Origin of the sequence: Mesorhizobium sp. DCY119 (assembly GCF_003590645.1) — a bacterium.
Taxonomy (GTDB): Bacteria; Pseudomonadota; Alphaproteobacteria; order Rhizobiales; family Rhizobiaceae; genus Mesorhizobium_M.
In genome coordinates, this window is sequence record NZ_CP031834.1 from 3,622,678 (window position 1) to 3,736,173 (window position 113,496).

Here is a 113,496-nt window from a genome sequence, read left to right on the forward strand (position 1 = left end):
GCTTTGTTCTGCCGCTGCGGCCTTCAAGGGTTTGGCGAAGGCTCACCCTGTGCGGTGCCGAATGTCGTGGTCAGCAAGTCCGAGACGATTGCTGCAAAGCCTGTCGCGCCGTTTGCGGCCTGCATGCCACCGACGTCATCGTCCGATATGTCGTGGCCAGCACCACGCAATCCCGCCCCGATGATGCGGATCATGTCGAGCGCCGACAGGCGCCCGCGGGAAAACCGCTCGACCAGCGCGCCGAGATCGTCAGCCGCATAGGCGGCTTCCAGTTCCGCCAGTGCACCAAGCGTCAGGCACAGCCGATAAGTCTTGCCGTCGAGTTCTGCGGCGATCTCGCCGCGCCTTCGGTTTACCGTCATGGCATCACCGTGAAGCTGACCGGCCCCGCGGATTCGAGAGACATTTCGAAAGTGACTTCACCGTCGTGACTGCCGGTATATTCGAGCGAGGTGATCTGAAAGGCTCCCTGGACAGTCCCGAAATCCGGGACCAGAAACTGCCAGCTCGATATTTCACCAGCGAAGAAACGCTGCCGGATGGTCGCGTCGGACTGCGCATCCTTGAATATCCCGGAGCCGCCGATGGAGGCGCGCTGCACGCCGCTGCCGGCAAGCAATTCCCGCCAGCGTCCGACCGAGTCTGAATCGGTGATATCGACGGTCTCGCTGTTGAAGGCGATACGCTTCGACCTTAGGCCGGCAACCGTGACGAAACTGCCCGCTCCATTGGAGTCGAGCTTGAGAAGAAGGTCCTTGCCTTTCTGTGCGACCATGGTGGTCTCCTGATTTTTTGTTGGAAGTGTGCGGCCGCGCCGGAGCGCGAATACTCAGGCCGCTTCTTCGGTCACCGCGCGATAGCGCAGCAAGCCGTGATGGACCGAAAGGTCCTCGTCATATCGCGCCTCGGCGAATTCGAGGCGCATGTTCACAAGGTGATGTTCGTCGAGCGTAAGGGAACCGCCGTCCAGACACGCCCGGGCAGCTTCCATGACATCCAGCGTTTCCTTCTTGCCCTTGGCCTTCGACCAGACATGAAGCGTGAAAAGCTGCTCGGTTCCGCTTTCGGTTCCGGTGCTCCAGTCGTAGATGCTCGTGCGCCCGAAGGTGATGTAGGGAAACGCGATATTGGCGGGAGCATGATCGTAGATCTTGCCGCCGCCGAGAAGCACCGTCAGGGCCGGGTCGCCGCCGAGCGCGACGAAGATCGCCTTCTGCAATTCAGCGGCTGGTGCGGTCATCGTCCTGGTCCCCCATCCTTCGAACCACGCGATCGGGGATATCCTCTCCGATCAACGGGGTTCGCGGTTGCGTACGGTAGCGGCGTTCGGCGTTCTCCGCCAGATCGTGCGCCTTCCAGCGCAGGGAACGCAAAAGGCCGTCGAGCGTCATTGTCATCGCCACTTTCATCGCCCCTCCTCCCGTACCCTGCAGACCATATATCGGCTGGTCTCGTCGGGATCATGAACGGTGACGATTTCGAACACGCGCTCCTGCCTGACGAAGCGCATGCCGCTTGCCACGCCATCGCGCCGCCTGATCGTGACACGATGGGTCACCGTCTCCAGTGACTGCCCGGCGCCGAAGACGCTTTGTGCCCCCACCGGCTCGACCATAGCAAAGACAGAGGCAATCTCGGACCAGGTCTCGCCATGCCCGCCCAGACCATCAGACGTTACAACGCATTCCTGCAACGCCAGCTCGGTCCTCAGTCGGCCCGGGTCGATAAAGGTTGCGTTCATCACAGCCTCCGCTCGCGATAGCCGGCAATCAGCCGGTCGTAGCCCGCCGGATAGGAAACCGGCTGATCTGCCGCCCCGTAGCTGGCGCGAAACTCGTACCAGTGGGTAACCAGCATCATGACCGCGCGCTTCAACAGGTCCGGCACGTCCGTCCCGGCCTCGCCGAAACCAGCAGAAAAATCGATCTCGATGCCGTTCATCGCCCGCATCGGCTCGGGACGCTGTTCGAAATGAATACGCGCGGGCCGCGAAAGCGTGTCGACCTGATAGTCCGCCGGATCGACCAGCGAAGCTTCTCCTTCGCTGCCGAAGACCGTCACGGAAAGGATTTCCTGTACCGGGCAACGCGCCAGCACCACGCGACCGCTGCGCGGCCAGCGATCCATGGCCAATCGCCAGCTCTGGCTGATCATCGCAACGCCGGTTACCCGCTCGACATCCTCGCGTGCCGCCTTGATCAACCCGGACAGCAACTCATCTTCGGTGTCGTGCGATAGGCGCAGATGGCTTTTCACCGCCGTCAGCGTCACCGGTTCGACGGCCGGATCGACCGTTCGGAAAAGCGTCATTTGCGCACCTCGTTTTCGGATTTCAAAAAGAAAACGGCCCCGGCTGGAGGAACCGGGGCCGCCGCGACAATGCGATCGACGAGAGGGGTGGCTCGCCGTTTAACATTGTCGATCGGGAGGTCAGAAGATCTTAGTTAGTGCCGAATTTGAGCAACTTGATCGCGTCGAAATCCTGCACGCCGCCGCCGACGCGCTTGGTCGTGTAGAACAGGACGTAGGGCTTGGCGGAGTAAGGATCGCGCAACACGCGAACGCCCGTGCGATCCACGATCAGATAGCCGCGGGCAAAGTCGCCGAAGGCGATCGGCGTCGCATCGGCGCCGGCATCGGGCATGTCTTCGGCCTCGACGAGCGGAAAGCCCATCAGCATGGCACGCTGGCCAGGGGCTGCCGGAGGCTGCCACAGGTAGTTGCCGTCAGCGTCCTTCAGCTTGCGGATCGAGGCCTGCGTCTTGCGGTTCATCACCCAGTTGGCGTTCTGGCGATAACCGGCCTTCAACGCGTAGACCGTATCGATGAGGACATCGGACGGGTCGTCGGCCGGCAGTTCACCGGTGTCGCCGGTCAGCGTGTAGCCGATCTTGCCCCAGGCCCAGTTTCCCTCGGCCACTGTCGTGTAGTCGAGAAAGCCCTTGGGTTTGTTGGTGCCATCGCCATTCACGAAGGCTGCACCCTCCTGCTCGGCGAATGCCGCTTCGACTTCGCTCGAAATCCACTGGTCGAGATCGACCACCGCATCTTCCAGCAGCGACGGCGTCGCGGCCGGCATGGCATAGAGTTCCATGGTCGGGAACTGCAATTCCGCGAGCGTCGGCGCTGCCGTCTGCGGCCGCGCCGCCGTCTCACCGACCCAGCCGACCGCCGGGCCGTTGATGGCGAATGGCTTCTTCAGAACCGCTGCAGACACCTGCCGCACCGAAGCGATCGAACGGATCGGTGAAAGCGCCGAAAGCCGCCTGCCGATTTCCATCTCGGTTTCGTCCGGCACCAGATAGCCGCCATCCTGGCCGGAACCGTAGGACATCGCCTTGGTGTCGAGTGCACGAAGCTGGCGATCGTCGCCATTGCGGACATAAGCCTCGAACGCGCTCTTGTGTTCGCTGTATGCGAGCCTGCCGCCTTCGCGCCCAAGTGCGGGGCGGATCTTCTTCAGTGAGAGATTGTCGAGGGCGCGTTTCTGCTCGTCCAGTGCGCGCGAGATACGATCGACCTTTTCGGTCGTCACGACATCGGTGCCGCGCCGTTCGAGTTGCGCCAGCCTTTCATTGTTGCTGTCCTTGAACGCCTCGAAGGTCGTCATGAACTCGCCGAAGGCATCGGAAAGATCGAGATGCTCGCCCGAAGCCGATTTGGTTTCGAGCGTATCGCAATTGTGTGCTGCATTCATATGAGGGATTTCCTTGTTTCATTGATCATCCGCGTCGCCTCGCGGATCGTGGCCGCGAGGCCGGTGGGAGTTCCCGCGGCGGCATCCCGCCCGCTCGCGAGATTGGCGAAGCCCTTGGCGACGACCGCCCTGGCTTCGCTCCTTGTCAGCCCCGCATCCCGCGTGAGCCAGCATTCGAATTCGCGTATCGTTGGCAGCGGGCGTCTTCGCCCCTTCACCGTTTCGATGCGCGCCTCGGGCAGCATCGGAAAGGTGACAACGGATATCTCCCAGAGGTCCGCCTCGAAGATATGGCGAATGCCGCTTGCCGCGTCTTTCCTGGCGCGAACGGCGCGAAATCCGATCGACAGACCGTCGAGAGCGCCGCCACGCATCAGGCCGAGCACGTCACGGGCCCGGCCGACATCCTTCGCCAGCCGTCCGCGAACGAACAGGCCGCGCGCATCCTCCTTCACCTCGGTCCAGACACCGATCGGTTCATTGGGGTCGTGCTGGAAAAGCATCCGGATACCGGGCGCTCCGCGCGTCCGCAGCGACTTGGTGAAGGCTCCTCGCTCGACGACATCCTTGCCGAGATCGACCCGCCCGAACAGGCTGGCGTAGCCGGAAAAGGAGCCGTCCGTTTCAACTTCGTCGAGCACCAGATCGACGAATTTCCGTTCGCAAAACCTTGCCGCATCAACGCCCATCGCCATTCATCCTCTCATGTCTCCTTTCGATGAACCGGGCGAGGCTGCTATGCTGGAAGGCGCGCATGACGAACCCCAGCGCCCACCAGGCGCAAAGGCTCGCGATCGCCGATCCCATCAGCACCAGTTCGCCCGGCGCGATCATGTCCTGAACGCCGAGTTCGGCTGCGACCTTGAGGCCGGCGGTTCCACCGAACACCAGGCCGCACACCACGCCGACCGCGAAGCGTGCCGCCGCGTCGTGCCGCCCATGCGGCAGAATATAAGCCAGCGAAATCGCCGAACCGGCGACCGCGCCGGCGCTTTTGGCAAACCAGATCCAGGCCGTCTGTGACATCTCGGTCATGATGAACCTCCTCGTTTGGAGCGAACGATCACGCCATATCGCGCGGCTGATAACCCACCGCGTCGCGCTTCTCGTCATCGCTCAGGAATGTTGCTGCCCCCACTCGCGCCCACAGTGCGTCGCGCTCCCCGGACAGCCCGTCGACACGGTCGGCGTCGTACCAGAGCCGCAATTCCTCGCCGAACACCGGGCCAAGCCAGCCGGAAAGCTCTTTGGAAATACGGGCCACCAGCGGCAGGATCGTCAGTCGGTAGAAAGCCCGGTTCGCCTCCTGATAGTTCGCATAGGTGTTATCGCCGGGAATGCCGAGCAGCATCGGCGGCACGCCGAAGGCCAGCGCAATATCGCGGCTCGCCGAGTGTTTCGCCTCGATGAAGTCCATGTCCTTCGGCGTCATGCCCATGGCCTTCCAATCCAGCCCGCCCTCCAGCAGGAGCGGGCGGCCGGCGCGGGTCGTGCCCGAATACCCTTCCTCAAGCTCGGTCTTTAGCCGCTCGAACTGTTCGTCGGTGAGGTTCCCGCCTTCCTTCGGCGCATAGACCAGCGCACCGGAAGGGCGCGCGGAATTGTCGAGCAGCGCCTTGTTCCAGCGTCCCGCCGCATTGTGCGTGTCGAGCGCCATCAGGGCCGCCTCGAGCGGCGGAAAGCCGTAATGATCGTCCAGCGGATGGAAGAGCGTCAGATGCAACGCTCCCCCGCCCCGCAGGATACCCATGGGCGCTTTTCGCTTGCCCGTGCCTTCGCGGTATTCGAGCGCTGAAGGCCATCCGGAAGCATCCGTCAGAACGGTCACACGATCGGGCCGCAGGAGATGTAGCTCCCGCGCGCCCTCGCCTGCCTCGATCAGCTCGACATAGGCATTTCCCGCCAGCAGGAGATGCCCATAGAGCGCCTCCAGAAACGACGCCCCTGCCTGCCGCTGGTTGGGCCGCTCAAGCAGCCTCAAAAGCGGATGCTCGTCGAGTTCCGCAACCCCTTCGTAAAGCAGCCACGGTATCGCGGAGGCCGTCTCGGAGATCAGCCGGACCGCCCGGTGCACGACCGGATTGCGCATGAAACCTTCACGCGACAACGTCGCGTAGTCACGCCGTGTCCAACGCGCTTCGCCCTGGGCATGGATGGCGACGAAACCACCCGGATTGCCGCTCTTGCGTTCGGGCCGCACACTGCCGTTCCCCGCATCGCGGGGCCAGGGCCATTTCCAAGCCATATGTCCATCCTGTTTGAATTTGAACGACGCGTTGCGCGCTACAAAAGGTCCCGGATACGCGGTCGCGCCATTTGATCCGGCATCAGTTCATTTATCGCCCAGACGAGCGCATCGACACGATCCGGCGACCGGCTGCCGGACAATCCGTTCGGGCCGAAGTCGCACATCTCGTCTTCAAGTTCGACGAAGCGTCCGGCGTGCCGCACCTTGCCTTGTTCGTAAAGTGCTGCGACGGGCTCGGCGCGCAGCCATTTCCCACGCGTCGCCCGCACCGCCCTTACCGGGATAGACGGGTCCACTGTCCGGATCACCGCCGTCACCATGTCGCCGCCCTGATTGACCTCTGCAACCAGGCAATCGGCCTCCAGACGATGAAACAGCGCAACGGCAGCAGCGGCCCACTCATGTGGCTTTGCTGCCCGCACGGTTGCATCGGCCAGCACAATAACCTGCCCCTCCTGGTCCAGCCCCGCCGCAACGATGCCACAAGCGTCCGACGTCTTGCGCGAACTAGCCGGCGGATCCACCGCAACGACGATGCGGCAAAGCTCGGGCGGTTCAGCAATCCTGACATTTTCAATCATGCCGCGCGACCAAAGAGCATCGTCGCGGTCTTCGATCAGTTCGCCATCGAGTTCCTGCCTTCCCAGAGCGGTGCCGCCATAGCGCCTTTCCATCATCCGCAGGAACGCCGGGGACAGATTGCCCGCGTTCTCATCGGTTCTCATTCGTTCGATGACAACGCCAGGTTCCGCCAGCAGGCGCTTCAGGAGCTTTGTCGGACGGGGCGTCGTGGTGATAAGCTGTCGCGGCTGATCGCCGAGCCGCAAACCGAACTGCAGCATGTCGAAACAGGCTTCGGCATTTTTCCATTTGCCGAGCTCGTCGCACCACGCCGCTTCGAACTGCGGCCCCCGAAGGCTTTCGGGATCTTCCGAGGAAAAAATCTGCGCCACCGCTCCGCTGTCCCAGACCAGCCGCCGCCGGCTTGCCTCGAAGCGCGGACGATTGTGACGCGATATCGTTACGATGCCGGAAGGCCCGTCGATCATCACTTCCCGGACATCGCCGAGCGTTTCGCCGACCAGCGCGATGTGCATATGTTTCTTTTCGGAAAAGGGTGAGAAACCGCGAACGAGACTATTCACCCACTCCGCACCAAGTCGCGTCTTTCCGGCGCCGCGCCCGCCGATGACAAGCCAGGTCGCGGGCTGCTGCCGCTCCAGCCGATACTGGGCAAGCCGCGCATGAAAAATCCATTCGTTCTCGATCTGCTCAACAGGTCGGCCCCTCAGGTTTTCGGCAGACCAGTTGTCTTGCATAGCCCTCAGCCAGCTCGACAATTCGTTGGTCAATTCGACGGAGAATTCCGGCCATGTCTGCATCTCGTTTTATCTGGTTCTCTTTCGCGCTATCGCTGCCGCGCGTGATTTCGCCGATTTTTTCGAGGGTACGCGTCAGCGCCGAGATCGCGTCGATGCGGGCTTTGTCCAGAAGTGTCGCGCTCTCACCGCTTCCTATCCCGATGGCTTCGACCTCGCCGATCAGCCGGTCCACCACTTTTGCCAGGCGTTCGTTCTGGCTGGCGGGTCGGGTGCTCTCGGCAGAGCGAACCCATTTTTCCCGCACGGCGCGTGCCTCTATGGTCGCGGCCTTGCAGCCTGTTGCCGCCGCCAGTTGCTCGACGGTTGCCCGCGTCTCTTCATAAATTGCGCGCGCCGCAATCCACCGTTCATGGGTGCGTGTTAACATCTGACTCTCTGGGGTTTGGTGTGCCGGAGAAAAGTGCCGACAATCTCACGCGGTGTTTACTGCCTGTTCAGGCCCGCCGGTCACACTTTTCTGACGATATAGAGATACTATCAAAGCACCGTTACGGTGTCAAGAATATATTCCTATTTCGGGTGTGATTTTTGTCGCCTTTACGGGAGCCTTGGATTTCCGGCGCCTCATCCGGTAAGATCGAGCACAAAACAATGTCGGACAACGAGCCGGCATGACATCTGGGACGTCTTGAAACGCGCATTCGGGCTACAGTCGCATGGAAGACCCTTTCGAAAAGCGAAAATCAAGAGGCCCGCGCGCCGGCAGGTTGCTGGCTATCGATGCCTGGATCGATTCGTCCCTTTACGAGGCCGGTTTCAAAGCGCGCCAGTTCTGGGAGATGATGACGATCTTCTTCCGGCGGTTTCGCGTCACCGGCTGGCGGCGCGGCATCATCGAACTTCTGAGTGAAGGCTTCACAATGGGTGCGGCCGGTTCGGTCATCCTGCTCGCACTCGCCCTGCCCGCGTTCGACGAAACAACCGGCAACTGGCGCCAGCAGGACGACTTCGCCGTCACCTTTCTCGACCGCTACGGCAACGAGATAGGGCAGCGCGGTATCATCCAGCGCGACTCGGTACCGGTCGACGAAATGCCGGATTTCGTCATCAAGGCGGTTCTGGCGACCGAGGATCGCCGTTTCTTCGAGCATTACGGCATCGACTTCCTCGGCCTTTTTCGCGCCATGTCGGAAAACGTCCGGGCGAACTCGGTCGTCCAGGGCGGGTCCAGCATTACCCAGCAGCTCGCCAAGAACCTGTTCCTCACCAACGAGCGAACGGTGGAGCGCAAGATCAAGGAAGCCTTCCTGTCCGTCTGGCTTGAGACGAACCTGTCGAAAAAGGAAATCCTGCAGCTCTATCTCGATCGCGCCTATATGGGCGGCGGCACTTTCGGCATCGCGGCGGCAGCGGATTTCTACTTCGGCAAGCAGGTCAAGGACCTGAATCTCCCGGAAGCCGCTATGCTCGCCGGCCTGTTCAAGGCTCCGACGAAATACGCCCCGCACATCAATCTGCCTGCGGCGCGCGCGCGCGCCAACGTCGTCCTGACAAACCTTGTGCAATCGGGCTTCATGACGGAGGGCCAAGTCCTCTCGGCTCGCCTGCACCCGGCTGACGTCGTCGATCGCGGCGACCGCAAGAGCCCGGACTATTTTCTCGACTGGGCTTTTGATGAGGTCAAGCGCGTTGCTGCAAAGTCGGGCAACCATTCGGTCGTGGCGCGCACCACCATCGACATGAATATCCAGCGCGCAGTTGAAGAGTCGCTCGAGTTCCATCTGCGCCAATACGGCAAGCAATATCACGTCACCGAAGGTGCGGTCGTCGTGCTGGAAAACAACGGAGCCGTGCGCGCCATCGTCGGCGGACGGGATTATGGTGCGAGCCAGTTCAACCGCGCGACGAAGGCGCTGCGGCAGGCCGGCTCGTCCTTCAAGCCCTATGTCTACGCAACGGCGATGGAGCACGGCTTCACCCCGGACTCGGTGATTTCCGACGGGCCGATCTCATGGGGTGCCTGGTCGCCGAAGAACTACGGCCGCTCGTTTTCCGGCAGGCTGACACTCACGACCGCCCTGGTGAAATCCGTCAACACGGTGCCTGTGCGCCTGGCGAAGGACTATCTGTCCATCCCGCCGATCAAGGCCATGGCCGAAGCCATGGGCGTCGAGTCCCCACTCGAAGCGTACAAGACGATGGTTCTCGGCACGTCCGGCATGACGGTGATGGATCAGGCCACCGGTTACAATACCATGGCCGATGGCGGCTTTGCCGGAACGCGGCATGGCATAACCCAGCTCGTGACGCATTCGGGCGAGCTCATCTATGATTACGACAAGGATGCACCCAAGCCGAAGCGCGTGCTTTCCGAACAGGCGATGTCCTACATGAATTCCATGCTGGTTCAGGTTCCGGAAATCGGCACGGCCCGGCGCGCAGCCCTCCCCGGCATCCGCTCCGCCGGCAAGACCGGAACGACGCAGTCGTACCGCGATGCCTGGTATGTCGGCTTCACCGGCAACTACACAGCCGCGGTGTGGCTCGGCAACGACGATTTTTCGACCACCAAGGACATGACCGGTGGCTCGCTGCCGGCGATGGTCTGGCAGCGTTTCATGGCCTACGCGCATCAGAACATCGATCTCAAGCCCATTCCCGGCATCAAGGACCCGTTCGTGGACGCCAAGGTCGCTGCCAAGGCCGCCGAAACCGAAAAGAAGAATGCAGAGGAAGCAGCCGCGGCTGCAGAGATCGAGCGCCCGCCGGTCTTGTCCAGCACCACGACAAAGGCGCTGCGGCAGATGACCGATTTCTTCCACGCCGCGCCGGTGCTGGAAGCGCCAGCCGAACCAAAAACGCTATCGGCCCTGTGACGACAGCTCCCGAAATCGCATCCGTTGCCATCTTACGAGCATCGGGGATTGTTCTCGCCGCGCTTGCCTTGCCTTGCCACACCGCGATATGCCGGGGCGGCATCCTTCCGTCCGGGGCATCATGCTCAAAAACTCTTTCCTCATAGTGCTCGCCCTTCTCATCGCCGTCGTCGGCGGTGGCGCCAGCGTCTGGTACGCGCTCAAGCTGCAGGAAGGCGTGGGGGCGGTATCGATCGGCGGATGGACGGCCTTCCCGGAGATCGGCACGGCTGACGCCGATCCCTATTCCAAAGCGCGTGTAGCTCGCGAAGGGGTGCTTGCGCTCGGCCGTGCCGAGGGTCTTTCCTTCATCGCCCAGCGCGATGCTTCAGGCGATGCACTGCAACGCAACTGCACCTACACCGTCGAAGGCACGGTTCCCCCAGCGCGCTTCTGGACGCTCTACGCCGCCGACCAGACATTGACTGCTATCAAGGATGACAGACAGCCGGCGGCCGCGCTCCACTCCTATGGAGTGCTCAGATCGCCGGACAATTCCCTGTCGATCTCCATCGGCAATCGCCCACAGCCCGGCAACTGGCTGGCGGTGCGCGGTTCGGGTGCGATGTTCTTCGTGCTCACTCTCTTCGACACGACGATTGCAAGCAGCACAGGTATCGCTGACGTAGCGCTACCGCTGGTCAAGAAAGCCGGCTGCGATGCTTAGGCTTATTCATGCAATCATCCTTGGCCTGCTCGGCGCCGGCATCGTTCATATCGCAGTCCTGATGATGATCCCGGATTTCTCCGAAAGGGACGCATGGTCGCGCCTGGCCATGGCGGCGGATCTCTACACGGCTACTCCCTTTGCCGCCGAGACCGGCCCGACATCGACCGTAAAATCGGTCGATCCGCTATTTGAGGCGGCAGCCTGCCGTTTCGATCTGACCGACGGTGTGGTGCAGGTGCGCGCGCAGGGCGACATGCCGTTCTGGTCGGTCTCGGTCTACAACCGTGCCGGTCAGAATATCTACAGTTTCAATGATCGAACGACGACGGACCGTTCGTTGAACTTCGTCGTCCTTACGCCCGCCCAGATGATCGAGGTCCGCAAGGATTTGCCGGAAGGATTTGAGAAATCGATCTTCGTCGAGGCCCCGATCGATGAGGGCATCGTCGTGGTGCGAAGCTTCGTTCCGGACGACAGCTGGAAGCAAGTTGCCGCCAGTTTTCTTGGCAGCATCTCCTGCGAACCGCAGTAGCCCCTCGCCTCGTAGCCCCTCAATGATGAGGGGCGGGCTTCTTATGGCTCGATCCGACGTAGCTCGATATCGTACTGACGCCGGACGCCTCCAACATGGCCCGTCGCTCGTAGCGAACCCCCGGAAAAATGATCACGGACGCCTGAGTTTCTGATGGACGGTCCGTTTGGCTGGTTGCCGCTTTCCGCGGCACGAAAGACAGTATGCTGCCCATGACACGCGCTTTCCCTCTCGGTATGACCGGAGCAACTACGCAACGCCTCCATGCTTGATAAGGCCAGCAGAGAGTTAACAGACTGCTAACGTATTCCAACGCATTCGAAAAAATATGGTGCCTAAAAGAACCGGCCGACGCCAACGGTTCATCTGGCATTCAGTCCTGTTGCCATAACAACAGCGTTGTACGGTCCGCTTGGGGACTGGTAATGGGAGACCAGATTTTGATCAAGTATAGCTCTTTATTGATTGCAGCCGGCATGATGGCCTTGGGTGGCGGGGCCGCCAGCGCTCAAACGGCAGGTGATTGGGTACTCGGAAACTACAAAAACGCTGGTTACTGGTTTCCAGGCATTGCCGAAAAAGTCGAGGGCGGGACGGTCACGATCCGCTACGACGACGGTGATCGGGAGACTGTGAGCCTGGACAAGGTTCGCCCCTACGACTGGATGATCGGCATGAAGGTCCAGTGCAATTACAAGAACGCCGGTGAATGGTATCCGGGCACAATTGCATCGTTGGCCGGCGAGAAGATCGGCATCAACTACGATGACGGCGACAAGGAAACCACCAAGACCGGTCGCTGCCGGACGCAGTAAAAAGCAAGGGCAGGCTTCGTGCCTGCCCAGACCGCTGATAAAACCCGCCGATTTTTCGGCGGGTTTTGTTTTTTTGAGATTGAAGTTTTTGAGGACGCAACGGCGTTCATTCGAGCCAGTTCACTCCCCCTTAACCAAGGATATGTAGGATTTGATAAGGATTAGAGTTGGCAGCGTGTTATTCTAGTATGCTCATACTTTTCAATGCGTTAGCGCTAGCATGGAAAAGTATGCAACGCACACTGAGCTAACAGGTCGACGCTAACTTTGTCGCCAAACCGTCGAATTTTCGGTCAGGCTCCGGCAGGTTGTTTTGTAAGTGTGCGTTTTGAGTAAGGCCTAGTCCTCGTGTCATCCTCAGACTTCAGGCAACTCGCCTTGAAAGGCGAAGCGGGACGCAGCGAAAGGCTGTTTCGCGCCGCCGTGTCGGCCTTCTGCTCGCTGACACGTCCGTCGCGTCGCGACATCAAGCAGCTTGAGGATCTGGTGCTGCCGCTTTTCGACACGGTCTCGGTCGAGGCGCGCCGCTTTGCCGCCGCCGCACTTTCGGAATGTGCCGATGCGCCTGGCGCGCTGATCCGCCGGCTTTCCAACGAAGCCGTCGACATAGCTGCACCCCTGCTCATTCGCTCGAAGGTCCTCAGGGATATTGACCTCATCGCATTGATCGGCCGCCATGGATTGCCGCATGCGCGTGCCATCGCACGCCGCGCCGATCTCAACCCGGCGATAGCCGATCTCGTCTGGGCACTCGAAAATCCAAAGCTGGTGCGGTTGCCCTTGCCGAAGGAGCGTCAAGCTCAAGTAGAAGCGGCCAGCAGGGCGCAGATTTTGAACGACGGCAATCCTGAACCCGTCCCCGGCATTTCCGCCGACAATGCGCGCAGACGTCTGCGATCGATGATGGTGCCGGTCCAAACTACGCCCGATGCGACGACAGAACAGTCCGCAGGATCGCTGCGATACGCGAAGCTTCGCGACATGGCTTTGACCGGCAATCCGGCTTTCTTCCAGACAGCCCTTGCCGATGCCGGCCAAATCGACTTTCCGACAGCGAAGTCGATCACCGAAAAAGCCAACCACCCGGAACTGATCGCCGTTCTTCACTCTCTGGAATTGAGCGAAGAACAGGCGTTTCTCATCGCTGCCTGCGTCTACCCCGGAAAATTCGCCGACCCGGAATCAATCCGGCTGTTTCTGTATAGCTACCGGAACATGCAACCGGACGCTGCTCGCCAGAGCGTCAAGACGTTGAAGGCCGGATCGCCATCCACTCCCGTCTCATTGCAGACTGTAACCCGAAGCGCTGCTGGCTGAAGACGCCGAGCGTACGCGGCTCAAAGTTTCGCGATGGATATCAGCTCTTCGACCGGCGTCTGTCCGGCCTCGATCTCGACCACCCAGATATCGGGATCGAAACGCTTTTCCTTCTCCAGGCGAGCCTCCAAAGCGGCTGTATCCTCGCCGACATTCAGTGGTGAAAAATGTCGCTCGTCCGGGCGAGCTGAATCATAGCTAGTCTGCGGTGCAGGCCCGTATAGAGCTGTTTCGCCCAGACGGTTGCGCGACATGACGAAGACTGCGCCCGCTTCCGTCGCCCCGCGCTTGACGATCGCAGCAAAGCCGCCTGCGCTGAAAACCCGGCGCAGGAGTGCGGAAACCCAGAAGTCGGTGGTGACGCGCATGGAAACGAACGGCTCAAGCTGATAAAGGAGGGCAACGCTTATCCGGTCGCCCGAATATGCGCCAGCCTCATTTCGTCAGGCCGATTTCCTTCATCTTCACATAGACGGCTTCGTCAGGCTCGCCGGTCTCGGGCAGCCCGAACAGCGACTGGAATTCCCGAATAGCCGACTTCGTCCGTGCGCCCACTAGCCCGTCAATCTCGATGCCGTCATTGCCGAAAGCCTTCAGCCCGGCCTGAATCTTCGAAACCCGAGGGCTAGGCGCGGGCGCAGAAACCGGCTGCACTGCCGGAATTGGCGTCGGTGTTTGCTGCACCGGAGCCGGGCGCGGCGCCGGCGTTATGCCGGCCGTGGTCGGATTTGCGCCCAGCTGACTCAACAGTTGCTGATCGACCTTGCCGGATGGCGTCAGGCCCATCTTTCGCTGATAGGTTTCGATCGCTTTTGTCGTTGCCGGGCCCGGTATGCCGTCGACCGTGCCGGCATAGAAATTCAGGTCCTTCAGAATAGCCTGAACCTGCTCAACCGCCGGGTCGCTCTTCGGCCGTACGGGCACGGCGGGCACCTCTTCCGGACGCTCGATTTGGATTGTCGTTTCCGGCTCGAGCGAAGCGGACTCATTGCGTGCCGGCAGAAGACTGAATTCCCGTGTCGCAAAGAACGCACTGGTATGAGCATGCGGCTGGTACCAGAGCGCGTTGGCGGATACATAAAACAGCGCAACCAGAAATGCGGTCGATCCGCCCACCAGAACCGGGTTTCGGGAGATCATCCCGCCAAGGGCAAGCACGCTTCCTTCAAGCGGACCAGGCTTGGGAGCGCGTTTCTCAGGCCGTTTTGCGGAGCGCGCCATGCCCGGTCTCCTTTTTCCTGCCAGCCTCCAACGGCAGCAATGCCCCCTTCTTCGCCGGTTCCTTTTTGGCCGGGCCAGCGACGGGAAGGGTTATGGTCACAGTCGTCCCCTCGCCCAGGGCACTTTCGATCGACATCGTTCCTTCGTGGAGCGTAACCAGCCCCTTCACCAGCGAGAGGCCAAGACCTGTTCCCTCGAACTGTCGGGTATAGTCGTTCTGCACCTGCGTAAAGGGCTTGCCCAGCCGGCAAAGGTCGTCATCGGCGATGCCGATGCCGTTGTCGCTGACCCAGAAATGCAGCCGCGAGCCGAGCCGCTTGCCGCCGACGGTGACCTTGCCGCCATTCGGCGTGAACTTAATGGCATTGGAGACGAGATTGATCAGCATCTGCTGGACCGCGCGCTTGTCGGCATGAATTTCGCCTGCTTCCGGGGCGATCTGCGTTGCAAGTGAAATCGACTTGGCTTCGGCCTGAAGGCTCATCATCGAGCGGCACATCTCGACGGCATCGGCGAAGCGGAACAGTTCGGGGTTGGTGGCATATGCACCCGATTCGATCTTCGACACATCGAGTATCGAGTTCACGACCGACAACAGATGGTGGCCGGAATCGCGCACCAGCGTGACATATTCCTTCTGCCTCGGATCTTTGAAGCCGCCGAACATCTCGTGGATCAGCATGTCCGAGAAGCCAATGATGGCGTTGAGCGGCGTGCGCAGCTCGTGGCTGACCGCTGCCAGGAAGCGCCCCTTGGCGAGTTCGAGCGTTTCAGCCGCCTCAGCCGCCACAGTCAGTTCGGCGCGCAATCCAGCCAGTTCGTCATTCTCGCGGACGAGCAGCGTGAAGCCATTGCCTTCATCGCCGTCATTCATCAGTTCGATCAGGAAAGGCCGGTAGTTGTCGCTCGCATTGCTGTTGTCGCGCTGCGGCAGGCGAATACGGGCTTCGACGGTCTGTCGCGCAGCACCATCGCGCAGATCGGCGAGCGCGCAGAGATAGCCGACCCGGTCGGAGATATGAATGCGATCGAACAGCCCTGTTCCGAGCAGAAGCTCTGGTGCGAGATGCAACTTCGTCCGCGCCTGCGTGGAGACATCAGCAACGTCGCCACTCTGCGCCATCCGAAACACCACGCCATCGACGATATCCTCGAGCCGTGGGTGGCTTTCGTTTTGCTCGCTTTGATTCTGCGCACCGGCAAATCCACCGATGCGAGGCAGCAGCGATGCCAGATAGGCCAACGGAACCAGCCAGTGCCAGGCTGAAACCGGCGCCGTTTCGGTGAAAACGGCCGTCGTGAGAATCGCCTGCAGCGGCAGTACCGCCAGCGCAGCCACGCCACCCCACAATGCCGATCGCACTGTGCGGCGCTGCCAATAGGCCTCCAACGGCAGCGCCAATATCATGGCGGTCATCGGAGATGCCGTTCCACCGGCAGCGGCAACAAGAACTGAAAGAGCAAGGCAACCGATGACCAAGGAAGCCCTGCCGGCAACTTTGTCATCAGCCGTGGAGCCGATCAGAACGATACCGGCCCAGGCGACGCTGAAGGCGGCGCAAATCACGGTCAGCGTCGTCGCAGCACCTAGCGAAGCAGACAGGAAGAACGCCGCAGCGACAGCTGCAAAGAACGGCGCGGCCAGCAGGATGCCGACCATGCGCTGTTGACGGGCGCGCGCAAAGGCCTCGGCCACCGAAGGGTGCACCAACCGGTCGCAGGCGGCGGCAATGGCGCCGAACACTTCGCTGGATCTGGTGGCAAACAAACTCACTCAACGCACTCGCATCTGGTCCGCTTCGCGGATCGCTTATTGATTGGCTTCGAAACTCGCATCCAGCCTTTAAAGAATGGATAAGGCACGCCCTTTCAGTACCCTGCTGATGGCGAATATCAGTACGGTGGCTGCGAAAATCCCTGCCAGTTTGTTGCATAGTAAACAGATGGTTAGGTTGCCGGATCCCTCAAAAACGAGATGCCCGGCGCACGCTGCATCCTTGCCGTCTGGAAATATCGATCAGGAACAGAAGCTTATATGGTTAGCCAAAGGTTACCAGCCTTTGCCGGCATGCGATCCTCGGTACGCCGGGCATCCGATCGTTTAAAATTTTAGCAAAATTTGCGCAAAATGCCGTCGAGTTCTGCAAGCCGTCCTTTGTGCGTCCATGTCAATCTCACCTCAACAAAACGAGTCGTGCCGGAAAAGACGCATGACCGACGTTAGCAGAGGGCAAGGACATGGGCTTTCTCATCAAAATGGCATTCTGGTTTTCGCTGGTTCTTCTGGTGCTCCCGTTCGACTTCGGTGAGACAAAGAGCGACCAGCCGAATGTAAATGCCATTCAGGCATTTCTCGCCGCCCGGGAAGCGGTCGGCGATGTCAGCGGCATCTGCGAACGCAAACCGGAAGTCTGCGAAGTCGGCAAATCCGCCATGCACACGGTCGGCATAAGGGCGCGTGAAGCGGCCAAGATCGCCTTCGAGATGCTGGACAGCAAATTCGGCGAACCCGACACCGCGACGAAAACCGGCAGCGTCCCGCCGGTCGCGCCGGAAGCACCGGCTGCCAACTAACGATTTCTCTTTGCCGCCCAGCGAGGCGGCCACACCGCAGGCCAGTCTGCCCTCTCGGCGCCTGCGGTGTCTTTCTTTTTCCGTGACGTCGCGCGGCCGCGGCATTATATCGAGCGCATGAGCGCAACTATGCAAAGCATCCGCGACGACTTCGCCTTCCTTGACGAATGGGAAGATCGTTACCGCTATGTCATCGAGCTTGGTGAGGCCCTGCCTCCCTATCCGGACTCGGCGCGCGACGATGCTCACAAGGTTCAAGGTTGCGTCAGTCAGGTCTGGCTGCTTACCGAGCCCGCCGAAGGTGTCGATCCGGTCATCAATTTCCAGGGCGATTCGGATGCTCATATCGTTCGCGGGCTCGTTGCGATCATGCTTGCGCTTTTTTCCGGCAGGCGCGCCAGCGAGATCATAACGACAGACGCCGAAGCCGTTTTGCGTTCTCTCGGCCTCGACGAACATCTGACGCCGCAGCGCGCAAACGGGCTTCGTTCGATGATCAAGCGCATCAAGCGCGACGCTGAGGCTGCGCTGCAGCCGGCCTAAGCCGGCTCGTCACCTGTCCAGCACCGGGCGATAGTCTTCACTGCCCCAATGCAGCATTCTTTTTGCCGGGCTCGGCGTGACTGACTGCGGACGATAATGCCTGCTCAGCACACCGAGCGCGGTCTTCAGGACAATCTTGGCTGAGCGAACCGGCCATCCGCGCTCCAGTTCCACTTGTTCCAGACCCTTCAGGAAGCAACATACATCGATGAGAACGCCCGAAAGCTCCGGGCCAACGACTGTGATTGCCCGATCAACCCGCTGGCGCGCCGCCAGTGCCGAGCCGGTCAGTTCCGCGATCCCATTTCCGCCCCCGCGCTTGCCGGAAGCCACGCTGGCTACCCAGTTCGCACCCAGCCGCGGCATGATCTGCCCGCGCGTGTAATCCGAACGCAGGCGCTCACCCGCCTCAAATTCAGCCAGCGACAGAAAGGACGCACCCGTCCTCGTCTTGCGTCGCATCAACTGCCCAAGCGGCGATTCGGAAAGATTGACCGTCGCCAGCGCAGAAACGCCGTCGACTTCAATCACCCTCGTTTCAAACTCGCGCTGCCGCTGCTGAGAGGCGGTTTCATCGGCCACTACTGCCTGTGTTCCAGCAGGACGCGCCGCGACAAGCCTCACCTTGTCATCGCGGCGAGCGACCACCCCACGGCCGATCAGATCGACAAGAGCCTCCCGATCCACGGCGATCGTCCCGTGCTCTTCGCCTTCGAGCAGAAGTTTTCCGTCGACCGCCGTTTCCTGAACCAGGGCGGGACCTCTGGACAGAAAGCGTGAGATCCGCCGACAGCCTTCATTGTCTTCGATCATCTGATGCGCCATTTCAAAAGCTCGCTTTGTTGCCGAATGCTGCCAGTGCGACCCGCTCGGTAAGCGCGACCATGCGATCGAAGTCCGCGTCATCCCGCAAATCTTCGACCAGGTGACAGGCGTACATGACCGTGGTGCGGTCGCGCCCGAAGCCGGCTCCTACGTCGCGCATCGTCACGCTCAACGCGACATGCGTGACATACATCGCGATGTGCCTGACCCGCGACACGCCGAGGCCACCCCGACCCGGACTGCGCAGTTCCTTGCTCGACACGTTGAACAAGGCAGCCGTGATATCCATCATGCCTTCGCACAATTCGATGATGCGTTCTTCCCGCCGCCCACTGCTCGACGTCAGCGAGACGCGTGGGGGCTCCGTCTCTTCCTGGTAATTTCTGGATACTGCCGCCGTGAGATGCACTGAACCTTTCCCTCCGCGTGTAGGAATAAGTTCTTATATCTGCACTCGACGGCAATGTGAACAAAAGAGGAACATTTTTAGTAGGCAAAAATACTCATCACATTGAAATAGCGTTGTTTTTTTCTAATCGGAAAAAATAAAAAGCCGATTTTTATCCCCCTCATTGGGAGGCGGCGGATAGTGCGTTCAACCGGGGTCAACAAAGGAAACCCACTTGAATGAACGACATTCGCGCTGAATCACAGGCATTCCGTGCTCGCCAGATGGCCGAGACGGAAAACGCCCGGCAACTCGCGGCACTTCATCTCGCCTGCGGCATCGATCTGACAACCGCGCTGAGCGCCGACCCCGAACCAAGGCTGCGGCTGATAATTCGCTTGGAAAGGGCGATCGAACGCGAGCGTCTCAAGGGCATGCGCAGGCATTGGACCTACGATCTGAATCGCCATATCGCGTTGAAGCAGGTGCTTGACCGGTTGCGCGATACAGGACTGCCGCCTCGAATGGTTGCGTCCCCTGCCCCATGCCGGACGCAGAAACGCAGACGGCGCCCGAAGGCGCCGCCGAAACTGTATTGATTGCAGTTTATTTACTGGCCGTCTTGCGCTTGCGGCCCAGGCCCATCTTCTTGGCCAGCTGCGAACGAGCCGCTGCATAGTTCGGCGCGACCATCGGATAGGCAGGGTCCAGGCCCCACTTTTCACGATACTGGTCGGGCGACAGACCATAGTGGGTCATCAGGTGACGCTTGAGCGACTTGAACTTCTTTCCGTCTTCAAGGCAGACGATGTATTCTTCATGAACCGAGCGTTTCGGATTGACAGCAGGCTTCTGCTTGTCGGTCTGCGGCTGCTCTACAGCTCCACCAACACGACCGAGCGCTGCATGTACGTCGGCGATAAGATTTGGCAGTTCGCCAACCGGAACTGGATTATTGCTGACATAAGCAGCAACCACATCGGCTGTCAGCTCAATTAGCATTTCGGAATTCTTGGTAGACGTATCGGTAATGTCCATATTCTTCTGGCCCCAGGGATAAGTTTCAAAAACGCCCCTTTTTTTGATTTTGTGGGGCTTTGCGGAATTTCACGACAGGCAAGACCATTACGACTCGCGTCGATCCTTCTTAATGACCTTCACCGCAAAGTAAGTCAATTAAATATTTTCTCATCTATTGTTTTTGACCTTGGTCAGTCCAGATAATCACACTAAATATCTTTAGGATACTGACATCCCCCACCCTTAAGTAGGTGAAAGCTCAGCAGCATCGTCAAATGCGGCTTCTGCACTATATTTTTTATTGCCGGTGGATCAATTTCGCGTGATTTTTTTCGTCTTCTGGACGAAACCTTCAATATCGTCCCGAACGGACTTGTCCCACATGCGATAACCGGAAGCATGTGCAGCCTTTGCAAGCAGATGCGAAGATATCGGCACAGTTAACAGGAAGAATATCACGCCTGCGATCGCCCTGGTCGATATGGCCAGATCCTGCGATTGAACGGCAAGCGCTATCAACATGACGCACGATCCCAACGTGCCGGCTTTGGAGGCTGCGTGCATCCGCGTGTACAGATCTGGTAGCCGAAGCAGGCCTATCGATGCGATCAAGGCAAAAATAGCGCCGATTACGATCAGAATACCTGCAGCATAATCAAGCAACGGTTCGATCATCGCTTCCCCCTCCTGGGTCGGCTTTTGGCGCCCTTCGGACCGTCGAAATCCTTGGCTCCGCGGCTCAACACGAAGCGAGCGAAGGCGACCGTGGCAAGAAAACCGACAAGTCCGAGCGCAATCGCAATATCGACATGAAAGGCATAGCCGGTCTTGATGCCGAGAACGGCGATGAAGCCGATGGCGATGGCCACCAGCATGTCGAGCGCAAGAATACGATCGGGGAGCGTTGGTCCGCGCAGTACCCGCAAGACCGTCAGCAGAAAGGAAAGGCTGAGCAACGCCAGAGCGACGATCACGCAATAGGCCAGGAAGTCTTCACCGGAGATCATCGGAACGCCTCCAGTATCTTGCGCTCAAAACCCGTCTCGATGTCCTTGATCGCCGCTTCCGGGTCCGAACAGTCGATCGCGTGGACGTAAAGCAGGCGCTTGTCGTCCGAAACATCGACCGAGAGCGTGCCGGGCGTGAGCGTAATAAGGTTTGCCAGCAAGGTTATCTCGAAATCGCGATCCACCTTCAAAGGATAGGCGAATATGCCGGGTTGCAGTTCCATTCTGGGTGAAACCACGAGCCGGGCCACGCGCCATGCAGAAAGAATCAGTTCCTTCACGAATAGCAGAGCCAGCGAAAGCACCTTGCCGGGGCGAAAGGCACTGCGAAACGGCCCCCTTTGTTCTCGAACGAGATAGAGCGTCAAGCTTCCGAGGACCAGGCCGAAGACGAGGTTCGGAAGGGTGAAGGAGCCGGTTACGGCCGCCCATGCGAGAGCAAGCAGGATTACGCCGAGATAGACCGTCATCATCCGCCTCCCGCCGGAAATACCGCACCGATATAGCCGGCATTGTTCAGAAGCCCGCCGGCGGCAATGTCGGCTATTTTGATGAACGGCTCGGGATACACGCCCAAAACGACGATCGGGACCATCAAGGCCAGCAGCACACCGTAGCCAAGAACCGGTGACGCCGTATCGGTCGCCAGCGTTTCACCTGCATCTTCCTGATCCCGCCAAAACGCCAGAATGAAGACGCGACCCAATGCGATGGTCGTGAGGAACCCGCTCAGCAGAACCGCACCGGCAAGCAACCATTGATTTGCCTCCAGCGAGGCCTTTACGAGCAGAACCTTTGGCCAGAGGCCCGAGCCCGGCGGCAGGCCCGCAACGGCCAGCGCCAGCACGAGCGCAATCGCAGTCAACAGCGGCGTGCTTCGATAGAGCCCGGCAAGTTCGCGCAGGGAGAAACTGCCGCCAAGTTCCTTTATCATACCGGCCAGCAGATAAAGCGCCGTCATCACCAGCATGGAATGCACGGCATAGAGGATCGCGCCGGAGAGGCCCGTCTGCGTGCCCAACGCCAATCCGGCCAGCATGACGCCCACGCCGGAAATCACCAGGAACCCGAAGATGCGCCGCGTATCCGACTGCGCCAGCGCGCCCATGACACCAAGCACCATGGTCAAGATCGCAACCCAGCCTATGAGATCGGCCAGAACACTGCGCTCAACCGGAAAAAGCAACACCAGCGTCCGCAGAAGTGCGTAGACACCGATCTTCGTGAGCAGTCCGCCGAACAGGGCAGCCGTCACGATGCGCGGGGTGTGGTAGGAGGCCGGCAACCAGAAATTCACCGGAAATGCCGCCGCCTTCATGCCGAACGCCAGCAGATAGAGCGATGCCAGCGTCATCAACGGCGCGGTCGCGCGCAAACCTTCGGCCTTGCGGGCGATATCTGCCATGTTGAGCGTGCCGAAGGTGCCGTAGAGATACCCGGTGGCGATCAGGAACAGCGTCGTGGCCACGAGGTTGAGGATCGCGTATTTGGTCGCGCCATCGATCTGCGCCTTTTCGGACCCGAGGATCAGCAGCCCGAACGACGAGATGACGAAAACCTCGAACCAGACATAGAGATTGAAGATATCACCAGTCAGGAACGCCCCGCTGACGCCCGCCATCAGCAGCATCAGGAACGGGTAGAAGCCGTATCGCCTGCCGGAAACATTGATGTCGCGGATAGCAAAGATCGCGCAGATGAACGCGACGATGCCCGACGTCAGCGCAAATGTCGCGCCCAAAGCATCCGCGGTGAAGGAAATGCCGAAAGGCGGCAGCCAGCTTCCCATCGTCATCGACAGCGGGCCGTTTGCCAGCACGTGTAGCAGCAACGCCACTTCCGTGCCGACCATTGCGCCGAGACCGACCAGCGCGACGATGCCATGCCAGCGCATTTCGTGGCGGAACATCAGCAGCAGCGCACCGAACACGATCGGGATAACGACCGGCGCAATCACCAGCCAATCCGCGGCCGTCACCGGCGCGGTGATCATGGCAGCCGTTACGTCGACGATTTTTCCGGCTTCACCCGCCATAACTCAATACCCCAGCGGCGGAAGGGTTTCGCCTTCCGGTTCGGCGACGCGCATGCCGTCTGTGTCGTCGGTGCCGATCTCCTGATAGGCGCGGTAGGCAAGGACCAGCAGGAAAGCGAAGAAGGAAAAGGAAATCACGATCGCTGTGAGGATCAGTGCCTGCGGCAGCGGATTGGCCACCGGTCCCGGCGGCACGTCGAAGCCATGCGGAATGATCGGGGGCACTTCACGCGTGATCCTGCCGACGGTGAAGATCAGCAGATTGACCGCATTGCCGAAGATAGCAATGCCGAGAAGAATGCGGATCACGTGTTTCGACAGCATCAGATAGATGCCGACCGCAAAGAACAGTCCGACCAGCACGGAAAGAACCGTCTCCATCAGCCTTCCTCCCTTTCTTCAAGGGCAAGTGCGATGGAAGTGATCGAGCCGACCACGACCAGATAGACGCCGATGTCGAAGAACATCACGGTGGAAAGATCGACGGTGATGCCGAAGAGGCTTGGCGACGTCCAGAGCCCGGTCAGGAACGGCACATGGAGCACATAGGACAGCAGTCCGGAAAGTGCCGCCAGAAACAGGCCGAAGCCCGAAATCGCCATTGGGTGGAAATACATTGCTCTCCGCACCTCCGGCACCCCGAAGGCGATACCGTAGATTGCAAAGGCCGAAGCCGCGATCAACCCGCCAATGAAACCGCCGCCCGGTTCGTTGTGACCGCGCAGCAGCACGAACACCGAGAACAACAGCATCAGGCTGGTCAGATAGGGCGCGGCTGTTCGGAAGATCAGCGTTCGCATGTCAGCGCCTTCCTTTCCGTTTGGCCGGGACAGCCGGGTCCTTGGTGCGAATGCGGATCAGAGCCAGAATCGCCAGCCCGGTAATCATGACCACGGCGATCTCGCCCAGCGTATCCAGTCCACGGAAGTCGACGATGATGACGTTCACGACGTTGCGGCCATGGGCGATGACCAGCGAATAGTTCTTGAAGAATGTGCTCAGCGTCTCGTCGAAGGGAAGCTGCGTTACCTTGAGCAGCAGCATGCCGAAGGCCAACCCACAGGCGCCGGCAACGCTGATATCCAGCACCTTCTGACCCGTCGGCCGGTGATCGGAAACGCTGAGCCGAAGCCGCGTCATGACGAGCGCCAGGATAACCACCGAGAGCGTTTCGACCATAAACTGCGTGAACGACAGGTCGGGCGCGCCCATCAGCATGAACAGAAGCGCGACCGCAAATCCCTGAATGCCGAGCGAAACGATCGCAGTCAGCCGATCCTGCGCATAAACGACAGCCCCAAGGCCTATCACCGCGATAGCAACCACGGTCCATTCGTAGAACCACAGGTCCGGAAACACCGGCATGGAAGGCAATTCGTCGAACAGCACCATCGGCACCAGAAGCGTCAGCGCAACCGCGATGAAGGTCACGGTCATGTAGATGTCGAGCCGGCCGCTCTGGACAACTTTTGTCACGCTGAACGACAGCCGCAGCAGCCCGCGTATCACTTGGTCGAAGCCGCGATCCGGCCCCCAGCCGATAGCCTCCAGAACCGAAGCCATGCTCGCGCGCAGCCGGTCCAACGCCAGATAAGCACCGATACCAAGCGCGATGGTCAGCGCTGAGAGAAGCAACGGGATGCCTATATGCGGCATGGTCGAAATATCGACCTGCAGGTCCTGCCCGGCGACCGCACTTGCCATCGGGCTCGAAAGCAATCGATGCGCAACGGTCGAAAACAGTCCCGCCAGCAGGCCCGAAAGAGCCAAGACGATGGGGCCGAGCCACAGCAGGACGGGGCCTTCATGCGCGTGCTTGGGCGTCTTGGCGGGCGCGCCGATAAACGGCCTCAGCCCAACAGCAAAGGCGATTGCAAACATCAGCGCGTTGCCGACGATCGCCACGATCGTCACCAAAGTGGCCCAGCCGCCCCCGACCGCAACCGCGGCATAAATCTCTTCCTTGGCCAGAAAGCCGAAGAACAGCGGCAGGCCGCCCATGGATAGTGCCGCAAGGATCGCGGCTGCGAAGGTAATCGGCATTGCGCCGCGAAGCCCGCCCAGCGAGCGAATGTCGCGCGTTCCGCTCTCATGATCGATCAGGCCGGCCACCATGAACAGCGCGCCCTTGAACATGGAATGCGCGATCAGATAGAGCACCGCCGCCTCAATGGCCTTTTCCGAACCGAAGCCGGTAAGCATGACAAGCAGGCCGAGCGAAGCGACCGTCGTATAAGCGAGCATCAGCTTCAAGTCGGTCTGTCTGAGCGCGAGCAGCGTTCCGACCAGCAGCGTCACGCCGCCGAACAGCGGCAGTATCGTCTCCCACGCAGCCGTGTCGCCCATCACGGGGTTCATGCGCATGACGAGATAGACGCCGGCCTTCACCATCGTTGCCGAATGCAGGTAGGCCGACACCGGCGTCGGTGCCTCCATGGCGTTGGGCAGCCAGAAATGGAACGGAAACTGCGCGGATTTGGTGAAAGCGCCACCCAGAAGCAGAATGAGTGCTGCCAGATAGAGCGGGCTGTTTCGCATGATATCGCCCGAAGCCAACAGCCCCGAAAGATCATTCTGGCCGCTCGCCGCCCCGATTACCAGCAGGCCGGCTAGCAACGACAAGCCACCCAGTCCGGTGACCACCAGCGCCTGCAAGGCAGCACGGCGCGAGGCTTCGCGAGCGTGGTCGAAACCGATCAAAAGGAACGAAGTAATCGAGGTCAGTTCCCAGAAAACGAAAAGCATCAGGAAGGAGTCGGCAACGACCAATCCCTGCATCGCGCCCATGAACATCAGTATGAAGGAAAAGAACCGGCCCTGGTGCGGATGGCCTTTGAGATAGCCGCCGGAATAGAGCACGATCAGCGTGCCGATGCCAGTGATGAGCAGGGCAAACGTCAGCGACAGTCCATCGATATACCAGGAGAAGCGGACACCCAGGCTCGGTATCCAGTCAAAGCCGCCGGCAATCGCCGCTCCTTCGGAAACCGGCCCTGACATTCCGGCGAAATGCGAAAACATCCAAAGAGGCGCAAGCGCCAGAACCCAGGCAGCGTTGTGCTTCAGCAGTCGGGTCAGGAATGGTGCTGCCGCAGCGGCCAGAAACGGCAATATCAGCGCAAAAAATGTCAGCGGCCGTTCCCCCGTTCCCATCCCGTTGCCCGGCGCGGGCGACCTCGATATGCCAGTGCAGATTTTTGAATGACAGTGGAATAGACGGGAGGCAGCGTCCGGGCAAGTCTTTCCCGGCAAAAGTCCGCCGTCATCCCCGCGATCATTGTTTGAAGGTCGGCTTCTTCATGTCTACCTATCGCAGGACGTACGCAAATCTAAAAAGGCCTTTCTTCTGGCTCTTGAACGCAGCCTGTTCGCCGTGTTCAGTCCTACCTGAGAATCCCATCAAAGCGAGACGCAATGACCAACTCCAGCATATTTCCGAAAATCGAGGCACCGCAGACCGAAGAGCGACCGGTGACGGACACGCGCCATGGCGTGACCCGAACCGACGAATTCGCCTGGCTGCGCGCCGAAAACTGGCAGGAGGTGTTTCGCGAGCCGTCCACTCTCGATCCGGCAATCCGCGATCATCTCAATGCCGAGAACGCCTATCAGTCGGCTTTGATGGAAGACACGGTTGAACTCCAGAAGCGCCTGTTCCAGGAAATGAAGGGCCGCATCAAGGAAGACGACTCCTCGGTGCCGATGAAGGACGGGCCGTTTGCCTATGGTTCATCCTTCAAGATCGGCGGCGAGCAGCCGCGCTATTTCCGCACGCCGCGTGACGGCGGCGCCGAGGAGATCATCCTCGACGGCGACGCTGAAGCCGAAGGCAAGCCCTATTTCCGCATCGGCGGTGTCGACCATTCGTCCGACCACAAGCGCCTGCTCTGGGCATACGATGACAAGGGGTCAGAGTTCTTCACGCTCCACGTCCGTGAATTGTCGGACGGCAAGGACATTTCCGACCAGGTCACCGATACCGGCGGCTCGGGCGTTTGGAATGCATCGGACGATGGGTTCTTCTACACGCGCCTCGATCAGAATCATCGTCCGTCGAAAATCTTCTTCCACGCCCTCGGCGACGATCCGGCCAATGATCGCCTTGTCTTTGAAGAGACCGACCCCGGCTTCTTCATGAATGTCGGCGGCTCGCGCCGCAACGACTGGATTTTCATCGGCATCAACGACCACGAAACGTCGGAATACCGGCTCCTCAGCATGGCCGACCCGCATGCCGAGCCGCAGCTGGTGGCGGCGCGCGAGACCGGCCTGCAATACGATCTCGAGGAAGGCGGCGACATCTTCTTCATCTTGACCAATGCCGACGGCGCCAAGGATTTCAAGATCATGACCGCGCCGGTAACCGCCCCCGGCCGCGCTAACTGGAAGGAACTGGTGCCCCACGAGCCCGGCCGCCTCATCCTGTCGGTCCTCGGTTATCAGGATTTCATGGTTCGCCTGGAGCGGAAGGAAGGCTTGCCGCGGATCGTCGTGCATGACCGCAAGACCGGCGAGGAGCATATGATCTCCTTCGAGGAGGAAGCCTTCTCGCTCGGCCTCGGCGGCTCCTATGAATATGACACCGATGTCATCCGCTTCTCCTATTCGTCGATGACGACGCCGACCCAACTCTTCGACTACAATCTGCGCACGCGCGAGCGGGTTCTTTTGAAGACGCAGGAAGTTCCCTCCGGCCACAATCCCGAAGACTATGTCACCCGCCGGCTGATGGCGCCGGCGCATGATGGCGAGCTCGTCCCAATCTCGCTTATCTATCACCGCGACACGCCGCTCGACGGTTCGGCGCCTTGCCTGCTCTACGGCTACGGCTCCTACGGCATCGCCATTCCTGCGTCCTTCAACACCAACTGCCTGTCGCTGGCCGATCGCGGTTTCGTCTATGCCATCGCCCATATCCGCGGCGGCAAGGACAAGGGCTACGCCTGGTATGACGACGGCAAGCGCGAGAAGAAGACCAACACCTTCCTCGACTTCATCGCTGCCGCTCATCACCTGGTTGCAGAGCGCTACACCAGCCACGACCGCATCGTCGCCCAGGGCGGTTCCGCCGGCGGCATGCTGATGGGCGCGATCGCCAATATGGCGCCCGATGCCTTCGGCGGCATCATCGCCGAGGTGCCCTTCGTCGACGTCCTCACCACCATGCTCGACGATACACTGCCGCTAACCCCGCCCGAATGGCCGGAATGGGGCAATCCGATCACGTCGGAAGCCGACTACAAGACCATTGCCGCCTACTCGCCCTATGACAATGTCGGCGCTCTTTCTTACCCGCCGATCCTGGCGGTGGCCGGCCTCACCGATCCGCGCGTCACCTATTGGGAGCCGGCGAAATGGGCAGCGCGCCTGCGCAAGCTCAAAAAGGACGCCAACCCGGTCCTGTTCAAGATCAACATGGATGCCGGCCACGCGGGTGCGTCTGGTCGTTTCTCGCGACTGGAAGAGATCGCCTACAACTATGCCTTCGCGCTGAAAGTAACCGGCAAGGCAAAAGCCGAACCGGCGTAAGCCTCAAAATCCAGCCGGCGAGCAGATCAGTTCGCCGGCTGCTGGCGCGGCGGGTAGCCGTTCGGATGCGGCGGGATCGCTTTCAGATAGGCGGCGATCGCCGCGCGATCTTCCTTGGTCAGCTTCGCCATGTTGCGCTGGACCTCAGCCATGGTGCCGCCGGCAGAATCGAAATCCGGCGTGAAGCCGGTTTCGAGATAGTCCGCGATTTCACTCTCCGACCATGTAATACCGCCCTCGCCCGACGTGAGATTGGGCACGATGCCATTCCCCTCCGCAGCGGCCGCACCCGCCAGCCATTGGCTCTTCTCGGTTCCGCCGATGAGATCGCGCGGGGTATGGCATTCGCCGCAATGTCCCGGACCTTCGACAAGATAGCGCCCGGCAACCTGCGCTTCGGTCGCGCTGTCGTTAAGCGCAACCACAGGCTCAGGGCTCACATAGAGCTGCTTCCAGAGGCCGAGCCCGCGGCGGATGTTGAAGGGGAAGCTCAGCGAATGACCCGGTGCCTTTCCGGCAACCGCCGGTAGCGTCTTCATGAACGCATAGAGGTCGGCGACATCCGAGGTCTTCATCCGCGCATAGGAAGCGTAGGGAAATGCCGGATAGAAATGCTCGCCGGAGGGCGAAACGCCTTTCAGCACGGCATTGGCGAAATCCTCGGCGGACCACGCGCCGATGCCGTCCGTCGTGTCCTGCGAGATGTTCGGCGCAACGAAAGTGCCGAACTGCGTTTTCAGTTCGACGCCGCCGACGAGTTCGAGCTTGGCATCGCCTTCGGCCTTGGGACGGGCGTGGCAGGAGGTGCAGCCCCCTGCCCAAAAAATCCGCTCGCCCTTCACAGGATCGCCCGATCCGAGAGCCGCCGCTTCAGCCGCATCGAGGCGCACCGGCTCAGTCAGGATCCAGAAAGCCACCGCGCCGACGCCGCAAAGGAGAACGGCTCCGACGGCCAGCTTTCCGACGATACCCATCCGAAGGCGATTAGCTCTTCTTGATGCGGAAGGTTTCGTGGCAGGTGCCGCAATTGGAGGTCACCTTGCCGAATGTGGTCTTGAAGGAATCGAGATCGGTCGGAGGCGCAGCAACGGCTGCAGCCGTGTCAGCCTTGAACTTGTCGACCGCAGCCTGGAAACCTGCAGTGTCTTCCCAGATTTTCGGAGAAACCGTCGTCTTTTCGCCCGTTTCGCTTCCCTTCGGGAACATGGCGGCGACATCGATCTTCTGGGCGTCGTCGCTCAGCGTCTTCAGCGCTTCCAGCACCAGTGCTGCGTCGAACGGCTTTTCGCCCTTCATGATTGGCGCGATGCTTCCGACAGCCTTGCCGTTTGCCTTCATGAGGGCCTGGCGGTCGGCGATCGGATCGGCAAGAGCCGCCGAACATGCGAGCGCGAGCGCCGAGACGGCGAGGATAAGCTTCTTCATCAATAGTCCTCCGGTTGCAAACTGGCTGCCTGGGATTTTCAACGCGCAAGGTGGACGAAAACATCCCGCCATGCTCTTCACGCTTGCGTGATCTTGCCGTGACCGCGGGATTGCATGAAGCGGGCAAACATAAAGAAAAACCCCGGACAAGCCGGGGTTTTTCGAAACTCTGAGTGCGGTCTCTAAGGCTTATGCCTTCTCGTACAATTCGAGCACGTAGTCCCAGTTGATGAGGCTGTCGACGAACGCTTCGAGATATTTCGGGCGGGCGTTGCGATAGTCGATGTAATAGGAATGCTCCCAGACGTCGACGCCGAGGATCGGCGTTGCGCCGTGCACGAGCGGGTTTTCGCCGTTCGGCGTCTTGGAGATGGCCAGCTTTCCGTCCTTGACGGAGAGCCACGCCCAGCCGGAACCGAACTGCGTCGTGCCGGCAGCGATGAAATCGGCCTTGAACTTGTCGTAGCCGCCAAGGTCGCTGTCGACTGCCTTCTGCAGCGCGCCGGGCAGCTTGGTGCCGCCGCCGCCCTTCTTCATCCAATTCCAGAAATGGAGGTGGTTGTAGTGCTGGGCTGCGTTGTTGAAGAGGCCGGCATTCTTGCCGAACGACTGCTTGACGACTTCCTCGACCGACAGGTTTTCCATGCCGGCTTCAGCGGCAAGCTTGTTGCCGTTGTCGACATAGGTCTTGTGATGCTTGTCGTGGTGATATTCCAGCGTCTCCTTGGACATGAAGGGCTGGAGAGCCTCATAGTCGTAGGGCAATGCGGGCAATTCAAAAGCCATGGTCGTACTCCTTCGTTGGCAATTTCCGGCAATCTCTTGCCGGACAGACATATGGTGGAATTGTTTTCGAACAACCCCTGAACTGGTGTGCGGTTCCTTCTAGATCATCGCGCCCGAAAGTGTCAGCCTGTTTTCTTCACGGAAGCCGGTTCCATCGGAAAAATATGCTCACTTGGCAGGCGTCGAATGCGCCCACTCCCAGTAAAGCTCGCGCGCCTTTTTGGCTACCGGTCCCGGCTGCAGATCGCGATCCTCGATCCGGGTGACCGGTACGACCTTGGAGTGGTTCCCCGTCGAGAATATCTCGTCGGCCTGGAGGAAATCGCGCACCGACAATGCCTTTTCGGTGGTGCGGAAGCCATATTCGGCCAGCAGTGAGATGGTGCGGGCGCGCGTGATACCTGACAGGAACGTTCCATTGGCCGCCGGCGTGAAGACATGGCCATCCTTGACCAGGAAGACGTTCGACGAACCGGTTTCGGCGACATTGCCAAGCATGTCGAGTACAAGCGCATTGTCGAAACCGCGCATCTTGGCCTCGAGAATGGCGCGGCCATTGTTCGGATAGAGGCAACCCGCTTTGGCGTTGGTCGGCATCGTCTCGATCGTCGGCCTGCGGAAGGGCGATACGGTGAGCGAAAATCCTTCCGGCGGGATCATCGGCGATTCGTAGAGACAGAGGCAGAACCGGGTCGAAGCAGGGTCGGCCGGCACGCCCATGTAGCCGCCATGCTCGGCCCAATACATCGGGCGGATGTAGACGGCGGTCTTGCCGTCGAATTTCTTCAGGCCGTCCTGTGTCAGGCCGACGATCTCGTCCTGGCTCTTCGACGGCTTCAGCCCCAGCGAGATCGCGGAAGAATTGACCCGTTGCGAATGCAGGTCGAGATCTGGCGAAACGCCTTCGAACCAGCGCCCGCCGTCGAAAACACTGCTTCCAAGCCACATCGCATGGCTGCGGGGCCCGAGAATCGCAACGTTGCCCTCATGCCAGTCACCGTCGACATAGGTCCAGGTCTTGCTCTGTGCGGCAGCTGAAAGTGACATGAATTATCCGCCTTCTTTAGGAGTGAGCGGCATCGAAGACGCTTTGCTCGCCTCCGTCAACCACCGCAGACGGGGAAAAGTTGATGCCAGCCGACCCGCACCTTAAGGTGACTCGCTGCGTTATCGCGGCATTGGAGAATGAGAGCATCGATGCGCCACCACGCCTATGTCTTCGACGCCTATGGCACTCTGTTCGACGTGCATGCTGCCGTACGCCGTCATGCCGATAAGATCGGCCCCGACGGCCAGTTATTTTCGGAAATCTGGCGCGCGAAACAGCTGGAATATTCGTGGACGCGGACGCTGATGGGGGCATATCTCGATTTCTGGCAGCTGACCGAACAGTCGCTCGACTTTGCCTTTCTCAAGGTGCCCTCTGCCGACAAGAAACTCAGGCAAGATCTTCTTGACGCCTATTGGCGGCTCGATTGCTATCCGGAGGTTCCAGCCGTCCTGAAGGCTTTGAAGGCCGACGGTGCGCGGCTTGCCATACTGTCCAACGGCTCACCGGCGATGCTGGAAGCAGCCGTGAAATCGGCGGCGCTAGATCAGGTGCTGGACGACATCTTCTCCGTCGACACCGTGCGCCGGTTCAAGACCGACCCTTCGGTCTATGATCTCGTCACCACAGGCTGGCGTCTTTACCCGGATGCCGTTTCCTTCCAGTCGTCGAATCGCTGGGACATTGCGGGTGCTGCCAAGTTCGGTTTTCGCACAGTGTGGATCAACCGAACCAACCAGCCCGACGAATATCGCGACCTTGCCCCAGCCCTTATCCTGCCATCGCTCAAAGGGCTGTTGACCGGAGACTGACGGCCCCGCCGTGGCCGATATGCCACATGGCGCTGCCGTCACATCTTCGCCCTTTTTTCTTCACCGTCAGGCCAGAATCGAAACCGCTTATCGCGCTCGAACTTTGGGGGATGGAAAGCGTTCCGCTCGCGGAGCGTTCACGGAATTTTGCGACGCTGTTAACTATCCTTTTCAGCGCCGGGATTTAAAAGGGCATCATGACTGACACACTCTCCTCCATTCGCTTAAATCGCCGCGGCTTTCTAGGGGCGGCAGCCGTAGGTGCTGCTTCCATCGCCGTTTCCGCATGCAGCACCGTCTCGCGCGGCGCCTATGTCGACGGACCGCCGCCCGAGGCTCCGCAGCTCAGCGTCGATTCGTCTTTCGGCGACTACGCGATGATGTACGGCCCCGTCACTGACGAGGGTTTCGAAATACCCGCCATCCCCTTGAAAAAGATGAACAAGCGGTTCCTGCGGCAGGTCGTGCAGGACCCGACGGGCGAGCGCCCGGGCACGATCGTCGTCGATACGTCGAATCACTTCCTCTATCTGGTCCGCGAAGGCGGCGAAGCCATGCGCTACGGCGTTGGCCTTGGCCGCGCCGGCTTCGAATGGTCCGGCCGCGCCGTCATACAGTGGAAGCGCAAGTGGCCGACGTGGACGCCGCCGGACGAGATGATCGGACGGCAGCCGGAACTCGCCAAGTATAGTGCTGCCAATGGCGGCATGCAGCCGGGCCTGATGAACCCGCTCGGTGCGCGCGCGCTCTATATCTTCCAGAACAATCAGGACACGCTTTATCGCCTGCACGGCTCGCCGGAATGGAGCTCGATCGGCAAGTCTGTTTCGTCCGGCTGCGTGCGCCTGATGAACCAGGATATCATCGATCTCTACGATCGCGTCCCGAACAAGACCCCGATCCTGGTTACCGGCGGTCTCGGCGGCGTCGCCTGACCGCTCCGAACCGAGACTCAGTTCAAAGGACCGGCCTTGACCGGTCCTTTTGTTTTAGATCACCGCTTCAGGCTTCCGAGAATCCCGCGCACCAGCGCGCGTCCGAGCGAGGAGCCCACTGACCGCACAACTGATTTGATCGCCGCTTCCGCGACCGTCTGGCGGCCGGAAGCGCGCGGCTGTGCGGTACGGCGTCCCGTGGGTTGTTTTGAACCGCCACCGCCGAAATCCGGCAATGTCCAGCCACCGCCGCTGGCTTGGGTTTCGCCCTGAGGCGCGGTCTGTCCCTGCTTGGCCCGAGCCAACAGAATTTCGTAGGCCGATTCGCGATCGACCATCTGGTCGTACTGACCCGTCACCGGGCTGGCATTGATCACCTTGCGGCGTTCTTCCGGCGTCAGCGGGCCGATGCGCGACGACGGCGGGCGGATCAACGTCCGTTGGACCATTGAAGGAACGCCCTTGTCTTCGAGCGTCGAAACCAGCGCCTCGCCGGTGCTGAGATTGGTTATCGCTTCGAACGTCTTGAAATCCGGGTTGGGCCGGAACGTGTCGGCCGCGACCTTCACCGCATTCGTTTCGCGCGGCGTATAGGCGCGCAGCGCATGCTGAATGCGGTTGCCAAGCTGGGCGAGCACCGTTTCCGGTACGTCCAGCGGGTTCTGCGTGACGAAATACACGCCCACGCCCTTGGAACGGATAAGCCGAACGACCTGCTCGACGCGGTCGAGCAGTGCCTTCGGAGCTTCGTTGAAAAGCAGATGCGCCTCATCGAAGAAGAAGACGAGACGCGGCTTTTCCGGGTCGCCGACTTCCGGCAGTTCCTCGAAGAGTTCGGAAAGCAGCCAGAGCAGGAAGGTGGAATAAAGCCGCGGGTTCGTCATCAGCTTGTCGGCTGCCAGAACATTCACCGCGCCACGCCCGTCCGGTGTCGTGCGCATGATGTCGGGAATCCGCAGCGCCGGCTCGCCGAAGAAATTCTTGCCGCCCTGCTGTTCCAGAACGAGCAGCGAGCGCTGGATCGCACCGACCGAGGTCTTGTTGACGTTGCCGTAGCGCGCCGAAAGCTCTTCCGAGCGTGTGGCCATGTGGGCCAGCATCGACTGCAGGTCCTTCATGTCGAGGAGCAGAAGCCCCTCCTCGTCGGCGATCTTAAAAGCGATGTTGAGAACGCCTTCCTGCGCATTGGTAAGGTTCATCAGCCGCGACAGCAGCAGCGGCCCCATTTCCGTGACAGTGGCGCGGATCGGATGGCCCTGCTCGCCGAACAGATCCCAGAAGATAACCGGCGTTTCACGGAACTCGTAAGGCTCGAGCTTGATCGCTTCGGCGCGCTTGAGCAGAAAATCCTTCGGCTCGCCAACCGCTGCAATACCAGACAGATCACCCTTGATGTCGGCGCAGAAGACAGGAACGCCGGCGTTGGAAAAGCCTTCGGCGAGAATCTGAAGCGTGACCGTCTTGCCCGTGCCCGTCGCGCCAGTGATCAGGCCGTGCCGGTTTCCATATTTCAGGAGCAGACTTTCAGGTCTTTGATAGCTGTCATCAGGCTTACGGCTGGCCCCGATGAAAATGCTGTCTTGCTGCGCCATATTTTCCAGCTCTCCAAAAACCAAGTCGACGCCCGGCGCGAGAAGCCAGGAATCCAGAAATGTATAGTGGCGCGGTTGCAGCGTCACAATGGCAATCGCGCAAATTGGCCGATTGAGGGTTGCAGTCGGCGTTGTGGTTTGGCAATCGGAAAAGCCGTTGTGCGTGTGTTTGCATTGCGACACAACGCCGGTGGCCATAATGTTCGGGCTCTGCTCGGATAAGGTCGGGAGAACAGGGAACACGTATGGACGCCCGAGCGATTTTCAGTGATGTCGAATTCCAACCGGCGGACCGCGAGCGTTGGACAGCGCTGGCGCAAAAAGCGCTTTCCGGCGCTTCGTTCGAAGAGACGCTTGTTTCGCACACAGACGACGGAATCCGCATCGACCCGCTCTACGAGCGTGCGCAAAGCGCGGAGTTCCTGTCGCGCCAGAACGCGGAAGCGCCATGGATCATTACGCAGCGCATCGACGATCCGGACCCCAAGCGAGCGAACCGGCAGGCACTGGAAGAGATAAACCAGGGCGCGACCGGGCTTTCGCTGGTATTCGACGGCGCGCCGAATGCATTCGGATACGGCCTGCCGGGAACCGCCGAAGCGCTCGATGCGGTTCTGGAAGGCGTGGTGCTCAACCGCACCTATCTGCGGATCGACGTGCATCCTTCAAGCCGGGCCATGGCCGACTGGCTGGTTGCGATCCTGACCAAGCGACGCGCCGATCCGGCAAAGCTCAATCTCTCCTTCGGCATCGATCCGGCAGCGATCTTTGCCGGCACCGGGCGGCTGCGCATGTCGATCGAGGCGCTCCAGGCATCCATGCCGCAATCGCTGGCGCATTTCTTCGCGCTTGGCGTTCCGGGCGTGCTTCTGGAGGCAGACGGCCGCGTGCTGCACAATGCGGGTGCGACGGAAGCGCAGGAACTCGGCGTCATGCTGGCTTCCGCCGTGGCTCACCTTCGCCTGTTCGAAGAGGCACGTCAGGCTTTGCTCTACGCTGCCCCGCATATCGGCTTCTCGCTCAGCGTCGATCAGGATCAGTTCCTGTCGATGGCCAAGATCAGGGCATTGCGAAAACTCTGGGCGCGGGTCCAGCAGGCCTGCTCGATTGCGCCCTCACAGGCGGCCATTCACGCCGAAACGTCCTACCGGATGATGACCGTGAAAGACCCGGAGACCAACATCCTGCGCACCACATTGGCCAGCTTTGCGGCAGTTGCCGGTGGCGCGGACTCAGTCGCCATCCTGCCCCACACCATCACCCACGGCTTGCCGGAAGGCTTTGCGCGACGCATTGCACGCAACACCCAACTCATCATGGCGGGTGAAAGCCACATCGGCTTCGTCGGCGACCCGGCATCCGGTTCCGGCGGCGTCGAGGCGCTGACCGCGGCATTGTGCGAGGCAGCCTGGCAGGAGTTTCAGGCCATCGAGGCTGAGGGCGGCATACTCAGGAGCCTCGCCAACGGGCTTATCCAGGGCCGTGTCATCGAGGCGCGCAACAAGCGGATTGCCGAATACAAAGCCGGAAAGCGGGCAATCGTCGGTACCACCGTCTTCCCCGTGAAGTCCGAACGCCCCGTCGAAACCATCAAGGCAGACCGTCACCCGGCGCCGACGGACGGCACGGTGTTTTGTGAAGCATTGCCTGCTGAAAGGCTCGACGAATTGATCGGAGCCGCATCATGATACCCGATTTTTCAAAGCTAGCCTGGTCCGAGCCGCCGTCCGGCAAGTCTGGTGCGGATGCGAAAATCTGGCAGACGCCGGAAGGCATTCCCATCAAGCGCCGCTACGGTCCCGAAGATCTCGCCGGCTTGCCGCACCTCGACGGCTATCCCGGCAGCGCGCCCTACATTCGCGGGCCCTACCCGACCATGTATGTCCAGCAGCCCTGGACGATCCGCCAGTACGCCGGCTTCTCGACGGCGGAAGAATCCAACGCCTTCTATCGGCGCAATCTGGCGGCGGGCCAGAAGGGCCTTTCGGTGGCTTTCGACCTTGCCACTCATCGCGGCTATGACAGCGATCATCCGCGCGTTGCCGGCGATGTCGGCATGGCCGGCGTCGCGATCGATTCCATCCTCGACATGCGCCAGCTGTTCGACGGCATTCCCCTCGACCAGATGACCGTGTCGATGACCATGAACGGCGCGGTTCTGCCGATCATGGCGCTCTATATCGTGGCCGCCGAAGAACAGGGCGTTGCGCAGAAGGATTTGGCCGGAACCATTCAGAATGACATTCTGAAAGAGTTCATGGTGCGCAACACCTACATTTACCCGCCGAAGCCTTCGATGCGGATCATTTCCGACATCTTTTCCTACACTTCGCATCATATGCCGAAGTTCAACTCGATCTCGATTTCCGGCTATCATATGCAGGAAGCCGGCGCGACCGCCGACCTCGAGCTAGCCTACACCATCGCCGACGGCATCGAATATGCCCGCGCCGGCGTGGCCGCAGGTCTCGACATCGACAAATTCGCTCCGCGCCTGTCGTTCTTCTGGGCGATCGGGATGAACTTCTTCATGGAAGTCGCCAAGATGCGGGCCGCACGCCTGCTCTGGGCCGGCCTGATGCAGAAGAACTTTTCACCGAAGGACCAGCGCTCGCTGTCGCTGCGCACCCATTGCCAGACCTCCGGCTGGTCGCTGACGGCGCAGGACCCCTACAACAACATCATGCGCACCATGATCGAGGCGATGGCCGCGACGCAGGGACATACGCAGTCGCTTCACACCAATTCCTTCGATGAAGCGCTGGCGCTGCCGACCGACCATTCGGCGCGCATCGCCCGCAACACGCAGCTCATCCTGCAAAAGGAATCCGGCACCACCCGTATCATCGACCCGTGGGGTGGTTCAGCCTATGTCGAGCGGCTGACGCATGATCTCGCGGCGCGGGCTCTTTCGCACATCGAAGAGGTCGAGGCGCTCGGCGGCATGGCCGCTGCTACCGAAAAAGGCATTCCCAAGCTGCGCATCGAGGAAGCCGCCGCCCGTACCCAGGCAAGGATCGATTCCGGTCAGCAGGTGCTTGTCGGCGTCAACGCGTTCCAGCCCGAGACGGACATCGAGGTCGATGTCCTCAAGATCGACAACGCGGAAGTGCGCGCGCGCCAGCTTTCCAAGCTGCAGCAGCTGAAGGGTACGCGCGATGTTGCCGCCGTCGAAAGCGCGCTCGACGCATTGACCAAGGCAGCGACCGGCAACGAAAACCTGCTCGAATTCGCCATCCGGGCGGCACGCGCCAGAGCCACAGTGGGCGAAATCTCGCTTGCGCTCGAAAAAGCCTTCGGCCGCCATGTCGCCACCGTACAGACGATCTCCGGCGTCTACCGTTCAGAGATCGGCGAAAACCCGACTGTCGATCGCGTTCAGGAAAAGGTCGAGGCTTTCGAGAAGAAGACCGGCTCCAAGCCGCGCATTCTCGTCGCCAAAATGGGACAGGACGGGCATGACCGCGGCCAGAAGGTGATTGCAACCGCCTTTGCCGACCTTGGCTTCGACGTCACCGTGGGCGCGATGTTCCAGACACCGGAGGAGATCGCCAAGCTCGCCGTCGACCGCGATGTCCACATCGTCGGCGCCTCGTCGCTCGCCGCCGGCCATCTCACGCTTGTTCCCGAACTGCGCGACGCGCTGAAGAAACATGGCCGCGAAGATATCCTGATCGTCGCCGGCGGCGTCATCCCGCCGCAGGACTATGATGCGGTGCTGAAAGCCGGCGCCACCGAAATCTTCCCGCCCGGGACGGTCATCCCGGAAGCGGCGGAACGGTTGTTGGATGGGCTGCTTTCATAAGGACGCTGCAAGGCACAAGTGTATAGTGGTGCCTTGCCAAAGCCTCCAAGATCACACGATCAAGCTAGGATTCTGAAGCTGCGCTTCAGCCGCCGATGCTCAGTTTCACGATCTCCCATTCCTTGCCGTTGACCGTGGCGATGTCGCCGACGGATTTCCCGAACAGCGCAACGGCCATCGGTGAGACATGCGAGATGGTGCCCTTTGCCGGGTCCGCTTCGTCCTCGCCGACGATCTTCCAGTGCACTTTCTTGCCGTCGTCGCCTTCCAGCGTCACGCCCATGCCGAAGCGCACCACATCGCTGTCAGGCTCCGGCACTGAAAGTTCCGCGCTTTCGCGCCGTGCCGTCCAGTAGCGCAGGTCTCGCGAAACCAGCGCAAGCCGTTCGCGGTCGGCCTGCCGCTCCGCCTTGCCGAGTTCCTCGCGCAATTCGGCAAGCTCTGCCTCGATAAGCGCAAGGCCGTGTTCTGTCACGAGATTGCGGTGAGAACTGATCGGCCGCTCGCCAATGTCGGCGATGGCTTCGTTGTCATCCTCGCGTGTGAAAGCTCTGCTCATGAAAGCGAGCTTAAGCGCTGGCTTGACATCCGACAAGCAATCCCTTGGCCGTATAAGGTGCTATTGGCATGGTTCATGCTGCGACGATCGGATGAAATGGAAGCTGTGCCAATGCTGAACAGACGCCGCTTTCTTGCCGGCACAGCCGGCTTTGCCGTTGGCGGACTGACCGTGCCGCTCAGTGCCACGGCGGCAAGCATCGCCGGCGTCGAACTCGCGTCCATGCGCGGCTCGATCGATGCGACCGAGCTTGGTGTTCGGCCCGGCGCATTCGAGGACCAGAGCAACGCATTTTTCAAAATGCTACAGAGCGCCGCCGATCGCGACATGCCGGTCTTCCTCCCTCCGGGTACCTATGTCGTTTCAAATCTTGCTTTGCCGCGACGCGTCCGCCTTACCGGCGTGCCGGGCGCCACGCGCATCATCTATGGCGGCGGCGGTCATCTGTTCGCTGCCGAAGATGCAGAGATCATCGACCTATCCGGCCTCGTGCTGGATGGCGCCAACAAATGGCTTGGCGACTACACGCAAGGTCTCGTCGATCTGCGCCGCATCAGCCAGCTTTCCATCGACAATTGCCAGATCATCGCCAGCGGCAAGAACGGTATTTCGCTGGAAGCAGCATCCGGCCGCATCGAACGATCGACCATTTCAGGTGCAGCTGACGCCGGCATTTATTCCGTCGAAGCCGGGCGCATGCAGATCGCCAACAACACGGTCACCGACTGCGGCAATGGCGGCATTCTCGTCCATCGCTGGCAGCCGGCCGAAGACGGCACCATTGTCACCGGCAACCGCGTCGAGCGGATTGCCGCGCGCAATGGCGGTACCGGCCAATATGGCAACGGAATCAATGCCTTCCGCGCCGGCAATGTGATGATCGCCAACAACATGGTTTCGGATTGCGCCTTTTCCGCCATCCGCGCCAACAGCGCAAACAATGTCCAGATCGCCGGCAACACATGCTCACGGCTTGGCGAAACCGCGATCTATTCCGAATTCTCCTTCGAGGGCGCTGTCATCACCGGCAACATTGTCGATGGCGCAGCCAACGGCATCTCGATCGTCAATTTCAACGAAGGCGGACGCCTCGGCGTCTGTTCCAACAACATCGTCCGAAACATGTCGAAGCAAGGCCCCTACCCGCCTGATGCAGCCGGCTTTGGCATAGGCATCGGCATCGAGGCCGACACTGCGGTCACCGGCAATGTGGTGGAAAACGCACCGTCCTTCGGCATCAATATCGGCTGGGGGCCATATTTGCGCAATGTCACTGCCACCGGCAATGTCGTCCGCAACGCCGGCACGGGAATTGCGGTAACCGTTGTGGAAGGTGCCGGCTCGGCGGTCATTACCGACAACATCATCGACGGCGCAAAGAATGGCGCAATCGTCGGTCATCGCTGGCTCGACGCCGCCACAGGTGATCTCGCTTCAGGCGGCAATGGCGGCTTCGCGCATCTGACCATCGAGCGCAATCACGCAAGCTGAACAGCGAACCGTTACGCCAGAGCCGCTGCCGGACGCAGGCTGCCGACGGTAATGCCGTTCCAGTTGACGAGCGTCGGATTGGCAAGCGTGCTAAGCTTTTCCGCCAGCGCCTCGTCCTTTGCCAGAAGCTTCGCCAGAACCGCCGCAACCATCACTTCCGCCGCGCGCCCGGCGCCATCGTCGCATTTCAGCGCGATGCCGAGGCCGAGTTCGGGCACTGCGGCGCAAAAAACGCCTTCCGCGCCAATCTTGACGAAGATGCGCCCCGGCGCAGTTTCCATGAGTTTGGTGTCCGACCGCTCGGAGCCGGCTACATAGAAGGGCTCGGCCATGCAGGCTGCAAACAGGCGCTTGGCCGCCGTCGCGCGCGCAGGCGCAAGTCCTACTCCCGTCGCCATCCTGGCAAAGCCATGCGCGATGTTCCTGAGTGGCACCGCATAGGTCGGGATCGAGCAGCCGTCGGTGCCGCGATTGTCGGCATTGTGCGCTGCGCCGGTCACGCCCTCCATCGCCTCGCGCACCATTTCCTGGTAGGCATGCCCGGCCTTCACATAGCCATGATGTTCGATGCCGGCATGGCAGCAGGCGCAGATGAAACCGGCGTGCTTTCCCGAGCAATTGTTGTGAAGGGCGCCCGGCGAACCGCCGGCTCTTGCCAGTGCGGTCGTGGCATTCTGATAGGACGGCCAATGCGCGCCGCACTCCAGCGCCCCCTCGTCCAGACCGGCTTTTACCAGCATGGCCCGAGCCAGTTCGACATGCTCCGTCTCGCCATTGTGCGAAGCGCAGGCCAGCGCCAATTCCTTGTCACTAAGGCCGTAAGCATCCGCAGCCCCGGTCTCGATGAGCGGCAGCGCCTGGATCGCCTTGACGGCAGACCGCGGAAAGACGGCCTGCGAGGTATCGCCGATCTCCAGAACCGCCTTGCCGTCGGCATCGAAGATCGCGACCGATCCGCGATGCACGCTTTCAACGATATCACCACGCAGGACTTCGACGAGAACCGGATCTGTCATGATTTCACCGAAATTGAACTGGTCTTGTTGGCAACGCACCTATTCGGTTCGCCGCTTCAACGCAAAGGTTTTCGCTAGATGAGATTTGCCGCCCGGTTGTTCCTTTTCATCGGGATCGTCTTCATCTTGCCGACACTGGCGACTGCGGCCTGGTGGAGCTTGCAGGATCGACCCTCCACATGGCGGGAGGCAACATGGGGAAGCTCCGGCCTGCTACAGCCCGCAAGCGCCGACGACAAGGCAGCCGTCTACATAATGGCGGCACGCACCGGCGGCATGAAAGGCGCATTCTCCCTCCATTGCTGGATCGTGGTCAAACGGCCGGGAGCCACCGAATACGAACGCTATGACAAGGTCGGCTGGGGCAGTCCCATCCGGAAGAATGCCTATCCAGCCGACGCCTACTGGTATTCCAACGCGCCTGAGATCGTGCACCAGCTTCACGGCGCAAGTGCGGAGGCGGTTCTTGCCGGCATCGATACAGCGATTGCGGATTATCCCTATTCGAAAGCAGGCGACTATCACATCTGGCCCGGACCGAACTCCAACAGCTTCGTCGCGCATGTCATTCGATCTGTGCCCCAGATGGGAGCCCGCATGCCTTCCAACGCGGTCGGCCGCGATTATGCGCCGGGTGCGGCCTCTTTCGGCTGGGACCGGCAACGCCATGATTTCAAGGCCACGCTCGGCGGGCTGTTGGGCATTGCCGCAGGAGCCGAGAGCGGCATCGAACTCCAGTTCCTGGGTCTGGTAGCGGGAATGGATTTTGCGCGGCCAGCACTTCTCATACCCGCCTATGGCCGGCTCGATCTCTGGCGCACGGAAACCCGGATCGCCAGCGGAACACATTCCGTGCTGATAGAATAGACTTCTTCCGAACAGCGTCATGTTCTGAATCGGATTAGTGGTCCATCTATTTGTTTATACAGGACTTTCATTGAATCCAGCATATGCTGGAGACAATCTAGCTCTCGCCGTGGACACCTGCAGAAAGAAACCCGCCATCCACAGCCAGTGTGTGGCCGTTGACGAAACTGGCCTCGGGGGAAAGCAGGAAGGCGACCGCTGCCGCTATCTCTTCCGGTTCGCCATAGCGGGCTTGCGGCACATGGCCGATCCACAGCCGCCGCTCCTCGACCGAATGCCGGCCCGAAACCACGGCAGCCTCCATCGGCCCCGGTGCGACGCAATTGACCCGCACGCCGCGATTGCCGAATTCCAGCGCCAGCACTTCCGACATCATTTTCAGGCCGGCCTTTGAAGCGCCATAGGCGAGATGCCCGCGATTGGCGCGCATGCCGGAAACCGAGGCGATGTTGACGATGGAGAGCGTCGCGCCCATGCGTTCCAGCGATGCCTTCGCCGCGATGAAAGCGCCGACCAGATTGACGTCGAGCAGTTCCCGCAGCAATTCGGCGCTGGTGTCCTCGGCCGAGACATCGCGGGAAATGCCGGCCGAATTGACGAGGCCGCCGATCAGCCCGAGCCGATCGACAACCTCGTCGAATGCATTCGCAATTTCTTCCTCATCGGTGATGTCGGCCTGAAGGAAGATGGCGTTTTCGTCGACGAACAGATCCTCCGCCGTCAGCAGCGCCTGCTCGTCGGCATCGATGATCGCAACCGGCCAGCCGTCGTCCAGAAGACGGCGGGCGATCGCTGTTCCGATGCCCGACGCGCCTCCGGTGACGACGGCCGAATGCTTCATCTGATGCGGTCCAGGATGGAGACGTAATTCGCCACCGCGGCACCACCCATGTTGAAGATGCCGCCCAGCTTGGCGTTGGGGATCTGGATGCCGCCGGCCTCGCCAGTCAACTGCATCGCGGTCAGCACATGCATCGAAACGCCCGTCGCGCCGATCGGATGGCCTTTCGCCTTCAACCCGCCTGATGGGTTGACCGGCAGTCGGCCGTCCTTCTGCGTCTGGCCTTCGAGAGCGACTTTGCCGCCCTCGCCGCGCTTGGCCAGGCCCATGGCCTCATATTCGATCAGTTCGGCGATGGTGAAGCAGTCATGCGTCTCGACGAAGGACAGATCGTCCAGCGTGACACCGGCATTCTTCAGCGCGCGCGCCCAGGCTTCCTCGCAGCCCTCGAACAGCAGGATGTCGCGCTTCGACATCGGCAGGAAGTCCTGCACGTGCTCGTTCGCGCGGAAAGCAACGGCGCGGCGCATCGAAAGCGCCGTCGTCGCGTCGGTCAGCACGATCGCGGCGGCGCCGTCCGAAACGAGAGAGCAGTCCGTGCGCTTCAGCGGGCCGGCCACGAATGGATTCTTATCGCTCTCTGTGCGGCAGAACTCGTAGCCGAAATCCTTGCGCATATGCGCATAGGGATTGTCGACGCCGTTCCGGTGGTTCTTTGCGGCGATGTAGGCCAGCGCGTCCGACTGGTCGCCGTGACGCTGGAAGTAGGCAGCCGCGATCTTGCCGAACTGGCCGGCAAACCCCGCCGGGATGTCAGCCTCTTCCTTCATGTAGGAGGCGCGGATCAGGTTCTGCTGGACCTGCGGTCCTGGAGTGGTGGTCATCTGCTCGACGCCGACGACGAGCACGACGCGGGCAGCCTTGGCCTCCAGCGCCCGGATGCCCTGGCGCACTGCGGCCGAGCCGGTCGCGCAGGCATTCTCGACGCGCGTTGCGGGCTTGAAGCGGAACCGATCGTCAGCCTGCAGTACGAGGCTGGCGGTGAAATCCTGCGGCGAGAAGCCGGCATTGAAATGCCCGAGAACGATCTCGTCGACATCATCCGGCCCGATGCCGGCATGGTCGAGTGCATCATTCGTTACCTTGACGATCAGGCTCTCGACGGTCTCGTCCGCAAGCTTGCCGAATTGCGAGTGAGCCCAGCCCACGATGCATGCAGTCATAAATTCCTCCATCAGCAGGTCGCATGTTGCGACATTTGCGGTTTGAATCCAACGGGCAGATTTCTGTTCAAGTATGAACTTATTTTGCACTGCGGTAAAGCGTCGTCGCGCGGTCGATCCTGCCTGCGGATTTTATATTGATTGATCAGTCAATAAAAAATAATGTCCCGTCAGGAGTATCTCAAGTGCCCAAACTCGGAATGGAACCGCTGCGCCGCAAGGCGCTGATCGACGCGACGATCTCGGCGATCGGCGAGCGCGGTTCGCTAGACGTCACCATGTCGGAAATTGCCGGCCGCGCCGGCGTATCATCCGCGCTGGCGCATCATTATTTCGGCGCCAAGGACGAGCTTCTTCAGGCGACGATGCGGCACATCCTATCCGAACTGAACGCGGATGCGCGCACCGCATTGCGGCATGCTCGGGACGCCAGGGAACGCGTTCTGGCGATCATCGCGGTCAATTTCTCCGACAAGCAGTTCCAGCCCGAAATCATCGCTGCCTGGCTCGCCTTCTATGTCGAGGCGCAGAAGGCGCCCGCGCTGCGCCGCCTGCTGCGCATCTACGCGCGGCGGCTGCATTCCAACCTGATGAGTGGCCTGTCCGGGCTGATGGCGCGAAATGAAGCGGGGCACGTCGCAGAATCAATCGCCGCTCTGATCGACGGCCTCTACATTCGCCGGGCACTCAAGGACGGCACGCCCAACGCCGCAAGTGCTGTCGCCCTCGTCGAAGACTATCTCGAAACGAAACTTCTCCAGCACAAGAAGGCTTCATGACCGGTCGGCCCAACATCCTCATCATCATGGTCGACCAGTTGAACGGAACGCTGTTTCCGGATGGCCCGGCCGACTTTCTCCACGCGCCGCACCTGAAGGCGCTGGCCGCGCGCTCGGCCCGCTTCCGCAACAACTACACCGCCTCGCCGCTCTGCGCGCCGGGCCGCGCTTCGTTCATGAGCGGTCAGTTGCCGTCGCGCACCGAAGTCTACGACAACGCCGCCGAATTCGTCTCTTCGATCCCCACCTATGCCCATCATCTGCGCGCCGCCGGCTATCACACCTGCCTGTCGGGCAAGATGCATTTCGTCGGGCCGGACCAGATGCACGGCTTCGAGGGGCGCCTGACGACCGACATCTACCCCGCCGATTTCGGCTGGACGCCGGACTACCGCAAGCCGGGCGAACGCATCGACTGGTGGTATCACAATCTCGGTTCCGTCACCGGTGCGGGCGTCGCCGAGATCACCAACCAGATGGAATATGACGACGAGGTCGCCTTCCACGCGACCCAGAAGCTCTATGATCACGCCCGCACTTCGGACGACACCGACCGTCGCCCCTGGTGCCTGACCGCTTCGTTCACCCACCCGCATGACCCCTATGTCGCGCGGCGGAAGTATTGGGATCTTTACGAAAACTGCCCCGCGCTCGAGCCTGAAGTCGGTTTCATCCCGAGGAACGAGCAGGACGCCCACTCGCAACGGCTCTATCTCGCCAGCGACTACGACAGCTTCGACATAACGGCGGAGCAGGTGCGTCGCTCGCGCCAAGGCTATTTCGCCAACATTTCATATCTCGACGATAAGGTCGGCGAACTCATCTCCGTGCTCGAGCGCACGCGCATGCTGGACGACACCATCATCGTCTTCTGCTCCGACCATGGCGACATGCTCGGCGAGCGCGGCCTGTGGTTCAAGATGTGCTTCTTCGAAGGCGCGGCCCGCGTGCCGCTGATGATTGCCGGCAAGGGTATCACCCCCGGCCTGTTCAATGCACCCGTCTCCAATCTCGATATCTGCCCGACGCTGTGCGATCTCGTCGGCATCGACATGAGCGCGATCATGCCATGGACCGACGGCGAGTCGCTGCTGCCGCTGACGCATGGCGAAACCCGAACCGCGCCGGTTCTCATGGAATACGCCGCCGAAGGCTCCTACGCGCCGATGGTAGCGATCCGCGAGGGAGGCTACAAATTCATCCATTGCGAGATCGACCCGCCGCAACTGTTTGATCTTGAATCGGATCCGCTGGAGTTGACCAACCTCGCCGCCGATCCGGCTTATACGGAACCGGTCGCTGCCTTCATGGAAAAAGTCCGGGCGCGCTGGGACATGGCTGCCTTCGACGCCGCCGTTCGCCAGAGCCAGGCAAGGCGCTGGGTGATCTACCCGGCGCTGCGCAACGGTTCCTACTACCCGTGGGAATTCCAGCCGCTGCAAAAGGCGTCCGAGCGCTACATGCGCAACCACATGAACCTGGACATTCTGGAAGACCAGAAGCGTTTCCCGAGAGGCGAATGATGACGAAGGTATTTGTTCCGACGCTAGACCATCTGAAAAAGGCCTATGCCGTCACCTCGCAGGCGACGCAGATCACGCCACTTCTGGAATCGCGCTTTCTCGCCGAACAGACGGGTGCCGCGCGCGTCTTCGTCAAGCCGGAATCACTGCAATGGGCCGGCTCCTTCAAGGTGCGCGGCGCGTATTGGCGGCTAAAGCAGCTTTCGCAGGAAGAAGCCAAGCGCGGCGTGGTCGCCTATTCCTCCGGCAATTTCGCCCAAGGGCTGGCAGCGGCCGGTCAGGCCCTCGGCATTCCGGTGACCATCGTCATGCCGATCGATGCACCGGCAGCAAAGCGTGATGCGACCGCCGGCTATGGCGCCAAGGTGGTGCTGACCGACCATGGCGACCGCGCCCGCGAAGAGGTCGCCGCCGAACGCGCCCGGCAGATCGCCGGGGAGGAAAATCTCACCTTGCTGCATCCCTTCGACGATCCGGAAATCGTCGCTGGTCAGGCTGGTACCGGGCTCGAAGCGCTGGAGCAGCTTGCGGCCAAGGGCGTCAGCGCCGACCTGTTGTTCTGCTCCATCGGCGGCGGCGGGCTTATCGGCGGCGTGGCACTTGCCTTCCACTATCTGTCGCCGAAGACCGCCATCTATGGCGTGGAGCCTGAAGGCTTCAACGGCATGGGCACGTCGATCGACCATGGCACGATCGAAACCATGCCGCTCGGCGGAAAATCCATCTGCGACGGGTTGATGGCGCGCAAGCCGGGCGAGGCTCCCTTCGCGGCGATGAGCCAGGCCGGCATGCGCGGCATTACCGTCAACGATGCTTCGGTGCGCCGCGCCATGAAGACCGCTTTCGAGCGGCTGAAGCTGGTGCTCGAGCCCTCGGGTGCTGCCTCGCTCGCCGCCCTGCTTCACGGCGGCGTCGATGTAGCCGGCAAGACCGTTCTTGTTGTCGCCACCGGCGGCAATGTTTCCTTCAACGATTTCATGAAGCACACCGCAGATGCTTGAAGCAGATTTCGTCATCGTCGGCTCCGGTTCGGCCGGCTCGGCCATGGCCTACCGCCTGTCGGAGGACGGCAAGCACTCGGTCATCGTCATCGAATATGGCGGCACTGATTTCGGGCCGTTCATCCAGATGCCATCGGCGCTGTCGATCCCGATGAATATGAGCCGCTACGACTGGGGCTTTTCCAGCGAGCCGGAACCGCATCTCAACGGCCGCATACTGGCGACGCCGCGCGGCAAGGTCATGGGCGGTTCCTCCTCCATCAACGGCATGGTCTATGTACGTGGCCACGCCCATGATTTCGACCACTGGGCCGAGGAAGGTGCGAACGGCTGGAGCTATGCCGATGTCCTGCCCTACTTCAAGCGCATGGAAACTTCGCATGGCGGCGAGGACGGCTGGCGCGGCACGAGCGGGCCTCTCAACATCCAGCGCGGCCCGCGCAAGAACCCGCTCTATTCCGCCTTTGTCGAAGCCGGGCATCAGGCCGGTTTCGAGCTGACCGACGACTATAACGGCTCGAAGCAGGAGGGCTTTGGGGCCATGGAGCAGACCATCTTCGGCGGCCGGCGCTGGTCGGCTGCGAATGCCTATCTGCGCCCTGCCCTCAAGCGCAAAAACGTCAAACTGATCAACGGCTTCGCGCGAAAGATCGTCATAGAGAATCAACGCGCCGTCGGCGTCGAGATCGAAGCTCGCAAAAAGATTCAGGTGGTTAAAGCAAGACGCGAAGTGATCATTGCCGCGTCCTCGATCAATTCGCCCAAGCTACTGATGCTGTCGGGCATCGGGCCGGCCGCGCATCTCAGGCAACACGGCATCGAGGTGGTCGCGGATCGCCCCGGTGTCGGCCAGAACCTCCAGGACCATATGGAGCTCTATATCCAGCAGGAATCGACCCAGCCGATCACGCTCTATTCCGTGCTCAATCCCTTTTCCAAGGCGATAATCGGCGCGGAGTGGCTGTTCTTCAAGACCGGTCTCGGCGCCACCAATCACTTCGAGGCGGCCGCCTTCGTGCGCTCGAAAGCGGGCGTCGACTATCCCGACATCCAGTATCATTTCCTGCCCGGCGCCATCAGCTATGACGGTAAGTCGGCGGCAAAATCGCATGGCTTCCAGGCCCATGTCGGGCCGATGCGCTCGAAGTCGCGTGGCGCGATCACGCTGCGCTCCAGCGATCCATGGGCCACGCCCGAAATCCGTTTCAACTACATGTCCCACCCGGATGACTGGGAAGACTTCCGTCACTGCATCCGCCTTACGCGAGAGATCTTCGGCCAGGCCGCCTTCGATCCCTATCGCGGCAAGGAAATCTCGCCGGGCAGCCACGTCCAGACCGACGCGCAGCTTGACGACTTCATCCGCGAGCACGCCGAAAGCGCCTACCACCCCTGCGGCAGCTGCCGCATGGGCCGCGCAGACGACCCGCGCAGCGTGGTCGATCCGGAATGCCGCGTCATCGGCGTCGAGGGCCTGCGTGTGGCGGACTCCTCGATCTTCCCGCGCGTCACCAACGGCAATCTCAACGGCCCCTCGATCATGACCGGCGAAAAGGCTGCCGATCACATCCTTGGCCGCACCCCGCTTGCTCCGTCCAACCAGGAGCCATGGATCAACCCGCGCTGGCAGATTTCCGACCGCTGAGCCATAGATTGCATGATGCGCCTTGACCGGCCATGCTGATAAAGAATCCGGAGACGACAATGCGCGCACAGCCGAAAGCCTCGCACTACATCAATGGCCGTTTCGTCGACGACGAACGCGGTGCGCCGCTTCAGGTTGTCTACCCGGCAACGGGCGAGACGATAGCGACGCTGCATTCCGCAACGCCCAACATCGTTGAGCTGGCCATAGAGGCCGCGCGTGCCGCACAACCGGCCTGGGCGCGGCTGAAGCCGGTCGAACGCGGCCGCATCCTGCGCCGCGCCTCCGACTTATTGCGCGCCCGCAACGAGCAACTCGCAAAGCTCGAAACGCTCGACACCGGCAAGGCAATCCAGGAAACGCTGGTGGCCGACGCGCCTTCCGCTGCCGATTGCCTTGAATATTTCGGCGGCGCGATCGCTGCCTATAATGGCGAATTCGTCGATCTCGGCGGGCCGTTCGCCTATACGCGGCGCGAGGCGCTTGGCGTCTGCGTCGGCATCGGCGCCTGGAACTATCCGATCCAGATCGCCGGCTGGAAGTCCGCGCCTGCGCTCGCCATGGGCAACGCCATGGTGTTCAAGCCATCGGAAAACACGCCGCTCTCCGCGCTCGCCTTGGCCGAAATCTATACCGAAGCCGGCCTGCCGGACGGGCTGTTCAACGTCGTGCAGGGTTACGGCGATGTCGGCGCTGCCCTCGTCGAGCACGAGGTCGTCGCCAAGGTCTCGGTCACCGGTTCGGTGCCGACCGGCCGCAAGGTGCTGTCGCTTGCCGGCTCCAAGATGAAGCACGCGACGATGGAACTGGGCGGCAAATCGCCCCTTATCGTATTTGATGACGCCGACCTCGAAAATGCCATTGGTGGCGCGATGCTCGGCAATTTCTATTCGACTGGCCAGATCTGCTCCAACGGCACCCGCGTCTTTGTCCAGAAGGGCCTGCATGACCGGTTCGTGGACCGGCTGGTCGAGCGCACCAAGAAAATCCGCATCGGCGACCCGCTCGACCCGGAAACGCAGATGGGGCCGCTGGTCAACAAGGCGCAGCACGAGAAGGTTCTGGGCTATATCGAGATCGGCAAGCAGGACGGCGCGACGCTCGCTTGCGGTGGCGGTGTTCCATCGCTGCAAGGTTTTGAAGGCGGCTGCTTTGTCGAGCCGACCGTGTTCACCGGCGTGACGGATGACATGCGCATCGCCCGCGAGGAAATCTTCGGGCCTGTGATGAGCGTGCTTTCCTTCGACAGCGAGGAGGAAGCGATCGAGCGTGCCAATGCCACCGAGTTCGGGCTCGCAGCCGGCGTCTTCACCCGCGACCTGCAACGCGGGCATCGCGTTATTGGCGAGTTGCAGGCCGGCACCTGCTGGATCAACGCCTACAATCTCACGCCGGTGGAAATGCCCTTCGGCGGCGTCAAGCAATCCGGCATCGGCCGCGAGAACGCGCTCGCGGCACTCGGCCACTACTCGCAGATCAAGTCGGTCTATGTCGAGACCGGTAACGTCGAGAGCCCTTACTGAGGTTCAGTCTCTCTCCATCGTCATCCCGGGCGGAGCATAAGCGAAGCGAATGCGCAGACCCGGGACCCATGCCGGAACGTTGAAAGCATCACGACGCTTTAACTTTCTGCCGTGCTGTCCAGATACTGCATCAGCGCGCAGGTAAGATGATAGAAGATGCTGGCCGGCACGTCGGTGGCCAATGAGCGGCCGCGCTCGTCTATGCGGTCGATCCACAGGCCGAGCGGCGCTGGATCGATATGCCAGCGGAAAAGCCGCCCGACGCGCGCCTCTACCTCGGGCTTGAGGTCAGGTCCGCCACTGCCGTCGAGCGCGATTGCGGCCTTGATCGCTTCCGCCTGCGGCCAGCTTCGCGATACCTGATCGAGCGGCAAGCCTTGCCGCGACACGGCGCCATAGGCGAGCCCTGTCGAGCGATTGAGGCCATTGGCAATCGCGGAGGCATAAAGCTTTCTGGCATAGGCTGTCAGATCGTTACGCCCGCTTTTGACGGCATAATCCACCAGCAGCGAGGCCCATTCAAAATGATGGCCGGGCTCCGTCCATGTGCCCTGCTCGCCCGCTACAGGCCGCCATTCGTCATCGAAATATTCGCCCAGCGTCCAGCTATCGGCGTCGAAGAAGTGACCACGGAAGAGATCGATGATGCGCGCGGCACGCCTGAGATGGCCGCGGTCGCCCGTCGCCGTGTGCCAGGCAAGGAACGCTTCCAGCAGATGCATATGCGGGTTGGAGCGCCGCATGCCCTCGCCTTCCGCCGTCTCCAGAAAGCCGGTCAGCCTGTGGTCTTCCAGATGCTCGTCGATGAAAGCAAATGTCTCTTCGCCAAGCCGAAGTGCATCCGGATTGCCGCACATATGCGCATGGGCCAGCGCCAGGAGCACGCAGGAATGGTCATAGGCATCTTCGGTCGCATCGGCGACGCTGCCGTCGACATTCATGGTGCGCACCCAACCGCCGCGGTCGGTGCGCCCCCTGCCCGTCATGAAATCCAGGCCGTGCGTGATCAGTGCATCCGCCGGCCCGTCCCACCCGCGCGCCTTGGCAACCGCGAAGGCATAGACCTGGCGCGCCATGGTGCGCATGCGCTTCGGCTTCATCAGCGGCGTGGCGTTGAAGGCCAGTGCCTCGTGAAAGCCGCCATGCAGCTCATCGACGCCGACGGTCGACCATAGCGGCAAAGTCTCCTCAAACAGCCAGTGATGCACACGCCGCCGCCACGCGCCGCTCACCACGACGCGATCGGCCGACGGCGTGAATTTGGTCTCGAGCCTGCCGCTCTTCTCCAGCTGCTCGACGATCTTCTTGACGTTCTGGCTACGGCTGACAGGCGCGACGAAGGTTGCGTCGGCAGTCGCCACGATGGCGACATCCTTCAGCCCGATCGCCGACAGCAGGCGGCCCTCGCTGCGGATATAGGAATTCTGGCAATCGATGGCGACGACATCGCCGACGATGACATTTCCGTCCATGTCCGAAGGGCTGACATCCAGCAGCGATTGCCAGGAGCCAAGATCGTTCCAGCGGAAGCTGGCAGGCACCATGGCGATATCCGTCGCATGCTCCATGATTGCATAGTCGATCGAGATCGATGGAACCTTCTCGTAGAGTTCGAGCGGCAGATAAAGGCCGGAAAGATCGTTCGTGGCTGCAAGGAATGCCTCCTCGGCCGCCGCCCAGATCTGCGGCTGGAACTTCCTGAACGCATCCCGCATGGCGCTGGCGCGAAACAGGAAGATGCCGGTGTTCCAGAAGAAATTCCCAGCAGACAGATAGGTCTTTGCCGTCTCCAGATCAGGCTTTTCGACAAAGCGCGAGACATCGACAACGCCTTGCCCTCTGGCTGCAACCTCGATGTAACCATAGCCGGTTTCCGGCTGGGTGGGCCGAACGCCGAACACGACCAAGCGCCCGTCCTTGGCCGCGGGAACACCCCGCTCGATGGTGTCCCAGAACTGTTTCTCGGTGGAAATCTCATGATCGGAGGGCACGACCAGCACGATACCATCGCCGAAAGCGGCAAGCGTTTGCAACGATGCGGTCGCGACAGCTGCCGCGGTGTTGCGCCCGGTCGGTTCGAAAATCGCCGTTCCACCAGCGAGCCCGATGGAACCGGCGTCTGCATGCACGCGCGTGGCATGGCGTTCCGACGCGATCAGGAAGACAGGCGCCTCCCCTGCAGGCCGCGCCTTCAGGCGGCGCAAGGTCTTGACCAGCATGGAGCCATCGCCTGACAGGTCGTGAAACTGTTTCGGATTGTCCTCGCGCGACAGCGGCCATAGGCGCGAACCGACGCCGCCGCTCATCACGAAACTGACGATCCGTTCTGTCATGCCTGTCTCGCGATTCGGTTCATCATCCCTCGCCCGCGTCAGGACCGCGAAGCGTTGCCTTGATTGTCACAGACGCCCTCCCTTATGCAACTGCTCAGTTTTTCCGCCATGACAAAAGGCTTGCCGCGGTCCGGCCGGTGACAAATGCGGGACCGACGCAATCTGTGAAGACCGAACATTTGCAACGATCTTGCTTCTGCCGCATTGAACAGTCAGGGCAAGGGTGGGGCTTTCGACGGAGAGGTGAATTATGGAACTTCGTAAAATTACTGTGGTTGCAGCAGCGCTTGCCGCAATGACGCTTGCGGGCTGCGCCACCAGCGAGCAGCAGCAGCGCGCGGGAACCGGCGCACTGATCGGCGGTGCTGGCGGCGCACTGGTCGGCCAGGCCATAGGCGGCAACACGCGCAGCACGGTCGCGGGCGCGGCCGGCGGTGCACTGCTCGGCGCAGCAGTCGGTACCTTGACCACGCCATCCTCATCCGCGCCGCAGCGTCGCGGCCAGGATATGTGCCGCTACCGCGCCGGCGACGGCAGCGTCTACACGGCACCTTGCGACGACCGCTACTACAACGGCAACTACTAATGCCATCCCGCCCGGCGGGCATTCGTCTCGCCGGGCCTTCTATCCAGAAACGATCTGCCCGTGAGGCTTTTGCGCCGCTTTAGCCTCTCTGATCGTTTGTCGACTTTTTTTCTTTGCATCGCCTGGATTTGGCCCTTGCGCTGCCAGAGCGAAAACAATAGAGAAACCAGCGAACTGGGGACGGAGTGTAGCGCAGCCTGGTAGCGCACCTGCTTCGGGAGCAGGGGGTCGCAGGTTCGAATCCTGCCACTCCGACCAGTTATTTCCCGAAATTCCCGATCTGAAAACGCTGCAGCCGCTTCACAAACGCGCCAACGCCTGGCGGTTTTCGTCTGGAAATTCCCCTGCCCGCAATCTCACCATCCTCCGGCCCTTCCATATGGCTTCGATCTGAGCGTCGCAGGCCGGGGTGCGTCGTTCATGTCACAGTTAGGCTGAATGCGACATTTTGCACATCTCCTATGCACGAATTTCAATTGTCGAATCATTGGGCAGGTCATATGTTTGGGTTGCTGGTGATCGACCTCCTCCCCGAAAGCCAGCATCAATGCAGTGCACCTCCTCCCGCGCTGCATCTTAAATAGAGCCCGCCGCACCTCCTCCCGCGGCGGGCTTTTTTTCTGCCCTTTCGAAAACGTGATCGCAGCTGCTGCTGACTTCAAACACCGCTCGCGGTTATGATGCCGCATGATCACGAACGCCCATCAGTGTCGCGCAGTTTTGATTGCGGTTTTCGCCGCCATGCCGTATGCGGCTGCGGCGGAAGACGCCCATCCGCTCCCGGGCGTCTCGCAGCCGGAACCGATCGTTCAGGATCTCAAGCCTGAGCCGAATGGCGTGCCGGCAACACCGGGCACGTTCAAGGTCGGCAACTTCGACGTCAAAATCTCAGGCAGCGTCATTGTCGACGTCGGCGTCAATGTCAGAAAGCCGCCGAGATAATTTCCCCCGATCGGATGATCGGGGTGCGTTGGGCTCAAACCAAACCCTTCAGCTTGCGATACGGAACTTCTTCACATCGATCGCCGCGGCCATCAGCGTCTGCGTATAGGCTTCACGCGGGTTGTCGAAAATGTCGTCGGTCAGCCCTTCCTCGACGATCTGCCCCTGCTTCATGACGATGATATAGTCAGCCATGGCGCGAACGACGGCCAGATCGTGGCTGATGAACAGGTAAGACAGTTCATGGTCGGCCTGGAGCTTGCGCAAGAGATCGACGATCTGCTTCTGCACGGAACGGTCCAGCGCCGAGGTTGGCTCGTCCAGAACAACGACCTTCGGCTTGAGAATCATGGCGCGGGCAATGGCAATGCGTTGGCGCTGGCCGCCTGAAAACTCATGCGCATAACGATTGCGCATATTCGGATCGAGACCGACTTCCAGCAACGCCTCGACCGCGCGCGCGTCGCGCTTTTTGGAAGACAGCGACGGTTCGTGGACAAGCAATCCCTCGGTTATCACCTGCCCGATCGTCATGCGCGGCGACAGCGAGCCGAATGGATCCTGAAACACCAATTGCAGTTCGCGCCGCAGCGGACGCATCGCCTCACGATCCACGCCCGATATTTCACGCGCGCCGAAGCGGATCGAGCCCTCACTCGGCAGGAGGCGCAGCAGCGCCCGCCCGAGCGTTGACTTGCCCGAGCCGGATTCGCCGACGATGCCGATCGTCTGGCCACGCTTCAAAGCAAGGGAAATGCGATCGACGGCTTTCAGAAACAATGGTGGGCCGGCCAGAAACCCACCACCAATCTTGAAGCTCACCTCGACATTGCGGCCTTCGAGCAGAACCGGGGCGCCGGCGGGCGGCGCAGCCTTCCTGCCGGTCGGCTCGGCTGCGAGCAGCATCTTGGTATAGGGATGCGCGGGTGCGGAAAACAGCGCTTCCGTCACGCCCTCCTCAACGATTTCGCCGTATCGCATGACATAAACGCGATCGGCAAAGCGCCGCACGATGCCGAGGTCGTGGGTGATGAAAACAATGGCCATGCCGAATTTGCGCTGCAGTTCGGCCAGAAGCGTCAGGATCTGCGCCTGCACCGTCACGTCGAGCGCCGTCGTCGGCTCATCGGCGATCAGTATGTCCGGATCGTTGGCGAGCGCCATGGCGATCATCACGCGCTGGCGCTGGCCGCCCGACATTTCGTAGGGGTAGGATTTCAGGCGGCGTTCCGGATCAGGTATTTTCACCAGTTCGAGCAGCCGTAGCGCCTCCTTGCGCGCTTCGGCCTTGCCCAGCTTGCGATGACGCCGGATCGGTTCCATCAATTGGTTGCCGATGGTGTAAAGCGGATCGAGCGAGGTCATCGGCTCCTGGAAGATCATCGTGATCTTGCGGCCGCGCACATCGTTCAGGGCTGACTTGTCCAGGGCAAGCAGATTGCGCCCACGATAGTCGACCGCACCTGTCGCCTCGCCATTGGAAGCGAGCAGGCTCATCGCCGCCATCATGGTCTGGCTCTTGCCGGAACCGGATTCACCGACGATGGCGACGGTTTCGCCGGCATTGACGTGAAGATTGATACCTTTCACGGCATCGACCTGACCATCCAGCGTGCGGAAGCGCACGCGCAGGTCCTTGACGGCAAGTATGGGTTGGGAAGTGGTCATCGGCTCACCGGTCCTTCGGATCGAGCGCGTCGCGCAGGCCGTCGCCGACGAAATTCAGGGCAAACAGCGTGGAAACAAGGAAGAAGGCGGGAAACAGCAGCAGCCAGTTGGCCGTGCCGATATTCTTCGCCCCCGCCGAAATGAGAACGCCCCAGCTCGTCATCGGCTCCTGAACGCCAAGCCCTAGAAAGGACAGGAAGCTCTCCAGGATGATGACCTGCGGCACGAGCAGCGTCATGTAGATGACGACGACGCCAAGCAGGTTCGGCACGATGTGGCGTTGCAGGATGCCACGCCTCGTCACGCCGAGCGCCTCGGCGGCCTGCACATATTCCTGCCTTCGGATGGATAGCGCCTGGCCGCGCACGATGCGCGCCATGTCGAGCCACAGCACCGCCCCCACAGCGAGGAACATCAGCACGAAGTTTCGCCCGAAGAACACCACCAACATGATGACGAAAAAGATGAACGGCAGCGAGTAGAGCACATCGACGATGCGCATCATGACCTCATCGATCTTGCCGCCGGCAAAGCCGGCGGTCGCGCCATAGAGCACGCCGATGGCCACCGCCACCACGCCCGCCAGCAGGCCGATGGCCAATGAAACACGCCCGCCCATCAGGGTGCGCGACAGCAGGTCTCGGCCGGTATTGTCCGTGCCGAACAGGAAATATTGCTGCTTGACCGTAGCGCTCAGCACCATCTTCAATCCGTCGGGTGACTTGCTCTCGACCTTGGCATTGTCGAACGTGTCGGAGCGGTCGATGTAACGAGTGTTGCGCTCGTCGATTTCCTTCGACGACGTCACGGTCACGTAAACCTGCTCACCCTCCTGATGCCACTCTTCCACGTCCACGCGCATGCGTTTGACGGTATCGCGCAGTGCCGTCTCGATCATTTCGGGCTTGGGATAGGCCGAAAAGCTCGGCGGCGTGCGCACGTAGTCGGCATAGATCGTGGTGTATTGGTGCGGCACGAAATACGGGCCGAACACGCAGATGATCGCCATGAAGATCAGGTAGTAAAGGCTGACCATCGACGCCTTGTTCGACTTCAGGCGCGCCCAGGCATCACCCCAGAAGGAGCGACCGACGATCGGCGCAGGTGCGACAGCAGCTATCTCAGTCATAGCGCACCCTCGGATCGACGACGGCGTAGAGAATGTCGACGATCAGGTTGAACAGGATGGTGAAGATGGCGATCACCACGACCGTGCCCATCACCAGAGTATAGTCGCGATTGAGCGCTGCATCGACGAAATAGCGGCCAACGCCCGGAATAGCGAAAATCGTCTCCACGATGATCGAGCCCGTCAGCAACGCAGCCGCCGCCGGCCCGGCATAGGATACGATGGGAAGCAGCGCGCCACGCAGCGCATGCTTGACCACAATCGACCAGTCGGAAAGGCCCAGCGCGCGCGCCGTTCGGATATGATGCGAGCGCAGGGACTCGATCATCGAACCGCGCATCAGACGCGCAACGATGGCGATCTGCGGCAGCGCAAGCGTCAGGACAGGACCGATCTTGTTGATCAAGGCGCCGTCGCCCCAGCCGCCGATCGGCAGCAGTTTCCAGGTCAGCCCGAACAGAAGCTGGATAACCGGCGCGATAACGAATGTCGGGATGGTGCTGCCGGCGGTCGCCGTTGCGATGACGGCGTAGTCGCCCGCCTTGTTCTGGTTCAGCGCCGCTATGATGCCGAGCGTGCTGCCTATCAGCAGAGCCAGGGTCAGCGCGGAAGCACCGAGCTGGATGGAAATGGGCAGGCCTTTGGCGAAGAGTTCACCGACGGTGAAGTCAGGCAGGTTGTAGCTCGGGCCAAAATTGCCGTGCAGCAGGTTCTGGAGATAGTGCCAATATTGCAGCCAGAGCGGATCGCCCAGACCGAACTGGGCTTCGAGATTGGCTTTGACTTCCGGGCTCAGGCCCCGCTCCTGGTTGAACGGGCCGCCGGGCGCGACGCGTATCAGGAAAAACGCCAGGGTGACGATGACGAATAGCGTCGGTATGGCGGTTAGAAGCCGCCTGAAGACATAGAGCAGCATGGTGTTCCCCGCTGTCACTGAAAAGCTGAAGCCGCCGCTTCCCCAGGCGGGAAGCGGCGGGTCGGCTGTGGCGGGACTATTCCTTGCTGATGAAACGCGACGGATGCCGATCCATCACATTGTCCTCGAAGCCTGCGAGCTTCGGCGACACGATGTTGTGGTAGTTGTAGTAGAGCAGCGGGATGTTGCCGACATCATCGACCAACACCTTTTCCGCTTCGCTCAGCAGCTTGAAGCGTTCCTCGGGCTTGCCGCCTGCAGCGGTTGCCGCATTCATCAACTCTTCGAATTTCGGGCTGTCGTAATCCGAGTAGTTGTGGCCATCGGCCTTGCGCGAGATTTCGAGGAAGGTCTCCGGATCGTTGTAGTCGGCGATCCAGCCGGCGCGCGCCACGTCGAAGTCACCCTTCTGCTCCAGGTGCCCGTAGTGTGTCTTGGTGTCGGTGTTGAGCAGCGTCACCTCGATACCGAGCGGCTTGAGCTGCTCCTGGATGGCGACCGCCGTGTTCTTGTGGTTTTCCGACGTGTTGTAGCGGATTTCCATCTTCAGCGGCTTGTCCGGGCCGTAGCCGAGCTTCTCAAGGATCTTCTTGGCCGCGTCCTCGCGGTCGATCTGCGATTCTTCAGCGAAAGCGGCTGGCGAGGTCGTGTAGCCTTCGATGCCTGAAGGCACCATCGAATAGGCCGGAGCCATGGAGTTGCTCCACACCTTCTCGGCGAGGAAATCACGGTCGATGGCCATGGAAACGGCGTTGCGCAGCTCGACATTGTCCCACGGCGCCTTGCTGGTCTTGATCGCGTAGTAGTAGGTACCGAGATACGGCGCGACGCGGACCTGATCGCCGAACTTTGCCTTCAGGTCGGTGAGCTGTTCGGTGGGCAGATCGTCATAGCTGTCGAGTTCGCCAGCCTCGTAGCGCTTCATCGCCGATGACCGGTCTTCGGTCGGGATGTAGTTGACGACGTCGATCTTGACGTTGGCGGCGTCGTAGAACTTCGGGTTCTTGACCAGCTTGATATGGTCGTTCGGAACCCACTCGGCCAGCGTGTAGGCGCCGTTGGAAACGAGATTGCCCGGCTTAACCCAATCGGCACCGAACTTTTCGATCGCCGCCTTGCTGACGGGGTATGTCGACTGGTGGGTCAACACCTCGAGGAAGTATGGCGTCGGCGCGACCAGGGTGATCTCGAGCGTGTTGGCGTCGATTGCCTTCACGCCAAGTTCTTCCGGCTTCATCTTGCCGGCATTCACTTCCTTGGCGTTCTTCACCTTCTGCAGCATCGAGGCGTATTCAGCCGCAGTCTTCGGATCCTGAAGACGCTGGAATGCGTAGACGAAATCCTCGGCCGTCACCGGGCTGCCGTCCGACCACGTTGCGCCGCTGCGCAGCTTGAATGTGTAGACGGTGCCGTCATCCGACACGGTCCAGCTCTCGGCTGCACCTGGGATGACCTCCGACTTCGCATCTTCCGTCACCAGGCCCAGGAACATGTCGCGCAGAACGTGGGCTTCATAAACGGTCGAGGTCTTGTGCGGATCCAGCGATTCCGGCTCGGCGGCACTGCCGCGGTTATAAACAACCTCGGCCAAGGAGGGGGCTATCATCATGCCGCCCGCCATCGACAGGCTTACGGCAAATACCGTCGCCTTCAGAAATTTCTTCAGCATCTTCGTCACTCCCAGAATGTCGTCGCCCCTCAGCGTCGACAAATTGCCAGTTAAGCCCCAAGGCAGAACTCGTTCCCGCCTCGTTGAGCGAGCCAGCGGTCTCTTCGGCCGCCGTTCTGGGAGCTGACACTAGCGACGGAGTAATTTTATTTCAACAGGCTCTGAGGGTCACCCAAAGGAAGGTCGCAAGAAGTCGCCGCACGTGGTCACGGGCCCTGCAAGTGCAACAAAACGTTTGCCGATGAAGAATTGTTCTCCCAAAAAAAGTCACAGGACTTAACCGTTCCTTAAACAACCATAGGTTACATTACAGAAGTTGAAATATAGCAATGTCCCACAGCTTTCGATGGTGAATGGCGTGGACGACAATAAAGAACTATCACAGGCACGGGCTCACATCAGATTGAGTCTGCTGCGAGACCGGAAGGGGACTTCGGCGGTCGAATTCGCCCTCCTCGCTCCCATCTTCATCATGCTTTTTCTTGGCATGGCCGCGTATGGCATATACTTCGGGGCCAGCCATTCCGTTCAGCAACTTGCCGCCGATGCGGCCCGTACAGCGATCGCTGGATTGAACGCCACAGAGCGCAGCACGCTCGCCACAAACTTCATTCGCCTCAATGCGTCCGGCTATCCCTTCGTCGATCCCAAAAAGGTGACCGTCAACACCCGTGATAGCGCTGCTGACGGCAGTCAGTTCGTGGTGGCGGTGCAATATGACGCAAGCACCCTGCCAATCTGGAAGTTGTTCAAAGGTCTGCCACTGCCCGGCATGACCATTTCCCGTCAATCGACAATCCGCGTCGGGGGGATCTGATGCAATACTGCGCGCAGGTACGAAAAATATTTTTTGGAAAAAGTTTTTGTTCGAGTATTTCAGGAAATATCGCCATTATGACTGCGCTAACCATGCCGGTTGCGGTGGTTATAGCGGCCGTTGCCATCGACGAAGCTTCTTTGTATTCTGAGCGCCGCGAAGCGCAATCTCTGGTTGATATCGCTGCAATTACAGCGGCTGCCAATCTCTCGAAGGCAGAAGCCGCCGTCACCGCCACCTTTCGCGACAACGGCATCACCGACATTGTCGTCGGCAGCGTCAGCACGCAACCACCCGCAGGGGTCAACGGCATCAAGCCAACTGTTACGATAACGCCCGGCCGCTATGTTGCCAACGCGTCGGCGGCGGTTGGAACACGCTTTCAGGCAGGCACGCAGCCCTACAATGCAGTCAAAGTCACATTCAAGAAAACCGGCGCACGCTATTTCGCCGGCGCACTCATTGCGCCACCGACTATTGCCACACAGGCAATAGCCGGAACCAAGACGGAAGCGGCGTTCTCCGTCGGCTCGCGGCTGGCGTCTCTCGATGGCGGTGTCCTCAACTCCTTGTTGACCGGACTTGTCGGCGGCAATGTGAATTTGAGCCTCATGGATTACAATGCGCTACTCAGTGCCGACGTCAGCGTTTTCTCATTCCTGGATTCGCTGGCGACAAAATTGAACATCAAGGCCGGCACCTATTCGGATGTACTGAATTCAACCGCGACCGTTGGCCAAATCGTCTCTGCGATGGCCGCTATTCCCGGCCAGCAGAATGCCGCGAAAGTTGCTCTCGAGAAGATCGCCGGAGTGGCTTCCGCCAACGTGACGGTACCGTTGAAGAAAGTTTTGGGCCTTGGTTCGGCGGCCAGCCTGGGGCTTGGCCAAAGACCGGCAGGCCTTTCTGCAGATGTCAACGTCCTGCAGATGCTGACGGCCGGCCTGGTCATGGCCGATGGAAAGAAGCAACTGGGTCTAGATCTCAACGTCAGCGTGCTTGGCCTGGCATCCGCCAAATTGGACATGGCTATCGGTGAACCGCCACAATCTTCTCCATGGTATACCATTGGCGAAACCGGCGCAGTCGTTCGTACTGCCCAAACACGCATCAAGTTGATAATCGGTATTGGCGGAGGGCTGGAACCCCTTGTAGGTCAGCTCATCACCCTTCCCATCTATGCCGACCTCGCCTATGCGGAAGCAAGCCTAACAGAGATCAGTTGTCCAACGGGACCAGACAGCCGTCGCGTCAAGATTGCGGCCCGACCAGGCGTCGCTGAAATCCGGATTGCCGACATCAGCAGCGCGGCAATGCAGGATTTCCGTACCAAGCCGAAAGGCGACAAAACGAAAGTGGTGAGTTTGCAGGTGCTCTTCGTAGGGCTTGTCAGCATTTGGGTCGAGGCGCGCGCCGCAATCGACAACCAAAACGTCACCACGCTCACCTTCACCAATCAACAGATCAAGGATCGGGCCATTCAGAAGGTCTCGACACGCGATCTCACCACATCTCTTGTCAAATCGCTGCTCGGCGATTTGAAACTGGAAGCCAGGTTGCTTGATATTATCCCGGTCGGAGTGCCCACCGGTGTAACGAAATCACTCGGTGACACACTCGGTGCCGTTACGCCCGGATTGGACACTTTGCTTTACAATGTGCTGACGATGCTTGGCGTCCGCGTTGGAGAGGCAGACGTGCAAGTCAACGGCGCGACCTGCGGACGCTCAGTGCTGGTGCAATAAAGGCCTAATCCAATCGCCCGACGAAAGCACCTAGCGCCGGCAGGGAGACGCCACCGGCGTCAAGCCTTGCCTGCGAACCGGGAAGCGCCAGTGCCGTCACCGCTCCGAGTTCCGCCGGCAGTTTCCACACCGCCGGCCCTTCCGCAAAATTGACCACGCACAGCAGTTTCTCGTTTCCTGCTTCGCGCAGGAAAGCCAGGACGTCGCCCTCGGCATCGAGGAACTCTATGCTGCCGCTGGCAAGCGTCGGATGCTCGCGCCGGAATGCCAGAACGGCGCGGTAGTGCGCCAGCACCGAAGATGCTGCACGTTCCTGCACGTCGACTGCCCGTTCACGATGGCTTTCCGGCACCGGCAGCCACGGCTTTCCCGAGGAAAAGCCTGCATTGGTCGCGGCTGATTCCCAAACCATCGGCGTGCGACAGCCATCCCGGCCCTTGAAACCAGGCCAGAAGCGGATGCCATAGGGATCGCGCAGATCCTCGAAGGCGATATCCGCCTCCTCAAGCCCAAGCTCCTCGCCCTGATAGAGGCAGATCGAGCCGCGCAGGCAGGAGAGCAGTGCTATGGCGAACTTCGCGACAGCATCGGTATCGCCGCCAGGCTTGGTCCAGCGCGAAATGTGGCGGGGGACATCGTGGTTGGAAAAAGCCCAGCAGACCCAGCCGTCCTTCACGGCATTTTCGAAAGCAAGCACGCTCTTCTCCACATGCTCGGCCGAGAACTCAGGGCTGAGCAGGTCGAAGGTGTAGCACATCTGCAGCTTGTCGCCGCCGCCGGTATAGGCTGCCACCGTCTGCAGCGAGCGCGTGCCATCGCCCACCTCGCCGACAGCGGCGCGGCCGCCATATTCGTCCAGCAGCGCGCGAAAACGCTTCAGGAATTCGAGGTTTTCCGGCTGCGTCTTGTCATGGAGATGATCCTGATAGCCGTAGGGGTTGGTGTCGGGAATGTCGGTGACGACGCCCTGCGGCATCGGCGGGTTGTCGCGCAGCAGCTTGTCGTGGACATAAAAATTCACCGTATCCAGCCGGAAACCGTCGACACCGCGCTTCAGCCAGAAGCGAACCGTCTCCAGCAGCGCCGCCTGCACATCCGGGTTGTGGAAATTGAGGTCGGGCTGCGAAGCGAGGAAATTGTGCAGGTAATATTGCCGGCGCGTAGAGTCCCACTCCCAGGCCGGCCCGCCGAAAATCGACAGCCAGTTGTTGGGCGCGGTTCCGTCCGGCCTGGCGTCGGCCCAGACATACCAATCGGCCTTCGGATTGTCCCGGCTCGCACGGCTTTCGACAAACCATGGATGCCGGTCGGACGAATGCGACAGCACCTGGTCGATGATGATCTTCAGGCCATGACTGTGCGCCTCGTCGATCAGCGCATCGAAATCCGCGATGGTGCCGAACATCGGATCGACCGCGCAATAGTCGGAGACGTCATAGCCCATATCGGCCATGGGCGATTTGAAGAACGGCGACAGCCAGATCGCATCGACGCCGAGCGAGGCGATGTAGGGGATGCGCTGCGTGATGCCTTTCAGGTCGCCGCTGCCGTCGCCGGTCGTGTCCTGAAAGGAGCGCGGATAGACCTGATAGACAACGCAACCGCGCCACCAATCGGTATTGACCGTGCCTGTCATCCGCAACTCCTCTGAAAAAACTTAGGAAATGTCGACCTTTATTTCATCGACAAACACCAGCGAGCGCCCGCTGACAAGCAGGCCGTTTTCCACAACACGAATATCATTCGACGACGGCAATGGGCACCATTGGAAACCGTCGCGCGCAGGCAGCGAAAATGTGGTCGCGCGGCGATCGCGGTTGATCAGTATTGCAATACGAGTCGAATTTTCATCACCCTGACCGAGCACCATGGTCAATCGCCGGCGCTCCGGGTCGCTCCAACTGTGCTCATCGAGTTCGTCCCCGTTCTCGGCAAGCCAATGGACATCGGGAATCTCTGAACCGGATGCTGGCTTTCCGGTCAGAAAATTGATCCGGCGCAAGCCGGGATGCGTTTTGCGCAACATGGCGAGCGCCGCAGCGTAATCTTCAAGCGCGATGTCGCGTCCTGCCCAATCGAGCCAGGTTATCTCGTTGTCTTGAGCATAAGCGTTGTTGTTGCCGCGCTGGGTGCGGCCGAATTCGTCGCCAGCGGTCAGCATGATGGTGCCGCGCGAGGCGAACAGGGTAGCGAGCAGAGCGCGCAAATCGTGCCGGCGCTGCTCGATTATCTTCGGGTCCTCGGTCGTACCCTCGACCCCGTTGTTCCACGACAAATTCTCGTTGTGGCCGTCGCGGTTCCGTTCGCCATTGGCCTCGTTGTGCTTGCGCTCATAGGCGGTCAGGTCGGCCAGTGTCATGCCGTCATGGGCGGCGATGAAATTGACGCTGCTGGTTTGCGCGCCCGAGAACACATCGGAAGACCCAGCCAGCCGCGTCGCCAGCGCGCCGATCATGCCGCGATCGCCACGCCAGAAACGGCGGATATCGTCGCGGTATTTGTCGTTCCATTCGAGAAAGGGCGGCTTGAAGTTTCCGAGCTGGTAGCCGCCCGGCCCGATATCCCACGGCTCGGCGATCATCACCCGGTCGGCCAGTTCGGCGTCTTCGTTCATGGCCTTGAGCAAAGGCGCATCGGCGTCAAAACCGCTTTCCGTCCGTCCGAGGATGGGGGCAAGATCGAAACGAAAACCATCGACGCCGGCATGGCGGACGAAATGGCGGAGCGTATCGAGAACCATTTCCTGAACGATGGGGCGGTCGCAGGCCAGAGTGTTTCCCGTACCGGTATCGTTCACCAGCCGGCCATCGGATTCATGCCGGTAGTAGGTCTGATTATCCAGCCCGCGCAGCGACAGTGTAGGGCCAAACTCATCGCTCTCGCCGGTGTGGTTGAAGACGAGATCGAGGATGACCCCGATGCCTGCCTCGCGCAACGCAGCCACCGTTTCGCGCAGTTCTGCGATGCCACCGGGCGCAAGGCGCGGGTCGAGCGCCATGAAGGTCACCGGATTGTAGCCCCACGCATTACTGAGTCCGAGCGGCGGCAGGTGGCGCTCGTCGATCCAGGCCGTGATCGGCATCAACTCCACCGCGCCGACACCAAGCTTTTGCAAATGTTTAACAATCGCGGGATGGGCGAGTGCTGCAATCGTGCCACGCTGCTCCTTGGGGATTTCCGGGTGCAGCATGGTGAAGGCGCGAACCGGGACTTCGTAGATCAGGCCACCCGGTTTGAAGACCGGTGAATGGGGCGAAACCGGCTCGGGCAGAGCCGTTGCCACGGCCTTCGGCATCAGCGAGGCCGTATCGCCGCCCTCGCCTCGCCGCGCCGAAAGCCGTTGGTCGAAGACATAGGGCCTGTCGATAGCGACCGCATAAGGGTCCATCAGCAGCTTGTCAGGATCGAACCACAGGCCTTGTTCCGGCGCATAGTCTCCATCAGCGCGGAAGCCGTAGCGCGTGCCGGATTTCTGGCCGGGCAGGAAAACGGAATGGACGCCGTCGCCCTGCGGTTCAAGCTCGATGCGCTGCAGTTCCCGCGCACCATCCTCGTCGAAGATCGACACCCAGACGCGCCGCGCAGCGCCCGACCACACGGAAAAGCGAATGCCGTCCGTGCCTATATCGGCGCCGAAACGCGGCGCCGGACGGTTCAAATCCGCTGATCCCATCAGGTGATGACGCTCGGCCCCTTACGCCCCGTATGCGCGCGAATGCCCGCGATATCATCCGCGGCACCGAGCAGATCGGCAAGCGCCTCCTGCGTGTCGAGATCATGACGCTTCGGATCAGGCTCATAGCGCTCGACATAGAGCCTGAGCGTCGCGCCCGAGGTGCCTGTGCCCGACAGGCGAATTACCGCGCGCGAGCCGCCTTCGAACAGGATGCGGATGCCCTGGTTCTTGCTGACCGAGCCGTCGACTGGATCGTGATAGGCAAAATCGTCGGCCTTCTCGATCTTCAGGCCGCGCACCGTCGTTCCGGGCAGGCTCGCCAGCTTGGCGCGCAACTCGTCCACCAGCGCATTGGCCTTGTCGGACTCGACCTCTTCATAGTCATGGCGCGAATAATAGTTCCGGCCATAGGTCGCCCAGTGCTTGGTGGCGATCTCCTTGGCGCTCTCACCGCGGACCGCCAGAATGTTCAGCCACAGCAGGACCGCCCACAGCCCGTCCTTTTCGCGCACATGGTCGGAGCCGGTGCCTGCACTTTCCTCGCCGCAGATCGTCGCCATGCCGACATCGAGCAGATTGCCGAAGAACTTCCAGCCGGTCGGCGTCTCATACATGCCGACGCCGAGCTTTTCGGCAACGCGGTCGGCCGCACCGCTGGTCGGCATGGAGCGCGCGATGCCTTTCAGACCCGCCTTGTAGCCCGGCGCCAGATGCGCATTGGCCGCCAGCATGGCGAGCGAATCCGAAGGCGTGATGAAGATGCCCTTGCCGATGATCAGGTTGCGGTCGCCGTCGCCATCGGAAGCCGCGCCGAAATCGGGCGCGTCAGGCCCCATCATCTCATCATAGAGATGCTTGGCGTGAACGAGGTTGGGGTCGGGGTGATGTCCGCCGAAATCGGGCAGCGGATGATAGTTGCGCGCTGTGTGGTCGGGCGCGCCAAGGCGCTTTTCCAGTATTTCCTTGGCGTAGGGCCCGGTCACGGCATGCATGGCGTCGAAGCGCATGCGGAAGCCGGACTTGAACAGTTTGCGGATCGCATCGAAATCGAACAGCGTTTCCATCAGCTCGGCATAGTCGGCGACGGGATCGATGACCTCGACAATCATCCCCGCTGCATCAGACTTGCCGATCGTGTCGATATCGACCTTGCCGATATCGGCGATGAGAAAGCGCGAGATCGTCTTCGACTTCTCAAAGATCGCGTCGGTGATCTTTTCGGGTGCCGGGCCGCCATTGCCGATATTGTATTTGATGCCGAAATCCTCGTGCGGGCCGCCGGGATTGTGGCTGGCCGACAGGATCAACCCGCCGAATGCTTTGTATTTACGGATGACGTGCGAGGCGGCCGGCGTCGACAGGATACCGCCCTGCCCGACCATAACCTTGCCGAAGCCGTTGGCAGCGGCCATGGCAATCGCCGTCTGGATGACCTCGCGGTTGAAGTAGCGGCCGTCACCGCCGATCACCAGCGTCTTGCCCTGAAACCCTTCCAGCGAATCGAACACCGACTGGATGAAATTCTCGGCATAATGCGGCTGCTGGAACACCGGCACCTTCTTGCGCAGGCCGGATGTGCCGGGTTTCTGGTCGGCGAAAGGTTTTGTCGCGACAGTTGTCGTCATGCGTCAGGCAGTCCTTTTGGAAGTCAACGATCGATAGAGCTGAACGTATTTCTGCGCGCTTCGATCCCAGGAAACATCGGCTTTCATGCCCTGCCGCTGGATCGAGGACCAGAGCGCAGGCTCGGCATAGTTTGCTACCGCGCGGCGAATAGCATGGCGGAATGCGTCGCCGCTTTCCGGCTCGAACAGGAAGCCCGTCGCGACGCCAGCCGCAAGTGCTGCCTCATTGGCGTCTATGATCGTGTCGGCAAGGCCGCCGGTGCGGGCAACGATCGGCACACAGCCATAGCGCAGGCCGTAAAGCTGGGTCAGGCCGCAGGGCTCGAAACGCGACGGAATGAGGATCGCATCGCAGCCGCCCTGCATCAGATGCGACAGCCCCTCGTCATAACCGACAACGACGCCGACCCGCCCGCGATGGCGCGCAGCACCCGCCAGCAATGCGCCCTCGAGCCCCTGGTCGCCCGAGCCGAGCACGGCAAGCCGCGCGCCGGAGGCGACAAGATCGTCCAGGGTCGAGTTCAGCACGTCCATGCCTTTCTGCCAGGTCAGCCGGCTGACCACGCAGAGGATCGGACTGTTGTCATGATCGAGGTTGAAGCGTTCCTCCACGGCGCGCTTGTTGGCGGCGCGAGCCTTCAGCGTTTTCGCGGTGTAGGTCGCGGCAAGGTGATGGTCGGTCGCCGGGTTCCAGATATCGGTGTCGATGCCGTTGACGATGCCGTGCAGGTCGCCGGCGCGCAGATTGATCAGCCCGTCCAGCCCCATGCCGAAAGCCGGCGAGCGAATTTCCTGGGCATAGGTCGGGCTGACCGTGGTGACCGCCCAAGCGGCCTGAAGACCCGCCTTGAGAAAACCGACGCCGCCATAATATTCGACGCCGTCGAGCGACATGGCGTTGGCTGGCAGACCGAGCTGCGGAAAGATCGACGCCGCAAAGCTGCCCTGAAAGGCGAGGTTGTGGACGGTGATGACCGAGGGAACGCCACTTGCCTTGCCGTAGCGCATATAGGCCAGCGTCATCGCCGACTGCCAGTCATGGGCATGCACGATATCCGGCGCGTAGCCCGGGATCGCACCCGCTGCGATATCCGCACCGACCTGACTGAGTGCCGCGAATCTTCGCCAGTTGTCCGGCCAGTCCGCGCCGGTCGCGTCACCGTAAGGCCCGCCGACGCGGTCGAACAGATGCGGCGCGTCGAGCACGAGAAGATCGAGGCCGAGAATGGTGGCAGCATGCACCGAAGCCTTGCCGCCATGCAGGTCCGGATAAGCCAGCAGAGCCTTTTTCTTCTTGAATGTGCCCATCACCGCCGGATAGCCGGGCACCAGCGTGCGCATGGCAACGCCCTGCTCCGCCAGCGCCAGCGGCAGCGCGCCCGTCACGTCGGCAAGCCCGCCGGTCTTGACCAGCGGAAAAATCTCCGGCGTGACGGAAAGCACCTGCATGCGAATACCCTAGGTTTCGAGCCTGTCGATCATGTCCTGCGTGATCAGGCAAATGCCTTTTTCCGACACTCTGAAACGTTTTGCGTCAAGCACCGGATCCTCGCCAACGACGAGCCCTTCGGGAATTTCCACACCGTGATCGAGGACGACCCGCTTCAGATGGGCGTTTCTGCCAACCTTGCAGTCGGGCAGCATCACCACATCGTCGAGCGTGGAATAGGAACTGATCCGGGCCCCGGTGAAAATGAGGCTTCGGCGCAGCGTAGCGCCCGATACGATGCAATCGCCCGAGATCAGCGAGGATATCGCCGAACCACGCCGGCCATCCTGATCGTGGACGAACTTTGCCGGCGGTTTCAACTCGGCATAGGTCCAGATTGGCCAGTCGCGATCGTAGAGGTCGAGTTCGGGCGTGATGTCGGTCAGGTCGATATTGGCTTCCCAATAGGCATCGATGGTTCCGACATCGCGCCAGTAGGATTGCGTTTCCGCCGACGAGCGCACACAGGATTTGTTGAAACGATGCGCGACCGCCTTACCGTGCTGGACGATATAGGGAATGATGTCCTTGCCGAAGTCACGGCTGGAATCCGGGTCGTTGGCATCGCGCCGCAACTGATCCAGCAGGAATTTCGTCTTGAAGACATAGATGCCCATCGAGGCGAGCGCGAAATCCGGCTTGTCGGGAATGCCGGGCGGGTCGGCCGGTTTCTCAATGAAGGAGATGATGTTGTCCTTCTCGTCGACATGCATGACGCCGAAGCCGACCGCTTCCATGCGCGGCACTTCAAGGCAGCCGATGGTCACGTCCGCCTTGGCGTCGACATGCTGGCGCAGCATCAGTTCGTAGTCCATCTTGTAGATGTGGTCGCCGGCCAGGATGACCATGTATTCCGGTCCGTAGGGCTCGATGATATCGATGTTCTGGTAGACCGCGTCGGCCGTCCCCTCATACCACTGGGTTTCCGAGACGCGCTGGCTCGCCGGCAGAATGTCGAAGCTTTCGTTTCGCTCCGGCCGGAAGAAGTTCCAGCCGCGCTGCAGATGCCTGATCAGCGAATGCGCTTTGTATTGCGTGGCAACGCCAATGCGGCGGATGCCGGAATTCAGCGCGTTTGAGAGCGCGAAATCGATGATGCGCGTCTTGCCGCCGAAATAGACCGCGGGCTTTGCCCGTCGGTCGGTCAGCTCCTTGAGCCGGCTACCCCTGCCGCCGGCCAGCACATAGGCCATGGCATCGCGCGCCAGCGGTTGAGGTCTTTTCGTATCCATGGCAACCCTCCCAAGTCACTAGTCTAGAACAAGCTCAAGCATGACTGTCGCCAATGGCGGCAGAAGCATCGTGGCGTGAACGGCACCGTCCTTGCCGGCAACGGCCTCGACCAGGCCGCCATTGCCTTTGCCGGAACCGCCATAGTCGGATGCGTCGGTGTTCATCACCTCGCGCCACTTGCCTGCCGTCGGCAACGGCACGCGGTAATCGTCGCGCGCAACCGGCGTGAAATTGGTGATGACGGCGATCGGCGCGCCGCCGGGTGCGCTGCGCAGCCAGGCGAAGACCGAATTTGCGCTGTCGTCGGCAATCAGCCAGGAAAAGCCTTCCGGCTCGCAGTCGCGCGCATGCAAGGCGGGCCGCGAACGATAGAGGTAATTGAGGTCGCGAATGAGCTGGCGCACGCGGCGATGCGGAAGATGGTCGAGCAGGTGCCAGTCGAGCTGGCGCTCCTCGCTCCACTCGTCGCGCTGGGCGAACTCCTGCCCCATGAACAGCAGCTTCTTGCCGGGGTAGCCCCACATGAAGGCGTAGTAGGCGCGCAAGGTCGCGAATTTCTGCCAGTCGTCGCCGGCCATCTTGGTCAGCAGCGTGCCTTTGCCGTGCACGACTTCGTCATGCGACAGCGGCAGCACGAAATTCTCGCTGAAGGCATAGACCAGCCCGAAGGTGATCTCGCCGTGGTGGTGCTTGCGGTAGATCGGCTCCTTGGCAAGATACTCCAGCGTATCGTTCATGAAGCCCATGTTCCATTTGAAGCCGAAGCCAAGCCCGCCTTCATGCACCGGCTGCGAAACCTTCGGCCAGGAGGTCGATTCCTCGGCAATGGTGATGACGCCGGGATGCGTGCCATAGACGGCGATGTTCATTTTCTGAAGGAAGCTGACGGCCTCCAGATTCTCCCGCCCGCCACGCTCGTTGGGTATCCATTCGCCGGCCTTGCGCGAATAGTCGAGGTAGAGCATCGAGGCCACCGCATCGACGCGCAGCCCGTCGAGATGGTATTTTTCGGCCCAGAAAAGCGCGTTGTTGACGAGGTAGGAAACGACCTCGCGGCGGCCGAAATTGTAGATCGCCGTGTTCCAGTCCGGGTGAAAGCCTTTGCGCGGATCGGCATGCTCATAGAGCGCCGTGCCATCAAAATGCGCCAACCCATGGGCATCGACCGGAAAATGCGCCGGCACCCAGTCGAGGATGACGCCCACGCCGGCGCGATGCGCGCCATCGACAAAGCGGGCAAAGCATTCGGGATCGCCGAAGCGTGCCGTCGGCGCATAAAGCCCGGTCGTCTGGTATCCCCATGAAGGATCGTAGGGATGCTCGGTGATCGGCATGAATTCGATATGGGTAAAACCGGTGTCGACGACATAGGGTATCAGGCGGTCGGCAAGCTCGTCCCATGACAGGAAAGAACCGTCGTCGCGGCGCTGCCACGAGCCGGCGTGGACTTCGTAGATCGAGATCGGCTCGCGGCGCGGATCTACATTTCGCCAGTGCTTCCTGTGCGCTTCATCGCCCCATTCATGGGCAAGCGGCGCAGCGGTGACGGAAGCCGTCGCCGGGCGCAGCTCCGAGCGGAAGGCGAAAGGATCGGCCTTCAGCGGCAGGTTCTCGCCCTTCGGGCCGATGATCTCGAACTTGTAGGAACGCCCGGCCTCGATATCGGGAATGAAAATTTCCCAGATGCCGATGTCCTGGCGAAGCCGCATGGCATGGCGGCGGCCATCCCATTCGTTGAAATCGCCGACAACCGAGACGCGCCGGGCATTGGGCGCCCAGACCGCGAAATGCACGCCCGACGCCCCTTCGTGCCACAGAAGATGCGCGCCGAGCTTGTCGAAAAGCCTGAGATGCGAGCCCTCGGCGATGAAATAATCGTCCATCGGCCCCAGCACCGGGCCGAATGTGTAGGGATCGGTCAGCCACCACTCGCCGCCGGCATTGCGGGCGCGGTACTTCAGCGGCTGGCGCTTGCGGATAGAGAGCTTGCCTTCGAAGAAGCCGGCATCGTGCCGGCGGGCAAGTTCGCCGACCTCCTTGCCGGCCAGCGTGAAGACGGTGACGAATTCGGCATGTGGCACGAAGCAGCGGGCGACAAAACCCTTTTCTGCTTCCTGGATGCCGAGAACGGCGAAGGGATTTCCATGAGTGCCGGCCACGATCGCCGCGACATCGCTGTCCGAGGCAGTTCCGGGCAGCTTATTCGTCGCGGCTTTGGCGCGCGGCTTGTTCATGTTCTCAGGTTCCCTCCCACTGCTCTTCCGGCAGCTTCATGCAATCACATCATGCAGGCACGTTCCAGATTTCATTGGCATATTGGCGAATGGTGCGGTCGGACGAGAACCAGCCCATCCGCGCGACATTGTGGATTGCCTTGGCGTGCCATTCCGGGCTGTTGCGCCAGACGGCATCGACCTGCCGCTGCGCTGCGGCATAGGCGTCGAAATCGGCGGCGACCATGAACCAGTCATGCTCGTAGAGCCCCGACATCAGCTCACGATAGCGGTTAGGATCGTCAGGCGAAAACACCCCGGACGAGATCGCGGCGAGCGCCTGCGACAGTTCCGGCGAGCTTTCGATCACCGCACGCGGATTGTAGCCTTCAGCGCGGCGCTCAGCGACCTGCTCGGTGGTCAGGCCGAAGATGAAGATGTTGTCGTCGCCGACCTGTTCCTTGATTTCGACATTGGCGCCGTCGAGCGTGCCGATGGTGAGTGCGCCGTTCAGCGCGAACTTCATGTTGCCGGTGCCCGAGGCTTCCATGCCGGCCGTGGAAATCTGCTCGGAAAGGTCGGCGGCCGGCATCATGATCTCGGCCGTGCTGACATTGTAGTTCGGCACGAACACGATCTTTAGCAATCCACCCACCGCCGGATCACGGTTGATGACCTTGGCGACGTCGTTGGCCAGCTTGATGATCAGCTTGGCGTTGTGGTAGCTGGGTGCCGCCTTGCCGCCGAAGAATTTTACGCGCGGCATCCAGTCCCGTTCGGGATGCGAGCGGATCTGGTCATAGAGCGCCACCGCCTCGATGATGTTCAGAAGCTGGCGCTTGTATTCGTGGATGCGCTTGATCTGGATATCGAACATGGCCGAGGGATCGACCTTTATCCCCTGCCGTTCCAGCACCAGAGAAGCCAGGCGCTCCTTGTTGGCGCGCTTCACGCCGGCGAATTTTTCGCGGAATGCCGCGTCGTCGGCCAGCGCGTCGAGGTCCTTCAACGCGTTGATATCGTCGAGGAACCTGTCGCCGATCGCCTCGCGTATCAGCCCCGTCAGCCCCGGATTGCACTGGATGAGCCAGCGGCGCGGCGTGATGCCGTTGGTCTTGTTGTTGATACGGTCCGGGTAGAGCTGGTGAAGGTCGGCGAACACCGTTTCCTTCATCAGTTCGGTGTGAAGAGCCGACACGCCGTTGATCGAATGCGAGCCGGCGAAGGCCAGATTGCCCATGCGCACGCGGCGCTCGCCATTCTCCTCGATCAGCGAGATGCGGCTGATCTGCTCGCCGTCGAAATCCGCCTTCGCCCGCGCTTCCAGCAGGATCTGCGCGTTGATCGCGTAGACGATCTGCATGTGGCGCGGCAGCAGGCGTTCGAACAGCGGCACCGGCCAGCTTTCCAGCGCCTCGGGCAGCAGCGTGTGGTTGGTGTAGGCGAAGGTGCGCTTGGTGATGTCCCAGGCGGCGTCGAAATCGATGCCGTGAACATCCATCAGAAGCCGCAGCAGTTCCGCCACGGCGACCGCCGGATGCGTATCGTTCAGATGGATCGCCGCCTTGTCGGGCAGCGAATGCAGTTCGCCATACTGGCTGAGATGGCGCTGGATGATGTCCTGCAGCGAGGCGGTGGAGAAGAAATACTCCTGCCGCAGCCGTAGTTCCTGGCCGGCCGGGCTGGAATCCGCAGGGTAAAGCACGCGCGACAGCGCATCCGCCTTGTTGCTCTCGCGCAGTGCGCCGATATGGTCGCCGGCGTTGAATGTGTCGAGCAGGATCGGATCGACCGGCATGCCGGACCAGAGCCTCAGCGTATTGACGCGGTTTCCGCGCCAGCCGACCACAGGCGTGTCGTAGGCGACAGCCAGAATACGCTCCTGCGGGCGCCAGACGTGGCGCTCCAACCGTCCATCCTTTGTGGTGATGGACTCGACCGCCCCGCCGAAACCGACCTCGAAAGAACGCTCCCGGCGCTCGAATTCCCAGGGATTGCCATGGTCGAGCCAGGTTTCAGGCAGTTCGACCTGCCAGCCGTCGTGGATTTCCTGGCGGAACATGCCGTTGACATAGCGGATGCCATAGCCGTGCGCGGGCACGTCCACTGTCGCCATGCTCTCCATGAAGCAGGCTGCAAGCCGGCCAAGGCCGCCATTGCCGAGTGCTGCGTCAGGCTCCAACGCGGAGATGACATCGAGTTCGACACCCAGCGAGCCAAGCGCGTCGCGCATGCTCTCCATCATGCCGAGATTGGTGAAGGCGTCGCGCATAAGCCTGCCGATCAGGAACTCGAGCGACAGGTAGTAGACGCGCTTGGCGCCTTCGTCATAGGCTTCCTTGGTCGCCTTGACCCATTGGTCGATGATGCGGTCGCGCACCACCAGAATGGAAGCGGTCAGCCAATCGAATTGGGTTGCGACCGACTCGTCCTTGCCGACCCTGTATCGCAGGGCTTTCAGAATCTCTGCGGCAAGGGCCTTGGGGTCGGAATTTTCCAAAATTGGCCGTGGGAGCTCGGATGTGGATGCAAGCGTCATATCGCCTCTAGAGCGTTATCGGTAGCCCGTCTTTACGGCAGGGTCCCAGCATCCTCCCGCAATCAATCTAGTCGATCCGTCAGGATTTTCAATCGATTCAAAGCGCCGCGCGGATTTTACGCAGCCAGCGCTTCTTCCGGCGGGGCTTTTGCCCCCGTCATGAAGGCAACCGCATCCGACATCGTATAATCCTTGGGATCGATGACGCAGAGACGACGGCCAAGCCGGTGAATGTGGATGCGGTCGGCAACCTCGAAGACATGCGGCATGTTGTGCGAGATCAGGACGATCGGAATACCGCGCCGCTTCACGTCAAGAATGAGTTCCAGCACGCGCCGCGATTCCTTGACGCCAAGCGCTGCCGTCGGTTCATCCAGGATGATGACCTTGGAGCCGAAGGCCGCCGCACGGGCCACGGCCACGCCCTGGCGCTGACCGCCGGAGAGCGTTTCCACCGCCTGGCCGATATTCTGGATCGTCATCAGGCCGAGTTCCGTCAGCTTGTCGCGGGCGCGCTTTTCCATCGCCGGGCGATCGAGCATGCGCAGCCACTGGCCCATGAAACCCGGCTTGCGGATTTCGCGACCCAGAAACATGTTGTCGGCGATCGACAGGGCCGGCGAAAGCGCAAGGTTCTGATAGACGGTCTCGATGCCGGCATCACGCGCCTCCATCGGCGACTTGAAGGCGATTGGCTTGCCTTCGAGCCGAATCTCGCCTTCGTCGGGATTCACGGCACCGGATATCGCCTTGATCAGCGAGGATTTGCCGGCGCCGTTGTCGCCGATCACGGCAAGAATCTCGCCGGGATAGAGGTCGAAATCGGCCTGGTTGAGCGCGGTCACGCGGCCATAGCGCTTGACCAGTCCGCGGGCGGTGAGAAGCGGTTGAGTGGCCATGTTAACCCGAAACCTTCCTGATCCATTGATCGATGCCGACAGCGCCGATAATCAGCATGCCGGTCAGCAGGACTTTCCATTGCGGGTCCGCGCCGAGCATGTTGAGACCCATGGACACGACGCCGACGATCATCGCGCCGAACAGCGTGCCGAGGATTGAGCCGCGTCCGCCGAACAGCGAGATGCCGCCGATAACCGTCGCGGTGATTGCCTGCAGATTGTAGTCGGTGACTGCAGCTGACGGCGATATGGAGCCGTTGCGGCCGATGGAGACCCAGGCGGCAAAGGCAGCGATCAAGCCGGCCAGCGCATAGACCGCCATCAGAACCTTCTTGGTCTGGATGCCCGAAAGCTTCGCCGCCTCCGGATCATCGCCGACCGCATAGACATGCCGTCCCCACGCCGTGTGGTTCAGCACGTACCAAAGCACCAGCACCAGAACCACCATCGCGATCACGCCAAGTGTCAGAACCGCGGTCCCGACTTTGAAGTTGACGCCAAAAAGGTGAAGCAGCGGCGCCTGCGCTGCCACGTCCGCGTCCCGGATCGTCTGATTGGCCGAATAGATGAAATTCGTGGCCATCACGATGTTCCAGGTGCCGAGCGTGACGATGAAGGGCGGCAGTTTCATATACGCGACGAGCGCGCCATTCAGCAGGCCGCAAAGCGTACCCACGCCGAGGCCGATCGCAACCGCAAGCGGCGTCGGAAGGCCGTAGGTCACGGCGCAATTGCCCATGACCACCGCGGAGAAAACCATGATGACGCCGATCGAGAGATCGATGCCGGCAGTCAGGATCACCAGTGTCTGCGCCGCGCCCAATATGCCGACGATAGCGATCTGCTGGAGGATGAGCGTGAGCGTGTAGGATGAAAAGAAGCGTCCGCCTATCGCGATGCCGAAAATGGCTACGGAGAGAATGAGGACGATCAGCGGCACAGCTGCCGGGGTCGAATGCAGAAAGTGCTGGATGCGCTTCAGCACCGAAACGCCATGATCCTCGAAAGAGGCGACATTGGTGTCGCTGCTCGAGAGAACCTTTTCGAATTCCTGGGCTTGAGCCATTTGTTCCTCCCACCTGCGTCAAGAAATGCGCAGGAGTTTTCGCTGAGCGCGCATCGGTCTGCGCCGGATTAGGGAGCGCGCTCGGCGCCCCCATCGTCCGCCCAATCCGGCCGGTGATCAAGTCCCGGCCGGTATCCAAAGAAAGGTTCAGGCCGCAATCAGCCCCAGCACTTGGCCGTGCCTTCTTTCGTATCGATCGACTTGACGCCCTCGGCGGGCTTGTCGGTCACCAGATTGACGCCTGTGTCGAAGAATTCCTTGCCCTCGGTGGGCTTGGGCTTGGTACCGTCCTTGGCGAAGTTGGCGATCGCCTCGATGCCGAGTGCAGCCATCTGCAACGGATATTGCTGCGATGTGGCTCCGATCACGCCTTCGGCCACGGACTTCACGCCCGGGCAGCCGCCATCGACGGAGACGATCAGGACATTGCCTTCCATGCCGACAGCCTTGAGCGCCTGATAGGCGCCGACTGCGGCAGGTTCGTTGATCGTGTGGATGACGTTGATCGACGGGTCCTTCTGGAGAAGGTTTTCCATCGCCTTGCGGCCACCCTCTTCATTGCCGTTGGTCACGTCGTGGCCGACGATGCGCGCATCGTCCTCATCGCCGATCTTGGCCGGGTCTTTCGGGTCGATACCGAAGCCGATCATGAAGCCCTGGTCGCGAAGCACGTCGACGGAGGGCTGCGACGGCGTCAGATCGAGGAAGCCGATCTTGGCATCCTTGGCCTTATCGCCGAGTGTCGCGGCAGCCCAGGCGCCGATCAACTTTCCAGCCTCGAGATTGTCCGTGGCGAATGTGGCGTCGGCGGCATCGAGCGGGTCCAGCGGCGTGTCGAGCGCGATCACCAGCAGTCCGGCGTCGCGGGCTTTCTTGACCGAGGGCACGATGCCCGCGGTATCGGACGCTGCGATCAGGATGCCCTTGGCGCCGTCGGCGATGCAGCTTTCGATCGCCGCAACCTGGCTTTCGGAGTCGCCGTCGATCTTGCCGGCGTAGCTTTTGAGATTGACACCCAGTTCCTTGGCCTTGGCCGTGGCGCCTTCCTTCATCTTGACGAAGAATGGGTTGGTGTCGGTCTTGGTGATCAGGCAGGCGCTTACGTCGGCGGCCGACGCAGGTGCTGCGAAAGTCATGAGCGCGGCAGCGGCAGCGCCGAAAACGGTCGACTTCAAGAATGCGATCTTGGTCACGGTATTCCTCCCAGTAAGAACAAACCAATGCCGTTTGGACATCGTCACACAGACGCCGAGGCACCTTGTCCCGCCCCGATCATCTGCCGCTAGAAAACATCAGCCAAACCGATCTGTCAATAATTAAATCACTCTTATTTATTATTGACAAAAGGGCCTTGCCTTGCGCATTGTTTCTGCAAAAAGACATCAGGAATGACGGGAGGAAGATGGGTGGAGACTGGCGACCCCGGGCGCAATTCGCCCCTTTTGGCTGACAGCCATTTTCATCGCGGCACGAACCAGAGCGGCATGCGCGATCACAACGAGCGGCTGGTGCTTTCGCTCGTGCGCCAGCATGGCAGCCTCGCCAAGACCGACATTGCCCGCATGACGCGACTGTCGGCGCAGACCGTGTCGGTAATCATGCGCGAACTGGAAGAGGACGGGCTACTGCTGCGGCAGGAACCCATTCGCGGCAAGATCGGACAGCCCTCCATCCCGATGGCGCTGAACCCAGAGGGCGCATATTTCCTCGGCCTGAAAATCGGGCGGCGCAGCGCCGAACTGGTGCTGATCGACTTTCTCGGCAACATCCGGTCGATGCGCCAGCACTCCTACCGTTATCCGGCTCCGCGCGAGACGGTGCAGTTCGCCATGACGGGCATTGCCGAGATGCGCGCAAGCCTGGACCCCAAGCAGGACCGGCGAGTCGCCGGCCTCGGCATCGCCATGCCTTTCGAATTGTGGAACTGGGCCGACACCGCCGGCGCGCCGCGCGAGATCATGGACGAATGGCGCCGCTGCGACATCCGTGCTGAAATCCAGGCGCAATGCGGCTTTCCCGTCTATCTGCAGAACGATGCGACATCGGCCTGCGGCGCGGAACTGGTGTTCGGGCATACAGGTGGCCTTCGAGATTTCATCTATTTCTACATCGGAGCCTTCGCCGGCGGCGGTATCGTCCTCAACGGCGCGCTCTATGGCGGGCGCACGGGCAATGCGGGCGCGCTGGGCTCGATGCCCATCCCCAATCCCGGCGGCCGTGCCACCCAGCTCATCAATGTCGCGTCCATCGCCATTCTTGAGAAGGTGCTGCTTGCGCGTGATGTCGATGCTTCCTTCCTGTGGACATCGCCCAATGACTGGGGCGATATCGGCGCCGAGCTCGACCAATGGATCGCCAGCGCCGCCGATGCGCTGGCCTATACGATCGTCTCGTCTTCCGCCGTCATCGACTTCGAAGCCGCGGTGATCGACGGCTGGATGCCGACTGCGGTCAGAAAGCGGCTGGTCGACGCGGTCAGGCAGGCGCTTTCCGAGATCAATGTCGAGGGCTTGCAGGTTCCCGATATCCGCGAGGGAACGGTGGGCATCAACGCCCGCGCGCTTGGCGGCGCCAGCCTGCCGCTTTCTGAGCGCTTTCTCGTCGGTGCAGCCACCACTTCATCGAAGGGCGCGTGACTAGATGCCGTACCGCCTCCCCCATCTTGCGGTCGATGCGCACCGGGCTTATTCCGGCGCTCTCGGCCATAACCACTTCTTTTACTGACAAGCGAGAAAACGAGCATGATCCTGTGTTGCGGCGAAGCCCTGATCGACATGCTGCCGCGTGAAAGCACGGCCGGCGAGCCGTCCTTCGCGCCCTATGCCGGCGGCGCCGTCTTCAACTCGGCCATCGCGCTCGGGCGGCTGGGCGTGCCGGTCGAATTTTTCTCGGGCTTGTCCTCGGACCTTTTCGGCCAGCAGATCCGCGACGTTCTGGCATCGAGCAATGTCGGTTCGCGCTATGCCGACGTCTCTTCGCGCCCGACCACGCTTGCCTTCGTCCGTCTCGCCGACGGCCACGCCACCTACACCTTCTATGACGAGAACACCGCCGGCCGGATGCTGACGGAGGCCGATCTACCGGTGTTCGAAGATGATATCGACGCCATGCTGTTCGGCGCGATCAGCCTGATCCCTGAGCCGTCAGGTTCCGCCTACGAGGCGCTGATGCGCCGCGAGCACGATCGTCGTGTGACGATGCTCGACCCCAACATCCGGCCCGGTTTCATTCCGGACAAGGAAAAGCATCTCGACCGTATCCGCCGCATGATGGCGATGGCCGACATCGTGAAGCTGTCCGACGAGGATCTTTCCTGGTTCGGCCATGAAGGACCGCAGGAAGACCTCATCCATGACTGGCTGCAAAGCGGCCCGAAGCTGATCGTGGTGACGCGCGGAGCCGAAGGCGCGACCGGCTATACCAAGCGCCACACCGTTTCGGTGAAGCCGAACCGCGTCGCTGTCGTCGATACGGTCGGGGCCGGCGACACTTTCAACGCCGGCATCCTTGCCTCGCTCCACGACCAGGGCGTCTTGACCAAAGATGGGCTGGAAGAGCTTTCGGACACCGCAATTCATGAGGCGTTGACGCTTGGCTCCAAGGCTGCGGCGATCACCGTTTCCCGCGCCGGCGCGAACCCGCCCTGGCGGCACGAGATCGAATAGGCCTGCGGGTCCGATCACATTATATTTCGCCTTAGCGTAAAAGAGCCCGGCTCAAGCCTGCCGAACGGCAATCGTTGCCTCATTTCCGGTCACTTTGTCGGCAAAATTCGCGAGTGCCGGTAACGAGCTTGCACCGTCCGCCGGGCAGCCATGCGCGAGCCAATCTTTCTCCCCCGGTTCAACTCTGCTATCAGCCGCCCTATATCCCGAAAAACAGGACTTCGGAGCACCTATGCAATTCATCGATCTCGGCGCGCAGCGCGACAGAATCCGCGACCGTCTGGACGCCGCCATCGACCGTGTCGTCGATGAGGGCAAATATATCCTCGGACCGCAGGTCACCGAATTCGAGCAGAAGCTTGCCGCCTATGTCGGCGTGAAGAACGTCGTCGCCTGCGCCAATGGCACCGACGCGCTGCTGCTGCCGCTGCTGGCTTCCGGCATTGGCCCCGGCGACGCAGTGTTCGTGCCGAGCTTCACCTTCGCGGCGACCGCGGAAGTGGTGGCACTGGCCAAGGCCGAACCGGTGTTCATCGACGTTGACGCAGAGACCTACAATATCGACATTGCAAGCCTTGAAGCTGCAATCGCCATGATCAAGGCGGAAGGCCGTCTCAAGCCGCGCGCCATCATCCCGGTCGATCTGTTCGGCCTCGGCGCAAACTATGCCGCAATCGCCGAGATCGCCGAGCGCGAGAACCTTCTGGTGATCGAGGATGCGGCGCAGGCCATCGGCGGCTCGATCGACGGCAAGATGTGCGCTTCCTTCGGCAAGGTCGCCTCGACCAGCTTCTACCCCGCCAAGCCGCTCGGCTGCTATGGCGACGGCGGCGCGATGTTCACCAATGACGACGAATTCGCCGCGCGCCTGCGTTCCTTCGCCTTCCACGGCAAAGGCGAGACCCAGTATGACAACGTCCATGTCGGCTTGAATTCGCGCCTCGACACACTGCAGGCGGCGATCCTGATCGAGAAGCTGGCCATCCTCGAGGACGAGATGGTGGCGCGCCAGAAGGTCGCCCAGCGCTATCGCGACGGTCTCCACAATGTCGTTAAGGTCGCCCACGTCCCGGAAGGTCACCGTTCGGCCTGGGCGCAATATGCGATCGAGACCCCGCACCGCGACGCGCTGAAGGCGCATCTGCAGGAAAAGGGCATTCCGTCGGTGATCTATTACGTGAAGCCGCTGCATCAGCAGGTGGCTTACAGGGATTATCCGGTTGCGCCCGGCGGCTTGCCAGTCTCGGAAGCACTGCCCACGCGTATCCTGTGCCTGCCGATGCATGCCTATCTGTCGGCTGAAGATCAGGACCGCATCATCAGCACGATCAGCGATTTCATCGCCTCGAAATCGGCACAGCACGCGGCCGAGTAATCCGGCCCGCCGGCGCGTTCAGAATAGTGGCGCGCCGAAAACCCGGCCCGTCGCGATGAAGGACGGGTTGGCGAAATCGGCATCATGCGCCTGGTTGCGCTTGCCATAGATCAGCGGCTTGCCGTCGGTGGTCTTGGTGGTGCCGCCGGCGGCACGCAGAATGGCGTCGCCCGCCGCCGTGTCCCATTCCATGGTGCGGCTGAAGCGCGGATAGACATCCGCCTCGCCCACGGCCAACAGGCAAAACTTCAACGACGAGCCGACCGAAACGATCTCCGCCGCCTCGATCTTGCGGATGAACGCATCCGTTTCCGGCGTGCGGTGCGAACGGCTGGCGACTATGGTCAGCGGCGTGCGCCCGTCCCGCACGGCGATCTTGCGGCGGCCGGCGATCGTCAAATCCTCGCCAACGGTAATCGCTTCGGCCCTGCCCGGCCGGCCTGAAAAGAACCGCCCGCTGCAGGGCGCATAGACCACGCCGATCTCCGGCACGTCGCCGCGGATCAGGGCGATGTTGACGGTGAAATCGGCATTGCCTTTGACGAATTCCTTCGTCCCGTCAAGCGGATCGATCAGGAAGAAGGCACGTCCCAGAGCAGGCGCCTCGATGCCCTCGGAGGCCTCTTCCTCGGCAACACAGGGAATATCGGGAAATTCGGCGCGCAATCCTTCAAGGATCAGCTTTTCGGCAGCGCGGTCGGCCTCGGTGACGGGCGAGCAATCCGCCTTCTCTTCGACGGACATCTTCGAATGGAAGACTTCCATGATGACGCGGCCTGCATCCAGCGCCAGCCGCTCGAAGACAGCTAGGATCGCTTCGTTGTCAGATACCGCCGCCGTCGTCGTATTGTTGATCTGCAATGTCACGCTCACTCAGCCAGCCTTCGAGTATATCTACCATCTCTTCAGGCGTTCTGCCGAGCGTTTGCAAGTGGATTTCCGGCTTTTCCGGTGCTTCGTAGGGCGAATCCACGCCGGTGAAGTTCTTGATCTCGCCGTTCAGCGCGCGTGCATAGAGCCCTTTCGGATCGCGGCTGGCGCATTCCTCGAACGGCGTGTCGACGAACACCTCGACGAATTCACCCTCCTCCAGCAGTTCGCGCGCCAGTTGGCGCTCAGCACGGAACGGCGAGATGAAGGACACCAGCACGACCAGACCGGCGTCGGCCATCAGCTTCGCCACTTCGGCGACGCGGCGGATATTTTCCACGCGGTCCGCGTCGGTGAAACCGAGATCGCGGTTGAGGCCATGACGGACATTGTCGCCGTCGAGGATGTAGGTGTGGCGGCCGGTGGCGTGCAGCTTCTTTTCGAGCAGGTTTGCAATGGTCGATTTGCCGGAGCCTGACAGGCCGGTGAACCACAGCACGGTCGGCTTCTGATGCTTGGCGGCGGCGCGGGAATGCTTCGTCACATCCAGCGACTGCCAGTGGATATTATCGGCGCGGCGCAGCGTGTGCAGGATCATGCCGGCGCCGACGGTCGCATTGGTCAGCCGGTCGATCAGGATGAACGCGCCCGTCGTACGGTTATCGGCGAAGGTGTCGAAAGCCAGCGGCGACTGGGCCGAAATATTACAGACGCCGACCTCGTTCATCTCGAGCGACTTCGCGGCCTCATGCGCGAAGTCATTGACGTTCAAGCGGTATTTCAAATCGGTGACGGTGGCGTTGGCCTGATCCGTCTCGGTGCGCAGGATGTAGGAACGTCCCGGCAGCAGCGCCTGCTCGTCGAACCAGACGATGTTCGCTGTAAACTGGTCGGCGACCTGCGGGCGAGCGGATGGCGCAACCAGAAGATTGCCGCGCGAAACCTCGACCTCATCCTCCAGAACGATGGTGACCGCCTGGCCTTCGACGGCCTGCTTCAGGTCGCCACCGCTTGCGACGATGCGCTTTATCTTGGAGAACTTGCCGGACTTGGCGACAACAATCTCGTCACCCTGCGCGATCGAACCGGAGGCGACAGTGCCGGCAAAGCCACGGAAATCCAGGTTCGGGCGGTTCACATATTGCACCGGAAAGCGGAACGGCTTTTCGATCGCGGCGCGGTCGACATCCACGGTTTCCAGATGCTCGACCAGCGTCGGCCCAGCATACCAGCCCAGTTTCTCGGAGCGCCGGGTGACGTTGTCGCCATAGCGTGCCGACATCGGGATAGGTGCGATGCTCTCGAAACCGAGATCCTTGGCGAACTCCGAATACTCGGCCACGATCCGCTCGAACACCTTGCGGTCGAACCCAACCAGATCGATCTTGTTGACCGCCAGAACGATGTGACGAATGCCGAGCAGCGAGGCAATGATGGAATGGCGGCGCGTCTGGCGCAGAACGCCCTGACGCGCATCGATCAGCACAATGGCGAGGTCGGCGGTGGAGGCACCCGTCGCCATGTTGCGCGTATACTGCTCATGGCCCGGCGTGTCGGCAACGATGAACTTGCGCTTGGGCGTGGCGAAGAAGCGGTAGGCGACGTCGATGGTGATGCCCTGCTCGCGCTCGGCCTCCAGCCCGTCGACCAGCAGCGCGAAGTCGATATCGTCACCGGTCGTGCCGTGCTTGCGCGAGTCGCGCTCCAGCGTCGCGAGCTGATCCTCGAAAATCTGCTTGGTATCCGAAAGCAGGCGGCCGATCAGCGTCGACTTGCCATCGTCGACCGATCCGCAGGTGAGGAAGCGCAGCAACGACTTCTGTTCCTGGCTTGCCAGGTATTCGCGCACCGTGTCTGTCGCGACGAGATTTTCGGCCATGATGTGGCGCATACTCAAAAATACCCTTCGCGCTTCTTCTTTTCCATCGAACCGGCTTCGTCTCGGTCGATCAGGCGGCCCTGGCGTTCGGACGTGCGGGCGATCAGCATTTCGCTGACGATGCCGTCGAGATCGTCGGCGTCGGATTCGATCGCGCCGGTCAGCGGGTAGCAGCCAAGGGTACGGAAGCGGACGAGGCGATTCTCGACCTTCTCGCCGGGCCGCAGCTTCATGCGGTCATCGTCACGCAGGATGAGCATGCCGTCGCGTTCGACGACCGGGCGTTCCTTGGCGAAATACAGCGGCACGATGGGGATATCTTCCTGCAAAATGTATTGCCAGATATCGAGCTCGGTCCAGTTCGACAGCGGGAAGACGCGGATCGATTCTCCCGCTGCGACGCGCGTGTTGAAGATTTTCCACATCTCCGGGCGCTGGTTCTTCGGGTCCCAGGCGTGGCTTGCATTGCGAAACGAGAAAATGCGCTCCTTGGCGCGCGACTTTTCCTCGTCGCGACGCGCACCGCCGAAGGCGGCATCGAAACCGTATTTGTCGAGCGCCTGGCGCAGGCCTACCGTCTTCATGACATGGGTATGCGTGTTCGAGCCATGGTCGAACGGGTTGATGCCGTCGCGGACGCCGTCTTCATTGATATGGACGAGAAGGTCGAAGCCCAGCTTCTCAGCCATGGAATCGCGAAACTCGATCATCTCGCGGAACTTCCAGGTGGTGTCGACATGCAGGAAGGGAAACGGCGGCTTGGCCGGATAAAACGCCTTCATCGCCAGATGCAGCAGCACCGACGAATCCTTGCCGACGGAGTAGAGCATGACCGGCTTGGTGAAGGTCGCCGCCACCTCGCGGAATATATGGATCGCTTCGGCTTCGAGCCGATCGAGGTGGGATAGCTTGGCAAGCATCGGAGGCCTTTGAAATTTGTCCGCTCGCGAAGCCTGCGACGGCAATATTCTGAATTTGGTGGAATTTTCTCACAAAACGCCTTGCGCTCAAGGAGAACGCTACCAAATTTGCCCGCACACGCGATTGGAACGTGCGCATTCGGGCGGCCTGTTGGAATCCTGTTCTCTTACCCGAAATCAACCTGCCCCAAGGCATGGATACGCAAATAGGCCGCAGGTGAAGACTGGGATTTGCATTGCGCTGTCGCCGGCCTCATGGCAGTTGATATGCAAGACGGCAGATGTGAGTAAAACTGTCACGAAACGCTCGGGCTGCGGCTCAATTCTCGATACCGGAACAGCTTCGTGTTTTCGAAAGATCTCCTGAACTACCGATCCGTCAACAAGCTCTTCACATTCCTTTGCTTTGCCACACCTCCGGCTGCCGGCTCGGCGGTCAGCTTCATCTGGCACGGCGGTGCTTTGTGGTGCCTGTTCGAGATCGTGACGGGCCGGCGCAAATTCAGCCGCGACAGGGCCATGTGGGTGATGGCGATCGTGCTTTTCGCCTATTGTCTCGTCATTACCGTCTCCACTCTCTGGAACAGTGAGACATTTGGCGATACGCGGCACCTGCTGCGCCTCGCAACCCTTCTTCTCTTTCCATTTTCCTATTCCCTGTGGAGCATTTCGAACAAGGCAGACGTTGCCCGCACCACCGTGCTGGCCAGCATGGTCGCGTGTTATGCGGGGCTCGTGGTCGCCGCGTTTCAGTATTACTACCTGGGTGAACGGGCCTGGGGCGGAGCAGGAAACCCGATCGTTTTCGCCACGGTGATTGGCCTCACCGGCGCGGTCTCGCTTGCCGGCATCTTTTTCCTTCAGGAAAAGAAACTTACGCTTCCTTTGGCCGGCGCATTTGCAGCTTCATGGATCGGCCTGATTTTTTCCGGAAGCCGTGCCCTGTGGATCAGCAGTTTCGTGGTAACGGTTGCCATCCTCTGGATCTATCGGCGGACCCTTTCGCGATACATCTCGCCGAGAAATGCCGTAATCATCGTCGCGATTTTCGTGGCGATCGCTGCCGCAGGCGCCCCGACCGTCATGGACCGGATGGGCAGGGTCGCCGCCGACTGGGACAAGCTGACCGTGAATTCCCAGCAGGAAACGTCGCTCGGCGTGCGGCTTTCACTCTGGGAAATGGCGCTTGATCTGGTCCAGCAACGCCCGTTCATCGGTTACGGGATGGGATCGACGCGCAAGTTGATAACCACCGGGCTGCGGGATCAGTACGGTCTCGATTTCACCTTCACACATTTTCACAACGGCTTCGCGACCGTCACCGTCGAAGCCGGATTGATCGGCCTGCTCACACTGCTGGCAATATTCGCTGCAGCCACGGCCACCGCTGTTCGATGTTTCCGGGACAGTCGCGACGAGGTCGAAAGATTTGGTGCGACTGTGCTCGTCATACTGGTCGTCACCTACATGATCTCCGGCCTGACCAACATCATCCTGGGTCACGATATTCTGGATACGATGATGGTGGTGTTTCTGATCACCGGAACATATCTCGCCGCCGGGACATCGATGGTGCAGGCATCTGACCCGATCGCCGCCGGGAAGCCCGCCTGACGGCATTCGCGAAACGCCGAACTGCCAGGCTTTGAGGTCAGCCGACCGAAATTCGTTCGGGTTTGCGTATATTGCCTGACGTGCTAAGCGGCAGACAGTTTTGACGGTTTTACACCGCCGCCGGGAAAGCAGATCGATGGCCATGCGTTTCGATACCAAGTTCGAGCCTCATTACGGACAGCCGGTGGAGATTGCTCCGGGAGTAGCGCGGCTGACCGTCAACAATCCTAGCGCCTTCACCTTTTACGGCACGAACAGCTACATCATCGGGCAGGACACGCTGGCCGTCATCGATCCTGGTCCCGAAAACGATGCCCATTACGATGCTCTGATCAGGGCAATTTCCGGTCGTCCCGTCAGCCACATCTTCGTCAGCCACACCCATCGAGACCATTCTCCGCTGGCGGCACGCCTTGCCCGCGAGACCGGTGCGACGACGGCTGGGGAAGGGCCGCATCGTGCCGCGCGCCCATTGCGGATCGGCGAAATCAATCCGCTCGACGCCAGTGGCGATATAGACTTCAAGCCTGATCTTGTTTTGCGCGACGGGGACATCGTCGAAGGTGACGGCTGGCGCATCGGCACGGTTCTGACGCCGGGCCACGCAGCCAACCATGCCGCCTTCTCGCTGGAGGGAACCGGCATCCTGTTTTCCGCCGATCATGTCATGGCCTGGGCAACCACCATCGTCGCGCCGCCGGATGGAGCGATGACGGACTACATGGCTTCGCTCGACAAGCTTTTGGCGCGCGATGATCGCCTGCTTCTGCCCGGTCACGGCGGGCCAGTGACCAAGCCGCAACCCTTCATGCGCGGGCTGAAAGCACATAGGAAAATGCGTGAGCGCGCGATCCTCGAGCGGCTGAGGTCTGGAGACCGCTCGATTCCCGATCTCGTCGCGGCGATCTATCGCGACACGGACCCGCGCCTGCATGGGGCAGCCGGCCTCTCGGTGCTGGCTCATCTCGAGGATCTTGTGGCGCGCGGCGCCGTGGTTACCGAGAACGAACCCTCAATCGACGCCATTTTCGCGCCGGCCTGAGCTACCTTCTATGGGGCGGGCACGGCCGGAACAGTTCCCGAAAGTGTCGCAACCTCGGTATCGAGCGCTTCGAAAAATGCGGTGATACGGGCGGCATTATCGCCGAAATCGTGCTTGCCGTAGCGCGATGCCGAACGCATATCGACATAGGTGGTGTCGCCTTCATCGATCAGCCTGACGGCAACATCGATGGGGAAGGCAAGGATGGTGGTGAAGGCCAGCGCCTCCACCGTAACCTCGCTCTGCCCTTCCGCGTCAGGCTTCGGGCCTTCCCGTTTCCAGCCTTCCTGCGCAACCACGGCTTCGACCGCCTCAAGCGTGCGGTCGAAGGGCAGCTCGTAGCGCCGGCCCGTCACATCCGGGTATTTGTCCGTCTGAAGCTTTCGGCGTTCAGGCGTGAAAGGCGTGATGGCATCCATGTCCGCGGTGCGCGCTTTAGCTGCCAGCGTCAGCGCCGGGGGCTCGTCCAGATCGGTGGAAATGTCGTTGAGTTGCGGATAGATGACCCCGCGATAGCCGATGATCAGATATGGCACCAGCACCACCAGCGCGACGATCGTCCCCCAGGTGAGGTCGCCACCGCCCAGATCGCCATTGTTCCACACCCGCGAAAAGGCAAAGGCCGCGAAAGCCAGCGCGCAAATCGCGAGAGCCGCCACAAGCACCAGGACCACCAGAAAGACCGGCGTTTCCAGCAGGCCGTAACGGTGCGCCAGACCGGCGACGATGAACAGCACCGCCGAGAAGCTCGCCAGCCACCGCGACCAGCCGGCGGTCCTTGCCGTCCGTCGTTCCAGATATGCTCTCATGTGCTTGCGCCGCAGGTCGATTCCATTGGCGCTTCAATAAAGCGTTTCGCAGCGCCGTAGAAGCCTCGCATATTCAGCTTGGGTCTACCCGACTGCCTCCGTGTCTGTAGGAAGCCGGTACTCGCTGAACTGCTTGCGAAGCGTCGTTTTCTGGATCTTGCCGGTTGCCGTATGCGGTATCTCATCAACGAAGGCGACATCGTCGGGCATCCACCACTTAGCGACCTTGCCGTCCATGAAGCCGAGGATGTCGGACTTTTCCGGTTCCTTGCCGGGCTTGCGCACGATCACCAGCAACGGCCGCTCGTCCCATTTCGAATGGCGCACGCCGATGACCGCCGCCTCGGCAACATCCGGATGCCCGACCGCAAGATTTTCAAGGTCGATGGTGGAAATCCATTCGCCGCCGGACTTGATGACGTCCTTGGCCCGGTCGGTGATCTGCATATAGCCGTTGGCGTCGATATGGGCGACGTCACCCGTGTCGAACCAGCCCTCCTCGTCGAATTGTTCCTTACCGGCACCGCCGTAATAGGCCGCAGCCACAGCCGGACCGCGCACCTTGAGGCGGCCGAAGGTTTTGCCGTTCCAGGGAAGCGACTTGTCTTCGTCGTCGGTCACCTTCATCTCGACGCCGAAGGGCGCATGGCCCTGTTTTTCCTCGATGTTCAGCTTTTCATCGCCTTCAAGGTCCGCATATTCCGGCTTCATCGTGCACAGGCTGCCGAGCGGCGACATCTCGGTCATGCCCCAGGCATGGATCACCTCGACGTCATAGTTTTCCTGGAATTTCTTGGTCATGGCGCGCGGGCAGGCCGAACCGCCAATGACGACCTTCTTCAGGTAAGGTAGCTTCTTGCCGGTTTCCTCCAGATATTGAAGCAGCATCAGCCAGACCGTCGGCACGGCAGCGGTGAAGGTCACCTTCTCGGTGTCGAGCAGCTCGTAGATCGAAGCGCCGTCCATCTTGCCGCCGGGCATGACCAGCTTTGCGCCGATCATCGGTGCGCTCTGGCCAAGCCCCCAGGCATTGGCGTGGAACATCGGCACGACCGGAAGGATCACATCCTTCGACGCGATGCCCATGGCGTCGGGCATGGCGGCCATCATGGCGTGCAGCACATTGGAGCGGTGGCTGTAGACCACGCCCTTCGGCTCGCCCGTTGTGCCGGAGGTGTAGCACATGCCGGCAGCCGCACCTTCATCGAGGCTTTTCCATTGGAAATCTCCATCGGCCTCGGCCAACCACTCCTCGTAGGCGACCACGTTGGGCAAGGCGGTCTGGGGCATATGCGCCTTGTCGGTCAGGACGATGACCTGCTTGAGCGACGGCACGGCTGCGGCGATCTTTTCGACCAGCGGCAGGAACGTCAGGTCGACGAATATCGCCTTGTCCTCGGCGTGGTTCATGATCCAGACGATCTGTTCGGGGAAAAGGCGCGGGTTGAGCGTGTGATAAACTGCGCCGACGCCCATGATGCCGTACCACGCCTCGATGTGGCGCGCCGTGTTCCAGGCCAGCGTGGCGATGCGGTCGCCCACGCCATAGCCGTCACGTTCCAGTCGCTGGGCGACCTTGAGCGCGCGGGTGCGGATATCGGAAAATGTCGTGCGAACGATCGGCCCTTCGATGGAGCGTGAAACGACCTCGCGGCGCGGGTGCTGTATGCCGGCGTGATCGAGTAACTTGTGGCAGAGCAGCGGCCATTCCTGCATCAGTCCAAGCATTCCAGTCCCTCCCATTGTTGTTTGGGCCATTGTGGAAGGAACTGTTCGATTGTCCAGTGGTGACCTCGCGTTAGGCCAGCGCTCTTAGCCGAATTACCTAGAGTACCGCACATATTGCTGGACACCCAAAGGACACCCTAACGCTTTGAATTTGCGTAGAATCTCGTCCAGAATTCGAATTCGATCTTTGGGCTTATGCGTAAGACCTCAAGTACAGCCAAGATGATTTGCTAACATTGCCGGTAGCGTTTTCGTCACAATCCGGCCATTGTAACCGCTGATCCTTCTTGGCGGTGGGGTGAAACTGGCGAAATACGATGAGGTTTCGCATGTCCAAGCAACCTGTAGCAGAGAAGCTTGTAAACGTCGTGTCGGAGAACGCCACGGAGCTGCCCGCAAAAGGCAAACCCATATCCGAGCAGGATTTCGAGACCGTGATCCGCGGCGCCCTCGACGCCGTCAATGGCACGCTCCTGTTCAAGATGCGGGTCGATGAAGGAAATGAACCGCATCACGCCGCCGCCGCTTTTGTCGGCGATGGCGAGAAGCGGCAGTTTCTCGTGATGACCATGCCGCTCAATGGCGGTCAGCTACGCGTCGAGACGGCGGCCAAGAGCAAAAGCCCCATAGCCGGCATTGCCGCCGCCTATGCCGGCCTGGCCGACGCGTTCGCCACGGCTGCGTGATTGCTCCGGGGTCTTGCGGTAGGCCATCGACCTCAACCGTTTGACCCAAGAGGCGAAGAGTTTTGCGTGTTGCGTTCCAAGCGACTAGCCTGAGCCTAGTTCGCTTAAAGGAGCCGCGCATGCTCGGTCAGACCCCCCTCACTAATTTCCAGACCCGTGACGTCGAAGCCCTGCTTCATCCCTATACGCCGATCCACAAGCTGAAGACGATGGGCGCGGTGGTGATGGAGCGCGGCGAAGGCATCTATGTCTACGACACGCAGGGCCGCGGCTATATCGAGGGCATGTCCGGGCTGTGGTGCGCGGGCCTCGGCTTCGGCGACGAGGAGATGATAGAGGCGGCGACAGCGCAGATGCGCGCCCTGCCCTTCTATCACATATTCGGCGCCAAAAGCAGCGAACCCGCCGTCGAACTTGCTGAAAAGCTTAAGGAAATCGCTCCGGTTCCAATCTCGAAAGTGTTTTTCACCTCTTCCGGCTCGGAGGCCAACGACACGCAGGTGAAGCTCGCCTGGTACATGAACAATGCGCTCGGCCGGCCCAACAAGAAGAAGATCATTTCGCGCGTCAAAGCCTATCACGGCGTGACCGTCATGGCAGCATCGCTGACCGGCCTGCCCGGCAACCACAATGGCTGGGACCTGCCCGTCGACCGCGTGCTGCATACCGATTGCCCGCATTACTACCGCTTCGGCGCAGACGGCGAGAGCGAGGGTGACTTTGTTGCCCGCACGGCAAAGTCGCTGCGCGACCTCATCGAGCGCGAAGGGCCGGACACGATCGCGGCGATGATTGCCGAGCCTGTCATGGGCGCCGGTGGCGTCATCGTTCCGCCGAAGGGTTATTTCGAGGCGATCCAGGCGGTGCTGGACGAGCATGACATCATCCTGATCGCCGACGAGGTCATCACCGGCTTTGGCCGCACCGGCAACTGGTGGGGTTCGCAGACGCTCAACATGAAGCCGAACACGATTTCCGCGGCCAAGCAGCTCACCGCTGCCTATGCGCCACTGGGCGCCGTCATGGTGCCGGAAGACATCTACCAGTCCTATGTCGACCACAGCGCCACACTCGGCAGCTTCGCCCACGGCTTCACCTATGGCGGCCATCCGCTGAGCTGCGCGCTGGGTGTGAAGGCCATCGAAATCTACCAGAAGCGCGATATTCTCAGCCATGTCCGCACCCTGATGCCGCTGTTCGAGCAGCGACTGAAGAAGCTGGCGGACCATCCGCTGGTCGGTGAAACGCGCTTCTGCGGCCTTGTCGGCGGTGCGGAACTGGTGGCCGACAAGAAGACAAAACGATCCTTCGACCCCAAGCAGGGCGTTGGGCCCGAGGCCTCGCGGCTGATCGAGCAGAACGGCGCCATCCTGCGCGCCATCGGCGATACGATCGCCATCTGCCCGCCGATGATCATTACCGAGGCGGAACTGAACGAACTTTTCGACCGCTTCGAAAAAGGTCTCGATCAGGCCGAGGCATGGGTTTCAAAGGAAGGCTTGAGAACTACATGAAGAGGCATGGCAGATAATGGAGCATTCCCGATGACCATCGCCAACCCCTCCCCCGGCTTCGCCAAGAACCCGGCCAAGCAGATTACGGTCGAGCCTTACAGGGGCACCGTCAAAGTCTTTGCCGGCGATCAGCAAATCGCCTCGTCAAGCAAGGCGCTTCTGCTGACGGAGCCGCCCTACCCGGCTGCCTACTACATTCCTTTCGCGGACATCGACTTCAGCCGCCTGGAAAAAACCGATCACTCCACCCACTGCCCCTACAAGGGCGATGCCTCCTACTGGAGCATCCCGGCAGGTGGTGAAGCGGCGAAAAATGCCATGTGGGGTTATGAGCAGCCCTTCGACGAGACAGCCGAGATCAAGGACCATGGCGCGTTCTATCCCGACAGGGTGCGGATCGTGGCAGAGCCGGGATAAGTGTTCACCTATTCGCCGGTTTCAGCGCATCGAAAGCATTCACACCCAGCGCAGTGAGGCGATCAAGCGACTTCGTGATCGCCTCGCGCCATTGCGGCCCGCGTGAGAGGGCTTCGTCGTAGGCGTCGCGCAGGTCTTCGAGACGGCCTGTTTCGGACAGGGCAAGAGCGAGATTTTGCGCCTGTCTCAAATCCTTGAGGTCCTTGCCGTTGTCCTGCCGCCGCCGCGCTGAGACAATCAGCTTGTGGACCGCATAACGGGCAGGATCAGGCACGAATATCGGAATGCCGCCCTTGTGAAGCATCACCGTCCTGACGGGCTGGTGGATCAGGAAATCCAGAAAGCGAAGCGGCTCGGCGGTCGCGCCGCCTAGTGCCGGCAATTTTGCGGGCTTGCCGAGATGATCGTCACTGCCGCGGTTGGGTGTCAGGAATTCCACCCGCAAGCCGCCCGAAGCCTGGAATTTTGCCGCGCCATGCTCGTCGCCCAGTTGCGGAACAGGCCGAAATTTGTCGTCCACGCTTTTCAGGACATCGAGGATCGGCGGAATGGAATCGTCCACAGCCACGGAGATCGAGTGAAACTGCGCGATATCGATATCGCCGGTCTGCATCGCAGTGTCTGCCAGCCTGCAGCCGATAACCGTTCCGTAGGTCTGATAGGCAATAGTGCCGACAAGACAGGCCCGCACGCGAAAAAGCCCAGCCTTCCACAGCGCTTCGACCACATCGCCAACACGCTGCTCAGGCCGAAACAGCCGCGCCTCGCGAACCAGCGTCGCGACGATCTTGCGCCGTGCCTGATAGTCGTCCTTGATCTGCCGGAACCGGGCAACCCGGCTGGCAATTTCGGGATCGTCGGCGGGGCCGACATATTTTTCCCGCACCGCCTCGGTCTGCCCGCGCTCGGACGGCTTGTAATACCAGTAGTCGCGGTCCTTGACCGTGCGCTTCTTGAACGTACCGGCTTCATCAAAATCGAGATCGAACTGAGCATCTAGCGCGCGGTCGAGAAGCTCGGCGCTCATGGTGGTGTAGACCATGTCCAATTGGCGGATCATTACAGCTTCGCCTTTTGTTATACCCATTTTGCAAAACGGGTATAACTCATAAGCCGGCGCAATGCAATCTGGTTATACCCAATTCGCAAACCGGGTATAACACCGAAGATAAGCATGTTGGAAAGTGCTTGATAGAGCCTCAACCGCTCAATTCGTCGTATCGTCGGTCCCGTCGCCATCGACGTCATCCAGCCGCACGAAGGTGTAGCCCTTGTCCTTCAGCGCCAGCAGACCTTTCACCAGCCCCTCGCCGGCCGCATGGGTCGGCTGGTTGATATGGGCGATGATGACATCGCCATCCTTGGCAGCCGAGACGCGCCGTGCCGTCTCGCGCGCGCCGAGCAGCGAGCCGCCATCGCCATTGATGGAATAGCCGGCGATCTTGAAGCCAGCCTTTCGGATCAGCGCGATTGCCGAGGGGCTGTATTGTGCGGTGGCGCCGCGAAACCATTTTGGCGCGGGCTCGCCGGTCTTGGCCAGTGCCGCAGCTCCGGTCTCGACCTCGGCCAGCACCGCTTCCGGGCTGCCGGCACTGCGGATGCCATAAATCTTGCGCGGCGTGTCGACGGCGGGAATATGCCTGCCGCCGTGATTTTCGAGCTCGAACAGTTCCGGATGCGCCCGCATGATCTCAAGCGAAGGCGCGTTGCGCTTCAGCCAGGTTCCGGTCACGAAGATCGTCGCCGGAATCTTGTGCTGGACCAGCGCGGATAGAATCCGGCTGTCGGTCGCGCCGCCGCAGGCATCCAATGTCACTGCGACGCGCGGGCTGTCGCCGCCCTGCCTGATATGCAGGCTCGGCTCAAGCAACGGCGCGGCATTGGCGACCGCTGCCGAACCGGAGAGTGCTACGGCGAGAAAGAGCTTTGAAACAAGGCGCATGCGGAAAACCCAAGCCGATAATCGCATCATCCCAATGCCTGCATAACGGCAAAATTGGGATGATGCGTCAGATTCCGCTCAGCCGCCCTTTTTGACGGCAGCCTGCGCTGCCGCCAGCCTGGCGATCGGCACGCGGAACGGCGAGCACGACACATAATCGAGGCCAACTTCCTCGCAGAAGCGGATCGAAGCCGGGTCGCCGCCATGCTCGCCGCAGATGCCGAGCTTGATGTCGGGCCGCGTCGACCTGCCCTTGTCGGCTGCCATGCGCACCAATTCGCCCACGCCCTCGATATCGAGCGAGACAAACGGATCCTGATCGACAATGCCCTTCTGGCGATAGGTTTCGAGGAAGGATGCCGCATCGTCGCGCGAAATGCCGAAGGTCGTCTGCGTCAGATCGTTGGTGCCGAAGGAGAAGAATTCGGCCGATTCGGCAATCACATGGGCGCGGATCGCCGCGCGCGGCAGTTCGATCATCGTGCCGGTAAGATATTCGACGGTGACGCCGCTTTCTTCCATCACGCTCTTTGCTACCGCATCGATGCGCGCCTTGACGAAGTCGAGTTCCGTTTTCAACCCGACCAGCGGCACCATGATCTCGGGCACCACCGGGTTGCCGGTCTTCTTGCCCGCCTCCACGGCTGCCTCGAAAATGGCGCGCGCCTGCATTTCGGCGATTTCCGGATAGGAAACCGCCAGGCGGCAGCCGCGATGGCCGAGCATCGGGTTGAATTCGTGCAGCGTCTCGGTGCGGTGGCGCAACTTGTCCGCCGACACCTTCATGGCCGCCGCCACCTCCTCGATTTCCTGGTCCGTCTTGGGCAGGAATTCGTGCAGCGGCGGGTCGAGCAGGCGGATCGTCACCGGCAGGCCGGCCATGATCTCGAACAGTTCGAGGAAGTCCGAGCGCTGCATCGGCAGGAGCTTGTCGAGGGCCGCGCGGCGGTCCTTCTCCGTATCGGCGAGGATCATTTCGCGCATGGCGATAATGCGCACGCCCTCGAAGAACATGTGCTCGGTGCGGCAGAGGCCGATGCCTTCCGCGCCGAAGGACCGCGCCATGCGTGCATCGGCCGGTGTTTCGGCATTGGTGCGCACCTTCATGCGGCGGATCTTGTCGGCCCACTCCATGATGGCGGCAAAATCGCCGGAAAGCTCCGGCTGCAGCATCGCGACCGCGCCTTTCAGCACCTGACCCGTGCCGCCATCGACGGTGATGATTTCGCCCTTGCGGAACGTCGTGCCCATCGCCGTCATCGTGCCGGCCTTGTAGTCGACCCGCAGCGTGCCGGCGCCGGAAACGCAGGGCTTGCCCATGCCGCGGGCAACGACCGCCGCGTGGCTGGTCATGCCGCCGCGTGTCGTCAGGATGCCTTCGGCTGCGTGCATGCCGTGGATGTCTTCCGGGCTGGTCTCGATGCGCACCAGAATGACCTTCCTGCCGATGGCGCGCATTTCCTCGGCCTCGTTCGACGAGAACACGATCTCGCCGGTGGCAGCACCCGGCGAAGCCGGCAGGCCGATCGCAACGACATTGCGTTCAGCCTTGGGATCGATCGTCGGGTGTAGAAGCTGGTCGAGCGAGGACGGGTCGATGCGGGCCACCGCCTCTTCCTGGGTGATGAGACCCTCGGCGGCCATGTCGACAGCGGTCTTCAGCGCAGCCTTTGCGGTGCGCTTGCCCGAGCGCGTCTGCAGCATCCACAACTTGCCGCGCTCGATGGTGAATTCGAGGTCCTGCATGTCGCGGTAATGCTTTTCAAGCCGTTCCGAAATTTCCATGAAGGTGTTGAAGGCTGCCGGCATCAGCTTCTGCATCGAAGGCTTGTCCGAACCTGCGGCAATGCGAGCCTTTTCGGTGATGTTCTGCGGTGTGCGGATGCCGGCCACGACGTCTTCGCCCTGCGCATTCACCAGGAATTCGCCGTAAAGCATCTTCTCGCCGGTCGACGGGTTGCGCGTGAAGGCAACGCCGGTGGCCGATGTGTCGCCCATATTGCCGAACACCATGGCCTGGACATTGACCGCCGTGCCCCAGCTTTCGGGAATGTCGTGCAGCCGGCGATAGGTGATGGCGCGATGGTTCATCCAGCTCGAAAACACGGCGCCGATGGCGCCCCACAGCTGTTCCTGCGGGTCCTGCGGGAACGGCTTGCCGAGTTCTTCCTCGATCTTGGCCTTGTAGAGCGCAATGGTTGCCTGCCACTCGTCGGCGGAAAGTTCGGTGTCGAGTTCGTGGCCGAGGCGGGCCTTCTCCTCCTCGAGGATTTCCTCGAAAACCTCGTGGTCGAGACCCATCACGACATCCGAATACATCTGGATGAAGCGGCGGTAGCTGTCATAGGCAAAGCGGGCATCGCCCGAATCCTTCGCCAGCGCTTCCACGGTCACGTCGTTGAGGCCGAGATTGAGCACGGTGTCCATCATGCCGGGCATGGAAGCGCGCGCGCCGGAGCGCACCGAAACCAGCAGCAGCTTTGCCGGGTCGCCGAAACGACGGCCGGTCAGCGCGCCGATATGGTCGAGCGCCGTCGTGACATCTTTCTTCAGGGAAGCCGGATAGGCGTTGCCATTGGCGTAATACCAGTTGCAGGCTTCAGTGGTGACGGTAAAGCCTGGCGGCACCGGCAGGCCAAGGCTGCACATTTCCGCCAGATTGGCGCCCTTGCCGCCCAGCAGATTCCTGTCGCCGGCGCGCCCTTCGGCGGCACCATCCCCAAAGGTGTAGACCCACTTGGTCATGCTCGCTCCTAGCCTATGCAATTGAGACAGCAGATGAAAAGCGCCTCTAGCGCGAAGCGATAAATTGCTGCGCTGCGAAAGGCAACCTGTGCTTCGGACAGTTTAACTCCTACAATCGATTAAGAAATCCGCTGGTAACAAGACTTGTATTTCGACGCCAAATTTTATAGAACATAAAGAGAACGAGAGGCTACCATGAAAAAGACCGGCAAACTCGATTATCTCGAAATGCCCGCCACCGGCGGCACGCTCGACAACGTCAAGGCGTTCTACAGCACAGCCTTTTCCTGGTCGTTCACCGACTACGGGCCGAGCTATTCGGCCTATGACGAGGGGCTCGAAGGCGGCTTCTATTCCGAAGCGGGAGACGCCACGCCCAAGCCGCTGCCGGTTCTCTATTCGGAAAATCTGGAAGAAACCCTCGCCGCCGTGGAAGACGCCGGCGGCAAGATCGTGAAACCGATCTTTTCGTTCCCCGGCGGGCGCAGGTTCCATTTCACCGATCCGGCCGGCAACGAACTGGCTGTCTGGGGCGAATAGCGATCCATTGCGCGCTCGTGAAACTCGTTCTACCGCTTCGCCCGGGGTGAGGCGGTAAAATTTGCGGCAGGCATTTTGCCGCGATTGTGCTTTTCGATCACACTGAATATAAGGCCGCACAGACTCGACTCGGGGCTCCGGGTCTTGGGGCGTAGCCAAGTGGTAAGGCAGCGGTTTTTGGTACCGCCATTCGGAGGTTCGAACCCTCCCGCCCCAGCCAGATATCCCCTTCCAGTAAAACGAGTACTTGACGGCAGCGCCGAACCGCAATCGGAACCTCGGCCTACCGCTCCAGCAATCGCGTTCTCTGCTCATTCACAAGCGCCTGAAAGGCGACTTCCAGATCAGTCGGTTTCCGAACGATCCATGAGGTATCCGTTCTCTCCGCCAGTGCTGCCAAAATCCCCGGTCGCACTCGGGCAGGGAAATTCCATATGATCTTGATCAGCTTTGGAATGATGAGAATTTCGGGGCAATTCTCCGGCAAACCGGGGCGGCTTCTAAACAGGTATCGCCAATTCCGCCGGGCACACCTGACGAAGGACGTTCGACGATCAACGTCGAGAAAAATAACAAAGTCGGCGGCCTTCATAACTGCGATGGATACGCCTTCAATTACCCATGCTTGCCGCGAAACGAGTTCGGCGATCTTTTCGGTTCGCCAATCGTCCGAGCTTTTTCGCCAGCCCGGCTGCCAAACAATTTCATCCAGACCGACGACCGGCAAGTCCAACAGTTTGCCGACGTGCTTCGCCAGAGTTGTCTTTCCACTTCCCGCGTTTCCGGTGATAAAGATTCTTGTCATGGCGGCAGCTAAGTGACCAAGGGCGGTTACGCCAAGACGTGTCAGTTACCAGTTCGGTACGCGGATTAAAAAAGCTGGCCAACCGACCTAGAATACCGCCTGAAAAAGCATCGAAGCTTTCCAGGCTGCTTTCCAGTATCCTGTCCGTTCAACTCGCTTCGCGAAGCTGTTCCGCCGTCTGCAGGTCGACCGAAACCAGCTGGCTGACGCCCTGCTCGGCCATGGTGACGCCGAACAGGCGGTTCATGCGCGCCATGGTGATGGGGTTGTGGGTGATGATGACGAAGCGCGTCTCGGTCGTGCGCGCCATCTCGTCCATCAGGTTGCAGAAGCGCTCGACATTGTGGTCGTCAAGCGGCGCATCGACCTCATCGAGCACGCAGATCGGCGCGGGATTGGTCAGGAACACCGCAAAAATCAGCGCCATCGCCGTCAGCGCCTGCTCGCCGCCGGACAGCAGCGTCATGGTCTGCGGCTTCTTGCCGGGCGGGCGGGCGAGGATTTCAAGCCCGGCTTCCAGCGGGTCTTCCGATTCGATCAGCTGCAGTTCGGCCGTGCCGCCGCCGAACAGATGCGTGAACAGCCGCTTGAACTGCTCGTTGACGACGTCGAAGGCGGCCAGCAGCCGCTCGCGGCCTTCGCGGTTCAGGCTCTGGATCGCCTGGCGCAACTTGCGGATCGCCTCGATGATGTCTTCGCGTTCGGTGACGATGGCTTCGAGCCGTTCGGACAGCTCCCGCTGTTCCTCTTCGGCGCGCAGATTGACCGCGCCCAGCCGCTCGCGCTCGATTTTCAGGCGCTCAAGCTGGCGCTCGATATCGGCGGCATCCGGCATCGGCGCGTCGGCCTCGAGGCCGGTATGGCGGATGACGAGATGCGGCGGCGTGTTCAGCGTTTCCTGGATGCGCGCCTCGATCTCCTTGCGGCGATCGTCGGCGGCCGTCAGGCGTTCCTCGGCGCGGCCACGCGCTTCGCGTGCTTCCGACAGCGCCTGGATCGCGCCCGTCGCTGCCTTGTCCAGCAAAGCCTGCTGGTTTTCCGCTTCCTGAAGCCGGTCGCTTGCTGCTTTGCGCAGCTCTTCCGACTGCGAAAGCTGCGTCATCAGCGCGCGACGGCGCGCGTCGATCTCATCCGGCGCGTCGACGAGCCTTTCGCGCTCCTCCATCGCCTCGGCCTGCCGCTCGCCGAGCGAAGCTATCTGGCCGGCGGCGTTTTCGGCGCGCAGCGTCCAGTTGCGGCGCTCATTGGCGATGGCATCGAGGCGACGCATGCGCGCCTCGGCCTCCCGCTTCAAACCTTCATGCACGGCGCGCGCATCGGCAACGGCGGCGCGGTCGCGCGCAACGTGGGCGGCCGACTGGTCGAGCCGCAATTGAAGATCGCCGAGATCGGGCGCGGAACCCAACTGGTCCTCGGCCTCGACATATGCGGCAGCGGCCTCCTCGTGGCCTTCCTCGATCCGCGCACGCGCCTCATCGAGCGCGGTACGCCTGCTCGACAATTCACCTGCCGCCCGCTCGGCCTGGGCCAGCGCGTCGCGGGCCTGTCCGACTGCGTGCTGCGCATCGCGCCATGCCTGACGCGACAGGCGCTCCTCTTCGGTGCGCTGGCGAACCGAAGCCTCGGCCTTGGCTAAAACCTCTTCCGCCGCGCGCACCTTCACGGTTGCGGCAACAGCCTCCGCGTCGAGTTCGGCCAGCCGGTTCTTCTGTGCCAGCCGCTGCGCGGCAGCGGTCGGCGCATCGGCGCTAGCTGTGAAGCCGTCCCAGCGCCACAGCGCGCCGTCCTTGCTGACCAGGCGCTGGCCTGGCGCCAGCAGGAGCTGCAACCGCCTGCCGTCTGCCGCATCGACGATGCCGATCTGCGCGAGGCGGCGCGCAAGCTGGCGCGGCGCGCGCACGACGCTGGCGAGATTGCGAATACCTTCCGGCAGCGCAGGATCGCCCGGCATCGGTTCGCTTTCGCCCCAGTGCACGGGAGCGGCGCGATCGAGCGGCACGTCGAGGTCTTCGCCGAGGGCGGCACCAAGTGCTGTCTCAAAACCGCGCTCGACGCTCACCTGTTCCAGCACGGCGGGAAAAAGATCGCCGCTCGACGCATTGAGTATCTTGGCCAGCGTACGCGCTTCGGTCTCGATGCCGGCCAGTTCGGCGCGCGCTTCCTGAAGCGGCGGACGCGCTTCATTTTCTGCCGTCCGCGCATCGGCAACGGCCTGTTCGGCTGCACCCGCTGCAAACTCGGCATCGTCGAGGGCGGCTTGCGCCTCCTCGGCCAGAATCTTCTTTTCGGCCGGATCGGCAAGGCCGGAAATGCGTGCGGCGATTTCCGAAACTTCACGGTCGACATCGCCAAGCTGGCGGGCCAGACGATCCCGGCGCTCCGCCGTTTCGCGCAGCGCGCGTTCAAGCTGGGTGCGCGAGGCGGCGGCATCAGCGCGCGTCGCGGTGAGCTTTGAGAGCGCGATTTCGCTCAAGCCAAGCGTCGCGGTCGCTTCCTCGAAGGTCGCCCGCGTTGCCATCTCACGCTCGGCAGCGCCGGCGTTTTCGGCATTCAGCGCCTCTTCTTCCTCGGCAAGGCGAGCGAGAATATCGGCGTTGTCGCTAACCATCTGCTGTTCGCGCGCAATGTCGGCGTCGAGCTGCTGCAGGCGGCGGTCAAGCTCGGCCTGCCGCGTACGGATGCGACCTGCCTCTTCCTCGATCTGGGTTCTGGCGATGGAAAGGCGCTGGAAGGCAGCGGCGGCGGCGGCTTCCGCCTCGCGCAGTTCCGGCAGCTTGTGCGCACCGATCGCCTGCTCCTTGGCCGCAGTCATCTGCTGGGCCGCGCGCTCGCCGACCAGCGAAGTCGCCGTCGCCAGGGCAGAGCGCGACTCGCCTTCCTGCGTCTTCGCCTGCGTCCAGCGAATATGCAGCAGCGTCGCCTCCGCCTTGCGGATATCGGCGGAAAGGTTCTTGAAACGCGCCGCCTGCCGCGCCTGACGCTTCAGGCTTTCGATCTGGCTTTCCAGCTCGCCGACGACATCATCCAGCCGCTCGAGGTTCTGCTCCGCCGCGCGCAGCCGAAGCTCGGCTTCGTGACGGCGGGTATGCAGGCCGGAAATGCCGGCCGCTTCTTCCAGGAGCGCGCGTCGCGCCTGGGGCTTGGCCTGGATCAGTTCGCCGATACGCCCCTGCCCGACCATCGAGGGCGAGCGCGCGCCGGTCGACTGATCGGCGAACAGAAGCTGCACGTCCTTGGCACGCGCTTCCTTGCCGTTGATGCGGTAGACGGAGCCTGCCTCGCGCTCGATGCGGCGCGACACCTGCAATTCGTCGGCATCGTTGAAGGCAGCGGGCGCAGAGCGGTCGGCATTGTCGAGGAAAAGCGTGACTTCGGCGGTGTTTCGCGCCGGGCGCGTGCCGGAGCCGGAGAAGATCACGTCATCCATGCCGGACGCGCGCATGTTCTTGTATGAGCTTTCGCCCATCACCCAGCGCAGCGCCTCGACCAGATTGGACTTGCCGCAGCCGTTCGGCCCGACGACGCCCGTCAGGCCGCGCTCGATGACGAACTCGCCCGATTCAACGAAGGATTTGAAGCCGAGAAGGCGCAGGCGGGAAAATTTCATAGGCGCGGTCCCGCGACCGCAGGCATGGCGGGGCGCAAGCGCCCCGGCATGGCCGGACCGTCAGAGCATGCCGTCGATAATCGCCGACATATCCTCAATAGACAAAGCCCCTTTGTACACATTGCCGTTGATGAAGAAGGTCGGGGTGGAATCGACCTTAAAATCTTCCGCGCCACGTTTCTGTACTGCCCTGACATCGTCCAGAAGCTTCTGGTCAGTCAAGCAGGCCTCGAAGGACTCCTGTGAAAAACCTGCCAATTTCGAGATCTGCAGCAGCGCGGTCTTCGCATCCGGCACGCCGGCCCAGTTTTCCTGCTGCTTGAACAGCACGTCGATCATCGGGAAGTAGTTATCGTTGGAGCAGCGGGCAAGCATGAAACCTGCCTCGGCGCGCGGATCGAACGGGAATTCGCGGAAGATCAATCGCGCCTTGCCCGTGTCGATGTACTTTTCCTTCAGCGCCGGCAGTGTCGTCTCGTGGAAATGCGCGCAGTGCGGGCAGGTCATCGAGGCGTATTCGACGATCGTCACCGGCGCGTCGTCCTTGCCGAGCTGCTTGTCCGGCAGCGCGCCGGCCTCGAGCACCTTGGCCATGTCGACCTTGCCCTGCGGCTCAGGCGCCTTGCCGGGTGCGGGTGCTGCTGCGTCCTGCGCCATCGCGCGTCCGGTAAAACCAGCCTGCGAGGCGAGCACCATTGCCGCCGGCGCAAGAGCCAATGTCGAGAGAACTTTTCTGCGCGGAATGGAACGGATCATACGAATCACCTGCCTGAGATTGTATTGTGCGATGCCAAGGCACCAAAAAGCGAGACTTGGCGCGAATTAAGGCATCTGTTCCCCCAATCCAATCGACAAGTTCCGCAACAGCAATCACGAATATGCGAGATGGATGTCAACTCTTCTTCTTTTTCGTGCCTATTATTGTCGCGCCAAGCCGTTCGAGGGCTGCCCGTAAACCGTCATCCTCGATATTCTCCACCGTGCCGGCGAGTTTTGTCTTCTCGCCGTCGGTCAGCGCCCGCGGTCGCGGCTTCGGCGGCAAACTCGTGTCGATCAGGGCCTTTTGCACGATGCGGATGCGCCCGACCGCGGTGAACCCGAGAAAGGCGTTAACCCGGCCGATGACTTCGCCGGTCTCGTGCTGGAGATGCAGCGCGGCCAACCCTTCGCAGGCGACAATCAGCGTTGCCGGCTCGAACGGATCGTCCTCATGCAGGCGGCGCGGCCACTGGATTTTTTCCGGCCGGCTCTTGGCGGCGATCCGCGGGCCGACGATCTCCTCCCACGACTGGACGAGCCCGACCGAGATGCCGGCACGCTTGCGCAGGACGGGGTCGAGGATTTCGGTGGCGAGATCGCTCACCGGAACGGGATTGCCGTAACGGCTTTTCCCTGCCATGTGCGTTCTCCGGACTATGCACCCTTACCCAAGGCGCGGATCAGTAGCACGATCAATGGCACCACAGGCAAAACCCCGCAAGAGCGCCGCACCATCCAGCGGCGATATCGCAGCGCCCCTGCTTGACTGGTACGACGCCAACCATCGCGAACTGCCGTGGCGCGTTTCGCCACGCCAACTGGCATCCGGTATTCGCCCCGACCCTTACCGCGTCTGGCTTTCGGAAGTCATGCTGCAGCAGACGACGGTCGAGGCGGTCAAATCCTATTTCCGCGCGTTTCTGGAGAAATGGCCGGATGTGAAATCGCTTGCCGCGGCCGAAACCGACGACGTCATGAAGGCCTGGGCCGGCCTCGGCTATTATTCGCGCGCCCGCAATCTGAAGGCCTGCGCCAATCTGGTCGCGGCCAGCACAGGTGCTTTTCCGGATACGGAATCAGGCTTGCGCGAACTGCCCGGCATCGGCGCCTATACGGCAGCAGCAATCGCGGCCATCGCCTTCGACCGGCCGGCTGCCGTGATGGATGGCAATGTCGAACGCGTCATGTCGCGCCTGTTCGAGATTTCCACGCCGCTGCCGGATGCCAAGCCGGAAATCCGCGCCATTCTTGAAACTCTGGTGCCGCCTGCCCGGCCCGGCGACTTCGCCCAGGCGATGATGGATCTGGGCGCGACGATCTGCACCCCACGCCGCCCACGCTGCATGCTGTGCCCGCTGCGCGACGGCTGCGAAGCGCTGGCGAATGGTGATCCAGAACTCTATCCGGTGAAGGCCCCGAAGACCGAAAAGCCAGGACGACGAGGCGCGGCATTTATCGCAATCCGCCCGGACGGCGCGATCCTTTTGCGCAAGCGCCCGGAAAAGGGCCTGCTCGGCGGCATGAGCGAGGTGCCGACGACCGCATGGACCGCGCGCATCGACGGCGACACCACCATTGCCGGCGCGCCCTTTGCCGCCGCCTGGCGGCGCGCGGGCAGCATTTCCCACGTCTTCACCCATTTCTCGCTCGAACTCGACGTCTACCGCGCCGAGATTGCGGACCGTCCCTTGCCTGCTGGCAGTTTCTGGGCTCCAGTCGCCACGCTTCACGGCGAGGCGCTGCCGACTGTCATGAAAAAGGCAATCGAGGCTGCCATACCGGGCGCGACGAAAAAGCCGTTTCCACACACAGCAAAGAGGCATTCATGACCGAAATCCGCCACATCGTCTTCGACATCGGCAAGGTGCTGATCCATTACGACCCGGACCTGCCCTTCAGCCGGCTGATCCCGGACGAGACCGAGCGGAAACGGTTCTTCGAAACGATCTGCACCCATGACTGGAACATCGAGCAGGATCGCGGGCGGACTTGGGAAGAGGCTGAAAGCCTGCTGATCGCCGAGCATCCCGACCATGAGGAAAACATCCGCAACTTCCGCCGCTATTGGCACGAGATGGTGCCGCACGCCTATGACGACAGCGTCGAAGTGATGGAGGCCCTGATCGACAAGGGCCACGACGTGACCATGCTGACCAACTTCGCCGCCGACACTTTCACGGAAGCGCGGCAGCGTTTTCCCTTCCTCGAGCGCCCGCGCGGCGTGACCGTTTCGGGCGAGATCGGCATGATAAAGCCCGACCGCGGCATCTACGACCACCATGCATCTACCTTCGGCCTCAATCCGTCGGAGACGATCTTCATCGACGACAGCCCGAAGAATGTCGAAGGCGCCAAGGCCGCCGGCTGGCAGGCTGTGCTGTTCACGGATGCCGCAACGCTGCGGCGCGATCTGGAGCAGCGAGGCATCGAGGCGTGACGCAGGGCGTCGAGCCGGCTGAGATTCTGCGGCGATACCATGCCGCGATCAATGCGCTCGACTACCACGCCATCGAAGCGATGTTTGCCGCCGATATCGTCTATGATTCGGGCGGTGTCGGCGGACTCATATCTGGCCGCGATGCGGTGATGGCCGCATTCAAAACCTATTTCGCCGAATATCCGGACCAGGTTTCCGAGGATTTGTCGGTCGAGACGCTATCGCCCAACACCGCCCGCTCGGTCTGGGCGCTACAGGCAACGAGCGCTACGACAGGCGCACCTTACAAGCGACAAGGGACCGAAACCATTACGCTTGACGAGGATGGCAGGATAATCCGCGTCGACGTCGAGGGATAAGGCCGTGTGTCCAGAGCCTTTTCGGCTCAGGTGGAATGCCCCTCATGCAGCCACCGGTACCTTCACCCCGCTTGAGGCAAGGCGATCGTATAGGAAGCACCCCCACCCCTAACCCCTCCCCACAAGGGGGAGGGGAACTTTTCTGCACTGCTATCCGGCGCTAATCTTCAACGTTCTTGGCTGTCAAGGCGACGAAACCGTCCCCCTCCCCCTTGTGGGGAGGGGCTAGGGGTGGGGGTATTGCCCTGCCGCCTGCGGCGAGTGCGTCTCCACCAAAACCTGAAACGATCTACAGAAATGCCAAAACGCCCGAGGGTGACCTCGAGCGTTCGGGATCAGCCGGTGACTGGAAGCCGGCCCATCGGTGGTCTCGGAGAGCAATTCCAGGAAAAGTGTGTCGCGGTTTTCCGTCCGGAATTGCGTAAACAAAAAAGCTTTCCGAAGATCAGGCCCCTGCCCGCTCCATGCCGAGGCGCGCGATGCGGCGCAGTTCGTCGATCTGGGTCAGGCCGCCATTGCGTTCATAGTGCCAGAAGGTCCAGCCGTTGCAGGATTCCAGGCCTTGCAGGACTGCGCCGACGCGATGGATTGAACCGGCATTGTCGCCGATCGCCAGCGTGCCGTCGGCGCGAACCTTGGCGGCCCAGCGCTTCTTGGCGTCGTAAAGCGTCGCACCCGGCTTCAGCATGCCGGAATCGAGCAGGTTGACGAAGGCGACGCGCGGCTCGGCGCGCTTGCCGGAAAGCACCGTCAGGTCTGCGGCTTCCAGCGGCTTCACCGCTGCGATGCGCTCATTGGCGGCGTCGATATAGTCCTGCTCGCGCTCGATGCCGACGAAGTGGCGGCCGAGGCGCTTTGCCACCGCACCGGTGGTGCCGGAACCGAAGAAGGGGTCGAGCACGACGTCGCCCGGCTTGGTCGAAGCCATCATGATGCGGGCAATCAACGCCTCCGGCTTCTGCGTCGGGTGCAGCTTGTCGCCATTGTCGTTCTTCAGCCGCTCGGCCCCGGTGCAGATCGGGAACAGCCAGTCGGAGCGCATCTGAATGTCGTCGTTGGACGCCTTCAGCGCATCGTAGTTGAAGGTGTAGCTCTTGGCGTTCGGGTCGCGGGAAGCCCAGATCATCGTCTCATGCGCGTTCTGGAAGCGGCGGCCGCGGAAATTCGGCATCGGGTTGGTCTTGCGCCAGACGATGTCGTTCAGGATCCAGAAGCCGAGGTCCTGCATCGAGGCGCCGACGCGGAAAATGTTGTGGTAGGAGCCGATGACCCAGATCGTGCCATTGGGCTTCAGCACGCGGCGCGCGGCCAGCAGCCAGGCGCGGGTGAAGGCGTCATAGGCGGCGAAACTGTCGAACTGGTCCCAGTCATTGTCCACCGCATCGACCTTGGACTGGTCGGGGCGGTGCAGGTCGCCATTGAGCTGAAGATTGTAGGGCGGGTCGGCGAAAATCACGTCGACCGACTTTTCAGGCAGCTTGTCGAGGGCGGCGACACAGTCGCCCTTCAGGATCGTATCCAGCCATTCGGCTTTCTGCGGCAGGGGGGAAAGGTCGGCGAGAGCACGCACGGCTGACATTCTGATACCCGAAATACGCGTTACTGTTTACACCCCGTTATGGTTACCGATCAGCGTAAACATTTGGTGAAGCGCGACTCGCCGCGACCAATAATTTGCGGTGAGCCTGTCCATGGTGTATGCCGCGCCGCGAAAACATCGCTTGCCGCCATGCGGCCTTTCTTCCCAGCTATTGCGGATTTACATGACCCAGCCTGATCTCGTCATTTTCGATTGCGACGGCGTGCTCGTCGATTCAGAAATCATCGCCGCGCGTGTCGAGGCGGAACTCCTGACCGCAGCAGGCTTTCCGATCGAGCCGGAAGAACTGGCCGAGACCTATGCCGGCCTGACCTTCAAGGACATCATGCTGCGCATCGAGGAACAGTCGCAGATACCGTTCCAGGCATCGCTGATCGATCAGGCGGAATCGTTGGTCGACCGCCGGCTGCAGGCCGAGGTTCGCGCCATCGAAGGCGCGCATGAGGCGGTGGCTTCGGTAACCGGTCCACGCTGCATCTGCTCCAATTCGAGCAGCGAGCGTCTCAACATGATGCTGGAAAAGACGAGGCTGCTGCCATTCTTCTCAGGCCGCATCTTCTCCTCGCTCGAGACACCCTCGAAAAAGCCGAAGCCGGCGCCGGACGTATTCCTGCATGCGGTCAACACGCTTGGCGCCAATCCCGCGCGCACCTTCGTTGTCGAGGATTCTGTTCACGGCATTTCCGGCGCAAAGGCTGCCGGCCTGCGCGTCATCGGCTTCACCGGCGCTTCACACAGCTATCCCGGCCATGCCGATGCGCTGACCGAAGCGGGTGCTGAAACCGTCATTCGCCGCTGGGCGGATTTTCCCGGCGTCGTCGCAGCACTTCTGGAATGGTCGGAAGACGCTTAAAGCGCGGCTCGCGCTTTAAGCTGTTGGTTTTGATGCATGCCGTTATCGCAAAACCGCCGCGCACTTTGGCGCGGCATGCTTTGTCACTCGGCGGCAGCCGTCTTCTTCTTCGGCGCCGGACCTTCGTCGAAGCCGGCATAGATGCGGATGTTCTGCTCGGCCGGAACCGGAACCGAAACGCCCTTGTCGTTGAAGACGAACTGCGTCGCCGCCGTCTTATCGGTCAGGCTGACCGGAAACTGGGTAAGCTTGGAGTACAGCACTTCCTCGCCACGCACCACGACGACACGGATCGGCAGGGTCACGCTTCCCGGCGCACCGGCCGGACCCGGAACGATCTTGCCGGCAGCAGCCACGTCGATGCTCAGCGTGCCATCGCGGGTCACGCAGGCGCGGGTCACGTCGGCGATGGAAGCCTGATACATCAGCTTCGTCGCATCGTCCTGACCGCCCTTGGCATAGCTGCTGAAGAAGGCTGTCCCTTCACGCAGGGTAATGTTCGGGCAATAGGCCCTGAGGTCGCTTTCCAGGATCCTGCCTGCCTGATCGGGCTTGCTGGCTGCGTCGAAGCCTTTCGCCGCGTCGTTGGATTGGCAACCAGCGGCGGCAATCATAAAGCTCGAAACGGCAAGACCGGCCAAAAAACGACTGTCGATAAATCGAAACTGCATATGCTGCACTTCCCTCTCTCAAAGCTGTCGCTGTATATCAACGCCGCGGCAAAAATGCGACTGACGGGATTCAGTTTTTCACCGATCTGCTTTTCCACAGAAGTTTCAGTCGCCTAGACCTCAGGCACACCACGACGAACGGATGACAATGAAATACGTCAGCACACGCGGGGAAGCTCCCGCACTCGGTTTCTCGGATGCGGTTCTTGCAGGGCTTGCGCGTGATGGCGGCCTCTACATTCCGAGCGAGTGGCCGCAGTTCAGCGCGGCTGAAATCCGCGCCATGCGCGGCCTTGCCTATCCCGATCTTGCCATCCGGCTGCTGACGCCGTTCCTCGGCGGCGAGATCGCCGCACCGGCTTTCGAGCGCATCGTGCGCGAAGCCTATGCCACCTTCCGCCACGATGCCGTCTGCCCGCTCGTGCAGACCAATGCGAACACTTTCGTGCTGGAGCTTTTCCACGGCCCGACGCTTGCCTTCAAGGACGTGGCGATGCAGCTGTTGGCGCGGCTGATGGACCATGTGCTGGCCGAGCGCGACCAGCGCGCGACGATCACCGCTGCGACTTCGGGCGATACCGGCGGTGCGGCGATCGACGCCTTTGCCGGCCGCGACCGCGCCGATATGTTCGTGCTTTTCCCGCATGGCCGCGTCTCGCCGGTGCAGCAGCGACAGATGACGACTTCGACCGCCCCCAACGTGCATGCGCTCGCCGTCGAAGGCAATTTCGACGATTGCCAGGGTCTGGTGAAGGACATGTTCAACGATCACGGCTTCCGCGATCGCGTCTCCCTGTCGGGCGTCAATTCGATCAACTGGGCGCGAATCATGGCCCAGATCGTTTATTATTTCTCGTCGGCGATTTCGCTCGGCGCACCCGATCGCCCGGTGTCCTTCACCGTGCCGACCGGCAATTTCGGCGACATCTTCGCCGGCTATGCCGCCAAGCGCATGGGCCTGCCGATCGAGCGCCTGGTGATCGCTACCAATGACAACGACATTCTCGCCCGCACGCTTTCGACCGGCGAATACCGCACCACGGGCGTCGTCGCCACGACCTCGCCATCGATGGATATCCAGGTCTCATCCAATTTCGAGCGGCTTCTTTTCGAAGCGTCGGCGCGGGATGCAGGCACCGTCCGCCGCTATATGGCCGGCCTCAAGCAGTCGGGTGCATTCACCATCGAAGCCCCTGCCATTGCGAAGATCCGCGGCGAGTTCGACGCCGGACGCGCGACGGTGGAAGAGACCGCGGCAACCATTCGCGAGACGCTGAAGGCAAGCGGCTATCTGCTCGACCCACACACGGCGACTGCCGTTCATGTCGCGAACCGCCAGAAGGGCGACGCACCGATGGTCGTGCTTGCCACGGCCCATCCCGCCAAGTTTCCCGCCGCCGTCGAAGCGGCGAGCGGTGTTGTTCCGCCCCTGCCCGCATGGCTTGCGGGACTGATGGAACGCGAGGAAAAATACACGGTACTTCCATCCGAGCTTAAAATGGTGGAAGATCATATTAGCCGCCACGCACGGGCGGCGCGTTAGGGAGTAATATCTATATGGGTGTTGAGGTAAGCCGTCTGTCGAACGGCCTGACAGTCGCCACCGAAACCCTTCCAAGTATCGAATCTGTCGCATTGGGCGTTTGGGTCAAGTCCGGGGCCCGCAACGAACGCGACGACGAGCATGGGATGGCCCACCTCCTCGAACACATGGCGTTCAAGGGGACCAGCAGGCGAAGCGCCTTTCAGATCGCTTCCGAAATCGAGAATGTCGGCGGCGAGATCAACGCCGCCACGAGCGTCGAGACAACCTCCTTCTATGCCCGCGTGCTCGCCGATGACGTGCCGCTGGCGATGGACCTCCTCTCCGATATCCTGACGGAATCGAAATTCGATCCCGAGGAACTGGAGCGCGAGCAGCACGTGATCCTCCAGGAGATCGGCGCCGCGCACGACACGCCGGACGACGTCGTTTTCGATCACTTCACCGAGACCGCCTTCCGTCACCAGACGATCGGCCGCTCGATCCTCGGCACGCCCGAGACCGTCAAATCCTTCACCTCCGGCCAGCTCCATTCCTTCATGGAGCGCCAGTATGGCGCAGACCAGATGGTGGTCGTGGCTGCCGGCGACGTGAAGCATGATGTCTTCGTCCGCGACGTCGAGCGACGGCTGGGCGGCTTCCGCGCCAAGTCCGACAGCGTCGTTCCGCAATATGCGCATTATGTCGGCGGCGACTACCGCGAACACCGCGACCTGCAGGATGCACAGATCGTGCTCGGCTTCGAAGGCCGCGCCTATCACGTCCGCGATTTCTACGCCTCGCAGGTCCTGTCGATGATTCTGGGCGGCGGCATGTCTTCGCGGCTGTTCCAGGAAGTGCGCGAAAAGCGCGGCCTGTGCTACTCGGTCTATGCCTTCCACTGGGGCTTCTCCGACACCGGCATCTTCGGCGTTCATGCGGCAACCGGCGAAGGCGATATCGCCAAGCTCGTTCCCGTGATCATCAAGGAACTGGAGAGGGCCGGCGAGCATATCGGCCAGGACGAACTCGACCGTGCCCGCGCGCAATATCGCGCCGGCCTCATCATGTCGGGCGAAAGCGCTTCCAGCCGGGCCTCGCAGATTGCGCGGCAGATGCTGCT

Annotated in this window: 103 protein-coding genes and 2 tRNA genes (2 of these 105 cut by a window edge); 41 read left to right on the forward strand and 64 right to left on the reverse strand. The window is 61.2% G+C overall.

Features of this window, described 5'->3' with window-relative positions; all coding sequences use genetic code 11:
• The 13 genes from DZG07_RS17615 to DZG07_RS17675 form a co-directional block, all read right to left on the reverse strand.
• Positions 1–27 carry the beginning of a rcc01693 family protein gene (locus DZG07_RS17615; protein WP_091913890.1) on the reverse strand. It extends 213 nt beyond the left edge of the window, so only the first 27 of its 240 coding nucleotides appear in the window; it begins with the start codon at positions 25–27; its stop codon lies beyond the left edge, outside the window.
• A complete protein-coding gene (locus DZG07_RS17620; RefSeq protein ID WP_119819154.1) occupies positions 24–362 on the reverse strand; it encodes a gene transfer agent family protein in 339 nt (112 codons plus the stop codon). The genes DZG07_RS17615 and DZG07_RS17620 overlap by 4 nt, the downstream gene beginning before the upstream one ends.
• Positions 359–775, reverse strand: coding sequence for a phage major tail protein, TP901-1 family (locus DZG07_RS17625; RefSeq protein ID WP_119819157.1), 417 nt, complete (start codon positions 773–775; stop codon positions 359–361). The genes DZG07_RS17620 and DZG07_RS17625 overlap by 4 nt, the downstream gene beginning before the upstream one ends.
• Before the next feature lie 54 nt (positions 776–829).
• On the reverse strand, positions 830–1,240 hold the full coding sequence (locus tag DZG07_RS17630; RefSeq protein WP_119819160.1) for a DUF3168 domain-containing protein: 411 nt from the start codon (positions 1,238–1,240) through the stop codon (positions 830–832).
• Complete coding sequence (locus DZG07_RS17635) at positions 1,221–1,409, reverse strand: hypothetical protein (RefSeq protein WP_119819163.1); 189 nt, start codon at positions 1,407–1,409, stop codon at positions 1,221–1,223. Before DZG07_RS17635 ends, DZG07_RS17630 begins: the two co-directional genes overlap by 20 nt.
• Positions 1,406–1,741: a phage head closure protein gene (locus DZG07_RS17640; RefSeq protein WP_119819165.1), complete on the reverse strand. Its 336-nt coding sequence runs from the start codon at positions 1,739–1,741 to the stop codon at positions 1,406–1,408. Before DZG07_RS17640 ends, DZG07_RS17635 begins: the two co-directional genes overlap by 4 nt.
• Entirely contained in the window at positions 1,741–2,310 is a 570-nt protein-coding gene (locus DZG07_RS17645; protein ID WP_119819168.1) for a head-tail connector protein, read from the reverse strand. Before DZG07_RS17645 ends, DZG07_RS17640 begins: the two co-directional genes overlap by 1 nt.
• A gap of 130 nt (positions 2,311–2,440) precedes the next feature.
• Positions 2,441–3,697: a phage major capsid protein gene (locus tag DZG07_RS17650; RefSeq protein ID WP_119819171.1), complete on the reverse strand. Its 1,257-nt coding sequence runs from the start codon at positions 3,695–3,697 to the stop codon at positions 2,441–2,443.
• On the reverse strand, positions 3,694–4,386 hold the full coding sequence (locus tag DZG07_RS17655) for an HK97 family phage prohead protease (protein WP_119819173.1): 693 nt from the start codon (positions 4,384–4,386) through the stop codon (positions 3,694–3,696). Before DZG07_RS17655 ends, DZG07_RS17650 begins: the two co-directional genes overlap by 4 nt.
• The gene (locus DZG07_RS17660; protein ID WP_119819176.1) at positions 4,376–4,732 is read right to left on the reverse strand and encodes a DUF6107 family protein; all 357 of its coding nucleotides are present in this window, start codon (positions 4,730–4,732) and stop codon (positions 4,376–4,378) included. Before DZG07_RS17660 ends, DZG07_RS17655 begins: the two co-directional genes overlap by 11 nt.
• A 28-nt stretch (positions 4,733–4,760) precedes the next feature.
• On the reverse strand, positions 4,761–5,942 hold the full coding sequence (locus DZG07_RS17665; RefSeq protein WP_119819178.1) for a phage portal protein: 1,182 nt from the start codon (positions 5,940–5,942) through the stop codon (positions 4,761–4,763).
• 38 nt (positions 5,943–5,980) lie between these two features.
• Positions 5,981–7,264 (reverse strand): terminase family protein, encoded by a 1,284-nt coding sequence (locus DZG07_RS17670; protein WP_119819181.1) that lies wholly within the window; start codon positions 7,262–7,264, stop codon positions 5,981–5,983.
• Entirely contained in the window at positions 7,218–7,694 is a 477-nt protein-coding gene (locus DZG07_RS17675; protein WP_119819183.1) for a hypothetical protein, read from the reverse strand. Before DZG07_RS17675 ends, DZG07_RS17670 begins: the two co-directional genes overlap by 47 nt.
• A gap of 289 nt (positions 7,695–7,983) precedes the next feature.
• Here DZG07_RS17675 and DZG07_RS17680 point away from each other — a divergent pair, with 289 nt between their 5' ends.
• From DZG07_RS17680 to DZG07_RS17705, 5 genes are all read left to right on the forward strand, one after another.
• Entirely contained in the window at positions 7,984–10,143 is a 2,160-nt protein-coding gene (locus tag DZG07_RS17680) for a PBP1A family penicillin-binding protein (RefSeq protein ID WP_119819186.1), read from the forward strand.
• A 121-nt stretch (positions 10,144–10,264) separates the two neighbouring features.
• Complete coding sequence (locus DZG07_RS17685; RefSeq protein WP_119821844.1) at positions 10,265–10,849, forward strand: DUF1214 domain-containing protein; 585 nt, start codon at positions 10,265–10,267, stop codon at positions 10,847–10,849.
• Positions 10,842–11,384 (forward strand): DUF1254 domain-containing protein, encoded by a 543-nt coding sequence (locus DZG07_RS17690; protein WP_091913876.1) that lies wholly within the window; start codon positions 10,842–10,844, stop codon positions 11,382–11,384. Before DZG07_RS17685 ends, DZG07_RS17690 begins: the two co-directional genes overlap by 8 nt.
• Before the next feature lie 425 nt (positions 11,385–11,809).
• Positions 11,810–12,199 (forward strand): tudor domain-containing protein, encoded by a 390-nt coding sequence (locus DZG07_RS17700; protein WP_244537863.1) that lies wholly within the window; start codon positions 11,810–11,812, stop codon positions 12,197–12,199.
• A 348-nt stretch (positions 12,200–12,547) separates the two neighbouring features.
• Entirely contained in the window at positions 12,548–13,516 is a 969-nt protein-coding gene (locus tag DZG07_RS17705) for a DUF2336 domain-containing protein (RefSeq protein WP_119819189.1), read from the forward strand.
• Between the two features lie 20 nt (positions 13,517–13,536).
• On the opposite strand, the gene DZG07_RS17710 is transcribed toward DZG07_RS17705, so the two are convergent.
• The 3 genes from DZG07_RS17710 to DZG07_RS17720 form a co-directional block, all read right to left on the reverse strand.
• A complete protein-coding gene (locus DZG07_RS17710) occupies positions 13,537–13,884 on the reverse strand; it encodes a DUF1491 family protein (protein ID WP_091913874.1) in 348 nt (115 codons plus the stop codon).
• Positions 13,885–13,951: 67 nt separating this feature from the next.
• Positions 13,952–14,737 (reverse strand): peptidoglycan-binding protein, encoded by a 786-nt coding sequence (locus tag DZG07_RS17715; RefSeq protein WP_119819192.1) that lies wholly within the window; start codon positions 14,735–14,737, stop codon positions 13,952–13,954.
• Positions 14,712–16,448: a PAS domain-containing sensor histidine kinase gene (locus DZG07_RS17720; RefSeq protein WP_119821846.1), complete on the reverse strand. Its 1,737-nt coding sequence runs from the start codon at positions 16,446–16,448 to the stop codon at positions 14,712–14,714. The genes DZG07_RS17715 and DZG07_RS17720 overlap by 26 nt, the downstream gene beginning before the upstream one ends.
• A 527-nt stretch (positions 16,449–16,975) precedes the next feature.
• Here DZG07_RS17720 and DZG07_RS17725 point away from each other — a divergent pair.
• Together DZG07_RS17725 and DZG07_RS17730 are read left to right on the forward strand one after the other, a co-directional pair.
• Positions 16,976–17,311 (forward strand): DUF5330 domain-containing protein, encoded by a 336-nt coding sequence (locus tag DZG07_RS17725; protein WP_091913872.1) that lies wholly within the window; start codon positions 16,976–16,978, stop codon positions 17,309–17,311.
• A 117-nt stretch (positions 17,312–17,428) separates the two neighbouring features.
• Positions 17,429–17,854: a SufE family protein gene (locus tag DZG07_RS17730; RefSeq protein WP_091914076.1), complete on the forward strand. Its 426-nt coding sequence runs from the start codon at positions 17,429–17,431 to the stop codon at positions 17,852–17,854.
• Positions 17,855–17,863: 9 nt separating this feature from the next.
• Here DZG07_RS17730 and DZG07_RS17735 read toward each other — a convergent pair whose 3' ends face one another.
• Both DZG07_RS17735 and DZG07_RS17740 read right to left on the reverse strand, forming a co-directional pair.
• A complete protein-coding gene (locus DZG07_RS17735; RefSeq protein ID WP_245429509.1) occupies positions 17,864–18,667 on the reverse strand; it encodes a DUF6456 domain-containing protein in 804 nt (267 codons plus the stop codon).
• Between the two features lie 13 nt (positions 18,668–18,680).
• A complete protein-coding gene (locus tag DZG07_RS17740; protein WP_244537862.1) occupies positions 18,681–19,088 on the reverse strand; it encodes a helix-turn-helix domain-containing protein in 408 nt (135 codons plus the stop codon).
• A 218-nt stretch (positions 19,089–19,306) separates the two neighbouring features.
• Between DZG07_RS17740 and DZG07_RS17745 the strand changes: the two genes are divergently transcribed.
• A complete protein-coding gene (locus DZG07_RS17745; protein ID WP_245429510.1) occupies positions 19,307–19,666 on the forward strand; it encodes a cytoplasmic protein in 360 nt (119 codons plus the stop codon).
• A gap of 7 nt (positions 19,667–19,673) precedes the next feature.
• Here the strand turns inward: DZG07_RS17745 and DZG07_RS17750 are convergent, their stop codons facing one another.
• From DZG07_RS17750 to DZG07_RS17785, 8 genes are all read right to left on the reverse strand, one after another.
• A complete protein-coding gene (locus DZG07_RS17750) occupies positions 19,674–20,105 on the reverse strand; it encodes a MucR family transcriptional regulator (protein WP_091913869.1) in 432 nt (143 codons plus the stop codon).
• A gap of 294 nt (positions 20,106–20,399) precedes the next feature.
• Positions 20,400–20,762 carry a monovalent cation/H(+) antiporter subunit G gene (gene mnhG / locus DZG07_RS17755; RefSeq protein WP_091913868.1) on the reverse strand — a complete coding sequence of 121 codons (363 nt, stop codon included), beginning with the start codon at positions 20,760–20,762 and terminating at the stop codon, positions 20,400–20,402.
• Entirely contained in the window at positions 20,759–21,094 is a 336-nt protein-coding gene (locus DZG07_RS17760; protein WP_091913867.1) for a cation:proton antiporter, read from the reverse strand. The genes mnhG and DZG07_RS17760 overlap by 4 nt, the downstream gene beginning before the upstream one ends.
• Complete coding sequence (locus DZG07_RS17765; RefSeq protein ID WP_119821848.1) at positions 21,091–21,564, reverse strand: Na+/H+ antiporter subunit E; 474 nt, start codon at positions 21,562–21,564, stop codon at positions 21,091–21,093. The genes DZG07_RS17760 and DZG07_RS17765 overlap by 4 nt, the downstream gene beginning before the upstream one ends.
• A complete protein-coding gene (locus DZG07_RS17770; RefSeq protein WP_119819197.1) occupies positions 21,564–23,129 on the reverse strand; it encodes a Na+/H+ antiporter subunit D in 1,566 nt (521 codons plus the stop codon). The genes DZG07_RS17765 and DZG07_RS17770 overlap by 1 nt, the downstream gene beginning before the upstream one ends.
• A 3-nt stretch (positions 23,130–23,132) precedes the next feature.
• Positions 23,133–23,510 (reverse strand): Na+/H+ antiporter subunit C, encoded by a 378-nt coding sequence (locus DZG07_RS17775; protein WP_091913864.1) that lies wholly within the window; start codon positions 23,508–23,510, stop codon positions 23,133–23,135.
• Positions 23,510–23,929: a Na+/H+ antiporter subunit B gene (locus tag DZG07_RS17780; RefSeq protein ID WP_119819200.1), complete on the reverse strand. Its 420-nt coding sequence runs from the start codon at positions 23,927–23,929 to the stop codon at positions 23,510–23,512. Before DZG07_RS17780 ends, DZG07_RS17775 begins: the two co-directional genes overlap by 1 nt.
• A 1-nt stretch (position 23,930) precedes the next feature.
• Positions 23,931–26,282, reverse strand: coding sequence for a putative monovalent cation/H+ antiporter subunit A (locus DZG07_RS17785; protein WP_119819203.1), 2,352 nt, complete (start codon positions 26,280–26,282; stop codon positions 23,931–23,933).
• A 261-nt stretch (positions 26,283–26,543) separates the two neighbouring features.
• On the opposite strand from DZG07_RS17785, the gene DZG07_RS17790 reads away from it, so the two are divergent.
• Positions 26,544–28,658 carry a S9 family peptidase gene (locus DZG07_RS17790; protein ID WP_119819205.1) on the forward strand — a complete coding sequence of 705 codons (2,115 nt, stop codon included), beginning with the start codon at positions 26,544–26,546 and terminating at the stop codon, positions 28,656–28,658.
• Positions 28,659–28,684: 26 nt separating this feature from the next.
• Here the strand turns inward: DZG07_RS17790 and DZG07_RS17795 are convergent, their stop codons facing one another.
• The 4 genes from DZG07_RS17795 to DZG07_RS17810 all read right to left on the reverse strand — a co-directional run bounded on the left by DZG07_RS17795 (position 28,685) and on the right by DZG07_RS17810 (position 31,916).
• Positions 28,685–29,632 (reverse strand): cytochrome c, encoded by a 948-nt coding sequence (locus tag DZG07_RS17795; protein ID WP_119819208.1) that lies wholly within the window; start codon positions 29,630–29,632, stop codon positions 28,685–28,687.
• A 10-nt stretch (positions 29,633–29,642) separates the two neighbouring features.
• Positions 29,643–30,083: a cytochrome c gene (locus DZG07_RS17800; protein ID WP_091913859.1), complete on the reverse strand. Its 441-nt coding sequence runs from the start codon at positions 30,081–30,083 to the stop codon at positions 29,643–29,645.
• Between the two features lie 189 nt (positions 30,084–30,272).
• On the reverse strand, positions 30,273–30,869 hold the full coding sequence (locus DZG07_RS17805) for a superoxide dismutase (protein ID WP_091913858.1): 597 nt from the start codon (positions 30,867–30,869) through the stop codon (positions 30,273–30,275).
• A 168-nt stretch (positions 30,870–31,037) separates the two neighbouring features.
• Positions 31,038–31,916: a branched-chain amino acid aminotransferase gene (locus tag DZG07_RS17810; protein ID WP_119819211.1), complete on the reverse strand. Its 879-nt coding sequence runs from the start codon at positions 31,914–31,916 to the stop codon at positions 31,038–31,040.
• A gap of 150 nt (positions 31,917–32,066) precedes the next feature.
• On the opposite strand from DZG07_RS17810, the gene DZG07_RS17815 reads away from it, so the two are divergent.
• Both DZG07_RS17815 and DZG07_RS17820 read left to right on the forward strand, forming a co-directional pair.
• Complete coding sequence (locus tag DZG07_RS17815; RefSeq protein WP_091913856.1) at positions 32,067–32,729, forward strand: haloacid dehalogenase type II; 663 nt, start codon at positions 32,067–32,069, stop codon at positions 32,727–32,729.
• 197 nt (positions 32,730–32,926) lie between these two features.
• Positions 32,927–33,664 (forward strand): L,D-transpeptidase, encoded by a 738-nt coding sequence (locus tag DZG07_RS17820; RefSeq protein WP_119819213.1) that lies wholly within the window; start codon positions 32,927–32,929, stop codon positions 33,662–33,664.
• A 59-nt stretch (positions 33,665–33,723) separates the two neighbouring features.
• Here the strand turns inward: DZG07_RS17820 and DZG07_RS17825 are convergent, their stop codons facing one another.
• The gene (locus DZG07_RS17825) at positions 33,724–35,256 is read right to left on the reverse strand and encodes a helicase HerA-like C-terminal domain-containing protein (RefSeq protein WP_119821850.1); all 1,533 of its coding nucleotides are present in this window, start codon (positions 35,254–35,256) and stop codon (positions 33,724–33,726) included.
• A gap of 245 nt (positions 35,257–35,501) precedes the next feature.
• On the opposite strand from DZG07_RS17825, the gene DZG07_RS17830 reads away from it, so the two are divergent.
• A complete protein-coding gene (locus DZG07_RS17830) occupies positions 35,502–36,944 on the forward strand; it encodes a methylmalonyl-CoA mutase subunit beta (RefSeq protein WP_119819216.1) in 1,443 nt (480 codons plus the stop codon).
• Positions 36,941–39,061 (forward strand): methylmalonyl-CoA mutase, encoded by a 2,121-nt coding sequence (scpA, locus tag DZG07_RS17835; protein ID WP_119819219.1) that lies wholly within the window; start codon positions 36,941–36,943, stop codon positions 39,059–39,061. The genes DZG07_RS17830 and scpA overlap by 4 nt, the downstream gene beginning before the upstream one ends.
• 85 nt (positions 39,062–39,146) lie before the next feature.
• On the opposite strand, the gene greA is transcribed toward scpA, so the two are convergent.
• A complete protein-coding gene (greA, locus tag DZG07_RS17840; protein WP_091914072.1) occupies positions 39,147–39,620 on the reverse strand; it encodes a transcription elongation factor GreA in 474 nt (157 codons plus the stop codon).
• A gap of 111 nt (positions 39,621–39,731) precedes the next feature.
• Between greA and DZG07_RS17845 the strand changes: the two genes are divergently transcribed.
• Positions 39,732–41,111 carry a TIGR03808 family TAT-translocated repetitive protein gene (locus DZG07_RS17845; protein WP_091913852.1) on the forward strand — a complete coding sequence of 460 codons (1,380 nt, stop codon included), beginning with the start codon at positions 39,732–39,734 and terminating at the stop codon, positions 41,109–41,111.
• An 11-nt stretch (positions 41,112–41,122) separates the two neighbouring features.
• Here DZG07_RS17845 and DZG07_RS17850 read toward each other — a convergent pair whose 3' ends face one another.
• The gene (locus DZG07_RS17850) at positions 41,123–42,127 is read right to left on the reverse strand and encodes an asparaginase (RefSeq protein WP_091913851.1); all 1,005 of its coding nucleotides are present in this window, start codon (positions 42,125–42,127) and stop codon (positions 41,123–41,125) included.
• 78 nt (positions 42,128–42,205) lie between these two features.
• Here DZG07_RS17850 and DZG07_RS17855 point away from each other — a divergent pair, with 78 nt between their 5' ends.
• Positions 42,206–42,994 (forward strand): DUF3750 domain-containing protein, encoded by a 789-nt coding sequence (locus tag DZG07_RS17855; protein ID WP_119819222.1) that lies wholly within the window; start codon positions 42,206–42,208, stop codon positions 42,992–42,994.
• Between the two features lie 97 nt (positions 42,995–43,091).
• Here the strand turns inward: DZG07_RS17855 and DZG07_RS17860 are convergent, their stop codons facing one another.
• Together DZG07_RS17860 and DZG07_RS17865 are read right to left on the reverse strand one after the other, a co-directional pair.
• Positions 43,092–43,835: an SDR family oxidoreductase gene (locus DZG07_RS17860; protein WP_119819224.1), complete on the reverse strand. Its 744-nt coding sequence runs from the start codon at positions 43,833–43,835 to the stop codon at positions 43,092–43,094.
• Entirely contained in the window at positions 43,832–44,998 is a 1,167-nt protein-coding gene (locus DZG07_RS17865; protein ID WP_119821852.1) for an acetyl-CoA acetyltransferase, read from the reverse strand. The genes DZG07_RS17860 and DZG07_RS17865 overlap by 4 nt, the downstream gene beginning before the upstream one ends.
• Before the next feature lie 185 nt (positions 44,999–45,183).
• Between DZG07_RS17865 and betI the strand changes: the two genes are divergently transcribed.
• The 5 genes from betI to betB are packed head-to-tail and all read left to right on the forward strand — an operon-like array spanning position 45,184 to position 51,469.
• Complete coding sequence (gene betI, locus DZG07_RS17870; protein ID WP_119819227.1) at positions 45,184–45,777, forward strand: transcriptional regulator BetI; 594 nt, start codon at positions 45,184–45,186, stop codon at positions 45,775–45,777.
• Positions 45,774–47,300 (forward strand): choline-sulfatase, encoded by a 1,527-nt coding sequence (gene betC, locus DZG07_RS17875; RefSeq protein WP_119819230.1) that lies wholly within the window; start codon positions 45,774–45,776, stop codon positions 47,298–47,300. Before betI ends, betC begins: the two co-directional genes overlap by 4 nt.
• Positions 47,297–48,301, forward strand: coding sequence for a threonine/serine dehydratase (locus DZG07_RS17880; protein ID WP_162931645.1), 1,005 nt, complete (start codon positions 47,297–47,299; stop codon positions 48,299–48,301). Before betC ends, DZG07_RS17880 begins: the two co-directional genes overlap by 4 nt.
• The gene (gene betA / locus DZG07_RS17885; protein ID WP_119819232.1) at positions 48,294–49,946 is read left to right on the forward strand and encodes a choline dehydrogenase; all 1,653 of its coding nucleotides are present in this window, start codon (positions 48,294–48,296) and stop codon (positions 49,944–49,946) included. Before DZG07_RS17880 ends, betA begins: the two co-directional genes overlap by 8 nt.
• A 59-nt stretch (positions 49,947–50,005) precedes the next feature.
• A complete protein-coding gene (gene betB, locus DZG07_RS17890) occupies positions 50,006–51,469 on the forward strand; it encodes a betaine-aldehyde dehydrogenase (RefSeq protein WP_091913844.1) in 1,464 nt (487 codons plus the stop codon).
• Between the two features lie 98 nt (positions 51,470–51,567).
• Here the strand turns inward: betB and DZG07_RS17895 are convergent, their stop codons facing one another.
• Complete coding sequence (locus DZG07_RS17895; protein WP_119819235.1) at positions 51,568–53,802, reverse strand: mannose-1-phosphate guanylyltransferase/mannose-6-phosphate isomerase; 2,235 nt, start codon at positions 53,800–53,802, stop codon at positions 51,568–51,570.
• Between the two features lie 250 nt (positions 53,803–54,052).
• Between DZG07_RS17895 and DZG07_RS17900 the strand changes: the two genes are divergently transcribed.
• The 3 genes from DZG07_RS17900 to DZG07_RS17910 all read left to right on the forward strand — a co-directional run bounded on the left by DZG07_RS17900 (position 54,053) and on the right by DZG07_RS17910 (position 55,330).
• Positions 54,053–54,388, forward strand: a complete 336-nt coding sequence (locus tag DZG07_RS17900) for a glycine zipper 2TM domain-containing protein (RefSeq protein WP_091913842.1) — start codon at positions 54,053–54,055, stop codon at positions 54,386–54,388.
• Positions 54,389–54,569: 181 nt separating this feature from the next.
• Positions 54,570–54,646 (forward strand) — tRNA-Pro (locus DZG07_RS17905).
• 483 nt (positions 54,647–55,129) lie between these two features.
• Entirely contained in the window at positions 55,130–55,330 is a 201-nt protein-coding gene (locus DZG07_RS17910) for a hypothetical protein (RefSeq protein WP_245429511.1), read from the forward strand.
• Positions 55,331–55,378: 48 nt separating this feature from the next.
• Here the strand turns inward: DZG07_RS17910 and DZG07_RS17915 are convergent, their stop codons facing one another.
• The 4 genes from DZG07_RS17915 to DZG07_RS17930 form a co-directional block, all read right to left on the reverse strand.
• The gene (locus DZG07_RS17915; protein ID WP_119819241.1) at positions 55,379–56,998 is read right to left on the reverse strand and encodes an ABC transporter ATP-binding protein; all 1,620 of its coding nucleotides are present in this window, start codon (positions 56,996–56,998) and stop codon (positions 55,379–55,381) included.
• 4 nt (positions 56,999–57,002) lie between these two features.
• A complete protein-coding gene (locus tag DZG07_RS17920; RefSeq protein WP_091913840.1) occupies positions 57,003–58,127 on the reverse strand; it encodes an ABC transporter permease subunit in 1,125 nt (374 codons plus the stop codon).
• Complete coding sequence (locus DZG07_RS17925; protein WP_119819244.1) at positions 58,120–59,043, reverse strand: ABC transporter permease subunit; 924 nt, start codon at positions 59,041–59,043, stop codon at positions 58,120–58,122. The genes DZG07_RS17920 and DZG07_RS17925 overlap by 8 nt, the downstream gene beginning before the upstream one ends.
• A gap of 76 nt (positions 59,044–59,119) precedes the next feature.
• Entirely contained in the window at positions 59,120–60,712 is a 1,593-nt protein-coding gene (locus tag DZG07_RS17930; protein ID WP_119821856.1) for a peptide ABC transporter substrate-binding protein, read from the reverse strand.
• Between the two features lie 403 nt (positions 60,713–61,115).
• On the opposite strand from DZG07_RS17930, the gene DZG07_RS17935 reads away from it, so the two are divergent.
• Together DZG07_RS17935 and DZG07_RS17940 are read left to right on the forward strand one after the other, a co-directional pair.
• Positions 61,116–61,529, forward strand: coding sequence for a TadE/TadG family type IV pilus assembly protein (locus DZG07_RS17935; RefSeq protein WP_245429652.1), 414 nt, complete (start codon positions 61,116–61,118; stop codon positions 61,527–61,529).
• The gene (locus tag DZG07_RS17940) at positions 61,529–63,274 is read left to right on the forward strand and encodes a TadG family pilus assembly protein (RefSeq protein ID WP_119819249.1); all 1,746 of its coding nucleotides are present in this window, start codon (positions 61,529–61,531) and stop codon (positions 63,272–63,274) included. The genes DZG07_RS17935 and DZG07_RS17940 overlap by 1 nt, the downstream gene beginning before the upstream one ends.
• Before the next feature lie 4 nt (positions 63,275–63,278).
• Here the strand turns inward: DZG07_RS17940 and DZG07_RS17945 are convergent, their stop codons facing one another.
• The 10 genes from DZG07_RS17945 to DZG07_RS17990 form a co-directional block, all read right to left on the reverse strand.
• Positions 63,279–64,910 carry an alpha-glucosidase family protein gene (locus tag DZG07_RS17945; protein ID WP_119819252.1) on the reverse strand — a complete coding sequence of 544 codons (1,632 nt, stop codon included), beginning with the start codon at positions 64,908–64,910 and terminating at the stop codon, positions 63,279–63,281.
• Between the two features lie 21 nt (positions 64,911–64,931).
• On the reverse strand, positions 64,932–66,932 hold the full coding sequence (glgX, locus tag DZG07_RS17950) for a glycogen debranching protein GlgX (RefSeq protein ID WP_162931646.1): 2,001 nt from the start codon (positions 66,930–66,932) through the stop codon (positions 64,932–64,934).
• Between the two features lie 14 nt (positions 66,933–66,946).
• On the reverse strand, positions 66,947–68,575 hold the full coding sequence (locus DZG07_RS17955; protein ID WP_119819257.1) for an alpha-D-glucose phosphate-specific phosphoglucomutase: 1,629 nt from the start codon (positions 68,573–68,575) through the stop codon (positions 66,947–66,949).
• Between the two features lie 3 nt (positions 68,576–68,578).
• Positions 68,579–70,024 (reverse strand): glycogen synthase GlgA, encoded by a 1,446-nt coding sequence (gene glgA / locus DZG07_RS17960; protein WP_119819260.1) that lies wholly within the window; start codon positions 70,022–70,024, stop codon positions 68,579–68,581.
• A 9-nt stretch (positions 70,025–70,033) separates the two neighbouring features.
• A complete protein-coding gene (glgC, locus tag DZG07_RS17965; RefSeq protein WP_091913832.1) occupies positions 70,034–71,296 on the reverse strand; it encodes a glucose-1-phosphate adenylyltransferase in 1,263 nt (420 codons plus the stop codon).
• Between the two features lie 18 nt (positions 71,297–71,314).
• Complete coding sequence (glgB, locus tag DZG07_RS17970) at positions 71,315–73,531, reverse strand: 1,4-alpha-glucan branching protein GlgB (protein WP_119819263.1); 2,217 nt, start codon at positions 73,529–73,531, stop codon at positions 71,315–71,317.
• Positions 73,532–73,580: 49 nt separating this feature from the next.
• The gene (locus DZG07_RS17975) at positions 73,581–76,049 is read right to left on the reverse strand and encodes a glycogen/starch/alpha-glucan phosphorylase (RefSeq protein ID WP_119819266.1); all 2,469 of its coding nucleotides are present in this window, start codon (positions 76,047–76,049) and stop codon (positions 73,581–73,583) included.
• Between the two features lie 116 nt (positions 76,050–76,165).
• Complete coding sequence (locus DZG07_RS17980) at positions 76,166–76,948, reverse strand: ATP-binding cassette domain-containing protein (RefSeq protein ID WP_091913829.1); 783 nt, start codon at positions 76,946–76,948, stop codon at positions 76,166–76,168.
• Between the two features lies 1 nt (position 76,949).
• A complete protein-coding gene (locus DZG07_RS17985) occupies positions 76,950–78,014 on the reverse strand; it encodes an ABC transporter permease (protein ID WP_119819269.1) in 1,065 nt (354 codons plus the stop codon).
• Between the two features lie 158 nt (positions 78,015–78,172).
• Entirely contained in the window at positions 78,173–79,150 is a 978-nt protein-coding gene (locus DZG07_RS17990) for a sugar ABC transporter substrate-binding protein (protein ID WP_091914064.1), read from the reverse strand.
• Between the two features lie 348 nt (positions 79,151–79,498).
• Here DZG07_RS17990 and DZG07_RS17995 point away from each other — a divergent pair, with 348 nt between their 5' ends.
• From DZG07_RS17995 to DZG07_RS18005, 3 genes are all read left to right on the forward strand, one after another.
• Positions 79,499–80,650, forward strand: coding sequence for an ROK family transcriptional regulator (locus DZG07_RS17995; RefSeq protein ID WP_119821858.1), 1,152 nt, complete (start codon positions 79,499–79,501; stop codon positions 80,648–80,650).
• A 105-nt stretch (positions 80,651–80,755) separates the two neighbouring features.
• Entirely contained in the window at positions 80,756–81,679 is a 924-nt protein-coding gene (locus DZG07_RS18000; RefSeq protein ID WP_119819272.1) for a carbohydrate kinase, read from the forward strand.
• Positions 81,680–81,911: 232 nt separating this feature from the next.
• Positions 81,912–83,054 (forward strand): DegT/DnrJ/EryC1/StrS aminotransferase family protein, encoded by a 1,143-nt coding sequence (locus tag DZG07_RS18005; protein ID WP_119819275.1) that lies wholly within the window; start codon positions 81,912–81,914, stop codon positions 83,052–83,054.
• A gap of 18 nt (positions 83,055–83,072) precedes the next feature.
• Here DZG07_RS18005 and cysQ read toward each other — a convergent pair whose 3' ends face one another.
• Genes cysQ through cysD form a run of 3 tightly spaced genes read right to left on the reverse strand, consistent with a single transcriptional unit; the run spans position 83,073 to position 86,723 of the window.
• The gene (gene cysQ, locus DZG07_RS18010; RefSeq protein ID WP_162931763.1) at positions 83,073–83,867 is read right to left on the reverse strand and encodes a 3'(2'),5'-bisphosphate nucleotidase CysQ; all 795 of its coding nucleotides are present in this window, start codon (positions 83,865–83,867) and stop codon (positions 83,073–83,075) included.
• 10 nt (positions 83,868–83,877) lie between these two features.
• Positions 83,878–85,815 carry a sulfate adenylyltransferase subunit CysN gene (gene cysN, locus DZG07_RS18015; RefSeq protein ID WP_162931762.1) on the reverse strand — a complete coding sequence of 646 codons (1,938 nt, stop codon included), beginning with the start codon at positions 85,813–85,815 and terminating at the stop codon, positions 83,878–83,880.
• Between the two features lie 2 nt (positions 85,816–85,817).
• Positions 85,818–86,723, reverse strand: a complete 906-nt coding sequence (gene cysD / locus DZG07_RS18020) for a sulfate adenylyltransferase subunit CysD (RefSeq protein ID WP_119819284.1) — start codon at positions 86,721–86,723, stop codon at positions 85,818–85,820.
• A gap of 528 nt (positions 86,724–87,251) precedes the next feature.
• Between cysD and DZG07_RS18025 the strand changes: the two genes are divergently transcribed.
• Positions 87,252–88,337, forward strand: a complete 1,086-nt coding sequence (locus DZG07_RS18025) for an O-antigen ligase family protein (protein WP_162931647.1) — start codon at positions 87,252–87,254, stop codon at positions 88,335–88,337.
• 136 nt (positions 88,338–88,473) lie between these two features.
• A complete protein-coding gene (locus DZG07_RS18030) occupies positions 88,474–89,379 on the forward strand; it encodes an MBL fold metallo-hydrolase (protein ID WP_119819290.1) in 906 nt (301 codons plus the stop codon).
• A gap of 8 nt (positions 89,380–89,387) precedes the next feature.
• Here the strand turns inward: DZG07_RS18030 and DZG07_RS18035 are convergent, their stop codons facing one another.
• Together DZG07_RS18035 and DZG07_RS18040 are read right to left on the reverse strand one after the other, a co-directional pair.
• Positions 89,388–90,188: a DUF1499 domain-containing protein gene (locus tag DZG07_RS18035; RefSeq protein WP_119819293.1), complete on the reverse strand. Its 801-nt coding sequence runs from the start codon at positions 90,186–90,188 to the stop codon at positions 89,388–89,390.
• An 84-nt stretch (positions 90,189–90,272) separates the two neighbouring features.
• On the reverse strand, positions 90,273–91,916 hold the full coding sequence (locus DZG07_RS18040; protein ID WP_091913819.1) for a long-chain-fatty-acid--CoA ligase: 1,644 nt from the start codon (positions 91,914–91,916) through the stop codon (positions 90,273–90,275).
• Between the two features lie 329 nt (positions 91,917–92,245).
• Here DZG07_RS18040 and DZG07_RS18045 point away from each other — a divergent pair, with 329 nt between their 5' ends.
• The 3 genes from DZG07_RS18045 to DZG07_RS18055 all read left to right on the forward strand — a co-directional run bounded on the left by DZG07_RS18045 (position 92,246) and on the right by DZG07_RS18055 (position 94,533).
• Positions 92,246–92,602 (forward strand): hypothetical protein, encoded by a 357-nt coding sequence (locus DZG07_RS18045; RefSeq protein WP_091914060.1) that lies wholly within the window; start codon positions 92,246–92,248, stop codon positions 92,600–92,602.
• Positions 92,603–92,721: 119 nt separating this feature from the next.
• Positions 92,722–94,116: an aminotransferase gene (locus tag DZG07_RS18050; RefSeq protein ID WP_119819296.1), complete on the forward strand. Its 1,395-nt coding sequence runs from the start codon at positions 92,722–92,724 to the stop codon at positions 94,114–94,116.
• A 30-nt stretch (positions 94,117–94,146) separates the two neighbouring features.
• Complete coding sequence (locus DZG07_RS18055; RefSeq protein WP_119819299.1) at positions 94,147–94,533, forward strand: DUF427 domain-containing protein; 387 nt, start codon at positions 94,147–94,149, stop codon at positions 94,531–94,533.
• A gap of 4 nt (positions 94,534–94,537) precedes the next feature.
• Here the strand turns inward: DZG07_RS18055 and DZG07_RS18060 are convergent, their stop codons facing one another.
• The 3 genes from DZG07_RS18060 to ppdK form a co-directional block, all read right to left on the reverse strand.
• Positions 94,538–95,593, reverse strand: a complete 1,056-nt coding sequence (locus DZG07_RS18060) for a GSU2403 family nucleotidyltransferase fold protein (protein WP_245429512.1) — start codon at positions 95,591–95,593, stop codon at positions 94,538–94,540.
• A 147-nt stretch (positions 95,594–95,740) separates the two neighbouring features.
• On the reverse strand, positions 95,741–96,475 hold the full coding sequence (locus DZG07_RS18065) for a polysaccharide deacetylase family protein (RefSeq protein WP_119819301.1): 735 nt from the start codon (positions 96,473–96,475) through the stop codon (positions 95,741–95,743).
• A gap of 78 nt (positions 96,476–96,553) precedes the next feature.
• On the reverse strand, positions 96,554–99,220 hold the full coding sequence (ppdK, locus tag DZG07_RS18070) for a pyruvate, phosphate dikinase (protein WP_091913815.1): 2,667 nt from the start codon (positions 99,218–99,220) through the stop codon (positions 96,554–96,556).
• A 195-nt stretch (positions 99,221–99,415) separates the two neighbouring features.
• On the opposite strand from ppdK, the gene DZG07_RS18075 reads away from it, so the two are divergent.
• Positions 99,416–99,760, forward strand: coding sequence for a VOC family protein (locus DZG07_RS18075; protein ID WP_119819304.1), 345 nt, complete (start codon positions 99,416–99,418; stop codon positions 99,758–99,760).
• Positions 99,761–99,905: 145 nt separating this feature from the next.
• A tRNA-Gln gene (locus DZG07_RS18080) sits at positions 99,906–99,980 on the forward strand.
• 63 nt (positions 99,981–100,043) lie between these two features.
• Here DZG07_RS18080 and DZG07_RS18085 read toward each other — a convergent pair.
• The 4 genes from DZG07_RS18085 to DZG07_RS18100 all read right to left on the reverse strand — a co-directional run bounded on the left by DZG07_RS18085 (position 100,044) and on the right by DZG07_RS18100 (position 105,571).
• Entirely contained in the window at positions 100,044–100,565 is a 522-nt protein-coding gene (locus DZG07_RS18085; RefSeq protein WP_119819307.1) for an AAA family ATPase, read from the reverse strand.
• Positions 100,566–100,713: 148 nt separating this feature from the next.
• Positions 100,714–104,172 (reverse strand): chromosome segregation SMC family protein, encoded by a 3,459-nt coding sequence (locus DZG07_RS18090; RefSeq protein WP_119819310.1) that lies wholly within the window; start codon positions 104,170–104,172, stop codon positions 100,714–100,716.
• Between the two features lie 60 nt (positions 104,173–104,232).
• Positions 104,233–104,928 carry a DsbA family protein gene (locus DZG07_RS18095; protein WP_091913811.1) on the reverse strand — a complete coding sequence of 232 codons (696 nt, stop codon included), beginning with the start codon at positions 104,926–104,928 and terminating at the stop codon, positions 104,233–104,235.
• Positions 104,929–105,064: 136 nt separating this feature from the next.
• Positions 105,065–105,571: a DUF721 domain-containing protein gene (locus DZG07_RS18100; protein WP_091913810.1), complete on the reverse strand. Its 507-nt coding sequence runs from the start codon at positions 105,569–105,571 to the stop codon at positions 105,065–105,067.
• A gap of 55 nt (positions 105,572–105,626) precedes the next feature.
• On the opposite strand from DZG07_RS18100, the gene mutY reads away from it, so the two are divergent.
• From mutY to DZG07_RS18115, 3 genes are read left to right on the forward strand one after another with little or no spacing between them, the layout of a single operon-like run.
• Positions 105,627–106,760 (forward strand): A/G-specific adenine glycosylase, encoded by a 1,134-nt coding sequence (gene mutY / locus DZG07_RS18105; RefSeq protein WP_119819313.1) that lies wholly within the window; start codon positions 105,627–105,629, stop codon positions 106,758–106,760.
• The gene (locus tag DZG07_RS18110; RefSeq protein ID WP_119819316.1) at positions 106,757–107,368 is read left to right on the forward strand and encodes an HAD family phosphatase; all 612 of its coding nucleotides are present in this window, start codon (positions 106,757–106,759) and stop codon (positions 107,366–107,368) included. Before mutY ends, DZG07_RS18110 begins: the two co-directional genes overlap by 4 nt.
• On the forward strand, positions 107,365–107,727 hold the full coding sequence (locus DZG07_RS18115; RefSeq protein WP_091913807.1) for a nuclear transport factor 2 family protein: 363 nt from the start codon (positions 107,365–107,367) through the stop codon (positions 107,725–107,727). Before DZG07_RS18110 ends, DZG07_RS18115 begins: the two co-directional genes overlap by 4 nt.
• 445 nt (positions 107,728–108,172) lie before the next feature.
• Here DZG07_RS18115 and DZG07_RS18120 read toward each other — a convergent pair whose 3' ends face one another.
• Complete coding sequence (locus tag DZG07_RS18120) at positions 108,173–109,306, reverse strand: site-specific DNA-methyltransferase (protein WP_091913806.1); 1,134 nt, start codon at positions 109,304–109,306, stop codon at positions 108,173–108,175.
• A 184-nt stretch (positions 109,307–109,490) separates the two neighbouring features.
• Between DZG07_RS18120 and DZG07_RS18125 the strand changes: the two genes are divergently transcribed.
• Positions 109,491–110,180: an HAD family hydrolase gene (locus tag DZG07_RS18125; protein WP_091913805.1), complete on the forward strand. Its 690-nt coding sequence runs from the start codon at positions 109,491–109,493 to the stop codon at positions 110,178–110,180.
• A gap of 83 nt (positions 110,181–110,263) precedes the next feature.
• On the opposite strand, the gene DZG07_RS18130 is transcribed toward DZG07_RS18125, so the two are convergent.
• Positions 110,264–110,851 carry a hypothetical protein gene (locus DZG07_RS18130; protein ID WP_091913804.1) on the reverse strand — a complete coding sequence of 196 codons (588 nt, stop codon included), beginning with the start codon at positions 110,849–110,851 and terminating at the stop codon, positions 110,264–110,266.
• A gap of 148 nt (positions 110,852–110,999) precedes the next feature.
• Between DZG07_RS18130 and thrC the strand changes: the two genes are divergently transcribed.
• Positions 111,000–112,394: a threonine synthase gene (gene thrC / locus DZG07_RS18135; RefSeq protein ID WP_119819319.1), complete on the forward strand. Its 1,395-nt coding sequence runs from the start codon at positions 111,000–111,002 to the stop codon at positions 112,392–112,394.
• Positions 112,395–112,408: 14 nt separating this feature from the next.
• Positions 112,409–113,496, forward strand: partial view of a pitrilysin family protein gene (locus DZG07_RS18140; RefSeq protein ID WP_091913802.1) — the 5' portion only. The gene runs 205 nt beyond the window's last position; 1,088 of the gene's 1,293 nt are visible here — the first part of the coding sequence; it begins with the start codon at positions 112,409–112,411; its stop codon lies off the right edge, out of view.

Coding starts and splice junctions, on each gene's coding strand:
- DZG07_RS17940 (WP_119819249.1), top strand. CDS start 61,529: ATGCAATACTGCGCGCAGGTACGAAAAATATTTTTTGGAAAAAGTTTT.
- DZG07_RS17945 (WP_119819252.1), bottom strand. CDS start 64,910: ATGACAGGCACGGTCAATACCGATTGGTGGCGCGGTTGCGTTGTCTAT.
- DZG07_RS17640 (WP_119819165.1), bottom strand. CDS start 1,741: ATGAACGCAACCTTTATCGACCCGGGCCGACTGAGGACCGAGCTGGCG.
- DZG07_RS17790 (WP_119819205.1), top strand. CDS start 26,544: ATGACCAACTCCAGCATATTTCCGAAAATCGAGGCACCGCAGACCGAA.
- DZG07_RS18125 (WP_091913805.1), top strand. CDS start 109,491: ATGACCCAGCCTGATCTCGTCATTTTCGATTGCGACGGCGTGCTCGTC.
- DZG07_RS17765 (WP_119821848.1), bottom strand. CDS start 21,564: ATGACGGTCTATCTCGGCGTAATCCTGCTTGCTCTCGCATGGGCGGCC.
- DZG07_RS18090 (WP_119819310.1), bottom strand. CDS start 104,172: ATGAAATTTTCCCGCCTGCGCCTTCTCGGCTTCAAATCCTTCGTTGAA.
- DZG07_RS17625 (WP_119819157.1), bottom strand. CDS start 775: ATGGTCGCACAGAAAGGCAAGGACCTTCTTCTCAAGCTCGACTCCAAT.
- betC (WP_119819230.1), top strand. CDS start 45,774: ATGACCGGTCGGCCCAACATCCTCATCATCATGGTCGACCAGTTGAAC.
- DZG07_RS17620 (WP_119819154.1), bottom strand. CDS start 362: ATGACGGTAAACCGAAGGCGCGGCGAGATCGCCGCAGAACTCGACGGC.
- DZG07_RS17745 (WP_245429510.1), top strand. CDS start 19,307: ATGAACGACATTCGCGCTGAATCACAGGCATTCCGTGCTCGCCAGATG.
- DZG07_RS17930 (WP_119821856.1), bottom strand. CDS start 60,712: ATGCTGAAGAAATTTCTGAAGGCGACGGTATTTGCCGTAAGCCTGTCG.
- DZG07_RS17675 (WP_119819183.1), bottom strand. CDS start 7,694: ATGTTAACACGCACCCATGAACGGTGGATTGCGGCGCGCGCAATTTAT.
- DZG07_RS17660 (WP_119819176.1), bottom strand. CDS start 4,732: ATGACCGAGATGTCACAGACGGCCTGGATCTGGTTTGCCAAAAGCGCC.
- DZG07_RS17690 (WP_091913876.1), top strand. CDS start 10,842: ATGCTTAGGCTTATTCATGCAATCATCCTTGGCCTGCTCGGCGCCGGC.
- DZG07_RS17700 (WP_244537863.1), top strand. CDS start 11,810: ATGGGAGACCAGATTTTGATCAAGTATAGCTCTTTATTGATTGCAGCC.
- DZG07_RS17815 (WP_091913856.1), top strand. CDS start 32,067: ATGCGCCACCACGCCTATGTCTTCGACGCCTATGGCACTCTGTTCGAC.
- DZG07_RS17775 (WP_091913864.1), bottom strand. CDS start 23,510: ATGGAGACGGTTCTTTCCGTGCTGGTCGGACTGTTCTTTGCGGTCGGC.
- DZG07_RS17800 (WP_091913859.1), bottom strand. CDS start 30,083: ATGAAGAAGCTTATCCTCGCCGTCTCGGCGCTCGCGCTCGCATGTTCG.
- DZG07_RS17780 (WP_119819200.1), bottom strand. CDS start 23,929: ATGCGAACGCTGATCTTCCGAACAGCCGCGCCCTATCTGACCAGCCTG.
- glgA (WP_119819260.1), bottom strand. CDS start 70,024: ATGCAGGTGCTTTCCGTCACGCCGGAGATTTTTCCGCTGGTCAAGACC.
- DZG07_RS18085 (WP_119819307.1), bottom strand. CDS start 100,565: ATGACAAGAATCTTTATCACCGGAAACGCGGGAAGTGGAAAGACAACT.
- DZG07_RS17635 (WP_119819163.1), bottom strand. CDS start 1,409: ATGAAAGTGGCGATGACAATGACGCTCGACGGCCTTTTGCGTTCCCTG.
- cysD (WP_119819284.1), bottom strand. CDS start 86,723: ATGCTTGCCAAGCTATCCCACCTCGATCGGCTCGAAGCCGAAGCGATC.
- DZG07_RS17715 (WP_119819192.1), bottom strand. CDS start 14,737: ATGGCGCGCTCCGCAAAACGGCCTGAGAAACGCGCTCCCAAGCCTGGT.
- DZG07_RS17845 (WP_091913852.1), top strand. CDS start 39,732: ATGCTGAACAGACGCCGCTTTCTTGCCGGCACAGCCGGCTTTGCCGTT.
- DZG07_RS17820 (WP_119819213.1), top strand. CDS start 32,927: ATGACTGACACACTCTCCTCCATTCGCTTAAATCGCCGCGGCTTTCTA.
- glgC (WP_091913832.1), bottom strand. CDS start 71,296: ATGGATACGAAAAGACCTCAACCGCTGGCGCGCGATGCCATGGCCTAT.
- betA (WP_119819232.1), top strand. CDS start 48,294: ATGCTTGAAGCAGATTTCGTCATCGTCGGCTCCGGTTCGGCCGGCTCG.
- DZG07_RS17665 (WP_119819178.1), bottom strand. CDS start 5,942: ATGGCTTGGAAATGGCCCTGGCCCCGCGATGCGGGGAACGGCAGTGTG.
- DZG07_RS17670 (WP_119819181.1), bottom strand. CDS start 7,264: ATGCAAGACAACTGGTCTGCCGAAAACCTGAGGGGCCGACCTGTTGAG.
- DZG07_RS17955 (WP_119819257.1), bottom strand. CDS start 68,575: ATGACGACAACTGTCGCGACAAAACCTTTCGCCGACCAGAAACCCGGC.
- DZG07_RS17860 (WP_119819224.1), bottom strand. CDS start 43,835: ATGAAGCATTCGGCCGTCGTCACCGGAGGCGCGTCGGGCATCGGAACA.
- DZG07_RS17975 (WP_119819266.1), bottom strand. CDS start 76,049: ATGACGCTTGCATCCACATCCGAGCTCCCACGGCCAATTTTGGAAAAT.
- DZG07_RS18060 (WP_245429512.1), bottom strand. CDS start 95,593: ATGATCCGCCAATTGGACATGGTCTACACCACCATGAGCGCCGAGCTT.
- ppdK (WP_091913815.1), bottom strand. CDS start 99,220: ATGACCAAGTGGGTCTACACCTTTGGGGATGGTGCCGCCGAAGGGCGC.
- DZG07_RS17785 (WP_119819203.1), bottom strand. CDS start 26,282: ATGGGAACGGGGGAACGGCCGCTGACATTTTTTGCGCTGATATTGCCG.
- DZG07_RS17855 (WP_119819222.1), top strand. CDS start 42,206: ATGAGATTTGCCGCCCGGTTGTTCCTTTTCATCGGGATCGTCTTCATC.
- DZG07_RS17795 (WP_119819208.1), bottom strand. CDS start 29,632: ATGGGTATCGTCGGAAAGCTGGCCGTCGGAGCCGTTCTCCTTTGCGGC.
- DZG07_RS18005 (WP_119819275.1), top strand. CDS start 81,912: ATGCAATTCATCGATCTCGGCGCGCAGCGCGACAGAATCCGCGACCGT.
- DZG07_RS17830 (WP_119819216.1), top strand. CDS start 35,502: ATGGACGCCCGAGCGATTTTCAGTGATGTCGAATTCCAACCGGCGGAC.
- mutY (WP_119819313.1), top strand. CDS start 105,627: ATGGCACCACAGGCAAAACCCCGCAAGAGCGCCGCACCATCCAGCGGC.
- DZG07_RS17900 (WP_091913842.1), top strand. CDS start 54,053: ATGGAACTTCGTAAAATTACTGTGGTTGCAGCAGCGCTTGCCGCAATG.
- DZG07_RS18055 (WP_119819299.1), top strand. CDS start 94,147: ATGACCATCGCCAACCCCTCCCCCGGCTTCGCCAAGAACCCGGCCAAG.
- DZG07_RS17710 (WP_091913874.1), bottom strand. CDS start 13,884: ATGCGCGTCACCACCGACTTCTGGGTTTCCGCACTCCTGCGCCGGGTT.
- DZG07_RS18100 (WP_091913810.1), bottom strand. CDS start 105,571: ATGGCAGGGAAAAGCCGTTACGGCAATCCCGTTCCGGTGAGCGATCTC.
- DZG07_RS17650 (WP_119819171.1), bottom strand. CDS start 3,697: ATGAATGCAGCACACAATTGCGATACGCTCGAAACCAAATCGGCTTCG.
- DZG07_RS18110 (WP_119819316.1), top strand. CDS start 106,757: ATGACCGAAATCCGCCACATCGTCTTCGACATCGGCAAGGTGCTGATC.
- DZG07_RS17630 (WP_119819160.1), bottom strand. CDS start 1,240: ATGACCGCACCAGCCGCTGAATTGCAGAAGGCGATCTTCGTCGCGCTC.
- DZG07_RS18000 (WP_119819272.1), top strand. CDS start 80,756: ATGATCCTGTGTTGCGGCGAAGCCCTGATCGACATGCTGCCGCGTGAA.
- greA (WP_091914072.1), bottom strand. CDS start 39,620: ATGAGCAGAGCTTTCACACGCGAGGATGACAACGAAGCCATCGCCGAC.
- DZG07_RS17915 (WP_119819241.1), bottom strand. CDS start 56,998: ATGACCACTTCCCAACCCATACTTGCCGTCAAGGACCTGCGCGTGCGC.
- DZG07_RS18130 (WP_091913804.1), bottom strand. CDS start 110,851: ATGCAGTTTCGATTTATCGACAGTCGTTTTTTGGCCGGTCTTGCCGTT.
- DZG07_RS17980 (WP_091913829.1), bottom strand. CDS start 76,948: ATGGCCACTCAACCGCTTCTCACCGCCCGCGGACTGGTCAAGCGCTAT.
- DZG07_RS17645 (WP_119819168.1), bottom strand. CDS start 2,310: ATGACGCTTTTCCGAACGGTCGATCCGGCCGTCGAACCGGTGACGCTG.
- DZG07_RS17655 (WP_119819173.1), bottom strand. CDS start 4,386: ATGGGCGTTGATGCGGCAAGGTTTTGCGAACGGAAATTCGTCGATCTG.
- DZG07_RS17910 (WP_245429511.1), top strand. CDS start 55,130: ATGCCGTATGCGGCTGCGGCGGAAGACGCCCATCCGCTCCCGGGCGTC.
- DZG07_RS17825 (WP_119821850.1), bottom strand. CDS start 35,256: ATGGCGCAGCAAGACAGCATTTTCATCGGGGCCAGCCGTAAGCCTGAT.
- DZG07_RS18025 (WP_162931647.1), top strand. CDS start 87,252: ATGGCGATCGTGCTTTTCGCCTATTGTCTCGTCATTACCGTCTCCACT.
- DZG07_RS17725 (WP_091913872.1), top strand. CDS start 16,976: ATGGGCTTTCTCATCAAAATGGCATTCTGGTTTTCGCTGGTTCTTCTG.
- DZG07_RS17805 (WP_091913858.1), bottom strand. CDS start 30,869: ATGGCTTTTGAATTGCCCGCATTGCCCTACGACTATGAGGCTCTCCAG.
- mnhG (WP_091913868.1), bottom strand. CDS start 20,762: ATGATCGAACCGTTGCTTGATTATGCTGCAGGTATTCTGATCGTAATC.
- scpA (WP_119819219.1), top strand. CDS start 36,941: ATGATACCCGATTTTTCAAAGCTAGCCTGGTCCGAGCCGCCGTCCGGC.
- DZG07_RS18075 (WP_119819304.1), top strand. CDS start 99,416: ATGAAAAAGACCGGCAAACTCGATTATCTCGAAATGCCCGCCACCGGC.
- DZG07_RS17750 (WP_091913869.1), bottom strand. CDS start 20,105: ATGGACATTACCGATACGTCTACCAAGAATTCCGAAATGCTAATTGAG.
- DZG07_RS17865 (WP_119821852.1), bottom strand. CDS start 44,998: ATGACTGCATGCATCGTGGGCTGGGCTCACTCGCAATTCGGCAAGCTT.
- DZG07_RS18040 (WP_091913819.1), bottom strand. CDS start 91,916: ATGCTTGGACTGATGCAGGAATGGCCGCTGCTCTGCCACAAGTTACTC.
- DZG07_RS17895 (WP_119819235.1), bottom strand. CDS start 53,802: ATGACAGAACGGATCGTCAGTTTCGTGATGAGCGGCGGCGTCGGTTCG.
- DZG07_RS17995 (WP_119821858.1), top strand. CDS start 79,499: ATGCGCGATCACAACGAGCGGCTGGTGCTTTCGCTCGTGCGCCAGCAT.
- DZG07_RS17735 (WP_245429509.1), bottom strand. CDS start 18,667: ATGATCGAAGACAATGAAGGCTGTCGGCGGATCTCACGCTTTCTGTCC.
- DZG07_RS17685 (WP_119821844.1), top strand. CDS start 10,265: ATGCTCAAAAACTCTTTCCTCATAGTGCTCGCCCTTCTCATCGCCGTC.
- DZG07_RS18120 (WP_091913806.1), bottom strand. CDS start 109,306: ATGTCAGCCGTGCGTGCTCTCGCCGACCTTTCCCCCCTGCCGCAGAAA.
- DZG07_RS18045 (WP_091914060.1), top strand. CDS start 92,246: ATGTCCAAGCAACCTGTAGCAGAGAAGCTTGTAAACGTCGTGTCGGAG.
- DZG07_RS17990 (WP_091914064.1), bottom strand. CDS start 79,150: ATGACTTTCGCAGCACCTGCGTCGGCCGCCGACGTAAGCGCCTGCCTG.
- DZG07_RS18095 (WP_091913811.1), bottom strand. CDS start 104,928: ATGATCCGTTCCATTCCGCGCAGAAAAGTTCTCTCGACATTGGCTCTT.
- betB (WP_091913844.1), top strand. CDS start 50,006: ATGCGCGCACAGCCGAAAGCCTCGCACTACATCAATGGCCGTTTCGTC.
- DZG07_RS17850 (WP_091913851.1), bottom strand. CDS start 42,127: ATGACAGATCCGGTTCTCGTCGAAGTCCTGCGTGGTGATATCGTTGAA.
- DZG07_RS17770 (WP_119819197.1), bottom strand. CDS start 23,129: ATGGCGGGTGAAGCCGGAAAAATCGTCGACGTAACGGCTGCCATGATC.
- DZG07_RS18030 (WP_119819290.1), top strand. CDS start 88,474: ATGGCCATGCGTTTCGATACCAAGTTCGAGCCTCATTACGGACAGCCG.
- DZG07_RS17680 (WP_119819186.1), top strand. CDS start 7,984: ATGGAAGACCCTTTCGAAAAGCGAAAATCAAGAGGCCCGCGCGCCGGC.
- DZG07_RS18035 (WP_119819293.1), bottom strand. CDS start 90,188: ATGAGAGCATATCTGGAACGACGGACGGCAAGGACCGCCGGCTGGTCG.
- cysN (WP_162931762.1), bottom strand. CDS start 85,815: ATGCGCCACATCATGGCCGAAAATCTCGTCGCGACAGACACGGTGCGC.
- thrC (WP_119819319.1), top strand. CDS start 111,000: ATGAAATACGTCAGCACACGCGGGGAAGCTCCCGCACTCGGTTTCTCG.
- DZG07_RS17760 (WP_091913867.1), bottom strand. CDS start 21,094: ATGATCTCCGGTGAAGACTTCCTGGCCTATTGCGTGATCGTCGCTCTG.
- DZG07_RS17920 (WP_091913840.1), bottom strand. CDS start 58,127: ATGACTGAGATAGCTGCTGTCGCACCTGCGCCGATCGTCGGTCGCTCC.
- DZG07_RS17730 (WP_091914076.1), top strand. CDS start 17,429: ATGAGCGCAACTATGCAAAGCATCCGCGACGACTTCGCCTTCCTTGAC.
- glgB (WP_119819263.1), bottom strand. CDS start 73,531: ATGAACAAGCCGCGCGCCAAAGCCGCGACGAATAAGCTGCCCGGAACT.
- DZG07_RS17925 (WP_119819244.1), bottom strand. CDS start 59,043: ATGCTGCTCTATGTCTTCAGGCGGCTTCTAACCGCCATACCGACGCTA.
- DZG07_RS17810 (WP_119819211.1), bottom strand. CDS start 31,916: ATGTCACTTTCAGCTGCCGCACAGAGCAAGACCTGGACCTATGTCGAC.
- DZG07_RS18065 (WP_119819301.1), bottom strand. CDS start 96,475: ATGCGCCTTGTTTCAAAGCTCTTTCTCGCCGTAGCACTCTCCGGTTCG.
- DZG07_RS17985 (WP_119819269.1), bottom strand. CDS start 78,014: ATGGCTCAAGCCCAGGAATTCGAAAAGGTTCTCTCGAGCAGCGACACC.
- DZG07_RS17880 (WP_162931645.1), top strand. CDS start 47,297: ATGATGACGAAGGTATTTGTTCCGACGCTAGACCATCTGAAAAAGGCC.
- DZG07_RS18050 (WP_119819296.1), top strand. CDS start 92,722: ATGCTCGGTCAGACCCCCCTCACTAATTTCCAGACCCGTGACGTCGAA.